Consider the following 108,815-nt stretch of genomic DNA (forward strand, 5'->3'; position numbering starts at 1 on the left):
GGGGGGTGGTGTCGTCGGTGTGGACCAAAACCCCCACACCCCCCCCCCCCCCAACCGCAGGGAGGCTTCGTATCGGGGTGCGGGGGAGGGGCTGGGTGCCTCGAGCGTTGGGTGCACCGGTGCGGTTTGTTGGTGGGTGGGGCTTGCGCCCCAATGTGGCGTTGGGTGCGTGTGACGCACCGAATGCCGCGTTGGGTGCGTGGGATGCACCGAATGCCGCATTGGGGTGCATCGCGGCGGGCGAGCGGGCGAGCGGGTGGGCTGTGAAGGGCTCCTTGAGGGAATCTGATTCCGGGAAGGAGCCCCTCACGGACCGGCGATGGTTGTGAGGGGAACCCTGAGGGACTCTGAGTCCGTGAAGGTGGCCCTCACGGATGTCGGGGGCCGGGAGGGGTCAGTGCTCCAGGGAGACGCGGGCGTTCTCGTTGCCGACGCTGACTACGTCGCCGTCCGCTAGCTGGCGGCCTCGGCGGGTTTCTACCTCGCCGTTCACCGTGACTTCTTCTGCGTCGATCAGGTCTTTCGCGTGCGAGCCGTTGTCCGCGAGGTCGGCCAGTTTCAGGAATTGGCCCAGCCGGATCGGTTCTCCGGTGATCGGGACGTCGCGCGTGCTCATGGGGCGCATCATGTCACGGCATGGTGGTCGCTCGGTTGTAGAGATCGGTGATCTGGTCGTCGAAATAGCTCGAGTACGACACGTCGTCGGTGTACCCGCCTGCTTCGTAGCCGCCGATTACGCCTACTACGGTGCCCGTTTTCGTCTCGGGGGACGGGTCCGCTACCAGTGGGCTGCCGCTGGTGCCGGTTGCGAAGCCGGGGCAGTCGACGCGGACCTGGTGTTCGTCTTGCTGCTGGGTGTGGGTTTCGCAGGTGGCGACCTCGTCGACGCCGTCTGGGTAGCCGGCCACAGTTACTGGGCGTGCGAAGGGGCCGTTCGTGCCTAGTTGGTTGGCACCGGTGACCGCTTCTAGGGGTTCGGGGGAGCCCTCTTGGCGGGCGGTCGCGAAGCCGACATCCAGGTTCGGATCAGACGAATCGATCCATCCTTGCGCGACGAGTTCGCCGCCGACTTGCCAGTATCCATAGGGTGCGACGCCGTCGTGGAAACCGGGGGCGAAGGTGACATTGGCCAGGTAGCCGCCGCCTTCGCCGTCGTGGATGCAGTGTGCGGCGGTGAGCAGTTCGTCCCCGCGCGGGCTGTGCACGACGCTCGCGGTGCAGTAATGCGAGCCGTCGACGAACAACGCGCCGATCGACGCGTGGATCGGCTTCGCCGGGGTCGGCGAGGCGACCGTCGGTTCGTCCGCCGCGCGCTCAGCGCATGCCACGATGGTCCCGCTCGCACTCAATAGTGCGAACAGCCCGATCACCGTGCGCCGCATGCCACCTCCTGTACTGGTCCTCGTCACTAGTATCAGAGAAAGCGGTGAGACCAGGGTGGGGAGACGATGAAGGACTTCTCGAGCAAAGTCGCAGTGATCACCGGAGCGGGCTCGGGCATCGGCCGGGCGCTGGCGCTCGAACTCGCGTTGCACGGCGCCCTTCTCGAACTGTCCGATGTCGACGCCGAGGGTCTTGAGGGCACCGTCCGCGAAGCTCGCGAGCGTGGGGCCGAGGTGCGGGGGCATTCGCTCGATGTCGCCGACCGGGCCGCGGTGCTCGCCCACGCTGAAGACGTCGCGCGGGAGCATGGGCGGGTCAACCTCGTCGTCAACAACGCGGGGGTGGCGCTGGGCGCGACCGTCGAGGACATGACGTTCGAGGATTTCGATTGGCTGCTCGGCGTCAACCTGGGAGGCGTCGTGAACGGGACGAAGGCATTCCTGCCGCACCTCATCGACTCTGGCGACGGCTACGTCGTCAATATCTCTAGCGTGTTCGGATTCGTCGGAGTGCCTACGCAGAGTGCTTACAACGCGGCGAAGTTCGCCGTTCGAGGATTCACCGAGTCGCTGCGCGAAGAAATGCTCGCGGCTCGGCATCCGGTCGGCGTCAGCTGCGTGCACCCGGGCGGGATCAAGACCAACATCGCCCGCAACGCCCGCGGCGGAGGCGGCGGCGACCAAGCCAAGGCGGCGGCCGGATTCGACAAAATCGCCCTTACCACACCGAAGAAAGCGGCCGAGACGATCCTGCGCGGCGTGCGCAGGCGGTCCGCGCGGATCCTCATCGGACCGGACGCGTATGTGATCGACGCCATCCCGCGAGTGCTCGGTTCGGCATACCAGCGTCCGCTCGCGATTTTGGCGCGCCAGGGGCTCAAACGCGTCGAGCGGAACGGATAACGCGTCGCGACTGTCCGCATTCTTGATCACTCGATGGAGTTGCATTTTCGCCGAACCTGGCGAAAATGCCGCAGAATGCTGCCAGTCCACTCGTGTGTCCGCACCCCGGAGGTAGCCCTCGATGCTGCGCCTTGCCGAGCGCCGATTGGCCGCGCCCGCTGACCGCGCCTCCGGGGAACTGGTCGATCGCACCGGAATCATCGCCGCGAGCCTGCCGCGCGGGCCGCGGCTGCTGGAGGAAGCGGCACCGGAGACGAGCTGCGAATCGACCCAGCAGATCCCGGTGATCGCCGGATGCGCGCCCGCCGAGGAACGCCCGCGCGCGGTGGCGTCGCGGCGGCGGGCCCGGGTGTGGGTCGGCGCGGGAGTCGCGGTGGTCCTGGTCGGACTCGGCTGGCTCGCCGGCGGGTTCTTCACCGGCGCGCTTCCCGGTCAGTCCTCGGACGACGCCGTCGTGCAGGCCGAGCAGCGCGTCCCGATCGCGGAGCAGCAGATCCCGGTCCCGCAGACGATCACCCCGCAGGTGACGCAAACCGCGCCGCCGGTCACGGTGTACGTCCCGGTGCCCTCGCACCAAACCCCGGTGCGGCGGCACAACCCGGTCCGCCCGACGACGCCGCGCGAGACGGCGGCTCCGGCGGCCCCGGAGCAGGCCGATCCGCGGGCGGACCTCGAGACGCCCACTCCGAGCAAGACCCCGCCGCGGGTGGGAATCGACCAGTTTCTTGACTGGAAGCCGTGGTTCGACGCGGCGCAGCGGATGTCCGGCGGGCGCTGAGTGGGGCTAGCCGATCCAGCCGTATTCGTGTTCCGGCCGCCCGGTCGCGCCGTAGCGAAGCCGCATTTCCACTGCTCCCGACTCCGCCAGCGCGGTCAGATAGCGCTGCGCCGTGGCGCGGGCCATGCCCAGTTCGCGGGCCACTTCGGCGGCGGACAGCGGCGTCGGCGAACCGCGCAGCCGTTCCGACACCAGGCGCGCCGTCGCGCTTGACTGGCCCTTCGGCGTCGCCGCGCGGTCCTGGTCGTGCAAAGCGCGGAAAGCGCGGTCTACGTCGTCTTGGGACAGCGGACGTTCGGTCGCGACCAGGCTGCGATACCGGGCGTACGAGGTGAGCCGTTCCGACAATTGCCGCGTTGTGAACGGTTTGATCAGGTAGTTCAGCGCGCCCGCGCGGATCGCGGCGGAGATCGACGCGGCGTCGGTGGCGGCGGACAGCACGATGGTGTCCGTCTTCAGGTCGGGCAGGACGGAAAGGCCGGGCTCGTCCGGCAGGTAGACGTCCAGCAGCACCAGGTCAGGGGCCAGTTCCCGGACGCGGGCGCGGGCTTCGGCGGCGGTGTGCGCGACCCCGGCGACGGTGAATCCCGGCACCTCCGACACGAATCCCGCGTGCACGCCGGCAACTCGGAAATCGTCGTCCACGATCAGGGTGCGGATCATGCGTCGGTCTCCTCGGGTCGGTCCAGCAGGCCGGGAAGTTTGGCGACGAACAACGCGCCGGTCGTCGCGCCGCCGGGATCGGCGAGCCACACGTCGCCGTCGCGAGCCCGCGCGGCTTGGCGGGCCAGGGCCAGTCCTAGACCGTGGCCTGGACTGAGCTTTGTGGACACTCCTTCGTCGAAAAGCTTGTCCCTCAAGGTTTCGTCAATTCCAGGTCCGCTGTCTACAACGGACACGTGCAGAGTGGCACCATCGGCGAGCAGGCCGACTTCGACCCACGCTGGGCGTCTCGGGCCCATGCGGGCGGCGTGCAGGGCGTTGTCGACCAGGTTGCCGATGACGGTGCCCGCGGCGATCGGGTCGGTCACCGAGGCGGGGACCCAGGCGTCGTCGGCCAGTCGCAGTTCCATGCCTTTTTCTTGCGCCTGCTCGGTTTTCGCGACCAGCAGGGCTTGCAGATACGGATCGGCGACCCGGTCGTCGAGCGGTTCCGCGCGCGAGGCGGTGGATTCGGTGAGGGTTTGCAGGTATTCCTCGGCTTCGGTGTGATGGCCCAGTTGCAGCAGGCCGGACAGCGTATGCAGGCGGTTCGCGAACTCGTGTCGTTGCGCGCGCAGGCCGTCGGACAGCGAGCGGATGCCGTCGAGTTCGCGGGTGAGAGTGTCGAGGTCGGTGCGGTCGCGGAAGGTCAGCACGGTGCCGAGCGAGCGTTCATCCCGTTGTACGGCGCGGGAATTGATCACCAGGACGCGGTTTCCGGCTACGGCCAGGAGGTTGTCGACCGGGCGTCCTTCCGCGACTGCCTTGTGGACTCGCGGGGACAGGTCGAGGTCTTCCAGCGGCGTGCCGACGGGCAGTGGGGTGTCGAGGAGGCGTTCGGCTTCGTCGTTGCGGACGGTCACCCGGTGTTCCGCGTCGACAGCCAGGACGCCTTCGCCGATGCCGTGCAGGACGGCTTCGTGTTCGTAGAGCAGTTCGGTCAGTTCGTGGGGTTCGAGGCCGTGGGTTACGCGGCGAAGGCGGCGGTTGAGCAGGGCGGACGCGCCCGCGCCGATGAGGAGAGCGCCGCCGCTGAAGACCACCGTCAGGATGAACAGCCGGTTGAAGTCGCCGGTCAGCTCTCCGATGCGGTAGCCGACGCTCACCTCGCCCACGACCCGCGAGCCCTGCTTGATCGGGGTCTTGCTGCGGACGGACGGTCCTAAGGTGCCCGCGTTGAACTCGCTGACCACGTCGTTGCCCGCGATCACCTCCTCCCACGGGGTGCTCACCTGCCTGCCGACCTCGGACAGCGTCGGGTGCGCCAGCCGGATCCCGTGGTCGTCGGTGATGACCACGAACAACAGCGCGTCGTCCGTCTGCGTCTCCGCTTCGACTCGCTGCTGGAGGTCTGAGTTGGGTTTCCGGGAGGCCGCACCAGCGATCACCACCGGCTCGGTGGCGACCGATTTCGCGATCGCCAAGGCCCGCTCGCCGTACTGTTCGGTCAGCGTCGTGCGCAGGAGCCAGCTGATCAGCGCGACGCCGAGGCCCACGACGAGGACCACCACGCCGATCTGCAACAGCAGCACCTGACGGGTGAACCGCATCCGCGGAAAGAGCGCCCACTTCGGCATGCCAGGGAACATACCCCCAGCTCAGCGCTGTGCGCTAAACGAGCAAAACGTGGAGAACGCGCAGAGCGCACGCAGAACGTCGACAAGCTTCTCCACCGCGAAACGCGCTCTTAACCTGCCTCGAGCGAGTCCCCACCGTGACGAAGGAGTCACCTCGATGGCCCCACTCATCGAACTGATCGGCGCCACCAAAAGGTTCCCGAGCGGATCAGGTTCTGTCCACACCGCAGTCCGCGAGCTGACCATGACCGTCGAACCGGGGGAGTTCGTCGCCGTGGTCGGGCCGACCGGATGCGGCAAATCCACCACGTTGTCCCTGGTCTCCGGGTTGCAGCCGCCGTCGGCGGGCCGGGTCGTCGTGCACGGCTCCGACGTGAAGTCCATTCCGGACGGCGTCGGCTACATGTTCCAGACCGACGCGGTGATGCCGTGGCGTTCGGTGCTGGACAACGTCGCTTCCGGGCCGCGCTTCCGCGGCGTGTCCAAAGAGGACGCCCGGAAGAAGGCGGCCGACTGGATCGGTCGCGTTGGCCTGGCCGGGTTCGAGAAGTACTACCCGCACCAGCTTTCCGGTGGGATGCGCAAGCGCGTCGCGTTGGCGCAGACGCTGGTCACCGAGCCCAAAATCCTGCTGATGGACGAGCCGTTCTCCGCGCTCGACGTCCAGACTCGCGCGCTGATGCAGGACGAACTGCTCCGGCTGTGGTCCGGCACCGGCGCCGCGGTGATCTTCGTGACGCACGACCTCGACGAGGCGATCGCGCTGGCGGACAAGGTGGTCGTGCTGACCACGAGCCCGGCGACGGTCAAGGACGTCTTCGAGATCCCGCTGGAGCGTCCGCGCAAGGTGGAAGAACTCCGGCTGACCGAGGAATTCCGCACGATCTACTCCGACATCTGGGAATCGCTGCGCGGCGAGGTCGACAAGGCCCGCCAGAAGGGAGCGACCGGTGTCGCTTGAGACTCAGACCGCGCCGACGCCGGTCTTCGAAACCGAACAAGACATTCTCTCCCGCGCGAAGCGCTCCGCCGGACGGCACAAGCGCAACGTCTGGCTGCTGCGGCTGGCGATTCTCGTTGCCTGGCTTGGCTTGTGGGAAATCGCGGGCCGGTTCTGGATCGACCCGTTCTTCTATTCGATGCCGTCGAAGATCTGGGAGCGGCTCACCGAATGGTTCACCACCGGGACCGACTTCGGGACCATTTGGTACCAGATCCTGGTGACTGTCGAAGAAGCCGTGATCGGGTTTGTGCTCGGTGCGGTCGCCGGCGTGATCTGCGGTGTCATTCTTGGTCGCAGTGCGTATCTCGCCGAGGTGCTGGCTCCGTTTATCAAGGCGGCCAACGCGATGCCGCGTATCGTGCTCGCCGCGTTGTTCGTGATCTGGTTCGGGCTCGGGCTGTCCTCGAAGGTCGCGACGGTGTTCGTGCTCGTGTTCTTCGCGGTGTTCTTCAACGCGTTCACCGGTGCCCGGGAAGTGGATCGCAACCTGATCGACAACGCGCGCATTCTTGGCGCGACGCGGTGGCAGGTGCTGCAGTCGATCGTGCTGCCCAGTGCGACGTCGTGGATTCTTTCGTCGCTGCACGTGGCGTTCGGCTTCGCGTTGATCGGTGCGGTCGTCGGCGAGTACACCGGGGCCAAGGCGGGCATGGGATTCCTGATCGCCAACGCGCAGGGCACGTTCGATACCGCCGGGGTTTACGCCGGGATGCTCGTGATCATGGTCGTCGCGTTGTTCGCGGAATGGCTGATCGGTTCGGCGGAACGCAAGCTGCTGCGCTGGCGTCCGCAGATGTCGGCCGACGACGGACGGCGGGATATCTGACATGCGGCTAAAGAGGACACTCGCGGTCGCGGCGGCCGCGCTGGTGACCGTGGCCGGGGTGAGCGCCTGCCGGGATTCCCGGGAGATCGACCTCGGCAACGGCGGGCGGCCGCACATCAAGATCATGGTCGGCGGACTGTCCAAAGTGATCTATCTCCCGGGGCAGCTCGCGAAGCAGCTGGGCGAGTACCAGAAGCAGGGGCTGGACGTCGAACTGTTCGACCAGCCGTCCGGGGCCAACGCGGAAACCTCGTTGCTGGCCGGCGAGGTGCAGGGCGTCGTCGGGTTCTACGACCACACGATCGACCTGCAGGCCAAGGACCAATGCATCACCAGCGTGGTGCAGTTCGCGAATGTGCCCGGGGAGGCGGAAATGGTCGCGACTCCGAAGGCCGGGCACATCAAGTCGGGTGCGGATTTCCGCGGCAAGAACCTCGGCGTCACGTCGCTGGGCTCGTCGACGGACTTCCTCACCAAGGCGCTCGCGAGCCGCGGCGGGGTCGGCAGCAAGGACTACACGCCGGTGAAGGTCGGGGCCGGGCAGACGTTTATCTCTGCCATGCAACAAGGTTCGATCGACGCGGGCATGACGACCGACCCGACGATCGCGCAGCTGACCAACACCGGGCAGGCCAAGGTGCTCTACGACATGCGCACGCCGGAAGGCACGCGGGCGGCGCTCGGCGGGCTGTACCCGGCGAGTTCGCTGTACATGAGCTGCGAAATCGTGAAGCGCTATCCGGACGTCGTGCAGAAACTCGCCAACGCGTACGTGAATTCGCTGCAGTGGCTTTCCACGCACACCGCGGAGCAGGTGGCCGATCTGATGCCGCCGTCGTTCGCGGGCGGTGACAAGGCGTTGTACGTCAAGTCGCTCAAGGACAGTCTGCCGATGTTCACCAAGGACGGCCGGATGGACCCGTCCGGCGCGCAGAATGTGCTGAAGGTGCTGGGTGCTTCGTCCAGCAATGTGAAGCCCAAAAAGGACAAGATCGATCTGTCCAAGACGTACACCACCCAGTTCGTGGACACCGCGCACGCCCGTACGGCGCGGTAGTCCACTTCGGAAGGAGTCCGTGCCGGCCCGCTGCCTCCCCAGGCGGGCGGGCACGGACTTCCGTGTACACAAAGGAGAATCGGGACATTTGGTGAAGTTTTCCCGAGATGTGAATACCCTTCGAAAGTAGCTACCAACTCGGCCGGGCGAAATTCAACACTGGTACGCGCAGGCACTCCCGTGACCAGATTGGACGCCCATGAGTTCACGATCTTTCCGTCGTCCCCTCGGATTGCTGGCGGTCGGCGCGTTCGCGGCCGCGACCCTCGTCGCCGGCGCGGGAGCCGGGCCCGTCACCTTCGGCCAGCACTTCCACGGGAACCACTACTCCGGCGGAAACTGGGGCGGCTACGTCAGTTTCGGCAGTTTCACCACCGCGACCGCCGGCTGGACCGAACCGTCGGCGACCTGTAAATCCAGCAACGACCTCTTCGCGCCGTGGGTGGGCATCGACGGCGACGGATCGTCCTCTGTGGAGCAAACCGGCGTCGCGACCGATTGTTCCAGCGGCAGCCCGCAATACCAGGCGTGGTACGAAATGTACCCGGCCGCACCGGTGTATTACTCGGCGAGCGAGGCGCCGGTGAAGGCGGGCGACCATCTCACCGCGACGGTCACGCGCAGCAACAACAGCTACAAACTCGACCTGAAGAACGACACTCAGGGCTGGACGAAGACGACCACGCAGTCGCTGAACGCGAAGCACTCGTCGGCCGAGGCGATCATCGAATCGCCGACCGATTCGTACCCCTCGATCAGCGGCGGCGTGAAGTTCGACGGCGTGAAGTTCGACGGCAAGAACCTCGCGGACACCAGCCCGCAGGGCCTCAACGCCGACGACGGCGGCAGCGCGACCTGGACCCCCGGCGCGATCGGCTCGGACGGCCAGAGCTTCTCGATGACCCGGCAGTAAAAGGTCGTGAGGGGAACCCTGAGGGACTCTGAGTCCCTCAGGGTTCCCTTCACGGACGTTCGAAGCAGTAGGCGCGTTCGACTCGCGAAACTTGGACGTCAAAGGAGCGGTACCACTCGGTGCGGCCTTGGTTGCGGGTTTCGGTGTGCTCCAGGTTGGTGCGCCATCCGGTGATGGAGTCCTCGTCCCGCCAGTAGGACACGGTGATGCCGAGCCCGGATTCGTCGCGGACGGAGTTCATGCCGAGATACCCGGGCTGCTTGGCGGCGAGTTCGGCCATGTAGGCGGCGCGCTCGGCGTAGCCGCGGTCGCCGTCGGTGCGCCGGGACGTGAAGATCACCGCGTAGTAAGGCGGTTCGGGAAGCTCCATGGCCGGAGATATACCTGGCGGACGCGGGCGGGGCTAGCGGGTTTCAGCCTTGGAGGCCGTTGACCGCCCAGGCGAACACCATCAGCGCGAGCAGCAGCGAGATCCCGGCCTGGACCATCATTGTCATTTTCGCCCAGATCCGCAGCGGCATGACGTCGGTCGGGCTGAACGCGGTGGCGTTGGTGAACGAGGTGTAGAGGTAGTCCAGGTAGCGCGGTTCCCACTCGGCCTTGGCCATCGACGGGTCGCTCATCTGCGGAAACTGCAGGTCGGGGAAGTCCGATCGGCCCGCCGCGCGCCTGGCCGGGCCGCCGCGGTCGAACTCCCAGTACCAGAGCGAGAAGACGACGATGTTGGTCCAGTAGATGACCACGCCGCTGATCAGCACCTGCACCGCGTGCCCGCGTTGCGCGCCCTGTGCGATTCCGATCACCAACTGCACCGCGGAGGCACCGTTGAGCACGCTGACGACGGCGAGCGAGGTCAGCGCCACCATCCGCTCGACGATGTTGAACTCGGTCAGCCGGCCGGGATTGAGCAGCAGCAGCGCGACGATGAGCACGGCGGTCAGCGAAGGCAGCAGCCACCACGGGTGCAGCACCATCTCGTCGGGCAGGGCGAGCTGCAGCGCGAGCGTCCCGACGACGACGGCCGCCGCCGGCCACCGGGTCTCGCCTTTGGTTGCCCGCCGCCAGGCAGGCACTGATTCGTCAGCCACCTGACCAACGGTAGGGCGCGGGCAGCGGGTTGGCGCGTCGCAGCGATAGACGTGTCGCGGGGCAGTGCGGTCGAAGAGGACGAACCGGCGTCAGGGTGACGGAACGCTTGGCAGCTTCCTCGCGACGTCAGTGCGGCTTCGCGCGCCTAGCTTGCGAAGCACCTTCGCCACGTGCTGTTCCACCGTGCGCGGTGAGAGGAACAGACCGTCGGCGATCTGCCGGTTCGTTCGGCCCTCCGCGAGCATCTCGGCGACTTCGCGCTCTCGCGGCGACAGTTCGCGACCGTAGCCGCGGCGGCCGCGTTGTGACGGTGCCCAGGCACCGTGTTCGCGAAGCACGTGATGGCAGCGGCCAGCGTCGCGCGTGGCACCGAGCTGTACGTACGCAGCTGCGGCCTCGCTGAGCGGGGCTGTCGCACCGTCTTGGCCTGCTTCGAGACGGCAGCGTGCGGCGCGTTCTCGCATGCCTGCCGCGAGGTACGGCATCGGCAGCTCTGCGTACGCGTCGGCGGCGGTGTCGAAGAGTGTCGCGGCCGCTAGGTGCTTCGCGCGCGCGTTGGTCAGGACAGCGCGGCCAGCGTGCAGGGCTGCGGCGGCGAGAGGCGCGTCGCGGTCTTCGATGCCGCGCGCGAACTCTTCGACGAACGCGTCGGCGTCGTGCCAACGGTCTGCGCGTGTGTACGCCTCCGCGGCAGCTGGGACGAGCGACGCTGCCCAGACCCACACGCCTTTGCGACGCGCGGCGTCGACAGCGACATCGGCGGCTTCGCAGGCTGCTGCGACATCGTCGGTCGACAGATGCACGCCGATCAACACCGAAGCCGCGCACAGGACAACGGGGATAGGGCCTTCGCCCGGACGGTGCGCCGAGGCGTCGGCCAAGTGTCTTCGCGCCGCCGCGAACTCGCCGCGCACCGCGGCCAGGCCGCCTAGCACCAGCGACGTCTCCATGACGATCGCGCCCAGCGCCGGATGCCGCGTACGGACGTCTTCGGTCGCCTCAGCGAGGCCGTCCCATGTGCCGCGGAACCAGGCGAGCCGCACTTCGGTGCCTTCGATCAGGCCTTTCGGGTACAGCGCACCAGCTTCAGAAGCCCGGCGCAGACCCTCGGCGACCAGCTTTTCAGTCCGGTCGAGGTGGCCGGACCACGACTGCGCGTCGGCGAGGTTGCACCACAGCCGGGCCAGCTGCACGCGTTCGGCGACGCTCGGCGCGGTGTCCGGCATCGCCTCGAACTCCGCCCACGCCGAACCGTCGCCGATGTGCGAGGCGGTCGCGATCCGGTCTCCGGTGAGCGTCAGCCGAAGCTCGGGATCGGTCAGTCCGGAGTGGACTTCCCGGGCACGGCGCATCCACTGCTCGTGCCACGACAGCGGCGTGAGCCCGTCGAACGGCAGCGCGAGCAGGTTGATCCCGCGCGCGGCGAGCTCCGGCCGGTCCGACAGTTCGGCGACGGCGCGTTCGACCGCCGCGCGACCCTGCTCCAGCCGTCCGGCGACGCGGACCAGCAGCATGCCCAGCGCGAGCCGGATCGTCCCGTGCACGGCCGGCGGGAGCGGCCGGTCTTCGAGCACTTTCTCCAGCGTCAAATGGACATCCGGCCGGAAGACGCGCAGCGCGACGTCGCTGAGCTTCTTCGCCAGCCGGCCGACCGCGTCCTCGTCCGCCTTCGCGACGATCGCCTGCAGCAAGTCGATCGCGCGTGCGGTGTCGCCGTGTGCGATCGCCTCGTCGGCAGCTTCTTCCGCGTACTGTCGCCATTCCTCGACGCATCCGGCGGCGTGGGCGTGCGCGGCGAGCAGCGACAATGGTTGACCTGGCAGGTGCATTGCCTTGGTGTGCAAGAGTTTTCGTTCAAGCGCGCTAAGGCCATCGTACACTGCTTTGCGCGCGAACGGATGCCGGAAGCCGTAGCGATTGTCGTCGACCTCGTCCAGCAAGCCAGACAGCACAACCTCGCCCTCGGCCAACCCCGCCAGCTCGTTCAGCACCGACAGCTGGGCGGGAACATTGAGCACAGCAGCGGCTTTGGCAAGCTGCGCCGAGGCTTCCGGAAGCGCGGACAACTGCCTGGACACCGATTCCTGAAGCGCGGCAGGAACTTCCAGCCGGTCCAATGCCGACTCGGTCAGCTCAGCACCACGCAGTGCGCGGAGAGTTTCGTCGGCGACAAAGGGAATCCCAGCCGTGTACTCATGCAGTTTCGCGGCAAACTCTCCGCTGATCCGAGGCAGGTCCAGAAGGTCGCAGGCCATCGCCGAGACCGCCGCGGCGTCCAACGGCCCGAGCGTGACCTGCGCGCTGTGCACCCCGGGAACGCTGCGGACGCTGGAGTTCCCGGTGCGGCAGGTAGCGACCACCCCAAGATCCGGCGGCCAGTCAACCGCCAGAAACCGCAGCAGGTCACCGGTTCCCGGGTCGGCGCGATGCAGATCGTCGATGAGCAAGACGGTCGGCCCGCAGGCGATCAGCAGCTCCCGGAACGCGCGGAACACGCGATGCCGCCCCGCGCCAGGGTCCGGCAGCGGCTCCGGAGCGGGTGGCAGAACGTCCGCCAGCTCCGGCAGAAGTGGTTGCAGCGCACCGGAAACAGGACTCAGCGGCCCGAGCCGATCCCCGGCGGAGCGCAACGCCTCCAGCACCGGCCCGTACGGAAAAGGCTCGGCCAACTGCGGACACGCGCCGCGCAGCACGCGGACTCGGGAAAACTCCGGCCGCGCGGCGAGTTCGGCGAGCAGCCGGGTTTTGCCCATTCCCGGCGCGCCCTCGACCAGCACCGCGGCGGGCCGATGGCGGAGAACTTCAGCGACGGCGGCGAGTTCGCGGTCGCGTCCGGCGAACGCCGCCGGACGCGGACGCACGGAAACCACTGTCGGAACGGCCGGCCACATCACGACCTCCCCAGTGCGCGTCTTGTCCGTTTCGCCCGGAGCTTAAGCAGTGCGCGGGGCGCGGTAAACCGACTCTCGACGGGTACGCGGGCACGCTGCTCACACGTCTGCCTCCGCACGGTCACCAAATGGCAGAAGAAATCCCGGCGTGCGGTCACAAAGAGTGCGAAACCGCGCGGAGTTGCCCGGTTCAGCGGAACAACCCACGGACGTCCGCCCCGGCGGCCAACGCTCGGTAGTCGCGCAAGTCCCTACTTAAGGATTGCTCCGCTACCTATTCTCGCGGCCACTTATTGCAGTGGATTGGACCACCGCCGCACCCTTCGAGGCCGGGGGGAACCGAACGCGAGGGAGAAGCATGAAAGCCATCAGATTCCTCGGTGCCGCAACCGCTGCCGCGGCGGTGACGGCGATCTTCGCCGGTGTCCCGGCCGCGAGCGCCGCCCCGCTCAACCCCGACATGGTCCCGGCGATGCAGCGCGACCTCGGCCTCACTCACGGCCAGGCACTCGCCCGGCTCGCGAACGAGGAGGCCGCGAACAAGGTCGGCGCGGCACTGGAGAAGGCTCTCGGCGAACGCTTCAGCGGCACGAGCTTCAACGCGGCGACCGGCAAGGCCGTGGTCGCGGTGACCGACGCGGCGCTTGTCGACCAGGTGCGCGCGGCGGGCGCCGAGGCGCAGGTCGTCCGGTTCAGCGCCCGGCAGCTGGACGCGACCGTGCAGAAGCTCAACGCCCAGGAGAAGTCCGCGCCGAAATCGGTCACCGGCTGGGGCATCGACACCGCGAGCAACCGGATCAGCCTGACTGTCCTCAAGGGACAGCGCGGCGCGGCGGAGCAGTTCGTCCGGCAGTCCGGTGTGGACACTGCGGCGGTGAGCGTGACGGAGACCTCGGCGGTGCCCAAGGCGCACTACAACGTGCTCGGCGGCGACGCGTACTACATCGGCAGTTCGTCCCGCTGCTCGGTCGGATTCTCGGTGAACGGCGGCTTCCTGACCGCGGGCCACTGCGCGGCGCTCACCGGCGGCGGCGCGCTGTCCGGTTACAACCGGGTCGCGATGGGCCAGTTCTCCACCTACCGGTTCCCCGGCGCGGACTACGCGGCCGCGCGGGTCAACAGCAACTGGACCCCGGTCGGCCAGATCAACAACGGCACCCGGGTCGCCGGTTCCACCGAGGCCGCGGTCGGCGCTTCGGTGTGCAAATCCGGTTCCACCACCGGCTGGACCTGCGGAACGATCCGCGCCAAGAACCAGACCGTGCGCTACCAGGAAGGCACCGTGACCGGCATGGTGCTCACCAACGCGCGGTCCGACCACGGCGACTCCGGCGGTTCGTTCATCAGCGGAAACCAGGCGCAGGGCATGGTTTCCGGCGGCGACACCGTCAACAGCTACTACTACCCGGTGAACGTCGCGCTGTCCGCGACCGGCACGACACTCGTCCGAGGCTGACATCCGAGAGGGGAGTGCCCGCGCGGGCACTCCCCTCTGTGTCAGGACGCGTCGGCGGTGATCCCGTCGACCCAGGTGCCCGGGTGCGTCGCGCCGTCCTGGCGGGTGATCGCGATGTTCGACGGCCACGCGGCCTTCAGCGCCTTGGTCTGGCCCGGCGGGATCGTGCTGAGGCTCTGCGCGGTCCAGGCCGGAGATTCGGCCGGCGGGTTCGGGTCGGACGGGAGCACGGTGATCTTCGCGGTCGCCGTGCGTCCCGGGGCGAGGATGTTGTGCGCCGGGCCGTTTTCCCGCCGCAGCAGCGAGTCGACCGGTCCGTAGACGGGGTGCTCCGGTCCGTGCAGGTCGACCCCGGGGGTTCCGTGCAGGTCGCAGGCGTGGGACGAGGTGTTCTTGAACGTCAGCGGGAGTTCGAGCTGGCTGCCGGCCGGTTTCGCCGCGCCGAGCGACACGGACAGGTTGTCGGTGGTGCATCGCGGCGTCTGCGCGTCCGGCTTCTTCTCCTTGGCGGTGGTCGCCGGAGCGCTGGATTCCGCGGCGGGAGCGGCGGGCGAGGAAGCCGCCGGCGCGGCGGAATTGGCCGGGGAACCGCAGGCTGCGAGAGCGAAGGCACTCGCGAGGACTGCCGATCCGGCGGCAGCTCGGGTGAGCTTGGTGAGAGACATCCGGGGTTTCTCCTAGGGCGACCACGATGCCCGCGGGCTTCGCGGGCATCCGGTTGATGCCCAAGATCACCAGGACTATGCGCCGGTCTTTCCGGACGCCACTGTGTTCTGGCTTACGGTTCTGGCTTACGGCGGGTCCAAATGCGACAAAGGCGGCTCGAGTGCCTCCAGCGCACTCGAACCGCCCCTGTCCTCATTGCCGCGGGATCGGCAGGTCTTGTGTCACACGTTGCTGATCTCCTCGATCAGCCCGTCGATGTCGAAGTGCTCGCTCTCGGCTCCGAGCGGCACCAGCTCGTAGGACGAGTCCAGGAACGCCTCGAGGTCGGCGCGCTCCAGCTCGAACGACGCGTAGCCGTCCGGCGACTCGATTTCCAGCGTCAGCAAGGCCTCGTCCTCGGACAGGTCCGGCCGGATCCGCACGTCGCCGATCCCGGTCGGCTCGTCCAGCCCGGTCACGAGCAGCTCGCGGGCGAACGTCCACTCGATCCACCGGCCGCGTTCGGTCCGGAACGCCACGGTGACCGCGTAAGGCTCCGACACGTGGAAGGAGAGGCGGGACAGCACCGGCGTAGTGCTCTCGTTCAGCAGTACGAACTGGGTCTGGTGTACGGCGTCGGTGGTGTGCACGGCTGCTCCTGGAGTCCTCCGGTCGTTCGCGCCTCGCGAACTGGTCGGCAGGGAGATGATCGACTCGGGGGCACATGACGTCGTTCCGCCGACGTTCACGCGATCGGTTGCATCAGGACGCGAACACGTAACGCCGGACACAGAACCCTTGCGTTTCCGCGCAGGTCAGGAGAGCGGCAGCGTGAGGCCCACTTTGACCCGGTCCATCGCCACGCTCGTGGTGAAGTGCCGGACGTTGGGGTTGTCGAAGAACGTCCGCCGCGCGAAAGTCTCGAACGCCGCCATGTCCGGGCAGGTGACCACGAGGACGAAATCCGCGGTGCCGGTGACGTAGTAGCACTGCTGCACGCAGTCGTCGGCGAGGACCTGGGCGCGGAAGCCGTCGAGCACCGCCATGCTCTCGCGCTCCATCTCGACCATGACGACGAACGTCATGTCCAGCCCGAGCGCGGCCGGGGACAGCACCGCGATCTCCTTCTCGATCACTCCGGCCTCGCGCAGCCGTTTGATCCGCCGCTGGACGGCCGCGGCGGACAGGCCGACTTTGGACCCGATGACCTCGGCGATCGTGCGGGCGTCGTTCTGCAGGCAGGACAGGATGGCGAGGTCTAGCTGGTCCAGGTCGGGAGTGCGCACACTTCAGGCTAACCGGGCGGACCGACAAAAAGCCTCGGGTTTACCACGCTGCTCAGCGGTCGATCGCAATACCTCCTATTGAGCGAATGTGGAAGAGGTCTCTTAGTGACGTGGAACACAACTGACCGGTCTACCCAGGGGTAGGCCATACAAGGGAGGCAACCGGCGACGTCCGCCAACAAGCCGGTCTGGGAGGTTCCGCCATGAGTGCTGTCCGGTCGCGCCACCGCGCCGCCGTCGTCGCCGGACTCGGCGGCGCGCTGCCCGAGCGCGTGGTGACGAACGACGAGATCGCGGCCCGCCTGGACACCACCGACGAGTGGATCCGCACCCGCACCGGGATCAGAGAGCGCCGCAGGGTCGCCCCCGGCCAGTCCACAGTGGACCTCGCCGAGGAGGCGGGCCGGGCGGCGCTCGGCCCGGACGGGCACGCGGACGCCGTGGTGCTCGCCACCTCGACCGCCGACCAGCTGTGCCCGGCCACCGCGCCGCAGGTCGCGGCCCGGCTCGGCCTCGGCACGGTGCTGGCGTTCGACGTCAACGCGGTGTGCAGCGGTTTCGTCTACGCGCTCGCGACCGCCGCCGGGTTCATCGCGGGCGGGATGGCCGAGCGGGTGCTGGTGATCGGCGCGGACGTCTTCACCTCGCTGGTCGACCCGGACGACCGCACCACGGTGCCGATCTTCGGCGACGGCGGCGGCGCGGTCCTGCTGCGCGCGGGCGACCCGGGCGAACGCGGCGCGCTGGGCCCGTTCGACCTGCACAGCGAGGGCGAGCTGGCCAAGCTGCTGTGGGCCGAAGCGGGCGGTGCGGCGCAGCGCGTGCCGGAGAACCCGAAGGACCGGTTCATGGTCATGCAGGGCACCGCCGTGTTCCGGCAGGCGTGCGCGCGGATGGCGGAATCCTCGCGCGCGGTGCTGGACCAGGCGGGCTGGATGGTCGGCGACGTCGACCGGTTCGTCGGGCACCAGGCGAACATCCGCATCCTGCAGGCGACCGCGAAGCAGCTCGGCATGCCCGCGGACGCGGTGGTGTCGAACATCGACCGCGTCGGCAACACCAGCGCGGCGTCGATCCCGCTGGCGCTCGCGGACGCGGTCGCCGACGGGACGTTGACACCGGGGCACAAGGTGCTGCTGACGGCGTTCGGGGCCGGGCTGACCTGGGGTTCGACGGTGCTGACCTGGCCTGAGCTGCCCTGAGCTACGCGTACTCGGGCAGCGCGATCGCCTCCGAACGCGGCTTCCCGAACCGTCCCGCGGCCTTGCCCAGCCGCCGCGCCAACGGGGTGCTCGCCATCCGCAGCGCGGCGTGGATCGCGGTCCGATGCGCCTGCGCCCGCGGCATCGTCACCTGCGGCGCGCCGGGGAAAAGCCGCTGCGCCTCGGTGACCAAAGGCCGCATCCGGCGTTCGTACTCACCGAACGCGGCGCGCGGGTCTTCGTTCGCCGTGAGTTCTCCGGCCAGGACGTACGCGCCGGTGAGGGCGAGCGTCGTGCCCATGCCGCTGACCGGCGAAGCGCAGTAAGCCGCGTCGCCGAGCAGCACGACCCGGCCCTGGTGCCACGTCGGCAGTTTCGCCTGGCCGACGTCTTCCAGGTACAGCGAGCCGTTGTCCATTTCGGCCAGAATGCGCGGGCCTTCCCAACCGACGTCGGCGTACGTCTTGCGCAGCACAGACACCGTGTCCTCGGGAGTGAGCCGATCCAGACCGCGTACGTCGGACAGGAAGAACAGCCCGGCGCGCATCGTGCCGACGTTGTCCGGACGCAGGAACAACATCCGCCCGCGGCCGCAGAACATCGCGCGCCACCAAGCGTTGTCGGTCGCGATCCGCGGGAGCGCGAGATGCGCGGTGTAGAGCCCGAGTTCGTGCGGACGCACGTCCGGCATCAGCATCGCGCGGGTGCGGGAACGCAGGCCTTCGGCGATGACCACGGCGTCGAAGCGCTGGGTTTCGCCGCTCTGGAAGTCGACGTCCACACCGGCGCCGTCGTCGTGCAGTGCCTGGATCTGGTCGCCGAATCGATACGTCGTCTCGCTGGCTGACTGCTCATACAGCAGTCTCGACAGCTGGCCGCGCAGGATTTCGATCTCCGCGGTCCCGCCTCCGGAATCGCCGTCGCCGGCGCGGAACTCGGCGACGACGCGTCCGTTTTCGTCCACGAACTGCGTGCCGACCTCGCCGGTGTGCGCCGCGCGGACCGCTTCTTCGAGCCCCATCTTGCGCAGCACCTGGCGGCCAACGCCCCGGATGTCGACGTTCTGGCCCTCCTCGCGCAGCTGGTCGAACCGTTCGACGACGGTGACGTCCCAGCCGGACTGGGCGAGCCGGGAAGCGAGCGCGGGGCCGGCGATGCTGGCTCCGGAGATGAGAAGACTGCGACGGGTCATGATTCCCCTCCTTGCCGTTGCTCAAGTACATAGTTAATCTATCTATTAGTTTCTCTACTGACAAGGAGGGTCGCGTGGACGAGAACCAGGCAGCGCTCGAAAACGTGAACGCGACGACCTTCGCGGTGCGCGACGTCATCGAAGCCAGCCGTGACCTGATGGCGCGGATGGCGAAGAGCGTCGGGATGAACGCGAACGACCTCACCGCGATCGCGCTCCTCAACCACTACGGACCGATGGGTCCGGTGGAATTGGGCCGCCGCCTCGGGATCAGCGGCCCCTCGGCGACGACGCTGGTGGACCGGATGGAAGAGGCCGGTTATCTCGCGCGCGTTCGCAGCGACACGGATCGGCGGAGGGTGGCGGTCATGGTCACCGATTCCGCGCGGGAGATCGCGTCGGCGGTGTGGTGGCCGGCGATCGAGAAGCTGGATGCGGTGTCGCGGACGCTCAGCGAGTCGGAAAACGCTGTGGTGCGGGACTTTTTGGCTCGGATTGCCGAGGTGATGAACGAGGGGCGGGAGTACTAAGTCGTCCAGGTCCGGGTCTCGCGGTGGCGGCCGCGCAGGTGGAGTTCGCCGTGCAGCCGCCAGTGTTCCCGTTCGCCGCCGAGCGCGGCCTTCACTGTCGTTTCGCTGGCGAGCACCCGCGACGGCGCGGCTTTCGCGTGTTCGGTGAGCCGCGCGGCTTCGTTCACCGCGTCGCCGATCACGGTGTATTCCAAGCGGCTCGACGCGCCAAGCTGCCCGGCGAACACCTGCCCGGTCGCGACGCCGATGCCCAGGTCAAGCTCGCCTTCCGACACCACCGCGTCGCGGATCGCGCGGGCCGCGGCGAGCGCCATCGTCGGACTGTCGGACAGCCGGGTCGGCGCGCCGAAAACGCACAGCGCGGCGTCGCCCTGGAACTTGTTGACCAGCCCGCCGCGAGCGTCCACTGCGGACACCACGCTCGCGAAAAACCGGTTCAGTTTCTCGACCAATTCCTGCGGCGGGGTGCGCGACGCGAGCGCTGTCGAGTCCACGACGTCGACGAACAGCGCGGTGACCTCGCGGACGTCGCCGGAGAGCGAAGCGCCGTATTCGAGCGCGTGCCGGGCGACGTCGGTGCCGACATGGCGGCCGAAGAGGTCGCGCATCCGGTCCTGTTCGCGCAGGCCGGCGGCGAGGTCGTTGACCGACGTCTGCAGCATCCCGATCTCGCTGGAATCGTCCACGTCGACGTGCACGTCCTTGCGTCCGCGCGCGATTCCGTCGAGCGCGATCCGCAGCCGGTGCAGCGGCGCGGCGACGGCGCGGGACAGGAGCGCGGTGCCGATCGCTCCGGTCGTCAGGCCGGTCACGGAGAGCACGATCAGGCTCGCCGTCGGGTTGCCGTGGCGGCCGAGATCGGGCGGTGTGGTCACCAGCAGCACGCCGATCAGCGGTACGCCGCTGGCCAGCACCCACGTGACGACCAGCCGCGTCAGCACGGTGACCGGCAGCGTCCCGCGCGGCGGCAGGACGTCGAGGGCCATCGTCATCACCGGCCGCGCGACCCATTCCGCGGCCAGGTAGGTGAGCCCGACCGTGGTCAGCCCGCCGAGCCCGATGGTGAGCGCGATGCCCGCCGCGTCGCCGATCGAGCCGAGGACGCCGGCCAGGATGCCGAGCGCGAGCGCGCCGATCAGCCAGAGCGTGCCGCTCACCACGGCCATGTCAAAGGGCAGCCGCAGTGCCCGTTTGGCCTCGTCCGCGGTCGGCGGGCGGCCGATCGTGAACCACACCACGGTGCGGCGTTGCAGGTAGGCGGTCCAGAGCGTGCCGACGATCAGCGCCAGCGCGACCACTCCCGCCGCGGTGACGCCGAGCACCCAGCCGCGGTCGTCGACGTCCTCCGGCAACCCCTGCAGGAGCAGCAGCAACGCGACGACTCCGGCGCCGGCGACACTCGATCCGACGCCGAGCGCGGCGAAGCCCAGACTGGTGCGCAGAACCAGCCGGAACCTCCCTGCGATCATCGTGCGCACCCGCAGATCGTATGGGGTGGCGGGTCCGGGAGCGAAAAAAGCCGTCGCTCTTGCGGTGCGGCGATGGTTAGCGTGGTCGTATGCAACCGCTCGACCCCGCCGAGATCCGCGCCTCGTTCGTCAACTGTTCCCGCGGGGAAGCCAAGTCCGTCACGCTGCCCGCCGACGTCCCGTGGGAGAAGCGAGACTTCCTTGGCTGGCGCGACGTGAAGGCGCCCGGCCGGGCGTACCTCGTCGTGCCGCACGGCGACGAGGTGATCGGCCTGTCGCTGCGCGCCGCGCCGCCGCCGAAATCGCGGCTGCGCAGCAACATGTGCGCGTTCTGCTCCACGACGCATCCGCTCGCCGACATCACGCTGTTCACCGCCCGGCTGGCCGGAAAACCTGGTCGCGACGGCAATACGGTGGGCACGTATTTGTGCTCTGACCTGGCGTGCAGCGCGTATCTCCGCGGCGAACTCCGGCCTGCGGTGCCGCAGCCCAAGGAGACGCTCTCGGAGGAGGAGCGCGTGGAACGGATGAGCGAAAAAGTCGGGCGGTTCGTGGCTCGGGTGCTGGAAACCCGGTAGCCGCTGTGCGGGTGCTGGTGACCGGGATGTCTGGAGTGGGCAAAAGCAGCCTGCTCGCCGAACTTTCCCGGCGCGGGTACCGCACGGTCGACACCGATTACGGCGGCTACACCGGCGAAGACGGGCTCTGGCGCGAAGACCGGATCGCCGCGTTGTTGTCGACGCCGGGGCCGCTGTTCGTGTCCGGCACGGTCTCGAACCAGGTGGGGTTCTATCCGCGGTTCACCGACATCGTGTTGCTGAGCGCGCCGCGCGAGGTGCTGATCGAGCGGCTGACGACGCGAACCGGCAATCCGTACGGGAAACATCCGCACGAACTGGCCGAAACGTTGGGGTATCTGGACGAAGTGGAGCCGTTGCTGCGTTCGTCGGCGACGTTCGAGGTGGTGACCACTGTGCCGGTGGCCGAGGTCGCCGATGCGGTGTTGCGCCAGGTTGGTTAGCGGTTCAGAAATCCCACTCCGCGATCCGCCCCATCTTGCGGATCATCGGGAACAGCGCCGACGCGCGCAACGCCAGGCGGGACGCCGCCGGGATCTTCGCCAGCGCGTCGTCGGTCGCCCAGTCTGTCGCGTCCAAAAAGGACACCAGGCGGAGGCCGTAGCGCTCCAGTTCGTGCGGATCGTCGATGCCCCAATGCAAAGTCGCGCCAGCGCGGCGGACCACCGGGTTGATCGTCTGCGCCTTGATGCCGAGCGAGCTGAAGAAATCGACCACGATCCGGCCGGACGGGAACTTGCCGACGAGCCTGCGGACCAGTTCGGTGCCGGACTCCGCGGTGAGATACATCGTGAGGCCCTCGGCCACGATCAGCGCCTCGCGGTCGCCGGGAACCTGGTCGAGCCAGCCGAAATCAGTGACCGACGAACCGATCATCGTGTACCCCGGCCGCTGCGGGTAAATCCGGCCGCGGACGTCGACGACCTCCGGATAGTCCACGTCGAACCACTCGACCGACGGCGGCGGGTCGAGCCGGTACACACGGGTGTCCATGCCGCAGCCGAGGTGCACGACGACCGCGTCGGGGTGTTCGGCCAGCCATTTGCCCGCCATCTCGTCGATCGCCCGCGCCCGGATCGCGACGGAGACGGCGGCGTTCTCGTTCACGCCCAGCTTGCGGAAGTCGTAGTCGATCTTCTTGACCGCTTCGTCGGCCGCCGTGTCGCCGAGGATCGGGTCCTTTCGGCGAGCGTCGAGCGCACGGGCGTACAGCGTGCCGAGGTTGGTCGCCTTCTCCTCGGTGAAGTGCACTTTCTCCACGTTCGGCCCCCTTGGTGTCACAGTCTTCACAAACTTATGAAGACTGTAGCGCTGATTGCCGGATGCGGCATTGTCCGGAGGTATGGCGAAGCGCTTGCGCACGACGAGAGCGGCTGCTTCGCTGTGCTTCAAGATCCGGAGGGCAACGAGTTCTGCGTGTGCTGAGTTCTGCTGATTCAGGAAGACGCGTAGTCGTGGGCGTAGGTTTTCGCGTCCAGCAAGTGTTTGAGGGTGATCTCGCGCGCCGCCGCGGCGTCCGAACGGCTGATGGCTTCGAGGATCGCGCGGTGTTCGGCCACGGCCTTGCGGATCTGCCCAGGCAGCCGAAGCGCGGCCCGGCGCTCCTCGCCGACCAGGGCGAGTACCGAACGGAGCAGGTCAGCGACGTCGTCACTGCCCGCGTTGCCGGCGATCACCCGGTGGAACTCGGCGTCGGTCGCGATGACGCGCAGCATGTCGCCGTTCGCCGCGGCCTCCTCCATCTCCGCGACGTTGTCCGCGAGCCGCTGCACGACGCGCGGCGTGTGCTGCCGCGCGAGCCGCTCGGCCAGCGTCGGCTCGACAGTCGCGCGCAGGTCGAACAGCTTCTCCACTAGCTGTTCGTGCTCGGAAAACCAGCTGCTCAGCGGGCTTTCCTCGGTGCCTTGCTCGCGGACGTAGGTGCCGGACCCCGCGCGGATCTGGACGTACCCGATCGAATCCAGCACGCGCAACGCCTGCCGCAACGACCCGCGGCTGATGCCGAGTTGCTCGCAGAGCGCGCGTTCCGCGGGCAGGCGCGAGCCCGGCGGAAGCTCGCCCGAATCGATCATCGCGCGCAGATGGTCGACCGTGGCGCTCCAGACCTGGTCGGTTTCGTGTGCCACGCCGCCCATCCTGGCAGGTGGCGACCCGAGCCGCGCGAAATTGTCGGTGGCGGGTGTCACCATCGTTGAGTGGAAGGGGAGGGATCATGACCGCGAAGTTCAAAGACCTGGCACTGGACGCTCTTGATCATCAGGCATTGGCGGACTGGTGGTGTTCGGCGATGGGCTATGTCCGCCGAAGCCCGCCCGGAGAACGCTCGCCGGACTGGCCGGTCGCGATCGTGGACCCGGTCGGCGAGGGGCCGCTGATCTGGCTGAACCCGGTGCCGGAACGCAAGACGGTGAAGAACCGGATGCATCTGGACGTGTGGGGAGATCCGGAGGAGCTGCGGGCGGCCGGGGCCCGGATGGTGGCGCAGCGGGGCGAGGGGCGGGAGTGGCATGTGATGGCGGATCCGGAGGGGAACGAGTTTTGCGTTTTTGAGCGGTGACGGGGTTGATGGGGATGGGTGAGCGGAGTGCGCGGAATGCGCGGAGAGGGGAGGTGAGTGCGGAAGGCGCGGAGTTAGGAGGCAGATGAAGACTGGCGGCGGAAGCTGAGGCGGAGCGCGGGTTGTTTCCTGGGGTCGGCCTGGGCTGGTGGTGACGTGGGCTGGTGGCCGCGTTGGGTTCGGGCCTGTGGTGAGGTCCGCTGTTGCCGGGCGAGGCGCGGGCAAGCGGCGACGTCGGTTGGCGGGCAAGGCGTGGGTTAGCGGCCAGGCCAGGCACGGCCGGTGGCGAGGCGTGCTGGTTGCTGGGCGCAGCGTGAACTTGCGGCGAGGCTTGTTGGCTGGGCGGGCAACGCTCGGGTTGGTGGCCAGGCTGCGCGCGGGCTTGCAGCGGTACGCACGCTGGTTGCCGGGTGAAGCGTGGGCGACCAGCGGCGTGGGTTGGCGACAAAGCAAGGCTCGGGCAGGTGCCCAGGTTGGGCGCGGCCGGTGGTGAAGTGCGCTGGTTGTCGGGGTGAAGCGCAGGCAAGCGGCGACGTCGGCTGGCGGGCAAACAACACGTGCGCCTGCAGCGACCCGGGCTAGCATCCGGGTCCGCATGGCTGGCAGCCAAGCAAGACCCGAGCTGGCGGCCACGCAGGCTGCGCACTCGCAGCCGAGTCGGCGCATGCGGCGATGTCGCCGTGCGCGCGACCCCGCCACGCGACCCCGCCACGCGACCCCGCCACGCGACCCCGCCACGCGACCCCGCCACGCGACCCCGCCACGCGACCCCGCCACGCGAGGGCTCAGCTACCGAGCCCAATCACGCCCTTCGCCCAGCCCGGCGTGCGCCTCCGGAGTGGTGCCTTCGAGTGTCTGACCGGACACATCGCGTCGCAGACCACCGAGGCTGCTGCTTAGGGTCAGCGGGTGATCGCTTTATGACCTGGTGGCATGCCGTCGTCATCTTCATTGCCGGGATGTGGGCCGGGACCATCAACACGGTCGTCGGTTCCGGGACGCTTGTGACGTTCCCGGTGCTTGTCGCGCTCGGGTATCCGCCGGTGACCGCTACGACGTCCAACGCGGTCGGGCTCGCGCCGGGCACGATTAGTGGCGCGTACGGCTATCGGCACGAGCTCGTCGGGTACTGGCCGCAGGTGGTGCGGTTCGCGGTCGCCTCGTTTTTCGGGGCTATCGGCGGCACCATCCTTCTCCTGACGCTGCCCAAGGACGCGTTCGAGAAGATCGTGCCGGTGCTCGTCGGGCTGGCCGTCGTGCTCGTGATCGTTCAGCCGAAGGTCTCGAAGTGGGTGCAGAAGCGCCGCGAGGCCAACGGGCGCGAGCATCACGCGGGGCCGTTGCTGTTCGGGCTGCTCTTCGTCATCGGCATCTACGGCGGCTACTTCACCGCCGCGCAGGGCGTGATGATGATGGCCGTCATGGGCATGCTGCTGTCCGAACCGTTGCAGCGGCTCAATGGCGTCAAGAACGTGCTGTCCGCCGTCGTGAACATCGTCGCGGGCACGATTTACGCGTTCGTCGCGCCGGTGAGCTGGCCGGTGATCGGGCTGCTCGCGCTCGGGTCCACGATCGGCGGGCAGCTCGGGGCCAAGATCGGCCGCAAGCTGCCGCCCACCGTGTTGCGCGGCGTGATCGTCGTGATCGGGCTCGCCGCGGTCGTGCAGCTGATCCTCAAATAGCCTGGAATTCCTTGGCCGCGGCCAGGAACAGGTCGTTCTCCTCCGGCATCCCGATCGTCACCCGCGCGCCCTCGCCGGGGAACGGGCGCACGATCAGCTTCCGGTCCAGCATGTGCTCGGCGAAGGCCGCGGTGGCATCCCCGAGCGGGAACCACACGAAGTTCGCCTGGGTCGGCGGGATCTCGTAACCCATCTCCAGCAACGCGTCCCGCACGCGGGTGCGCTCGGAGATGATTTCCCGGCACCGGGCGAGCAGTTCGTCCTCCGCGTCGAGCGACGCGATCGCGGCCACCTGCGCGATGCTGTTCACCGAGAACGCCACGTACACCTGCTGCAGCGCCTGCGCGATCGGCTCCGGAGCCACCGCGTACCCGACGCGCAGCCCGGCGAGCCCGTACGCCTTCGAGAACGTGCGCAGCACCGCCACATTGCTGTGCGTCCGCGTGAATTCGACGCCGTCCGGCACCTCGGGGTCGGTGACGAATTCCTTGTACGCCTCGTCCAGCACCACGAGCACATGCGGCGGCACCGCTTCGAGGAACCGCTCGATCTCGTCGCGGTGCAGCACCGTGCCGGTCGGGTTGTTGGGGTTGCAGACGAACACGAGCTTGGTGCGGTCGGTGATCCGCGCCAGCATCGCGTCCAGGTCCAGCCCGTGCTCCGGCGTGAGCGGAACCTTCACGCCCGTCGCGAGCGCCACCTGGACCACGATCGGGTAGGCCTCGAACGACCGCCAGCCGAACAGCACCTCGTCGCCGGGACCGCACAGCGCCTGGATCATCTGCTGGCACAGCGAAACCGAACCGCACCCGATCGCGAGCCGTTCGGCCGGAACGTCCAGCCGCCGCGAAAGCCGCTCGCGCAAAGCCTGGGATCCGTTGTCCGGGTACCGGTTCACTCCGGTTACCGCAGCCGTGATCGCCGCCTGGACGCTCGGCAGCGGACCGCCGGGCACCTCATTGCTCGCGAGCTTGACGGCCCCTTCGATCGTCCGGCCAGGGACGTACTTCGGCAACGAATCGAGGTCAGGGCGGGGGGCGAGGGACGGCATCGTCGGAACTCCTCGGTTTTCACGGGACGACGGGGTCACCGTATCTCGCCCCGGCCGATCCGGGAAGGTTCCCAATGTTCACCCAGAGGTGATTGCATGAGGCGATGACGTCGACGACCACCGTGGATCACCAGCGTACCGACGGCAGCACCCTTCGCCTCACCTTCGCCGAACCCGACGGCGCGCTTCGCGGCGGCCTGGTGGTCCTGCACGAGGGCGACGGGGTCACCGACGGCGTCCTGCTGCTGGTCAAAAGCCTTGCCGGCGAAGGCTGGCTCACCGTCACGCCGCACATCGAGTCCGGCGAACAGCTCACTCAGCGCGATCTCCTCGACGCCACCGACCGCACGCTCGAGTGGCTCACCGACCGCGGCGTCGAAGCCGATCTGCGCGGCGTCGTCGGCTTCGACCTCGGCGGCACGGCGGCGCTGGTAGTCGCCTCGCACCGCAAGTTCGGCGCGGCGGTGAGCGTCGGCGGACAGGCGGTGGCAGAACTGCCGAAGCTGCTGGAAATCGCCGGCCGCGTGACCAGCCCGTGGCTCGGCATGTACGGCGACGCCGGCGACGAGGCGGGCGAGGCTCAGGTGGAGCAGCTGCGCGAGGCCGCGGCGTCGGCGAAAGTCGCGACGAACGTCGTGCGCTATCCGGGCGCGAACCACCGCTTCGACGCCGACCCCGGCGCGGCGGAAGAGGCCTGGCAGCGCACCCTCGACTGGTTCGACGCGCACCTCCGCTGATCTCCGGCAGCACCCTTGACGGGTCGCTGCGTGATCGAATAACGTTCCGATCCGGATCGGAATGTTATAGCGAAAGGAACCACCCGTGAAAGCGGTGCTCGTAGAACCCCAGCAGCGGCTCGTCCTCGGCGACGCACCGGACCCGGCTGCCGGGCAGGGACAGGCCGTGGTCGAGGTCGAGGCAGCCGGAGTGGGCTACTTCGACCTCATGAATCTGCGGAACGGCGCCAGTTCGGTGCCCGGCGTCGAGGTCGTCGGCCGGGTAGAGGACAGGCGGAGAGTGCTGGCGCTGATCCTTTCCGGCGGCTACGCCCAGCAGGTCGCGGCCGACGCGGACCAGCTGTACCCCGTGCCGGACACCCTCGATCCAGCCGACGTGGTCGCGCTGGGCGTGAACGCGATGGTCGCGGAAGGCGCGGTGCGTCGGGCCGCGGTGGCTCCCGGCGAGCGAGTGCTGGTCCGCGGCGCGAGCGGTGGGATCGGCGTGCTCGCGACCCAGATCGCCCACGCTCGCGGCGCTGAGGTCACGGCGGTGACTTCTTCGGCGGAGTACGGCGAACGGCTCCGGATCCTCGGCGCGGCGAAGATCGTCGACCGCACCCGGGAGCGACCCGAGGAGACCTACGACGTCATCATCGACACCGCGGCGGGTCCGCAGGTCCGCGAGCACCTGGAACTGTTGCGTCCCAACGGTCGCTATGTCCTTTGTGGAGGCACGGCGGGCGTTCCGGAACCGGAAGCGTTCGAGCCGCTGATGCGCGATTTCCACAAGTCGCCGACGCTGTTCGCGTTCAGTCTCACCTCGGTGTCGCCGGAAGAACGCCGGAAGTCGTGGGACCGCGTCCTCGCCCTCGTTGCCGACGGTCGGCTTTCCGCTGTGCTCGACCGAACGTTCCCGCTCGGCGAGGCCGCCGCTGCCCTCCAGCACGTGGAGCACGGGAAATCGTTCGGTAAGGTCGTGCTGCTCAACGAATAGCGGGAGAATCCATGGCGCGCCAACGGGACGAGCGGATCGACCACGCCGTGCTGGTCGCGGTGTGCGAACTGGTCCGGGAATCCGGCTATTCGGCGCTGACCATGGAGGCCATCGCCCAGCGCGCGGGCACCACCAAACCCGCCATCCGGCGCCGGTGGAAAAGCCAGAAGCACGTGGTGGTCGCGGCGATGGCGGAGGCGCGCACCGGCGTCGCGGAGATCGACACCGGCTGCACCTGCTGCGATCTCGTCGGTCACCTCGACGCCCTCCGGATCGGCCTGGAGGACCCGGTTTTCGGCCGCGTCCTCCCGGCGCTGGCCGTCGACCTGGCGGACGACCCGGAGCTGCGGGAAGACTTCCTGACGTCGTTCTGGGCACCGCGCCGGGAGGCCTGCATAGTGTCCCTGCGCAAGGCACAGGAGCGCGGGGACCTTCGCTCCGGCCAGGACGTCGACCTGCTGCTGGACCTGTTCGCCGCGCCCGTCGTGTTCCGCGCGCTGTTCGGCCACCGGGAATTGACGCGCGAGTTCGTCCTCGACGTCGTCCGCGCGCTGCTGACCGGGGTGGGCGCGGTCGAAAAAGGACTTTGCGAGCATCGCGGGGTTAGCATCGGCGGGTGACCGAGAACGCCGCTGTTCCCGAGGTGCTCTGGCGACCCGACCCCAACCGGGTCGCTGACACGAAGATCGAGGCCTTCCGCCGATGGCTGCGCGAGCAACGCGGCGTCGACCTGGCCGATTACGACGACCTGTGGCACTACTCGGTCGAGCACGGCCCGGAGTTCTGGGCCGCGGTCGCGGAGTTCTTCGGCGTCCGCTGGCACGAGCAGCCGCGGGAAATCCTGTCCGGCGCGATGCCGGACGCGAAATGGTTCGACGGCGGCACGCTCAACTACGCCGAACACTCGCTGCGCCCGGGTACCGGCGGCGCGCCGAAGGCCGACGACGAACTCGCGGTGATTTTCCACCGCGAGGACGGGCTCGCCGAGCAATTCACCTACGGCGACCTCCGCGCACACGTCGCCGCCGCACGGGCCGCGTTGCGTGCTTTCGGCGTCGGCAAAGGAGATCGCGTCGTCGCGCTCGCGCCGAACTGCCCGCAGACGCTCATCGCTTTCCTCGCCACCGCCAGCCTCGGCGCGATCTGGTCGTCGTGTTCCCCGGACTTCGGGATCCGCGCGATCGCCGACCGGTTCACCCAGATCGAGCCGAAGGTGCTCATCGCGGTGAACGGATACGCTTACAACGGCCGGAAATTCGACATCCGTGACACCGTTCAGCAGCTGCGCGAACAGATTCCGTCGCTCGAAGCCACCGTTTTGGTGAAATACCTCGGAGACGGGACGCTCGACGGCGTCATCGACTGGAACGCGATGCTCGCCGAACACGCGGGCGGCGAGCTGGCGTACGAGCCGGTGGAGTTCGCGCATCCGTTGTGGATCCTGTACTCCTCGGGCACGACCGGGCTGCCCAAGGGCATCGTGCAGGGCCACGGCGGCATCGTCGTCGAACACTTCAAAGCGCTCGGCCTGCAAAGCGGGCTCGGGCCGGGGGACCGGTTCTTCTGGTTCACCACCACCGGCTGGATGATGTGGAACTTCGTCGCCTCCGCGCTTCTCGTCGGAGCCACGATCGTGCTGTACGACGGCAGTCCCGGCCATCCGGACCTGAACGCGTTGTGGCATCTGGCCGAACAGCACCGCGTCACTTACTTCGGCACATCCGCGCCGTTCATCCAGAGCTGCCTCAAAGCCGGTCTCGCCCCGGCCGCGCGCTACGACCTGAGCGCGCTGCGCGTAGTCGGCTCGACCGGTTCGCCGTTGTCCTCGGAGGGATTCCGCTGGATCGCCGACGCGATCGGCCGGGACGTGCAGATCTGCTCGGTCTCCGGCGGCACCGACCTGTGCGCGGCGATCGTGGCGGCCGCGCCGGACGTGCCGGTGTGGCTCGGCGAGCTGTCCTGCCGTGCCCTCGGCGTGGCCGCGGCGGCGTTCGACGACGACGGCGAGCCGGTGGTCGAGGAGGTCGGCGAGTTGGTGATCACCGAACCGATGCCGTCGATGCCGGTCTCGTTCTGGAACGACCCGGACGGTTCCCGGCTGCGCGAGGCGTACTTCGAGACTTATCCGGGTATCTGGAGGCATGGCGACTGGGTCAAGATCACCCGCCGCGGTTCGGCGGTGGTCTACGGCCGCAGCGATTCGACGCTCAACCGCGGCGGCGTCCGGATGGGCACCGCCGAGTTCTACCGGGTCGCGGAAGGATTCGCCAAGGTCGCCGACTCGCTGGTCATCGACACGTCGGCGGCGGGCAACGACGACGGGCAACTGCTGTGTTTTGTAGTACTCACCGCGGGCGCCACGCTCGAAGAAGTGGAGCCTGACCTGCGGAAAGAGCTTCGCAACGCACTGTCGCCACGACACGTACCCGATCGGTTCATGGTCGTTTCCGAGATTCCCCGTACGTTGAACGGTAAGAAGTGCGAAGTACCAGTGAAGCGGATCCTCTCCGGAGTCGCGCCGGAGAGGGCGGTGAGCAGGGACGCGCTGGCCAACCCGGCCGCGCTGGCCCCCTTTGTGGAGCTCGCCGCGCACTGAACGCGCCAACGGGGGGAAGCATGGCAGGGCCGTGCGTGTTGCACGCGTGGTGACGGGGACACGCGCGCAGCACACTTGGCAGGCGGCCGGCGTCACGTCGGTCGTCGCGATCACATGGATAACCAGGCTCGCCGGCCTGCTGACGGTCGTGTCCACGGTCGTTCCGGTGGGCCGCGACGTGCGCGGACACGTGGCCAAATGGCTGGAGCTGCCCAGCGAAGCGACTACAGCCGCGGCGGCTGTGGCGCTGGTCACCGGCGTGTTGCTGATCATGCTCGCCGCCGGGCTCCGCCGCCGCAAACGCCGCGCCTGGCAACTGGCGGTCGGCTTCGCGGCGTTGTTGGCGTTGTCACACCTCGGGCTTCGGCATGTGTTCGGCGCCGGCGTGGTGTCCATGGTGCTGCTCGCCGGGCTTCTCGGAACGCGGCGGTACTTCATCGCCCGCCCAGACCCGACCGTCGGCCGCTGGCGCGCTTTGCGAGTGCTGCTGCAGCTGGTGCTGGCCGGTTTCGTGCTCAACTTCGCGCTGCTGTCGGTCGCGCCCGCCCGGATGCTCGACCCGCTGAGCTTCGCCGACCGGCTGTCCCAGTCCGCGCTCGCGCTCACCGGCGTCAGCGGGCCCGCGGTGTTCCACGAGATGTGGTTCGAGGATCTGTCCGCGTCGATCGGGCTGGTCTTCAGCATCACCGGCGTGCTGGTGTCGGCGTACTTCCTGCTGCGCTCGGCCGAACCCGCGCCGGAACTGTCCGACGACGAACTGGCGCGGCTGCACGAACTGCTGAAGCAGCACGGGGAACGGGACTCGCTGGGCTACTTCGCGCTGCGCCGCGACAAGTTCGCGGTCTTCTCCAAGACCGGCAAGGCGGCCGTCACGTTCCGCGTGATCGCCGGGGTCGCGCTGACGTCCGCCGATCCGCTCGGCGACCACGAGGCCTGGCCGGGCGCGATCGAGGAGTACCTGGACATCTGCCAGCGCAACGCCTGGGTGCCCGCCGCGATGGGCGCGTCCGAACTGGGCGCGACGGTGTGGGCCCGGTTTGGCCTGGAGGTACTGGAAATCGGCGACGAGGCCGTCGTCGACACCAAGACGTTCACCCTCGACGGCCGCGTGATGCGCGGCGTGCGGCAGGCGGCGTCGCGGACGAAGCGGGCCGGCTACAAGGTCCTGGTGCGCCGGGCGGAGGACCTGCGCTCCGGCGAGTTGCCCGAGCTGGTGCACCTGGCCGCCACCTGGCGCGGCACCGAGACCGAACGCGGGTTCTCGATGGCGCTGGGCCGCATGGGCGACCACGGTTCGGTGATCGTCACCGCGGAACAGGGCGGCCGGGTCCGAGGCGTGCTGCAGTTCGTGCCGTGGGGCGAGCGGGGACTGTCGCTGGACGTGATGCGCCGGGACCGCACTGTCGACAACGGCGTGAACGAGCTGATGATCTCGGAGCTGCTGCTGTACTCCCGCGAGCACGGCATCGACCAGGTGTCGCTGAACTTCGCCGCCTTCCGCGCCCTGATGGAACAGGGCCAGCGCATCGGCGCGGGCCCGGTCGCGCGGCTCTCGGCGAAGGTCCTGCACTTCTTCTCCCGCTGGATCCAGATCGAGAGCCTCTACCGGTTCAACGCCAAGTTCCAGCCCCGGTGGGTGCCGCGTTACCTGGTGTACCCGGGCGTCGGGTCGCTGCCGCGCGTCGGCATCGCGACCTTCGAGGCCGAGGGGCTCGGCGGCCGTTCGCCCTGGTTACGCAGGGTGCTGCACCGTTGAGGGGGGTGCCTTCCGGAGGTGGTGGAGGGGTGTGTAACCTATCTGAGCAGTGGTCGTTGGGACCCAGGAGGCTTCGCCTAGTCTGGTCTATGGCGCCGCACTGCTAATGCGGTTGGGGGTAACCCCCCCTCCCGGGTTCAAATCCCGGAGCCTCCGCTGGTGCCTGTTTCGGCAGGTGCTAGGTTAACAACTGAACACGCGCCCGTAGCTCAGCTGGATAGAGCATCTGACTACGGATCAGAAGGTCAGGGGTTCGAATCCCTTCGGGCGCACTGTCTGGTCGAGACAGTAAACAACGGTCCGGGAGCTTTTAGCTCCCGGACCGTTGTGCATTTACGCCTTCTTCAGCCGATCCAGCACCGCGCGGGTCTGGGATTGCGCGATCGACGACAGATCGTCCATCTTCAGCGGGGCCTCGCCAGGGGCGCGATGGACGGCGACCTGGATCTCCACCGAGACATTGCTGTCCTGCACCCCGACGATGTAGCTCGCGCCCGGCCCCGGCTCCGTGACAGCGCCCGCGCGCCAGTAGTTGCGGGTGCCGAGCCCGGCGGTGGTGCCGGCGGTCCAGCCCTTCGACGGGCCGGTGTTCCACTTGTCGTAGGCCGGGGGCTCGCCCGCGGACGTGAAATCGACCTGGATTCCGATTCCGGCCTCGTTGGTGGCGACGCCGTCGGTCGCGGAGGTGCTGGTGTAGCGGAGACTGCACGTCAGGCCGCCGCCGTAGCCTCCGCTTGGCTGGTTTTCCCGGTGCGTCGGCGGGATCGGGGTGGAGGACCATTTCTCCAGCGGTTTCGGGTCCAGGAGGTCGCAGGCGTTGGAGATCGCGCTCATCGAGTACTTGCCCGGTGGTGCGACGGCTGACGTCGTGGTGGACGGGGGCGGGGTCACCGGGGCCGGTTCGGCTTTGGAGGGGGAGGAGCCGCTGCTGAGGGTGAGGCCGATCGCGATTCCGACGCCGAGTATCACGACCAGTCCGATCGCACCGGCCACGATCAATCCCGTTTTGGGGCCGGGTTTCGGGGGCTGCGGGTAGCCGTATCCGGGTTGCTGCATGGAAAACCCTAGTTCCCTTTCAGCCCGCTCAACGCCTTGCGGGCCTGTGCTTCGGCGATCGGCTGGACTTCGGTGCGGTGCATCTGGGCGACTTCCCGGCTGCGGCTGAAGTTGAGCCGCACGCGGACCGAGACGTTGGCGTCCACTACACAAAGGACGTAGCGCGTGTTCGCGACCAAGTCGCCGTAGACCTCGGAGTGCCAGAAGCCCTGGCTTCCGATTCCGGTGATCGGGCCGGATGCCTTGCCCTCGCCGGTCTTCGCCGCGTTGCCGCGTTTCCAGTTCTCGTAGTAGGACGGCGCGGTTCCGTTGGTGAAGTTGACGTCGAGGATGACCTCGGCGGTGTCCAGGGAATTGCCGCTGGAGTACCGCATCTGGCAGCTCAGACTGCCTGCGTCGAGCTTGCTCGGGCGAAGTTCCTTGTGCTCGGGCGGGCCCGCCGGAGTGGGCGACCACCTCCGCAGCGGAGCGGGATCGACGAGATCGCAGGCGTTGCCGACGTGGTCCATGGAGTAACCGGGCGCGTCGGCTGGTTCCGGCGGGCGCTCCGAGGGCTGCCCGGCCACGACGCCGACGGCGATCCCGATCCCGAGTACGACCACCAGCGCGACGATCCCGCCGATGATCCAGCCGGTGCGCCGAGGGTTCGCGGGCGGAATTGCGGGGAAGGGATTCGTCGGCGGTTCAACGCGCCCGTTGTCGGTCATCCCCCACAGCCCTCCGCCCGGCGAGCCGGACGCCCCGATCCTGGCTCCGGCCGACTATATCCTTCCGCTCCCGCCGAGGGCGAGACGCTGATCACGCTGGTCCCGGGCCTGATGCAACGATGCTGCGGCGAGCGGGGACATGGGGTTGTGACGACAGTTGCGGAGCAGAGCTGGGGGTGGGGGATGCCGGCCGAGAGACCGGATTCCCCCGGCGGCGACCAGGAGTTGTGGGCACTGGCCGCGGGCGGGGACGTCGCGGCGTTCGGAGAGTTGTTCAACCGGCACGTCGCCGGGGTGTGGAACTACGCCTACCGGCTGACCGGTTCCTGGGCCACCGCCGAGGACCTGGCCTCGCTGACCTTTCTCACCGCGTGGCGACGCGTCGGCGAGGTGACGCTGGTGAACGACAGTGCCCGGCCGTGGCTGTACACCGTGACCGCGAATCTGGCCCGCCGGGAACAGCGTCGCCTCGGCCGGTTCGCGGCTGTGCTGACGCGGCTGCCGCGCAATCCGGTGGTCCGCGACCACGCCGAGGACGTGGCGGGGCAGGTCGACGCGGACCGGCGGTTGAAGGCGGTGCTGGACGCGGTCGCGAAACTGCCGCGGGCGGAACGGCGGGCGGTGGAGCTTTGCCTGCTGGGCGGTTTGTCGAACGGAGAGGCGGCCGCGGTGCTCGGGATCGCCGAACCGAGTGTGCGCGCGCGGATTTCACGGGCGCGAACCCGGCTGCGGGAGCTGCTGAGGGACACCGGCGTACTGGCTGGAGGGGACTTCTGATGGCCGACGATCTCAACCTGCCGCCCGACCGGCCGATGCCTGACCTCCTGAAGGAAGCCATGTGGAACCGGCTCGCTCCGGGACTGCGTGCCCGGCGGCGCCGGAGGCTGGGGCTGCCGCTGGCGGTCGCCTCGGGCGTCGGCGCGCTGGCCTTGGGCGCGACGCTGGTGTTCTCGCCGGTGCACGACGCCAGCACGGACCTTACGCGGGTTCCGGCTGGTGCCAAGCCGGATGCCGGGGATGCGCAACTGTTCAAGGCCTGCCTCGACAGTGCTCCCGATTTCGGGGTCTCGTTGGCTGACCCGGACAGTTTGCGCTTGACGCTCAAGGTCGATCAGGGCGCGGAGCGGAGTTACCTCGTCGGCCGCAACGCCACACTCGCGGCTGTCTGCGTTCTCAGAGATGGCCAGAATGCCGGCCCTTACCGCCCGTACTCCGGCCTGATGGTCACCGACGACAGGGACTGGACACACGGACGGGAGGGCTACGCCTATCTCAGCGCCACTCGTCCGATCTGCGGTTTCACCAGCGCCACCAATGCCTACCGGCCGAGTGTCGTGTTCGGGGTCGCGACCCCCGACGTGGCCAAGGTGGAGATGTACGGGCCGGACGACTCGATGACCCCCGCGGTGTTGAAAGACGGCATTTTCGTCGTGAAATTCGTCGAGGGCGGTTCTCCGCGTGACGATTACAGCCGGAAATTCCGAGTGACCATGCGCGACGGAAGCGTCCACGACTTTCCGGGGAGATAGCACCGGGCTGGCTGTCGCTCGAAGACTGATGCGGGGGGAAACGCAATAATGGCACTGGGTTTGACGACGCCTCAAACAGGGCGGGAACGCCTGTTTCCGGCCCGGAGACGGGTGGATTGGCTGCTGCTCGGAGTGGCGGCCGCGTCAGCATTGTTCTTTCTTTTGGTGCACAGCCATCTCATCGACGACACCTATATCACCTTGAGCTATGCGCGCAATCTCGCGTTCCACGGAAACTGGGGATTGCTGGCCGGCAGCACCTCGAATACGGCGACCTCGCCGTTGAACGTGCTTTCCCTGGCGGCGTTGACGTTCGTGCTGCGGGACGCGGTTCTGGCCGCGGGGGTGTTGTACGTGGCCGGTCAGGTGCTCCTGGTGCAGGCGCTGCGGAGGGTGGGCGCGGTTGCCGGATTGCCTCGCTGGTTCCCGGTTCTCGCGGTCGCCGCGTTGACGGTGAATCCGCTGCTGGTGTCGTCGATCGGCATGGAAGTCGAACTCGGTGCGGCCGGGCTTTGCTGGCTGCTGGTCTTTTCGGTGGAGCGGCGGCCGTTCGCTTTCGGGCTGGTGGCCGGCGCGCTGACCCTGGTCCGGGCCGATCTGGTGCTCTTCGCGGGGGTGATTTTCCTGATCCGGCGGCGGTTCTGGGTCGACGGCCTGCGCGCTGTGCGAGGCGCGGCGCTGGTCGCGGTGCCCTGGTTCGTGTTCAGCTGGGTCGTACTGGGCGCGGCCGTTCCGGACACTCTCGTCATCAAGACCCTGCAGGGCGCGCGACAGGCCTGGGGGAAGTGGGAATTCGGCAACGGCGTCGGACTGTACTGGCAATACCTGCCAGGGCAGACGGTGCTCGCGTTCTTGTGCGTCGGTTTGGCGGCGTTGGCCGGGTTGCGCTGGCTGGTACTGGCGTTGCGCGGCAACGCGGCCAGTCGCGGGCTGCTCCCGTTCGCGGCGCTCGCGGTGGCCGGAGCGGGGCACAGCCTGGCGTACGTTCAGCTGAAAGTGCCGCCGTACCACTGGTATTACGGCCCCGGCATTGTCGCGGCGACGGTGTTCGTCTGTGCGGTCGTGGCCGGTTCCGCCCACCGGATCGAGCGGGTGGCGGGGGTTGCTGTCGTCGTTGCGTTGGTCGGTGCCAGTGTGGTCGGCTATGCCGGGGACGGACTGCCGCGCGACTTCGCCCCGTTCACCTCGAACTACACGACGAGCGCGCAGTACGCCGAGATCGGCCGGGAGGTGGGCAGGCTGGCTGCCGGGAGAACGGTCGCCAGCGCCGACGAGATCGGAGTGCTGGCCTACACCTGCGACTGCGCGATCATCGACGTCTTCTCCGACCGCGGCCGCATGCCCGAGGCGATCGACGAACTGGAGGCACGGGCCGGACGTCTGTCGCGCGGACTGCTGCGGGTGAACTTCGCGTTCTTCGACTACACCGTGCGGCCGCGCAAACTTGACCTCGCGTTGCGGCGGGTTTGGGGGCCGCCGCCGTCGGATTACCTTGCCCACTGGACGATTTCCGCGCCGCTCTACGGGCGTGCTGAGCTGTACCTGGTCAATGCGCAGTAAGCTTTGGCCATGGCTTCCTTGCGTGGCGAACGGCTCGACGGGGCCGCGGTGGAAGCCGCCGCGGTGCGCGGCGAGGTTTTCGACATCGAATGGCCGGAACCGCACCGGAAATGGATCGCGTCGGTCGACGACACTCCGGCAGGCGGGGTTTATTGGCTGGGACACCGGACGGACGCGGGCGACCGGGGAGTGCTCGTCGGGAAGCCGCCGGGCGCTCTCGATGGTCCGCTAGGACAGTTGATGAACATCGTCGAGCCGGCAGGCACGATGCCGGACCGCAGTCGCGTCGGCGCGGCGGTGCGGCAGTACCTCAGCGAGCAAGCCAAGCGGACAGCGGACTGGCCGCGAGTGCGGTGGACTGTGCGGGACACCATTGTTGACGCGGCGGTCCTGCACTTCGCCGGGGCGTGGCTCGCCATGAGCGATCAAGCGCGGATCGTCGCGGTCGGGACCGGGTTTTCCCCAGCAGGGCTGCGGTTCAACGGAATCAGCGGCGAAGAGTACGGAGTGGACTTCGCCAAGCCGCTGACGGTCGAGCAGTTGCATCGGTTGCCGGCCTGGCAGATGCCGCAGCCCGAGACCGCGCACGAGGACCTGCGGAAGTTTCTGGGCTAACGCTCAGCTTCGAGGGCTGAGAACGGCAGCAGAGAGTCCGGCGCTGCTCGGGTTTCCGCTAAACAGGCCAGCCCAGGGGCTCGCGCATTAAGATGCCGAGTCGTGAACGAACCGAGCGCGCCCTTTCGCGAGGCGGAGTACGACCGTCTGCTCAACCGCTTGCGAGAGCGCTTGGCGGAGTTGGTTCAGGATGCGTTGGCCAGAGAGTTCTCGGCGAAACAATTCGCCGAAACCGCCGAGAGCGATCTCGAACGGATCAGCGGCGAAGTCGAACACCGGATGGCCGGGAACGCCGACGAGACGCTAGGGGCGACCAACCCGCGGATCGAAGAGCTGTGGGCAGCAGAGAAAACCCTTGCCGCGCACGATAATCCGGCGAACAGGCCGGTTGGAGCGCGCGCGGCGCACGCGATGTTCGGTCTGGCGTTGTGGTTCGGCATCGGCTACCCCTTGCTCTGGTGGCAGCTCCAGCAGGCTTTCAGCGGTCTGGCGTGGTTCTTCACGGTGGTGGTCTTGCTGGTCGCCGGGCCGGTCGGGGTGTGGGCCGCGGATCGGCTGACCGCGCGAAGCGGGAAGAAGCTCATCGGCCGGGCTGTCGTCAACGCGGAGATCTGGCCGTTCGTGTCGTTCTTCCCGACCGTCTATCTGTTGTTGCTGTGGCGCTTGCTGTCCTCAAGCCGGGAGACGATGGGCGGGTTCTGGTCGGGTGCGCTGTGGATCGCCGCGGGGGTGGTCGCCGTGGGTGCGTTTTTGGTGGCACTCTCGGTGGCGACCGTGGTGCTGGAGACGGAAGAGCCGGGTCAACGGCTGCCGGCGGCAGTGGTCGTTCGCGGACTGATGGCGGTTGTCCTCGCTCTCGCCGCGGCCTACTTCGTGCTTGTGGCAGCGATGGGCTGGCCGCCTTTCGCTAAGTACGTCGTGGCCGACGCGGTCACCTTGCTGGTCATGATCGGCTTCGCACCGTTGACGCTCAGCTCCTGGCTGATCCCGCCGTGGCTGTCTCGTGACGAGAGGCGCAAAAACAGTCCCAGCTGGAAACAGGTGCAGGCGAAGTTGCGGAACGAGGTCACCGTCGCGGAAGAACGCTGGGGAGACGCTGCGCGCACCGAGGTGGAGCAGCGCGTCAAAACGCACCTCACCAACGTCCTCAACCCGGATTTCACCACCGCCCTTCCCGCCTACGACCGGCACGCGCTGGGGCAGATGCGCGCGGGCGATCGGGTCAGGACCTCGGTGGCGGCCGCGGACCGGCTGCGCGAGCTGCTGGCCGGGATCGAAGGCGGCGTGATCGGGATGGCCGGGTCGCGCGGAGCGGGCAAGTCGACGCTCCTCGAGGCTTATCGCGCGGGCAAATTCCTGGAAGGCGGCTATCGGCACATCGCGGTGATGGAGAGCGTGCCGGTCCGGTACGAGGCGCGGGAGTTCATGCTGCACCTGTACAGCCAGACGTGCGCCGAGGTGATCAAGTTCTGCCGGCAGCGCGGACCGGACGAGGACGTCGCGAGCCCTCGTCGCCGGGGGTGGGACCGGCGAAGCTGGCCGGTGCTCGCGGCGGTGCTGGCCTGGCTGCTGGTGGGCGCGGCAGGGACGATCGTCTCAGCGGCGTTCCAGGCTGATCTGCGTGCTCAGCCGACCATCCTGTGGTGGCCGCTGGCCTGCCTGTTCGGCGCGGCCGCCACGCTCAGCCTCGCGGCGAGGAGGCGTCCGGCGGCCCGGTTGCGGGAATCATCGCCGCCGCCGGTCGCGAAGGGAGATCTGGTCGCGCTGCGGAAGCGGGCCGAATGGGCTCGCGACGGGATCAGGTTCCAGCAGAAGCACACCTCGGGCTGGTCGGGCAAGACCGGTGTGCCGATGGCCGAGGCGGGGATTTCCGGGGCACGGGAGGCGACCCGGAATCCGTTGACCTATCCCGAGGTGGTGCACGAGTTCCTGCGGTTCGTCGAGGCGACCATCGAGTGCCTCAGCGCGCTCCCGAAGATCGCGCCCGCGCCGGTGGTGATCATCATCGACGAACTGGACAAGATCGCCGATCCGGACCTGGCCCACGAGTTCATCAACGAGATGAAAGCCTTGACCGCCGTCGACGTGTCCGGGCTGTTGTGCCTGATCTCAGTGTCGGAGGACGCACTGGCCGCGTTCGAGCTCCGCGGCCTGTCGGTCCGCGACGCCTTCGACAGCGCCTTCGACACCATCGTCCGGTTGGAGTACCTCGCCCTCACGGACGCGCGGGAGGTGCTGTCCAGCCGGGTGGTCGGCTTGCCCGATCCGTTCATCAGCCTGTGCCACTGCCTGGCCGGAGGACTTCCCCGCGAACTGATCCGCGTCGCCCGGCGCATGTTCGCCGGCGGCGCCGAACTCGCGGCCATCGCGCGGCGGCTGGTCGCCGAGGACCTGGCCGCCAAACGTTTCGCGCTGCTGACCGTCGTCGGAAAGGCGGAGTACGACGAGGTCCTGGCCAGCGCTCTGGTCCGGCACCTCGACGCGCGGACGGCGGCTGAGCCCGGCGCACTGATCGCCGCGGTCGCTGCGCCGCCGGTCTCGGCGGGACTTGACGTGGCGCCTGCTTTGCTGCGGCTGCAGACCGAAACCCTGGGATACCTGTATTACCTCGGGACGGTGCTCGAGGTTTTCGGCCCGGCCTTCGCGCCCGGCGATCTGGAACGCGGTCGCGTGGCCGGCGACGGGTCATTCGACACGCTGGCCTCGGCGCGGCAGCTCTTCCCGGTCAACGCCCGGCTGGCCTGGCTGACGATCAGCGCGTTCCGGCGGACGTGGGCGCTGCGCGTTGTCGAGCCGCCCAGCGCCTGAACCGGGCCGCGGAATTCCTGGCCGGAGCCGGGACACCTCCCGTTCACCTGCCCTGCTTAAGGTCGGCCGCATGTTGCGGGACGTGCGGGAGTACATCGACCGGCTTGAGATCGACGGGCATTCGGTCGGCGAGGATCACGACGACGATCCCGTGCTGATCGACGCGTTCGGCAAGGCGGTCGACACCTGGCGGGAGAATTATCCGTACGCCGAGCGCATGCCGCGCGAGGAGTACGACGAGACCAAATACCTGCTGCAGGTCGAACTGCTCAAGCTGCAGAACTCGATCAGCGAGACCGGCAGCAGGCACGTCCTTCTCTTCGAGGGACGCGACGCCGCGGGCAAGGGCGGCACTATCAAGCGGTTCATGGAGCACCTCAACCCGCGGCACGCGCGGACGGTCGCGCTCGCCAAGCCCAGTGACCGGGAAGCGCATCAGTGGTATTTCCAGCGCTACGTGCAGCATTTGCCGACCGCGGGCGAGCTGGTGTTGTTCGATCGGTCCTGGTACAACCGGGCCGGGGTCGAGCAGGTGATGGGGTTTTGCTCGCCGGAGCAGTACGAGCAGTTCATGCGTCAGGTGCCGTTGTTCGAGGAAATGCTGGTGGAGAGCGGGATCACGGTCACGAAGTTCTGGTTTTCCGTTACTCAGGCCGAACAGCGCACCCGGTTCATCATCCGGCAGGTCGATCCGGTGCGGCAGTGGAAACTGTCTCCGATGGACCTGCAGTCGCTCGACAAGTGGGACGACTACACCGCGGCCAAGGAGGCGATGTTCCTCCGCACGGACAACGATCTCGCGCCGTGGATCACGATCAAGAGCAACGACAAGAAACGCGCGCGGATCAACGCGATGCGCTATTTCCTGTCCCGGTTCGAGTACGAGGGCAAAGACGAGAACGTGGTCGGGGAACCGGATCCGTTGATCGTGAAGCGCGGGCGGGACGCGGTCGGCGACTGAACCGCGTCAGTCCAGCACGTCCGGTTCCTGGTCGACGATCAGGTCCTCCAGCAAGCGGAAGTTGTTGCGCGCCATGTTCGCGCTGCCGAACTGGCGGGCGGCGAGGCCGGCTTCCTCGGCGGTCATCACGCGAGGCGTACCCGCGGCTTCGGCGAGGAGCTGCATCTGGCAGGCGCGTTCCATCGTGATGAACCACCACGCCGCCTCGGCGACGCTGCGCCCGACGGTCAGCAATCCGTGGTGGCGAAGGATCGCGGCGCGTTTCGACCCCAGCCGGGCGGCGATGCGGACGCCTTCGTCGCGCTCCAGGACCAGGCCTTTGTACTCGTCGAAAAGCACGTGGTTTTCGTAGAAGGCACAGGATTCCTGGACAATCGGGTCCAGCAGGCGGTTCAACGCCGACCAGGCGCGCCCGTGGATCGTGTGCGCGTGCGCGACGGCGACCACGTCCTCGCGGGCCTCGTGGATGGTCGAGTGGATCGCGAACGCGGCCTTGTTCGTGCGCCGCGTTCCTTCGACCACTTTTCCGTTCTCGTCAAGGAGAAGCAGGTCGCTGACCTTGATCCGGGAGAAGTGCACCGCGTACGGGTTGACCCAGAACCGGTTCGGGAACTCGGGATCGCGCGCGGTGAGGTGCCCGGCGATGCCCTCGTCGAACCCATACCGGGCGAACAGGCGGAAGGCGACCGCGAGCTGACGTTTGCGCTGCGCTCGTTCGGCGGCGACGGAATCCAGCTGCTCGGGCAGGGTGTCGAGGTCGAGTTCGGCTACCGGGGCGTCGGTCATCAGCATCTCCCACTGTTGCCTGTCTGGCAAACAGAGTGCCTCTGAGGCACAACGAGTGTCAAGCGATGACGACGAGCACTTCCGCGTCCGGGGCGCCGCGCAGGGTGTGTTCGGTGGTGCCGGGGAACTGGGCGGAGTCACCGGCCGTGAGCAGGTGGGTTTCGCCGGAGAGGGTCAGTTCGAGCTGGCCGCTGACCACGTGCAGCCACTCCTCGCCGCGGTGCTGGGTCGGGCGCGGCGGGACGGATTTGCCGCGCAGCGTAACGAGCGTCGCCTCAACGCCGGACGACGGCGGGGACAGGTGGGTCAAGGACGCGCCGCTGGTGCCGTACGTGATGGCGTCCGCCCGCCGGACGATGGGCGACCGGCGCTCCTCGGAAGCGGCGAGATCGGCGACGCTGACATCCAGCACCCGCGCGAGCACCACGAGCGTGCCGAGGCTGGGCACCCGCTGTCCGCTCTCGACGCGGGACAGGTAGCCAGGGGTGATGTCCGCGGCGGCGGCGACCTTTTCCAGCGTGAGACCGCGTTCCAGGCGAAGCTCACGCAAGCGTCGCGTGATCCGCTGCTCGGCTTCTTCCGCCTCCTGGCTCATCCCCCCACTGTAAGCGGCTCAGCCGGCGAGGAACTCCAGCCGGTTGCCGACCGGGTCGAAGGTGTGGAACCGCCGCCTGCCGGGGATTTCCGCCGGATCGGCCCAGGTCACGGGCCGTCCGGCGGCTTCGATCGCGGCGGAGACGGCGTCCACGTCGACGACGAAAGCCGGATGCGCCTTGAGTGCCGGACGGAAATCCGCCTCGACGCCGACGTGCAGTTCGCCGTCCGGGCCGCCGACGCCGGGAACCCGGAACCAGCAACCGCCGCGGGCGGCCAGCAGCGGCGGCTTCGGCAGTTCCGGCCAGCCGAGCACGCCGGTGTAGAACGCGCGTTCGTCGTCCTCCGCGCCCGCTGGGCAGGCGACCTGCACGTGATGGATCATGCCTCGAAACTACGCCAGCTCAGCGGGTTTGGGTTCCGGGAAAGCGTAGAACCGCACGGCCAGGTCACGCGCTTCCTCCGCCGGGCCGGGTTTGCGGGCGGCGTAGCGGTGCACCAGTTCCAGGTACTCCTTCTGGAACTCCTTCAAGTCCTTGTAGCTCAGGCGCATCCCGGCGCGGCTCCCGGCGGTCCAGTCGTCGAAGGTGTCGCGGTGCTCGACCGCCCAGGCCATCAAGCGCACTTCGTGGTCGTACTTCGCGTCCAGGTAGGCGGCCAGCTTCGGCCGGTCCTCCTCGGGGTAGTCCTCCAGCTTCGCCTCGTTCGTGCTCTGCGGGACAGAGTGCCAGCGACCGTCGCGGGCGCGTCGCGTGTACCCGGCGTGGGTCAGGGTGAGCAGCGCGGCCGGAACGTCGATCGAGGGGAGCTGCGCGCGCAGCTCGGCCGAGGTGGCGGGCATCAGGCGGAGCAACCGCTGGTAGTTCGGGTTCGTGCGCACGGTGATGTCGTGCATGGTCAGGGCTCGCGGCCGTGCGTTGCCGGCGAGCAGAGCGCGCGCACGCAGCATCAGGAACACCGCGATCGGCACTTCGGCGAGCAGCGCGGTGCCGAGGCTGGCCCACTGGTCGGAGCCGCCCCAGTCGAGGACGACGTCGAACCAGGCGTCGCAGCACAGCAGCGCGGCCGTCGCGGCCAGCATCGGCACCGCGGCGCGGCTGCGGCGCATCCCGAGCAGCACGGACGCGGCGAAACACAGCAGCAGGACGATGTCGAAGCCGACCCAGGCGACCCGCCACTGGCTCGTGTCGAAGTGCTCGGGCAGGGTCAGTCCGAGGTAGACGGTCCACGGCACCAGGAACACCGCGATACCGGCGAGGATGGCGAGAAGCACGCGTCTGAACACTCGATCGACGCTAGCCGCGCCGATGCCGGGGAACATCCGGGAAGATCCCGGAGATCGACCCCGAGAAACCTGTGTCTACTGTGGACGGTCGGCGGCGAGCGCCTGCCAGTGGTCGGCTTCGGCGGTCGCGCCCCGGGCGCGCAACATCCGGGTCAGGCTCAGCATTCCCTGCACGTCGCCGGTCTCCGCGGCGACCCGGAAGCAGCGTTCGGCCTGTGCCAGGTCGCTGCGGGATTCGGCGAGATGTCCCAGGTTGGTGAGCGCGGGGATGCTGCCGTGCTCGGCGGCCTTGCGGTACCAGGCCGCGGCCTCGCCGTCGTCGCGGCGGTTGCGGGCGAGGACGCCGAGGTTGGTCATCGCCGCCGCGTCGCCGGCCTCGGCGGCTTCGAGGTACCAGTTCTCCGCCTCTTCGAGGTCGCCCCGGCGATGCAGCAGCAACCCCAGCCGCACCTTCGCCTCGACGTGGCCGCCCTTCGCCCCGCGACGGAACCACCGCTCGGCGTCGCCTTCCCGGTTGGCCCGTTCCGCTTCCCGGCCCAGCAGGCAGGTCGCGGAGAGTTCGCCCGCGTCCGCCGCGGCCCGCCACCAGTGCGCCATCTCGTCGGGCGCGCCGAGTTCTCGCAGGACCAAACCGAGGTCCAGCATCGCCGTCGAGTCGCCGTCTTCCGCGGCGCTGCGGCACCAGCCCTCGGCGTCGGAGTACCGGCCGTCTTCGACGAGCAGGTGGCCGAGCAGCCCGGCCGCTTCCGTCGCGCCGGCTTGGAACGCGGCGGCATACCAGTGCTCGGCGTCGTTGAGGTGGCCCTGGTTTTCGCAGGTCCGCGCGTATCCGAGCATCCCGTGCGGCTCACCGGCCTGCGCGGCTTCGTGGTACCAGCGGGCGGCTTCGTCCTCGGCGCCGCGTTCGGCCAGCAGGTGGGCCAGCGCGGTCATCGCGATCCGGTCACCGCCCGAGGCGGCCCGGCGATACCACTCCTCGGCCTCCGCCGAATCGCCGCGTTCGCGCAGGTCAGCGGCGACGCGCGTCATCGCGACGACGTTGCCGCCCTCCGCCGCCTTCCGGCGCAGGTAGTCGTCGACGCGTGTGTTCCACTTCCGCAGCCGCCCGGGCATCTCGGACCCGCTCCTTTCCGGCCCCCTGTCACTACAGTCGTTTCGCCCGTCGCGGACGTGACACCTTCGGGAGCGTTATCCACCCCCGCTGATCTGGGCTTTTTCGTTGGCGGCCCACAACTGGTCCGACGTGGTCCTTGCCACGCCTCGGACGCTGCCGAGAGTGTCTGCGCGATTACCGGCCCGGCGACAGGCATACTCCGGCTCCCCGAACTCCCCGCCCGAGAGGATCCCGCGCACCATGGCCCGGCCGTTCCCCACCAAGCGCACCGTGCTGCTCGCGGTCGTGCTGCTCATCGCTGTCGTCGGGTTTTGGTACGGCCAGCGCGAAGTCGGCGACACCAAGTCCGAGGCCGCACCGGCGTCGGCGGCGGACGCGACGAAGCAGCTGTCCGAACTGAAAATCGGCGCCCGCGGGAACATGACCGGCTATTCGCGGGACAAGTTCAAGCACTGGGACAGCCAGGGCGACAGCTGCGACACCCGCGAGGTCGTCCTCAAGCGCGCGGGCAAGGACGTCAAGGCGGGCAGCGACTGCAAGCCGACGGCGGGCACCTGGGTCAGCGTGTACGACGGCCAGACCTGGACCAAGGCGACTCAGCTCGACATCGACCACATGGTCCCGCTCGGCCAGGCCTGGGTGAGCGGCGCGCGCGACTGGACGCAGGAGAAGCGCGAGCAGTTCGCGAACGACCTCACGCGGCCGCAGCTGTTCGCCGTGACCGCGAGCGTGAACCGGCAGAAGAGCGACAAGGCTCCGGACGAGTGGAAGCCGCCGCTGGTGTCGTTCTGGTGCACGTACGCGACCGACTGGGTCACCGTGAAGCACTTCTACGGGCTGACGATCACGGACATGGAGAAGAACGCGCTGCAGGACATGCTGAAGCGCTGCCCAGCGTGACAAGCTGGGCGGCATGGCGACTTTCGCACTGATCCACGGGGGCGGCGGCAGCGGCTGGGACTGGCACCTGGTCGCCGCGCGGCTGAAGGCGTCCGGGCACGAAGTCGTGGCCCCGGACCTGCCGATCGAGAACCCGCAGGCCACGTTCGCTGACTTCACCGACACCGTCGTCTCGGCGATCGGCGAGGCGCGGGACGTCGTCGTGGTCGGTCATTCCTACGGCGGATTCACCGCGCCGCTGGTGGCGGAACGGGTCGGCGCGCGGCTTCTCGTGTTCGTCGCCGGGATGGTGCCCGCGCCGGGCGAGGCTCCCGGGGAGTGGTGGGGCAACGTCGGTTTCGAGTCGGCCGAGGGGCTGAGCGTCACCGAGCAGTTCATGGCGGACCTCCCGGCCGACCTGGCGGAGGAGAACGAGCGGCGCGGCCGGGATCAGAACAGCGCCGAGTACAGCGCGGCGTGGCCGGGCGAGCGGTTGCCGGACGTGCCAACGAAAGTCCTGCTCTTCCACGACGATCGGTTCTTCTCCGCCGACCTGCTGCGCCGGGTCGCGCGCGAGCGGCTGGGGATCGACGCGGACGAGATGGCCGGTTCGCATCTCGCGCTGCTGAGCCGTCCGGACGAACTGGCTGACCGCCTAATGGCCTATTACGCGACAGTGGCTGGCTAACCAGGCGTTGTCCCAGTTGCGACATGTCACAACCGCGACACCGAGAGGTAGTGACGTGAACCCCGGCTCGCCCCGAATCTTGTGCGATGACGTGGAGATCACGAGCCATCACTCTCGGCTGCACGGGCGCACTGGTCGCGACACTCGGCCAGGCAGTGCCCGCGGCGGCCGAGCCCGCGAGCGGTTCACCGGCATCCGGTCCCGGTGAGCGGCACACGGTCACCTTGCTCACCGGTGACGTCGTGCAAGTCGAAAGCGTCCAAGGCGGACGGCAGATCGCGACAGTCCGGCCGGGCAAGGGGCGGGAGAACATCCGCTTCACGCAGTCCGAAGTGGACGGAAAGCTGCAGGTCATCCCGGGCGACGCGGTGTCGCTCGTGGCGGACCGGCGGCTCGACAAAGGCCTGTTCAACGTCACCGACCTGATCGCGCAGGGCTACGCCGACGAGTCGAGCCCGACGGTGCCGATGATCGCGCACTACGCCAAGGGCGTCTCGATCGCTTCCGTGCCGGCGTTCGCCGCCACCGCGCAGGGCGCCGAACTGCCCAGCGTGAACGGCCGCGCGCTGCGGGAAGACAAGAAGCGCGCCGGCGAGTTCTGGCAGTCCTTCACCGGACCGCGCGCGGCTTCCGGTGCGGTGGAACGGATTACGCTGGACCGCAAGGTGCACGCGTCGCTCGACCGCAGTGTCCCGCAGATCGGGGCGCCGGAGGCGTGGGCGGCCGGATTCGACGGCTCCGGCGTCGCGGTGGCCGTGCTCGACACCGGCTACGACCCCAACCACCCGGACCTCGCGGGCAAGGTCGCGAAGTCGGAGAACTTCTCGACCAGCCCGGACGTCATCGACCGGTTCGGCCACGGCACGCACGTCGCGGCGACCATCGCGGGCAGCGGCGCGGCCGCGGGCGGCACGCGCAAGGGTGCGGCTCCGGGTGCGAAGCTGTACGTCGGCAAGGTGCTCGGCGACGACGGGACGGCCTCGTCTTCCGAAGTCCTGCAAGGGATGGAGTGGGCCGCGAACTCCGGCGCCAAGGTGATCAACATGAGCCTCGGCGGCGGCGCGACCGACGGCACGGACGACCTCAGCGTCGGCCTCAACGAACTCACCGCCCGCACCGGCGCGCTGTTCGTGGTCGCCGCGGGCAACGACGGCCAGAACGGCGCGTCGACCATCGGCACGCCAGGCACCGCAGATTCCGCACTGACCGTCGGCGCGGTGGACCGTAAGGACGAGTTGGCTCCGTTCTCCAGCATGGGCCCGCGTCAGGGCGACCAGGCCGTGAAGCCGGACATCACCGCGCCTGGCGTGGGGATTGTCGCGGCGCGTGCGGCTGGTACCTCGCTCGGTGAAGTGGTGGATCAGTACTACACTGCGGCGTCTGGTACTTCGATGGCGACGCCGCATGTCGCTGGTGCGGCGGCGATTCTGGCGCAGCGGTATCCACAGTGGACCGCGCAGCAGCTCAAGGATGGTTTGGCCAGTACGTCGAAACCGTCTGCGGAGCTTAATGCTTTCCAGCAGGGTGGCGGCCGGGTGGACGTCGCGGCTGCGGCGGTGCATCCCGGAGTTTTCGCCACTGGCACGTTGAACCTCGGCCCGGTCACCAACGACAGCGGCCCGGTGCGCAAGGAAATCACTTACACCAACACGACTTCCGCGCCGGTCACCATCACCCCGAAGCTTGACCTGCGCCGCGGTGACGGTGCCACGCCGGGCGACGCGGTGAAGCTCGAAAAGTCCACTGTGGAGGTTCCGGCCAACGGGACCGCGACGGTCGCGATCACCGTCGACTCGGCCGCGCTGGTGCCGGGCAACTACACCGGCAGCGTTCTCGTCGGCGCGGTGCACACGACGGTCGGCCTGGTGAAGGAACCGCCGAAGCACAAGGTGACCGTCACCGGCATCGGCCGCGACGGCAAGGCGTACCCGATGGATCTCCAGATCTTCGGCGACGACATGCGGTACGACATCGTGCGGGACGTCGTCAGCGACCATCCGTTCGTCACCGAACTCCCCGAGGGCACCTACTACGCCCGCGCGATGTTCCACACCGGACGGGCTCCGGACGAGGAACTCGCGATCGTGCTCAAGCCCGAGTTCTCCCTGACCGGGGACCTGAACCTGGTGATGGACGCGCGGAGCGCGGTGCCGGTGGAGATCAAGACGCCGCGGCCGTCGACGCTGGAAAACATCATCAGCAGTTACGCGCACCGCGAATTCGGTTCGCGCAAGATCTCGAACTACGTCATGGAATTCCCCGGAGTCCGGCACATCTACGTGACGCCGACGGAGAAGGTGAAGAACGGGACGTTCGAGTTCGGCACCCGGTGGCAGCTCACCGCGCCGATGCTGACCGCGACCACGTTGCCGTGGCTGGGAATCAAGACTGAACTGTTCTACTACGCGTCGTCGCCGGCGATTTCCGGGTTCAAGTGGCTCGGCGTCGTTCCGGTCGATGCCGATAAGCCGGAGCAATACGCGAAGGCACGCGGGAAAATCGCGTTGGTGACCCCGGCCAAGGACGGCACCAACCCGGATACCGCGGCAAAGCAGGCCGCAGCCGCGGGCGCCGCGATGGTGATGGTCGTCAGCCTTCCCGACGAGCACACGTATGGGCATTGGCAGCCGCGCGGCAATCGCCTGCCGATTCCCGCCGTGCTGATCACGAACGAACAGGGCATGAAGCTGGCCGACCATGCCAAATACGGTTTCACCAGCCTGTTCCTGCAGGGAACGCCGGTGAGCCCGTACCTGTACGACATCATGCAGGTGACGCACGACCAGATTCCGCAGAAGATCGTCTACCAGGTCAGCGAACGCAACAGCGCAACGGTCACCGCGAATTACCACGCCACCGGCAAGGACGAGTGGCTTTCCGAACAGCGATTCGGTTGGCGTCCTTGGGAAAAGACCGCGATCAACCAGTATCAGCGGTACGCGCACACCGGAACGGCTCGCGAGGAGATCGTTTCGACCGACGAGACGGTCTGGCAGCACCGCGTGAACAACAAGCTCAGCTGGGACACTTTCCAGCCGCTCGCGGTCGGCATGCTCGAACAGCCGCACACGTTCAGCCCCGGGCAGCGGGCGACGGAAAACTGGTACGCGCCAGTGGTCCGTCCGGCGATCCCGCGCGGTGCTGGACTGGAAACCTCGCGTACCGGCGACACTTTCGCCTTCCGCATCCCGGAGTTCGCTGACCCGGAAACCTCGCACTACGCGTTTTCCGAATCGGGACTCGGCGAGGAGCCGGACCAGGTGAGCGCGAAGCTTTACCAGGACGGAAATCTCGTCAAGGAAGGCCCGGCGGCGTGGGGCAAGTTCCCCGCCTCGGCGGACCCGGCGAAGTACCGGCTCGACCTGTCGCTGACCAAGTCCACTCCGGACTGGGTGTACGGCACGCACACCGAAACGTCGTGGACCTTCGGGTCGAAGCGGCCCGCCGAAGGCAAAACGGACCTGCTTCCGTTGCTGCAGGTGGATTACGGCGTGCAGACCGATCTGACGCAGAAGGCGCGCGCCGGGCGTTCACTGCCGGTCGAGTTCACCGTCCGCAACCAGGACGGCATGGCAGCGCCCAAGAATCCGCGGCTGACCGTCGAAGTGTCCTATGACGACGGTCGCACATGGACGAATGTCAAGCGGGTGGACGGCATCGGCGACGGCCGCTTCCGCGCCGTGGTCGACCATCCGCGGCTGGACCGGACCAACGGCTTCGTCTCCCTGCGCGTGCACGGGTCCGACGCCGACGGGAACGCGGTGCAGCAGACAGTGATCCGGGCCTACGGGCTCTCCTGAGAAAGAGGCAGCCGGATAACCCCTCGCGGTTATCCGGCTGCCGCAGGCTCGTCGAGCCAGCCCTGCCTGCTGACCTCCCACGCCAGCTGCATCCGGGTCTGCACGTTCATCCGGGACATCAGGTCGTGGATCCGGCGCTGCACGGTCCGCTGGCTCACCGCGAGCCGCGTGGCGATCGCCTTGTCGGTGACCCCCGCGACCAGCAGCGACAACAGATGCAGCTCGTCCCGATCCGGGCCAGAGCCGCCGGGCGTCCGTTCCGCGTCTTGCGGAGTCCCGTCCGCGCGCAGCGGCCACGCGCGTTCCCAATAGCTCTCGAACAACGCGATCAGCGCGGCCAGCAAACTGCTGTCGCGGATCAGCGCGGCGGTCGGTTCGCCGGAGCCGTCGAGGTTCTGCACCAGTGGGCACAACGCGATGGTGCCGTCGGCGATCGCCAGCCGCACCGGCACCACGGTCGACGACCGCGCCTCCTCGCCGTGCCGGATCCCATGCGCGACGTTCTCGATCATGCCGGGCTCTTCCAGCATCGCCCGCTCGTACACGACCCGGTACCGCACGCCGCGGGCGAGCGCGTCGTACTCGTCGGCGTTCTCGCCGGACGCCATCGCGATGTGCCCGGCCCGGCAGAACCACAGCAGTTCGTGCCGGGCGCCGACCTGGATGTTCGTCAGCTGCTGCCGGATCGCCGCGCTGCCGGTGATCACCTCGACCAGCTGCGTCGCGTCCCGCCGCCGCGCGCCGCCGCGGTACTCCTCGGCCATCCGGCTCACCGCGGTGCGCGCCCACTCCAGCGATTCCTGCCCGCGCATCAGCAACGGCCCGAACGCGACGTCCGGCGGCGACGGCGCGTACTTCGGCTCGTCGCCGGCGACCAGGCTGACCAGTCCCTTGGCGTGCAGCGAACGCAGGATCGCCGACACCTGCGCCGGGCTGAGCCCGAGCTGCTCGGCCACCTGACGCGGTCCGGCGTCGAACATCCCGACGAGGAGCCGGTAGACCCGCTCCTCGTCCCCAGTCACCCCGATTGCGTCCAGCATCCGGCGAGCGTAAGGCACCGGCAACGGGAGCGAACGAGACAAAACCGGACAGCGCCGCCCCGGGACCCGTCCCGGCGGAGCGGACTACAACCGGGTCGGCAACTCCCGATCAGGAGGCTCGACGATGACCGACGATCCCCGCCCCGCGCCGTCCCGCGGCCCGGCTCACCAGCCATTCCCCGGCGAACCGCGCCTGGCCCTCGCCCGGCGTCCGGCGCTGTGGATCGGGCTCGCGAGCGCGGCGGCCTTCATCGCCGGGATCGTGTTCTTCCTGCTGCCGGTGACTGCCCTTTATTACCTCGACGGCAACGGAAACCCCACCGACGTCCAGACGATCTACGGAACGCGAAGCGACCAGATGCTGGGACTGCCCGCGAATATGTTCGGCCAGGGCGATCCGCCGGCCGACACCACGAGCGTCCGGATCGGCTGCGGCACGGCGCTCAGCGCGCCGGAAGGCTGGCTGATCGCCGAGGCGCACGGCGAGGACGGCTGCGCGGTGGCCGAACGGCCGCGGATGATCGCGGGCTGGCTCGGGGTCGGGCTGGGAGCGCTCGGCGCGGCCGGGCTCGTGGCGGGCGGGCGTCGTCAGCCGAGGCCGAACGCCGCCCAGACGCACTTGCCGCCCTCGGCCGGGTCGTAGCCCCAGCGCCGCGACAGCGCGCGCACCAGCATCAGCCCCCGGCTGCGCGCCGCGGACGGGGCGACCGGTTCTTTCAGCTGCGGAATGGAGGCAGAGGTGTCGAAGACCCGAACCATCAGCTCGCCGTGCTCGAGTCGGAGCTCCAGCCGGTCCGGCCGGTCGCCGTGCTCGAAGGCGTTGGTGACGAGTTCGGAGGTCGCCAGCAGCACGTCGTCGCGCACCTGGGCGGGAACGTCGAGCTGGGCGAGCGCGGCGCGGACCTGGGCTCGCGCGATGGCGGGCGCGGTGACGTCGTCCGGGAGCTCCAGGCGCACGGTGGCGGCGGCCGCCCCGGTGCTCCTGGTTGGCATCCTCGACGTCGTCATGGCTTCCGCACCTCCCGACCGCTGTGCTCGCATGTGGTGTTTACCCAACTCGGCCGAAGGCGAATCAGGTGCCCTCGGTGATGTCAGTCTCGGCCAGTCCGGTACGGAGCTTTTTCAGCGTCGCGGCGAGCAATCGGGACACCTGCATCTGGGAAACCCCGACGCGGCGCGCGATGTCCGACTGGCTCATCCCGGACCCGAAGCGCAACGCCACGATCTTGCGTTCGCGCTCGGGAAGACTGTCCAGCATCGGCCGCAGCGCCTCGCGCAGTTCGGCCTGGCCGAGGTTCGCGTCCGGCGCGCCGAAGCGCGTGTGCGCGGAGTTCTCCAGCAGGTTGTCCAGCGAGGCCCCGTACCGGCCCTGCCCGGCCCGCAGGCCCTCGTAGACGTCCTCGATCGGCACGCCGAGATGACGCGCGATCTCACTGGGCTTCGGCGCGCGCGACAGCCGCACGGTCAGCTCCTCGCGCGCGGCCGAGATCGTCGCGTTGAGTTCCTTGAGCCGTCTCGGCACCCGGACCGACCAGCTGTTGTCGCGGAAGTGGTGGCGCAGTTCGCCGGAGATCGTCGGCACGGCGAAGGCCAGGAAGTCGGTGCCCTGCGCGGGGTCGTAGCGGTCGACGGCGTGGATGAGGCCGACGGTCGCGATCTGCACGAGGTCGTCCATCGCCTCGTCGCGGTTGCGGAACTTCCGGGCGAGGTTGCGCGCCAGTTCGAGATGCTCGCGCACCAGCCGGTCCCGGATCTCCTCGCGGCGCGGGGAACGGTCGGGCAGTTCGGTCAGCTCGTGGAACAGGCCTGCCACGTCGGTGGGCTTGTCGCCGCCGGCGGGGTTCGTCACGAGCTGGCCGCCTCACTCTCCCGGACCAGTTGCACCCGGGAGAGGTACCGGCCGTTGGCCGGGGTCACGGTGCGCCGCGCCGACGTCGCGAGCGCGGTCAGCAGCTGCCAGGACAGACCCGTCTCGTCGCCGTGGTCGGCGCGGTCGGAGACCACCGACACAGTGACCTCGATCCGGCCCTCCAGCCAGGAGAACACGCAGGTCAGCTTGCCGTCGGCGGCCGAGGGCAGCAGCATCGAACAGGCCTCGTCCACGGCCATCCGCAGGTCCTCGACCGCGTCCAGGTCGAAGTCCTGCCGCATGGCGATGTCGGCCACGATGGTGCGCAGAGTGGGCACCACGTGCGGGATAGCCGCCGTCCGCACCTCGATGAGCTGTGCGTCCTCGCGCTCGAGCGGGGCGTTCTCCTCCACGTGCTGTCCTCTCTCCGGCGTGCCACGCCAGTCTTTCGTGCCCGATCTGCCACATGCCCGGGGGGTGAGCAAACCAAACCCGGGTTTGACCGCCGCGACCGGCGGGCATGTAGCCGTCGAGTGCATCCCGGGAAAGGTGGGGACGACATGGCTGACGTGAGCCGACTGCCCAACGTGGTGGCCGAGGAGTGGGAGTGGCAGCTTCAAGGCTCGTGCCGAGGCGCGGACAGCAGCCTGTTCTTCCATACCGACAATGAGCGCGGCTCCGCGCGCGAGCGCCGCGAGTCCCGCGCGAAGGCGATCTGCCACACCTGCCCGGTGCTGGCGCAGTGCCGCAAGCACGCGATGACGGTCGAAGAGCCGTACGGAATCTGGGGCGGGCTCGGCGAGATCGAGCGCCGCGAGCTGTTCATGCGCGAACGGCGAGCGAAGCGCAAGACGGTGTCCGCCTGACCTGTCCCGCCCACGACCCGCGCGCCCACCTGCGGTGCGCGGGCTCCTGTGCGTCCGCCGGGCGCCCGCGCGCCAAGGTGTAGCCATGTGCCGACGCGGCGGCGGTCACCCACTGGGTTAGGGTTGAGTCTCCAGATGCTTGGGACCGTGACACGGTTGCCGCTTGAGTACTACAGGCGCGTACCGGCGCAGGAGCAGCGCCTGACGAGGAGAAACTGCATGCCCGCAGCCGACCAGAACGCCACTCCGCCCGGATTCGGCATCACGCTGGACACCGCGGCCGCCGAGCCGAGGGTGGTGGTCACGGGTGAGCTCGATCTGCTCACCAGCCCGCAGCTGCAGGAAGCTCTTGCCGGATTGATCGCGGACAAGAATTCCCGCCGCGTGGTGGCCGACCTCACCGGGGTGACCTTCTTCGACTCTTCGGCGCTGAACGTCGTCCTGCACGCCCAGCGGCAGGCCGGGGAACAGAACGTCGAACTCGAGGTCGTGCCGAGCCCGGCGGTCAGCCGGGTGATCGAGCTCACCGGCGTGGCCGAACACCTGAGCGTGTCGGAGGAACCTCCGGCCTGATCTCCCGATACGGTCGCGCCGGTTTAGTAAGTGGTCCGCGACCTGGGGGATAACCATCATGATGGGGCGCACGCACGCCCTGACCGGCTGGTGCGCGGGCCTCGCCCTCGCGCCCGCGGTCGGCGTCGGCTCAGTGCACCAGGCGGTGGTCTTCGCGGCCACCACGGCCGGGTTCGCGCTGCTGCCGGACCTTGACCATCCCAGCGCCAGCGCGACCCGCCTGTTCGGCTGGCTGACCGGCGCGCTGTCCTGGCTGCTGCGCCGGGTGTCCGCAGCGGTATACGCCCTGACGAAGGGCCCGCGCGACGAAAAGGTGACCGGCACGCACCGGCACCTCTCGCACACCCTGCTGTTCGCCGTCGCCCTCGGCGCGGCCACCTCCGCCGGCTGTTCCGCCGGCGGAGCTTGGGCCGTGCTGGGCGTGTTGTTATTCGGACTCCTGCTCGCCGTCGCCGCACTGGGCGACTGGCTGCTGCTGCCCTACGGCGGCGCGGTGGCCTGGTGGTACTTCACCGCGCCCGATGACCGAGTGGCCCAGCTGGCGGACATCTCAGGCTGGCTGGGGGTGGCCGTCGCGGCCGGCTGTTTCGTGCATTGCCTCGGCGATTCGCTGACCGAGTCGGGATGCCCGTTCCTGTTCCCGCTGCCGATCGCGGGGGAGACCTGGTACGAACTCCGCCCGCCGAAGCCGCTCCGGCTGCACACCGGGAAGAAGGTGGAGACGCGGCTGGTGTTCCCGGTGTTCGCGCTGGTGGGGGTGCTGCTGGTGCCGGGGGTGTGGGATTGGACGGTGGGGGTGGTGGAGCATGTGTTCACTCCTGGGGCTTCCCAGACCGCGACTCAGTAGTGCCTAGGCCAGTGCGTGAGTCCGAATAGCGAGCTGACGCAGACCGGGCAGCGATGCCTGCCGAGGATGCTGCACCAGGTCGCCCACCAGATGGCGAACGGTCGCGCGGGTGCGGACTTCGCCGGGTGCGGTCCGTTCGGCGGCCAGCAGAGTCCGGTACGCGCGGTCGGGCTTGTTCCATTGCGCGAAACACAGGGCGACGTCGACGAGGAACCGGGCACGCCGTTCGGTATCGGGGAACTGGCCGAGCTGCGCGGCGCGAGCGTGATCCAGGGCGGAACCGGCGTTGCCCAGTACGTACTCGGCGGAGACCCGGTGGCTGACCACATTGGCGGCCAGCGCTTGCCGGGCTGAGTTGTCGGTGAGCCTGGTCGCGGTCGCACTGGCCTCGTTCAGGAGATCGCTGGCGCGGTCGTGGTCGCTGGCCCGGGCGGCGGCGTAGCCCGCCGAGCACATCAGCACCCCGTACAAGGCCAGATGCCTCGGTTCGGGGCTCTTCCCGCGGAGGTCCAGCTGATCGGCGGCGGTCAGGGTGAGTTCCCGGGCCCGGCCGTAGTCGCCCGCCCGCCGGCATGCTGAACCGAGCAGCCGCTGCGCTTCGGCCAAGGCCAACGGGTCGTTCGCATCAGCAGCGGCGCGAATGGCCCGGTCGGCGGAGATCCACTCCAGCCCGCTTGCTTCCAGCTTGACCAACGCGCGGGTGGCGAGGTTGTACGACTGCGTCACGATGCCTGCCGAGGCCGGCGCAGCGCTTTGTCCGTGCGTCGCTTCGGCGGTGGTGATCAATTCGGGCAGCCGCGCGGCCAGTTCCAGGTAGCGACAGGCGCGAAAGTCAGCCTGCGCGCTCGTCAACACGGCTTGAAGCGTGGCGACCGGGACTGGTTCGGCCGCTGTGGAGGTGCCGAGGAGAACTCCTTGAAGGCGACGGGTCAGGAACGCGGCCGGGTCGACTTCCATCCCGTCAGCAGCCGAAGCGCGCGGTGCGCTGAACGCGGTACCGGCAATGCCGCCGCTCGCAGCGAGCAGGAATGCGCGTCGTCGCACCGGATCATCCCTTTCCTGACTCAGGTCGTGACTCACCCTAGGAGCGGATCCGGTTCTCGCACGGGAGGCAGGCCGTTCGGCAGACCCGCTCGCAAGGCCGAACGCTTCAGCGGGCAGACCGAGGACTGTCGCGAAGCGGCGCAGCACAGCAAGGTCGCGTAGCCCGCGCCTCCCGTTCTCGAATCGAGAAATCGTCGAAGCCGAACACCCGAAGCGGTCACCGAGCTCGCACTGGGACCAGCCGAGTTCTTCGCGGGCACGGCGCAGCACCGCGGGGTGGTCGCCGCAACGAGCGGCGTCCCACAGCGCAGATGACCACCAGTCCGGCACAACCCTTCCCCTGGCCTTCGCGGGCGTGCATTCAATGCACCAACAGTAGTCGATCCGCTACCGAGACAACCTGATTTGCGTGATTGGCACACCCGGTGCGGACCTGGCACGAAGGGATTCTCGCCTGGTCAGGGCCTTTCTACTGTCGATCAGGTCCGGTCCAGGGAAGAAGGAGCCAAGAGCCGATGTCCATCACGAGCGATATCGCCGAGCCCGATCCAGCCGCTAATCCGTTGGCGTCGGCGGCTTTGCGCTACTTGATCCACCAGCCCGTTTTCGCTGACCAGACTGGCCCGGCTGGCACTCGGCCGTTCGGGCTGGCCCGCGCGATTCCGGTCGACGCTCCGGCGCGGAGGGAGTTCCGCTATTGCCCCGAAAAGCAGGTCGCCGTCGACGGACAGGACCGTCCGCTGGTCGAGACGTTGGGGAAAGACTGGAAGACCAAGTCCTCCACAGACGGTGATGAAGGCCCGGAGGAGAACTGGGGCTGGGAAGAATCATGAGCCTCGCGCCAGAAACGGTGGCGATCTTCGCCCAGGAGGCCGACGCTCCGGTCGATGCCGTCGTACGGGAGCTTGGCAGGCGCGGAGTGGACGTGTTCCGTGCGGACACGGCCTGGTTTCCCCAGCGTCTGTCGTTGGACGCCCGCATCGGGCGCGACGGGCGCTGGCGCGGAGCGTTGTGCACCGAACATCGAACCGTCGAGTTGGAGGCCATCGGCGCGATTTGGTACCGCGACCCCGCGGCTTTCGATTTCCCTGCCACGCTGACTGAAGTCGAGCGCGCTTATGCCCATCGCGAGGCGCGGCTCGGCCTCGGCGGCGTGCTCGCGGCGCTGCCGGTGCTCTGGGTCAATCATCCCAACCGTGCGGCGGACGCGATGTTCAAACCGCTCCAGCTGGCCACCGCCGCGGCTTGCGGACTGAAGGTTCAGCCGACCCAAGTCACCAACTCCCCGGCCGCCGCGGCTCAGTTCGCTCGCGAACACGGCGTCGCCGACACGATTTGCAAATCGCTTGGACCGAATACGATCACGGAGGGGGGCCAGCTCAAGATCGCTTACACCCGCCGGCTCACCGCCGGTGACCTCGAAGAACTGAGCGGTGTCGCCTCCACCGCCACCCAGTTGCAACGCTGGGTGAACAAAACGCACGAAGCGAGGGTGGTCGTGATCGGCGAGCGGATGTTCACCATCGCCATCTCCGCGGATTCGCCTGCGGCGCGGGTGGACTGGCGAGCTGATTTCGCCGCTCTGCGCTATCGGCTGACCGACACGCCGCCTGAGGTCGAAAAGGGGCTGCGCCGCTACCTGGCTGCTCTCGGCTTGGCCTACACCGCAGTGGATTTCGCGATCGACGAGAACGGGTTCTGGTTTCTCGAAAGCAATTCGTCAGGTCAGTACGGCTGGCTGGAAGCGCAGACCGGAGCCCCGATCACCGCCGCGCTGGCCGACCTGCTCACGCCTCGCTCGCCGGGGCGTTCGTGATGACCGACGACAGCGCCGTCGAGGTCGAATGGGGCACGCATGCCGCCCGGCTCGCCGACGAATTGCTCGCTGCGGGCAAACTGACCGATCCGCGGCTGGCCGAGGCGATCCGCGCGACGCCGCGGCACGTGTTCGTCCCCGCTTTTCACCGGCAGGCAGCTGACGGCAGCTGGACCGAGCACGCCGGCGACCTCGCCGCGGTCTATGCCAATACCCCGCTGATCACCGCGCTCACCGAGAAGCCCACGGGCGGCAGGTCAGTGCTGTCGTCTTCGACCCAGCCGGGGCTGATGACCCGGATGATCGAAGCCTTGTGCCTTGCCAGCGGGGCGCGGGTGCTGGAGATCGGCACTGGTACGGGGTACAACGCCGCTCTGCTGGCGCATCAGCTTGGCGATGACAACGTGTTCTCGGTCGATGTCGAACCCCGCCTTGTCGCGCTGGCCCGTCAGCGGCTTGCCGAACTCGGCCGCCACCCGACCCTGGTCGCCGGCGACGGATCGGCTGGCCTGCCGGAGCACGGGCCGTTCGACGCGATCATCGCCACCTGCGCCGTCCCGGCGATTCCGCGGGCCTGGGTCGACCAAGTTCGTCCCGGCGGAGTGATCCTGGCCGACCTCAAGCCTGCGCCAGGAGCCGGCAGTCTTGTCCGCCTCGTCCGGTGGGGCGACCGAGCCGAGGGGCGCTTCGCCCCGACCTACGCCGCGTTCATGGACCTGCGGCACGCTCCGGCCGCGCACCCTGTCGGCTTCCGGGTCGAGCGAAACCACGCGCGGGCCGAACACCGGGCAACCGAACTGGATCCGAATACCCCGTGGACCTCACTGCTGGTCTGGTTTCTCGCATCTTTCGATCTCGGACCGGAGATCTCCTACGGCTACACCCTTACCGGAGACGAAGCCCCGCCCGCTGCTTCCTGGCTGGCTACTCCGGACGGTTCCTGGGCCGAGGTCGCCTTCGCCGTCGAGCATGGCCTGCACCCGGTCGCCGAAGGCGGGCCCCGGCGTCTCTGGAGTCTTGTCGAGAACGCTCACCGTGTTTGGACTGACCTCGGTCGTCCCGGTTGGGGTCGCTTCGGGCTTACCGTCACGTCCGAGGCGCAGGTCGTCTGGTTTGACCAGCCCGACAGCGACCACGCTTGGGAGCTTGCCGTTCGTTGACGCGGACTCACGACTCCGATGCGATAGCCCTCCGGTACCGCTCCCCAAGAACCCCCAACGCTTCAACGAGTTCGGGCGGCTCAGTCACCGTGAAATCGACGCCGAGCGAACCCAAATGAACAGCAAGAGTCTCCACGCTGTCCGCCCCCGTATCCAGCACACACCGGTTGTCATCAACCGGCGTAACAGCGCCGATGGCGGGATTGATCCGCTCCGCAAGCCGCTCCGCGGGCACCTCCACCAAGACCCGCGCCCGGTAGCGCCACGAGGCTGACGACGCGCCCCGGCGGACCCGGTCGACGGCCTCCTCCGGAAGCGGGCGGGGAACGAACCGAGGGCCGCCCGGGGTGCGCGGGCTGATTCGGTCCACCCGGAAGGTCCGCCAGTCGGCCCGCTCGATGTCGAACGCGACGAGGTACCACCGCCGTCCCCAGTTGACCAGCTGGTACGGCTCCACGTCTCGCCTGCTCTCGGCGCCGTCGTGGCCGAGGTAGCCGAACCGCACGCGTTCGTGGTCGCGGCAGGCAGCGGTGAGGGTGCTGAGAACGTCCGCGTCCACCCGGGGGCCGAGGTCGTCCCTGGGCACCGCGACGGCGTAGCGCTGGATGGCTTCGACCCGCCGCCGGAGCCGCGCGGGCAGGACTTTCTCCAGCTTGGCCAGCGCGCGCAGTGAAGTCTCCTCGACTCCGGTGATCGTGCCTCCGGCGGCAGTGCGCAGCCCGATCGCCACCGCGACCGCCTCCTCGTCGTCGAGCAGCAGCGGCGGCAGCGCGGCCCCGGCGCCGAGCCGGTAGCCGCCGACCGCGCCGCGGCTGCCGTGCACCGGATAGCCGAGGGTGCGCAGGCGTTCCACGCCGTTGCGGATGGTGCGGGCGCTCACCGACAGCCGTTCGGCCAGTTCGGCTCCGGTCCACTCGCGGGGCGTCTGGAGCAGCGAGAGCAAGCGCAGCAGCCGCGCCGAGGTTTCCAGCATTTTTTCAGTATCCCGCGCGAATAGGAACGTAGTTTGCCTAATCCGCTCCTACGGTCGAGAACAAGTCAGGAAACGAACCGCACGGAGGAACGACGCATGTATCTCGTCATCGGAGCCACGGCCCACTTCGGACGTCAGGCAGTGGAAGAGCTGGTCGCCGCGGGTGCCCCGGTGCGGGCGCTGACCCGTGCGCCGGAGCGGGCGGGGCTCCCGGACGGCGTCGACGTCGTCCGCGGAGATCTGACCAAGCCCGAGACGCTGCCGCCGGCGCTGGCCGGTGTCGAGGCCGCTCTCTTGGTGCTCCAGTACGGGATGGACGTCGCTCCGCTGCTCGCGGCCGCGGTCCAGGCCGGGGTGCGGCGGCTGGTGCTGCTGTCCTCGGGAGCGGTCGTTCCCGGTGCCGAGCAACAGCCCGACGTGATCGCCCAGTACCACCGCGACGTGGAGCGGGCCGTCGAGGAGACCGGCATCGAGTGGACGTTCTTGCGGTTGCTGTTCCCCGCCATCAACTCGCTGACCTTCGCGATGCAGCTCCAGGGCGGCGACGTCATCCGTGCGCCGTATGCGGAAGCGGCGTTCAGCGCTGTGCACGAGCGAGACGTCGCGGAGGTCGCCGCGCGGATCCTGACCGGCGGCGGGCACGCGGGGCAGGCCTACGACTTGACCGGCCCGGAGTCGCTGACTCAGAGGGACCAGGTCCGGGTTCTCGGCGAGACATTGGGCCGCCCGCTCGCGATCGAAGACCTCGACCCGGAACCCGTCCGCGAACAGATGAGCCAGTTCATGGACCCCGAATTCCTGGCGGCCCTGTTCGACCTCATGGCACAGACGGTCGGCAAACCCGCGCCGGTCAACGACCTCGTCGAGCAGATCACCGGGCACCCGGCCCGCAGCTATGCCCAGTGGACCGCGGATCACCGAGCCGACTTCAGCAGCTGATCGAAAGGACCGCACTGTGACACTCGGGCGACGAGCTTTAGGACGAGCCCTGCTGGCCCGCCAGTGGCTGCTGGAACGAGCCGACGCGACCGTCGAGGAGTCGGTCGCGCGGCTGGTCGGCCTGCAAGCGCAGGCACCGTATGCGCCTTACTTCGGGCTCTGGAGCCGGGTTCGGGAGTTCGGCACTGCCGACCTGGCGGACGCGCTGACCGAACGCCGCCTGGTGCGGGTCGCCCTGATGCGCAGCACCGTGCACCTGGTCACCGTGGCGGACTACCGCGCCTTGCGTCCGTGGTCGCAAGATGCGCTCGACCGCGAACTCGACACCGCGTTCAAGGCGCCGCTGGCCGGTCTGGACCGCGCGGCCGTGGCGGAGTCGGGCCGGGCGCTGCTTCGCGCCCGGCCTCTTACCCCCAAGGAACTCCGGGCGGCGCTGCACGAGCAGTGGCCCGACCGCGACCCCCACGCGCTCGCCACCGTCGTGCGCAACCGAGTGCCGCTGGTGCAGGTGCCGCCGCGGGCGGTCTGGGGCGTCGGCGGCACGACTCGGTACGCGGCGGCGGCCGACTGGACCGGAACCGAACCGGCCTCCGCCGCGGACGCCGAGCAGATCGTGCTGCGCTACCTCGCCGCCTTCGGCCCGGCCTCGGCCGCCGACGTACAGGCCTGGGCCGGCCGGACCCGGCTGCGTCCGGTCCTGGAAGGCCTGCGGCCGAGGCTGGCGGTTTTCCGGGACGAAGGCGGGGCAGAACTGTTCGATCTGCCGGACGCGCCCCGTCCCGCCGCCGAGACTCACGCACCGGCCCGCTTCCTGCCCGAGTACGACAACCTGCTGGCCTCGCACGCCGACCGCACCCGGGTGATCTCCGTCGAAGACCGCAAACGCGTCATGACCGGCAACGGGATGCGCCCCACTTTCCTGGTCGACGGTCAGGTCGCCGGCACCTGGAAGCTCCGGCAGGACAAGACGTCGGCGACGCTGGAGATCGAGCCGTTCCGGAAGCTGACCGCCGCCGAACGCACGGAGATCGAGGCTGAAGGTGCATTACTGCTGGAGTTCGCGGCTCCAGGCGCGGACCACGACCTCCGCGGGACTACTCCTCGAACCTAGGCGCGCCCGAGTAGTCCCGGGAGTGCACGATCCGCCCGTCGCGCACCGTCAGCACCATCGCGTACGTCGACACGTACGGCTTGCCCTCGAACTCCCCGTGCAGGTCGTACTCCGCCACCAGCACCTCCGGGTCGCCGGTCTCGTGCACGACCACCCGGTCCGACTTGGTGATCCGCCGCCGCTGTCCTGCCTCGTGAAAGCGTTTGCGCAACTCCTCGCGGTCGCGCGTCACCTTCGGCACGCCCGCCGGCGCGAACGGGATTTCGATCACGACGTCCTCGGAGTACAGGTCGGCGAGGTCGTCCCAGCGGTTGTCGACGGCCGCGTCGAGGAAGCGTTGGAAGACCTCCTTCGTCCCGTGCAACGTGGTTGCCGCGCCGTTGTTCGGGTAGTCGCGGTACCGGGTGATCTCGCCGTCCCGCACGGTCAGCAGTCCGGCCGACGACGGGATCCGATAGCTGTGGCCGGTGTGCGGATTGCGGCCCTCGGCGACGAGTTCGACGGCGAACCCGTCCGCGGTTTCGGTAGTGGTGACCTCGACTTTCTCCAGGCCGATCCGGGCCGCGACGGCGCTGCCCGCGCCGAGCGTGGCCAGCACGGCGTCGCGGCCGGCCGAGCGGTGGCCGGTGAACGGGATTTCGTAGACGGCGTCCTCGGCGAGGACGTCAGCGAACGGCGCGGCGTCGAAGGCGCTCAGCGCGTTCGCGACGATCTCGGCCACTTCGGACACGGTGCGGGGCATCAGAAACCTCATTCGGGAAGACAGGGGGATAATCGGAACGGGGCACCCGCTTACGAAGATACGGAGTTCAAACTCCGGTTGTCAACGACGGCCTGGAGATCTGGGACACGGTCAGAAGCGGCGGCGATCGTTCCGGGGAAGAATCGGACGACCGCACCACTTTGAGAGCAGAGGAGATGGCCGGTGGAGAAGCCTGCGCTCCGCGCGGACGCGCGGAGGAACCGCGCCCGCGTGCTGGCTGCCGCCGAAGCGGCCTTCGCCGTCGACGGGCTCTCGGTGCCGCTCGACGACATCGCGCGGCTCGCGGGTGTCGGCGCGGGCACCGTCTATCGGCACTTTCCCAGCAAGGAAGCGCTGTTCCAGGCGGTCGTGGTGGAGCGGCTGGAGCAGTACGGCGTCGAGGCGCAGGAGTTGATCGACTCCGACGCGCCGGGCGAAGCGTTCTACGACTACTTCACGCGCGTCATCGAGCAGGCGTCGCGTAACCGCGCAATCTGCGAAGCGCTCGGTGAGACAAGCGGTTCCGCGTACAAGGCTGAAGCAGCGGAGCGGTTTCGCGTGAACCTCACCGCGCTGCTGGAACGCGCGCAGGCCGTAGGCGCTGTACGCGCCGACATCGACGGTGAAGACCTGCGCGCGCTCATCGTCGGCGCGCTCGCGGTGGAGCGGTTTACGCCGGACAGCCGGCATCTCGTGCGCGTACTGCTCGACGGTCTGCGCAAGGTCTAGTCGCGACGGCCGACGCGTAAGTGGATGCGTTCGCCGGATTTGCTGAAGAGGCTGAGGATTTCGACGTCGCCCTTGCCGGCGGCGCCGAACCAGTGCGGGATGTGACAGTCGAACTCGGCTGCTTCGCCGTGCCCCATGATGAAGTCGTGGTCGCTCAGGCGTACGCGTAGGCGTCCGCGAAGCACGTAGAGCCACTCGTGCCCGTCGTGGCTGCGCGGCTGAGGCTCTTCGTCGCGCGCCGGGATGATCTGTTTGTAGGCACGGAGTTCTCCCTGATGCCGGGACAGCGGGATCAGCACTCGCCCGTCCCGCTTGGCGGCCTGCTGAGGCACGCGCGGGTCGACGATCCGGGGCGCGGCGACGATCTCGTCGAACGGGATGCCCAGCGCCGCGGTGATCGGCAACAGCAGTTCGAGGCTCGGCTTGCGCTGCCCGGATTCCAGCCGGGACAGCGTGCTGGTCGAGATGCCGGTGGACCGCGACAGTTCGGCGAGGCTGACGCCCCGATCGTCCCGGGCGCGCCGCAGCCGGGGCGCGATCTGTTCGAGCACGGCGTCGACGGCGGGGTGGTCGTTCATGCGGCGCAGTCAACCAATGCGTCCCGGAAACGGCAACGTTTCTTGCCGCTTCCGGTCGAGCCTTCCGAAGCTGGACGCAGAGGTGCTCCCAGATCACGGAGGTTCAACCGTTCATGACCAGCGAGACTGTCGAAAAGCCGCGGAACTCCGCGCGACTGCCCGTCGGCGTGTACCTGCTCGCTTTCAGCCTGTTCGCGATGGGCAGCGCGGAGTTTCTTCTGGCGGGCGTACTGCCCGCAGTGGCCGACGATCTCCAGGTTTCGCTGTCCTCAGCAGGGTTTCTCATCACCGCGTTCGCGCTCGGTGTCGTCCTCGGCGGCCCGCCGTTCGCCGTGCTCAGCTTGCGCTGGCCCCGGCGCACCGCGCTGCTGCTCACGCAAGGAGTGTTCGCGGTCAGTGTCGTCGCTGGACTGCTGGGCGACTACCAGGTCTTGCTGGTGAGCAGGGTGGTCTCGGGCGTCGCCTACGCCGTTTCTTCGCCGTCGCTTCGGTGACCGCGATCGGCCTGGTCACCCCGGACCGCAACGCCCGCGCCTCTGGGGTCGTGGTCAGCGGCTTGAGCGTGGCGATGATCGCTGGCGGACCAGCGGGCACCTTGCTCAGCCACTTCACTCAATGGCGCGGCGGATTCTGGGCCGTGGTCGCATTGACGCTCGCCGGAATCGTCGCCTGCTCGCTCGGCATCCCCGCGGTGAACCGGCCGGCGGCGCGACCAAGCGTGGCGCGAGAGCTGGCTACGCTTCGCAAACCGCGGCTCTGGGGCATTTTCGGGATCACGATCCTGACCACCGCGGCGTACATGATCACCTTCAACTACCTCTCGGCCATGCTCGCCGAGATCACCGGCGTCCCCACGGTCTGGATTCCCGCGATCCTCGCGCTCTTCGGAGTCGGAGCTTTCGTCGGTCTGTCCATCGGCGGACGAATCTCAGACCATCGACCGCACGCCGCGCTGCTGAGCGGAGCCGTCGCGATCGCGGTCCTCTCGATCGTCCTGGTCTTCGCGATCCACCGCTCGTGGGCCGTGATTCCCACAGTGTTCCTGCTCGGGATCGCCGCTTTCGTGGTGAACCCCGCGATCTACGGCCGGGTCTTCGCCATCGCGGCCGACGCCCCCATGCTCGCCGGGGCAACCACGGTGTCGGCCTTTCAACTGGGAATCAGCGCGACGCCCGTCTTGGCGGCAGCCGTGCTCACTCAAGCCCTCACGTGGGTCAGCCTCATCGGAGCCGTTCTCGCCGCGCTTGCCGTCCCGCTCATTCTTCTCGACCGCGCACGCAGCTAGTCCGGTAAGTCGCGCATCTTGCGAAGCGGCGAAGCGATCAGAATTGCCGACGCCGCAAGGATTCCGATGCCGGACACGTACAGCGTGACGCGGGTTGTCGTGAGTTCGGCGATGAAGCCGCCGAGCAGGCTGCCGAGCGGGGCGACGCCGAAAATGACCGTCTGCGACACCGACGAGACGCGGCCGAGCAGCTCGTGCGGGGTGATCGCCTGCCGGAAGCTCGTCTCGAACACGCCGAGCACGATGATGCCGAAGCTCGACGCGATCCCGCCGGCGATGTACCACGCGACACCCCACCCCGGCGTCGCGAAAGCGTTGGGCAGGAACGAAACGCTGTACACGGCACCGCCGATGTACAGCGCCCTCGCCGCACCGAAGCGGGTGCCGAGACGTTGGGCGACCAGGCTGGCCAGCAGTGCTCCGGTCAGCGAGACGGTGCTGACCAGTCCGATCATGAATGGTTCGAGGTGCAGGTCGCGGACCGAGAACACTACCGAGACCGCCATGAACATCGACTGGAACAGGCTCGAAACGGCGCTGTGGATGGTGATCGCGCGCAGGATCGGATTGTGCAACACCGTCCGCAAGCCTTCGCCGATTTCCCGGCGCAGGTTCCGCTCAGCGGGCTCGGGCCGCACATCAGGCGTGCGAATGCGGCGCAGCCACGCCGCGGACCACAGGTAGGTCAACGCGTCGAGCGCCATCGCGCCCGCGCCCCCGACGAACTGCACGATCATCCCGCCGAGGCCGGGCCCGGCGATCGCGGCGACGGACAGGTTCGTCTGCAGCCGGGCGTTCGCGTCCGGCAGTTCGCCGCGCTCGACGAGGTTCGGCAGGTAGGTCTGATGCGCGACGTTGAAGAAGACGGTGAACACGCCGGCCAGCAGCACGACGACGTACAGCTGGCCCAGCGTCAGCGACCCGAACAGCGCGGCGACCGGAACCGAGCCGATGAGCACCGCGCGCCCGAGGTCGGCGGTGATCAGCACCGGCCGGTTGCGCATCCGGTCGCACCACGCGCCCACCTGCAGCCCGAGCACCAGGTACGGAAGCGTGCTCAGCGTCCGCAGCAGCGAAACCTCGGCCACTGACGCGGCGAGCGTCGTGGTGGCCAGCAGCGGGATGACTAGGAAGTCGATGCGGTTGCCGACCTGGCTGAGGCCGTCGGCGAGCCAGAGCCGCCGGAAGTCCGGCGAGCGAAGAATCCCCCTCATAGGGTTAGTGTTATATAAGTTGAGTCGGTATATATCAAGTTACACAGTGCGTAACGACGCCTATGATCAACGCGACGAAACCCTCGTAGCCGAGTGACCGTGCGGCGAGGAGGTGCCGGATGTCGGACACCGCTCCCACCTGGGGTTATGTCGTCGTGACCGGCCTCGCCGGGCTCGCTGGCGGCCTGCTCGTCGCCGCGCTGCTGGTCGCCGGTCGCACTCCGCGTCCGGCCGGAGAGTCGTCGCCGCCCACCCCGCCGCCCGTACAGCAGGTGACGGTCACGGTGACCGGCCTCCCTCTGCCGCCGGTCACCGTGACCCATCGCCCGCCCGCGCCCCCGGCTCCGGCGCCGCGCACGACCACGGCCACCGTGTCGGTCACCCCGACGCCGTCCAGCCCGTCGGCACCCCCGCCGACCACGCTGGCCCCGACCACCGGGTTCTTCCGCGACGAACGCTGAACTCAGCCGACGTCGCGCCGCCGCCAGCCGGCCAGGCCCGCCGCCAGCACGACCGCCGAGACCGCCAGCAGCACCACGAGCGGCAGCGCGGTGAACACCTCGCCGGGCACCTTCGGCGGATGCTGGAACGGCGAGACGTCCAGCAGCACCTGCGGCGCGTTGACGACCGGCCCGAACATGCTGATCAGCAGCGCCAGCGCCGCCACGCCCCAGGCGGCGGTCGCCAGCTTCGGCAGCAGCCCGAAGATCAGCGCGGCCACCGCGACGATCACCCACGCCGCGGGCACCTGCACCGCGACGGCCGCGACCATGTTCCCGACCGAACCCCCGACATCACCGCTGCGCAGCCCGTTCGACAGCCCGAGCAGCACGCCCCCGACAAGCACCAGCAACGCGCTGCCGAGGAACGCGAACACGAGGTGGCTCGCGGCCCAGCGCAGCCGTCCGACCCGCGTGGCCAGCAGCGGTTCGAGCCGGATCGCGGTTTCTTCGGTGCGCATCCGCAGCGTCGCCTGCACGCCGTACAGCGAGGCGAGCATCGCGAACAGGCTCACCATCGTCGCGAGGAAGGCGTCGACCAGTCCGTGCGATCCGCCGAGCCGTTCGAAGATCTGCCTGCTCTGCTCGGTGCCGCCGACCAGGCCGGAAATGCCCTGCGCGATCGTCCCGAACAGCGCGCCGCCGACCGCGAGCCCGACCAGCCAGCCGAGCAACGGACCCCGCTGCAGCCGCCAGGCCAGCGAGAACGGCGACCGCAGCGACGGCGCGGCTTCGCTGGGTCCGAGCCGCGGCGGAAGCAGGCCGACGCCGACGTCGCGGCGCGGCAGCAGCACGTAGGCCACGACGAACAGCACGAGCGTGGTCGCGACGGGCAAAATCAGTACCCACCACCGTTCTTCGGCGAACGGTCGGATCTGCTGCGCCCAGCCGAGCGGCGAAATCCACGACAGCCAATGCGCGTCGGTGGTCGAATCTCCCGCGCCACGCAACAGAAACGCGACGCCGAGCACCGCGGTGCCGATGCCGTTGGCAGTGCGCGAGTATTCGCCGAGCTGTACGGCCACCGCGGCGACGCCGGTGAAGACCAGGCCGGCGAGCGCAGTGCTCGCGCCGAGCGCGACGGAACCCGCCACGGGGACCTTCGACGCCAGCGTGATCGCTTGCAGCGCACCGATCAGCACGCTCGCCCCGCCGGTCACTGCGAGCGCTGCGGTGAGCGGCGCGTATCGACCGACCACAGTGGACGCAAGCAGTTCGGCGCGGCCGGTGTCCTCCTCCGCGCGGGTGTGCCGGGTGAGGGTGAAGATCGCCATCAGGCCGGTCAGCAGCGCCAGGAACCCGCCCATCCGCCAGGCGATGAACCCGCCTGCCGTGTCGAGGTTGAACGCCGGGCCGTAGAGCAGCGCGAACGACGGGTTCGCGGCGGCCGACGCGACGAGCCCGGCCCGGCTCGCGGCGGTCGGATAGAACTGGTCGTAGCTGCTGATCGTGGCCACCGGGATGAGGCTGAGCAGGACGATCCAGATCGGCAGGATGATCCGGTCGCGGCGCAGGGCCAGCCGGATCAGCGGCCCGGTGCCGTTGAGCGTGCCGGTCATTTCCCTGCCTCGAGTTCGTCCGCGTAGTGGCGCAGGAAGAGTTCCTCGAGCGTCGGCGGCCTGCTTTCCAGGCTGCGCACGCCGATCTGGGTCATCTGTCGCAGCGCGTCCTCGAGCGAGCGGGTTTCCACGTCGAAGCGGACGCGGTTGCCCTCGACCTTGAGGTCGTGCACATCGGAGAGCTTGGCCAGGCCGTTGGGCGGTCCGCACAGCTCCGCGGAGATCGAGGTGCGGGTGAGGTGGCGCAGTTCGGCGAGCGTGCCGGACTCGACCGTGCGGCCGTTGCGGATGATGCTTACCTTGTCGCACAAGGCTTCCACCTCGGCGAGGATGTGGCTGGACAGCAGCACAGTGCGGCCCTGCGCGCGCTCCTCCTGGATGACTTCCTGGAAGGTGGCCTCCATCAACGGGTCGAGGCCCGAGGTCGGCTCGTCGAGCAGCAGAAGGTCCACAGTGGACGCGAGCGCGGCGACGATGGCGACCTTCTGCCGGTTGCCCTTCGAGTACGTGCGGCCCTTCTTGCGCGGGTCGAGGTCGAAGCGCTCGACGAGTTCCTCGCGGCGCTTCTGGTCGAGGCCGCCGCGCAGCCTGCCGAGAAGGTCGATGACCTCGCCGCCGGACAGGTTGGGCCAGAGGTTGACGTCGCCGGGCACGTACGCGAGCCGGTGGTGCAGGCTCGCGGCGTCGCGCCACGGGTCGCCGCCGAGCAGTCGGACCTCGCCGGCGTCGGCGCGAAGCAGTCCGAGCAGCACCCGGATCGTGGTGGACTTCCCGGCGCCGTTCGGACCGAGGAATCCGTGCACTTCCCCAGCGGGAACCTGAAGATCAAGGCCGTCGAGGGCCTTCACCCGGCCGAATGCTTTGTGCAAGCCGGAGATCGCAATGGCGTTTCCCATGGTTCGGAAGCTACACTCTTTTCACGAAGTTGTGAAGTTAAGAAAACGTCTGGACCGAGTGATCTTCCGGGGAGGCGTGGGAGAGGATGGACGGATGACGACGCCTGAGACAGAACGTGACGAGGACGCCGTCCGCCGCTACGTCGAGAGCCTGGGGCTGGTGATGTCTCAGATCGGCATGCAGCGCATGTCGGCGCGAGTGTTCGCGGCGTTGATGACGACCGACTCGGGGCAGCTGACGGCCGCTGAGCTCGCGGAGCAGCTGTCGGTGAGCCCGGCCGCGATCTCCGGCGCGGTGCGGTATCTGGACCAGATCGGTCTCGTGACGAAGGTCCGCGAACCCGGCGAGCGCCGCGACCACTACCGGCTCTACGACGACCTCTGGTACGCGACCTTCCTCAAGCGCGACCGCTTCCTGATCATGTGGCGCGACGCGGCCACCGAGGGCATCGGCGCCCTCGGCGAGGACACCCCCGCCGGGAAACGGCTGGCCGAGATGCGGGACTTCCTGGCGTTCATGCTGGTCGAGGTCAACAACCTGTACGACCGCTGGCACGAGCTGCGGAAAAACCGCGACTAGCCGAGCTTGCCCAGCGTCGCGGCGAGCCGGTGTGCGAGGTCCGGGCGCGGCTCTCGTTCCTCGAAGGACGCCAGGAACGCTTCCTGGAAACACGCGCCGAGCAGGAGCCGGGCGGCCGCTTCGGGGTCGAGATCGCGGCACAGCCTGCCTAGCTTGACCTCGGCGGCGAAGTAGCCGGCGACGTGCTGGATCGGCAGGTCGGGGCCGTTTTCGAGACTGTCCCGGTGGGTGCGGAGCAGATCGCGCGAGGAGAAGATCGAGACGGAGATCGGAAAGCTCGCGCAGTAGAAGGCCAGCGCCGTGGTGGTGAGCTCGGCGAGATTGTCGGCGAGATCGGCCTTCCCGGGGTTTTCGGCGAGCCTTGCCGTTGTGGCGACGAGGTCGGGCAGCTCCTCCTTCAGCACTGCCAGGAAGAGCGCGGTTTTGTCGCGGAAATGCTTGTACAGCAAGGCTTCCGAGTAGCCCGCGGCCTGCGCGATCGCCTTCGTCGTGGCATGTGCGTACCCGCGCTCCCGCATGACTGTCGCTGCTGCGGCGACGAGGTCCTCGCGGCTTCCCATGCTTGCTCCCTGAGGGTCTTCTCAGCGTGGTGAGTGTTCACTCACCCTAGCTGGTAAGTGTTTGCTCACCCCTGTTGGAGGCCTCTCATGAAGATCACCGTCCTAGGCGCGAGCGGCCGGATCGGCGGCCTGGCGGTGCGGGAAGCGCTGGCGCGCGGATGGCACGTAACCGCCGTAGTCCGTGACCCCGCGCGGTTGACCGTGCCCGCGCATCCCCGATTGGACGTCGCGGTTCACTCCCTGACCGACCCTCGCCTGGCCGACGCCGTGACCGGTCGTGACGCTGTCGTTCTGGCCCTTGGCCCCACGGATCTCAAGCCGACGACGGTCAACTCCGACGGCACCCGCTCCGTGGTTACCGCTCTGCGCGGGTCTCGGACGCGGTTCGTGGTGGTGAGCGCGTCCGGTCTGCCCGCGGAGGGCGACAGCCTGTTCTCGCGGTTGTTGCTGAAACCGTTGCTGGGAGCGGTGCTGCGCAACGGATATGCCGACCTGCGGCGGATGGAGGCGATTCTGCGCGAGGCCCCGGAGGTGCGGTGGACGATCGTGCGTCCGACGAGGCTGACGGACAAACCGGCGCGGGCGCGGGTCCGCAGCGAGGTGGGGCGGGACGTGCGGGGGAGCTACCAGGTTTCGCGGGCGAACGTGGCCCGGTACTTGCTGGACGCGGCCGAAGACGACGCTTTGGCGGGGAAGACAGTGTCGATCGCTCAGTAACGAGGCTGTCTGCTGCTGCTGACACCTGCGGCTGGAGCGTCCGAGGTTGCAGCCGCCTGTGGCTGGTGGTGCTGTCGGCAGTTGCAGACATGCTGCTCCCGGCGGCTTTCCCCAAGCTATCCCCAGGGTTGTCCACAACTCACCTCTCCTGTGGACAACTCCCTCCGCGGGCCCGGATTTGTCGTAGGCCCTCGTTACTGTCGGAGGCATGGCAGTTCTACGGCTGTTTCTCCTCTTCCTGATGGCACCCGTGCTGGTCGCACAGGCTGTGCGGGTGCGTCGGGAGACTCCGCGGCTCCCCGGAGCCGACGGGCCGATCGAAGGCGCTCTCGGTTCCGGGCGACCGCTGCGGCTCACCGTCATCGGCGAATCGACGGTGGACGGCGTCGGTGCGCTCACCCACGCCGAGGCGCTCACCGGGCAGCTCGCGGCGGGGCTGGCTCGCGCGTACCCAGACCGCGAGGTGCGGTGGCACGCGCTGGGCATCACCGGCGCGTCGGCGCGGGTCGTGCTCGACGAGCTGGTTCCGCGCGTCCGGGCGGCGGACGTGGTGGTGGTCGTCCTCGGCGTGAACGACACCCTGGAACTGCACTCGGCTGCCCGATACCGGCGGGATCTGCTGTCGATCGTCGTCGAGGTGCGGCGGAGGGCCGGCGACGTCCCGGTCGTCCTCGCGGGTGTGCCGCCGCTCGCGAGTTTCCCGTCGCTGCCCCGGCCGCTGCGGGACGTGCTGGGCGCGCGATCCGTCGCACTCGACCGGGCGGCGCGCGAGCTGACGCGGCTTCCCGGGGTCACGCACATCCCATTGGTTCCGGGACTGCTCCGTCCGGGAATGTTCGCCGCTGACCGTTTCCACCCCGGCCCGGACGGTTACCGCGCTTGGGCCGCCGCGCTCTCGGAGGGATTACCGATCGTCACTGACGGTTGGCATCCGGGGGAGGTGACACGGCCGTCCTGACCGGCAGGCTCACAAAATCCTCAAAAACTTTGGCGCTCCGTGTATCTAGGCGCACTCTGGATGCGTCCTATGGGGCGAACCAAGGAAAGGGAGGGCCACATGCCTGCGGATCAGAAGGACGAGCGGCAGCCGGGAACCACCGTTCCGCCCGTCAAGACGAGCCCCGCGCCTGGGGCGAACCGGGGAGTGCAGCCGGACGGCAACCACGAGCCGCTCGACGACACCGGCACTGCCAAATAGCGAGACGGGCGGCGCCCGGGAGCCGAGGGGGTTGCCGGACGTCGTCAGCCGGAGGGAGTTCGGGGAGGAATTCCCTTCCGGCGGGGCCCGACAGGGGAGCGGGCCCTCATGGGGGCGGGGAGTACCGGTCGGCGCGCGCGAGCAGCCCGCGCTGGCCGGTGCGCACCCGCACGACCGCACGCTCCGCGTGCACCAGCGCTGAACCGGCGACCTGATCGGCACAAGGGGGCGATCAGGCCGGCGGCCGGCGCGAAGCGAGATGGACGTGACGCAAGGACTGGCCACCCGCCGGTCCGGTCTCCGCTCGGCCCGGGTCTGGGGGACCCGGCCCGGCCGGACGGGTTTCGGAGGGGACCCGGCCGGCTGCTGAGCGGGCTGGAGCGGCGGGAACGGCCAGGCCTCACGGACTGGCCCGCGGGCTGGCGTGGTTGGGCGGATCCGGGGAGGGATCGGTTCGGCTGGCGGGTTTCGCGGGTTGGTTGGAGTGGGTTGGCTTGCGGGTTGGTGTGGTTGGGCAGGTCCGGGGAGGGATCTGCCCAGCTGGCGGGCCTTGGGGCTAACTCGGCAGGACTGGCTTGCGAGCTGGCGCGGTTGGACGGGTTCTGGGAGGGGCCTGTTCGGCTGGCGGGCTTTGCGGGCTAATTCGGCAGGGCTGGCTCGCGGGCTGGCGCGGTTGGACGGGTTCTGGGAGGGGCCTGTTCGGCTGGCGGGTTTCGCGGGTTGGTTGGAGTGGGTTGGCTCGCGGGGTTGGCGTGGTTGGACAGGTCCGGGGAGGGATCTGCCCAACTGGCGGGCCTTGCGGCTAATTCGGCAGGACTGGCGGGCCGGCTTGCGGCCTGTCCGGCTGAGCGGACCTCGGGGAGGGGTTCGCGGGGTCGGCGGGTTTGGCGGGCCGGTCCGGCTGGCAGGTCGGCTTGCGGTCCGGTTGTGGTCAGGCGGGTTCGGGGAGGAATCCGCCCAGCCAGAACCGGGCCGCAAGGCGACCTGAACTGTGTCGGCCGGGTGGATCCGGGGGAGGGATCGACCGGTCGACGGACGGGGCTGGTGAATCGGCTTCCGGTCCGGTGCGGAAGGGCGGATTCAGGGGAGGAATTCGTTCGGCCGAACCGGGCCGGCGGGGCGCGATGGGTCGTTGGGGGACCCATCGGGTCCGACGGAGCTGTCGGGACACGACCGTGCTGGAGGGGGAGCCCGGCCGGTCGTGTCCCGGCACCCCGCCGGTCCCGGCGGAAGCCAACCGGGCTGCCAAGTCCGGGAGAACCCGCCGGACCTGCGCGAACATCGCCATCCGCCGGGTGAACGGCAACGAAAACCGCAGCAAAGCAGCACCGGAACCGAAGCAAGATCAAGCAGCAAGCACCAAAAGCCGCCCCAAACCGGCTCCGAGAAAAACCCACCTGAAAAAAAGTCAGAGATTGATGTATCCCAGAGCCAGTTGTTCGCTCCTCAACCAAGAGCCCACCCACGGGGCACACACCGTGCCCCTGTGCACCATCCGCATCACCGAACCCACTGAAAGAGCGCGCACAATTCACGATCGATCCGGTACCCGACCGGAGAGGCGACCCGCGACTGGCCCGGCCGTGCCGACACGACCGGTGGCTTGCTCGCCCAGGTCGGCCCACCTCCGGAGTGAGGCAGCTACGGTGACCGACGTGCACACCACCGAGGTAGACCCGCCCTGGGAAGGCCTGACCGGCGCCGACCTGCACGCCGCTTGCATGGAAGCGGCGCGGGGCGGCGATCGGCGCGCCATGGCGAAACTCGTCGACGAGCTGACGCCGCTCGTCTGGCACGTCGCGCGCGCCAACGGGCTCGACCGGCAGCTGGCCGAGGACGTGGTCCAGACCGTGTGGCTCGCTCTGTTCAGCCAGCTCGCGAAGCTGCGCGACCCCCGCGCGCTCGCCGCCTGGCTGATCACCACGACTCGCCGCGAGGCGACCCGTCCCTACGGCAGGCGCACCCAGCCCGTGCCGCTGTCCGACGAGGTCGCCGCGACGCTCGAAAGCGATCATCCCGCGCCTGAGGAGGAAGCCGTCCGCGCCGACCGGGATCGCCGGGTCTGGCGCGCCTTCCTCCGCCTGCCCGCACGCTGCCAGGAGCTGCTGCGGCTGACCGTCCTCGCCGGCCGCGCCGAATACCGCGCGGTCGCCGAGGCTATGCAGATGCCGCGCGGCAGCGTGGGGCCCACCAGGGGCCGCTGCCTCGACTCGATGCGCGATCTGCTCGCAGGAGAAGGGGGTGCCCGGTGAGCGACAACATCGGCAGGCCGGGACACGGCCAAGCGATTCCGGACGACGAGGCCATTCTGGCGGACATCGGCCGGTTTCTCGACGAGCTGGACCCGCCGCCGGACGATCTGGTGCAGCGGGTCCAGTTCGCGCTCGAGCTCGAGAACCTCGACGTCGAGGTCGCGCGCTGGGAGCGGCTCGACGAACTGGCTGGCGTGCGCAGCACGGCGACCGGCACGATCACCTTCACCGTCAGCGACCTGACGGTGATGATCAACCTGACCAAAATCGGGAAGGTGCACCGGATCGACGGCTGGCTCGCGCCCGCGGGCGAGTACGACGTGGAGGTGCGGGTCGCCGATCACGGCACGTTCGCGACGGCCACCGACGAGGGCGGCCGCTTCGTGCTCGAACGCGTCCCCTGCGGAACCACGCAGATCCTCGTGCACCTCGGCGCCGGCGCGCACCGCCGCACCGTCGTCACGCCGACCGTCGTGCTCTGAGAAACCCGGACGGGCGTTATGGAGAGTGGCGGAGGTGTGCTCCCATAGAGTCCGTGTCCGCGCCCGTCCATGATCGAACGATCGCGGCGGCGTCCGATCTGTACGCGCGCGGCCGGGCCGCCGCGTCCGACCAGCGGCCCGGCATCGCGGTGCGGTTGTTCCGCAGCGCGCTCACGCGGCTGGCGCGCGTCGCCGAACCGCTGCCTGAACACCGGGAACTGCAGGTGCGGGTGCTGGTGAGCCTTGGCGCGGCCGAGGCCGAGGTCGCCTCCACCGACGCCGGTCTCGCGCACCTGGAGACCGCGCGGCAGCTTCGCGACCAGCTTCCGGAGAACCAGGCCGTCCGCGAACTGGGGTTATTGGTCACCGGCCAACGCGCGGTGGTGCTGATGCGCGGCGGCCGGTTCAGCGAATCGCTTGCGGTGTACGACGCCGTCATGCCCGGGATCGAGGCGGAGTTCGACGACTCCCGCCGGACGCTGGTGATCATGCTCCTGAACCGGGCCCTCGTGCACATGGCGCTGAACCAGCCGAACGCCGCGCAAGCCGACCTCGAGCGCGCGCTCGGTTTCGCCCGCGAGAACGGGCACACCCGGCTCGAAGGCAAGATCCGGCAGAACCTCGGCGACCACGCGCAGCTGATCGGCGACGTTCCGCAGGCGCTGTCCAGCTACGAACAAGCCGCGCGGATCCTCGTCACCGAATCGCCCGGTTCGATCCCGCTGATCCGGCTCGACCAGGCCCGCGCGCTGCTCACCGCGGGCCTCGCCGATGAGGCGGGCAAGCACCTCGACGAGGCGCTTCCGGAGTTGCGCGCCAACGGATCCGGCCAGCACATCGCGGAAGCCGAGGTCGCGCGGGCCGCGGCCGCGTTGCTGGAGGGCGATTTCGCGTTGGCGCGAAAGTCCGCGTCGGACGCGCGCCGCCGATTTCTCCGCCGCGGCAACCGGACGTGGGCCGAGATCGCCGGTCTGGCACGGTTTCGGGCCGAAGCCCAGCAGGTGCTGTCGGATCGGCAAGGCCGGTCCACCTCGCGGTTGCCCGCCGAACTTGTCTCGATCGCGGAACGGCTGGCCGCGCTCGGGCTGCGTGACGAGGCGGCGGTCGCGCGGCTCTTCGCGGTGCGATTGCTGATCCGCCGCAAGGAAATCGCCGAAGCCTCGCTCGTGCTCACCCACGTGCCCGCCCCGCGCGCGACGTCGCCGATCGACCACCGGATGCTGTTTCGGCTGTGCCGGGCGGAATTGGCTGTCGCCGAGGACCGGCCGCGCGCCGCGCTCGCGCAGGCCCGCGCCGGACTGCGCGAACTCGGCACGATCCGCGACCGGATGGGCGGGCTCGATCTGTTGTGCGGCACGGCCGTGCACGGCGAGGAACTCGGCAGGCTGGCGATGCGGCTCGTGCTGCGGCGCGCGCGGCGGAACGCGGCCGGCGCGCGGCGGATGTTCGCGTGGCTCGAACGCACCCGGGCGCAGGTTTACCGGTACGAACCGCTGCCGGTGATCGAGGATCCGGTGCTGGCCAAGCACATCAACGAGATGCGGCACGTCCAGCGCACCATCCAGCGCGCCCGGCTGGAGGGCGAGCCGGTGAAGGCGCTCGAGCAGCGCTACACCCAGCTGCAGCGCGAGGCGAGCAGGCTCGGCTGGTACACGAGCCAGTGGGGCCGCCCGCGTCCGGTCGCGACGCCGGACGAGGTCGTCGCCGCGCTCGGCGATCGCGTGCTGGTGAGTTTGGTGCCGTACAACAATCAGCTGTACTCGCTGGTCGTCGACCGCGGGACGTTCCGGCTGCTCAAACTGGGGCCGCTGGACGACATCGTCGAGACCGCGACCCAGCTGCACGCCGACCTCGACGCGCTCGCGCCGGACCATCTGTCGCCGATCATGGCGGAGACGGTGTCCGCGTCCGCGCGCCGCCGGGCGGAGAAGCTCGACGCGCTGATTTCCGCGTCGCTGGTCAAAACCCTCGACGATCGCGAGCTGGTGATCGTCCCGATCGGGCAGCTCTATGCGATGCCGTGGGGCGCGTTGCCGTCGCTGCGCGGGCATCCGGTGTCGATCGCGCCGTCGGCGACCGCGTGGATCACCGCGAAACGCCCCGCCGAGGACGGCCCAGTGCTGCTCGCGGGCGGCCCCGGGGTGCCGGGCGCGGTCGGCGAGGTGAGCAAGCTGCGCTCGGTTTACCCGGACGCGCAGCTGGTCGAGGGCGATGAGGCGACGAGCGCCACGGTCCTGACTGCGCTGGACGGAACCCGCTTGGCACACCTGGTCGCGCACGGCGCGCACGAGCCGGCGAACGCGCTGTTCTCCCGCGTGGAGCTGGTCGACGGCCCGCTGTTCGCGCACGAGACGACCCGGCTCGCGAACCCGCCGGAGCGGGTGGTGCTGGCCGCGTGCGAGCTGGCGATGAGCCACATCCGGCCGGGCGAGGAAGCGCTGGGCTTCGCCGGAACGCTGCTGGCGAGCGGTTCGCGGACGGTCATCGGCGCGGTGGCCCGAGTCGGCGACCGCGCGGCGGCCGACACGATGGCGGACCTGCACCGGCGGCTGGCGGAGGGGACGTCACCCGCGCTGGCCCTGGCGGAAGCGGTGGCGGTGGACCCGATGCGACGGCCGTTCGTGTGCCTCGGGGCTGGCTGAGCTCTCGGAGGCGACGTGCTGCGCGGCGCGTGGATGGCGGGCTCGCGTGCACTGCGAGCGAGGGACTACCGCAGCGCCTTTGCGTGGGCGGCGGGGGCTCGTGAGTGTTGGCGCCGGTTAGAACCGGCATAGCCACTCACGAGCTAGCGCGGCGTGGCGGTGCTCAGCCCAGGAAGTCGGCCAGCGGGACCGGGGTCAGGCCGTCCTTCTTGGCCTGGGCGATGAACGCTTCGTAGTCTTCCTTGAACGTCTTGCGGAAGTGCATCAGCACGATGTCGCCCGGACGGAGCTTGTCGCCGGATTGGAACTGGACGACGCCGTCGTTGACCGAGGCGGTCCACAGCACCGACGCGCGCATCCCGCACTCCGCGGCGGCCTTCAGCGTGTTCTGGTCGTAGTTGCCGAACGGCGGGCGGAAGAGGCTCGGGCGCACGCCGAGAGACTTCTGGAAGTCGTCCGCGTCGTCGCAGATTTCCTTCTTCTGGAAGTCCAGCGGTTTGCCCTTGAGGTTCGGGTGGTTGACCGTGTGGTCGCCGAGCACCGCGCCGGTCGAGTCCAGGATCGCCTTGAAGTACGCCTCGTGGCCCTTCACGTACCGGTTGTTCAGGAACAGCACCGGATGCCCGCCGGACTGCTGGATCAGGCCCTGCGCGGACGGGTCCTTCACCGCGCCGTCGTCCATGGTGATGAAGACGTACGGCTTGTCGGTCTGGATGCGGCGGACCACGCCGACCTTGCCGTCCTGGATCGCCGGGGCCTTCTGCTGCACGGTGCCGAACGGGTACGGCCCGGGCGGCGGACCCGGCTTCGCCGCCCCCGGGGCGGGGTTCGCCTGTTCCGGGGCTTGACTCGAATCGGGGCTGGAGCACGCCGACAATGCGAGCAAACCGGCCAATGCCGCCGCCAGCCATCGCTTCGCCATGCTGCTTCCTTTCCCTCGGGGTCACCCGAGGGGATGACGTCTGTACTCCAGTCTGAGTTGATCGTTGTGGTGCAACGCACCCCCGTCAGACAGCACGATTGCCCGCTTTGGCCAACTGCGTGGCCAAAAATCCGATCACTCCGCGCAACGTTGCGAGGGCGACGGGCCCCGTTCCGGGGATCCGTTCGGCGAACGACCCCGACCACCTGAGGTCCGTGCCGCCGTCGGCGTTCGGCGTGAACATCACTTCCGCACGATAGTCGTGGACCGGGCTGGAACCGTCGATTGTGTAGACGTGCCGTCGATCCGGTACGTATTCGAGAGTCCGCTCGCGCAGCAGAACCGGCCACAATCCGACTTCCCGGACGGCGTCGACCTTGCCGTCGTCGCCGAGCGCCGACCACCGGGACTGCAGGACGAGCGGCCGCGCCCACGTCGACCACAGCGTCCCGTCGCTTTCCAGCCGGAACAGCACTGGTGGCGGCGCGCTGCTCACCTTGTTCACCTCGAACGAATACCTGCGACCCGCCATGAGAGCTCCTCGAACACGTTGTTGGCCGAGCGACAAATCAATCCCGGACAGCCCCGGTAGGTCAAGATGGTGCGGTGAGCCGCCCCGACTTCGCCGCGCCGCACTGGCTGACGCAGCTTCTGCGTTCCAAACCTGTTCCCATTCCGTGGAACATGGTCGCTCGCGCGGTGGTCGCGCTGGCTACTCCGCTGGCGGTCGCGTACGCGGCGGGCGACATCGCGGTGGGCGCGCTGATCTCCACCGGAGCGCTGCCGACGGTGCTGTCCGAGGCGGCCGGGGCCTACCGCTACCGCGCGCGCCGGCTCGGCGGGGCGACGTTCGCCGCAGCGATCGGATACCTCCTTGGGCTGCTCACCGGCGGCATGCCCGCCTGGTCGATCCCGGCGATCGTGGTGGTGGCGGCGGTTTCCGCGCTGATCAGCGCGGCGGGCAGCAACGCGTCGGTGGCTGGGCTGCAGATGTTCGTCTTCTGCGTGCTCGGCACCGCGCAGCACTCGACCGGCGTACGCACCGAAGTGCTCTTCGGTCTCTTCTGCGCGGGCGCGGGCTGGGGCCTGCTGGTCGCGCTCGGCACCTGGACGCTTCGCGCGACGAGCCCCGAACGCACGGCTGTCGCGCAGGTCTACATCGAACTCGCGGCGATGTTGTCGGCTGAAGACGAACCGACTTCGCGGGTCGCGCGCCATCAGCTGACCACCGCGATGAGCACGGCGTACGACCGGTTGCTGGTCGCGCGTTCCTGGCTGTCCGGCCGAGACGCTGCGTATCGCCGGCTGTTGAACCGGCTGTCCGCGACGACGCCCGCGGTCGAGGCATCGGTCGCGATGGTCAACGCCGGACAGCGCGCGCCGGACGAGGTCATCGACTACCTGACGCGCGTCGCCGCGTCCGTGCTGGCGAGCCAGCCGCTGCCGCCCGCGCCTGAACTGGCGGACGAGAACGCCGACGCGGTGGTCAGTGCGCTGTACGCCGGGCTGGCGCGGATCGGAAAGCTCGACGACCGCAAACGCCGTAAGAAGGTTTCGCTGCTGCGTCGCGTGCGCGAGTGGGCGAGCGGGCTTTCCGGGCCGCTGACCTGGTTGGCGACACTTCGGCTCACGGTGTGTGTCGCGGTGGCCGAAGTGGTGGCGCTGATGGTGCCGTTCGAGCGGTCTTACTGGATCACGCTCACCGTCGGCGTGGTGCTGAAACCGGACTTCGGCTCGGTGTTCGGCCGTGCGGTGCTGCGCGGGATGGGCACGGTCGCGGGCGTCGGAATCGGCGCGGTGGTGCTCGCCTTCGGCGCGCGCGGCTGGGTGTTGGTGGCGCTGATCGCGGTGTTCGCCGGCGGGGCCGCGGTCGGGAAGGTGCGCAATTACGGGATGCTCGGCACCTTCGTGACGCCGCTGATCATCCTGCAGATGGACCTCGCCAACACCGGCAGCTGGACCGTCGTGCTGGCGCGGCTGGTCGACACCGTGATCGGCTGTGTGATCGTGCTCGTCGTCGGCTATCTGCTGTGGCCGGGTTCGCGGCGGCCGACCGTCGGCGGGCGGCTGGCGGACAGTTTCGACACGGTCGCCAAATACGTCCGCACCGCGATGGTGCTGAACTCGACCAGCGAATCGCGGCTCGCCCGTTCGCGGGCCCGGCGCGGGGCGTACCGCGCGCTCGCGGACCTGCGGACGGCGTTTCAGCAGGTGATCGTGGAGCCGTCGCCGGCGGGACGGCAGGCGGTGGCGTGGTGGCCGGTGATCGCTGGCCTGGAGCGCGTGACCGACGCGGTGACCGAGGTCGGCGTGACGATCGGGGAGGGCGCGCCCGCTCCGTCGCCCGCGGACATCGAGCTGCTCACGGACGCGCTGGCGGAGCTGGCGTCCGCGGTCCGGGAGCAGCGGGACCCGGATTCGGTGCCGATGCCGGACAACCCGCGGCTCGCCGGGGTGGTGGACCAGCTCGGCTCGACCTTCGACGCGGTGCGCGGGCCGGACCTCGTGGAACGGTCGCCGCTGCGGCTGGTGCGCCGGTTCCTGCCGTACCACCGGCGCACCTGAGCCTGGCCGCAGCCGGGCCCAACCCGGAGGCGGAGGGTTACTGCTGTCCGCCGGGCTGGCCGCCCTCGGCCTGGCCGCCTTCGGGCTTCGGGCCGTCTTCGGGCTTCTCGCCGCCCTCTTCGTGCTTGCCGGTGACCTTGCCGAGCAGGTCCTTGGCCTTGTCCACGCCGCCGTCGATCTGCGAATCGTGGCCGCTGACCTTGGACTTCGCGAATTCTGCCGCCTTCTCGAGACCCTGCTCGAGCTTGCCGCTGTTCTCGCGAAGCGCCTCGGTCGCCTTGTTCTTGAGCTCGTCGAAGTTGATGCCCATCGAATGCCTCCCCGGGGTTGGGATTGAGAGGCTTCAATCGTTACACAACAGGCGTTCCAGGCAAGTCAAGAGACTTCGCCGAGTGCGACGGCTCCGTCCAGTCCGGTGATGCGGCCGCCGCGTTCGCCGAGTGCCACGAGTCCTTCGCGGGCGTCGGCGGCGGTGAGGTCGATGCGGACGCCGGACAGTGCCGCGTCGCGGGCCGCTTCCAACGCCAGAGCGCCCTCGTGACCTGCGTTGATGGTCGCGGCGAGGCCGCCGGTGGACGCGAGCGAACCGCGGGCGGCTCCCAATCGGCCGAGTGCGTCGTCGACGATCGGGAGCAGGGCGTCGCGGTTGCCTTCGGTCATGGCGCGCACCAGGTCCGGCGACGAGCCGGCCACGCGGGTGCCGTCGCGGAACGAGCCGGCGGCCAGCGTCATCGCGAGCGGGCCGCCCTGTGCGCCGACCGAGGCGAGGATCGCGGCGAACAGGTGCGGCAGGTGCGAGATCCGGGCGACAGTCTCGTCGTGCGAATCGGCGGGCAGCGGAATGGCGTGCGCGCCGACGTCCAGCACGAGCCGGGTGACCTCGGACCAGGCCGTGAGGTCTGTTTCCTCCTCGACGCCGACGACCCAGGCCGCGTCGCGGAAGAGCATCGTGTTGCCGGCCAGCCAGCCGGAGTGCGACGTGCCCGCCATCGGGTGTCCACCGACGTAGCGCGTGTACGGCGCGCGGCGGCGGACTGCGTCGAGCATCGGGCCCTTCACGCTGACCACGTCGGTGAGGATGCAGTGCGACGCGTGTTGCGCGACCTGCCGCAGCAGGTTCTCCACCGCGGGCAGCGGCACCGCGATGACCACGATCGCGTCCGCGGCCGCGGCTCGCTGCAAGGCGGCTTCGGCGTCGGTGGTGACGTCGTAGCCGCCGCGGCTCGCCGCGTCAGCGTCCACTTCGGACACTGTGGTTCCCCAGACGGTCCTGCCGCTCGCCGCGGCGGCTCGCAGCAGGGAACCGCCGATGAGCCCGAGCCCGATTACGCATACGTCTCGCACGGGGCCATCCTGCCAGTGCGCGCAAGCGGCTACAGGACGGCGGCCAGCCGGGTGCCCTGGTCGATGGCCCGTTTGGCGTCGAGTTCCCGTGCTTCGTCCGCCCCGCCGACGAGATGCACCGGCACCTCGCCGAGCGCGCCCGCGAGCTCCCGCACGGATTCCTGGCCTGCGCAGACCACCACGGTGTCGACTTCCAGCAGCCGCGGTTTCCCGTCGACGGTGACGTGCAGACCGGCGTCGTCGATCCGGTCGTAGGAAACGCCGCTGATCTTTTCCACCCCCTTGGCGCGCAACGCCGCGCGGTGCACCCAGCCGGACGTCTTGCCGAGCCCGGCCCCGATCGGCGACTTCTTGCGCTGCAGCAGGTAGACCTGCCGCGGCGACGGTTCCGGCTTCGGCTTCGCGAGTCCGCCGGGCGCGAGCGCGGGGTCGGTGACGCCCCATTCGGCCATCCAGGCGTCGCGATCCAACGCGGGCGACGAGCTGTGCGTGAGGAATTCGCTGACGTCCACGCCGATGCCGCCCGCGCCGATCACCGCGACCCGCTCGCCGACCGGTTTGCCGTGCCGCACGACGTCCACGTACGACAGCACCTTCGGATGGTCGATCCCGGGCAGCGAAGGGACCCGCGGCGTGACGCCGGTGGCCAGCACGACCTCGTCGAAGCCGGTCAGCTCCGCGGCGGTCACCCGGGTGCCGAGGTGCACCTTCACTCCGGTGACCTCCAGCCGGCGCGTGTAGTACCGGATGGTCTCGGCGAATTCCTCCTTGCCCGGAATCCGCCGCGCGATCCCGAACTGGCCGCCGATTTCGTCGTCGGCCTCGAACAGCTCGACGTCGTGGCCGCGTTCGCCGAGCGCGGTCGCGGTGGCGAGCCCGGCCGGTCCGGCCCCGACGACGGCGACGCGTTTGACCTTCCGGGTCGGCAGCAGGTTCAGGGTCGTTTCGTGCCCGGCTCGCGGATTCACCATGCAGGACACCGGTTTCCGGCTGAACGCGTGGTCGAGGCAGGCCTGGTTGCAGGCGATGCAGGTGTTGATCTCGTCCGCGCGGCCGGTTTCGGCCTTGCGGATCCAGTCCGGGTCGGCGAGCAGCGGCCGAGCCATCGAGACCAGGTCCGCGTCGCCGTCGGCGAGCGCCTGTTCCGCGACGTGCGGCAGGTTGATCCGGTTGGAGGTCACCACCGGCACCGAGACGTGCGGCTTCAGCTTGCCGGTGACCCAGGTGAACGCGCCGCGCGGCACCGACGTGACGATCGTCGGCACGCGGGCTTCGTGCCAGCCGATGCCGGTGTTGATGATCGTGGCCCCGGCCGCCTCGACGTCGCGGGCGAGCGCGACGACGTCGTCCCAGCTCTGCCCGCCTTCGACGAGGTCGAGCATGGACAGCCGGTAGATGATGATGAAGTCCGGCCCCACTTTTTCCCTGGTGCGGCGGACGATCTCGACCGCGAACCGGCGACGCTTCTCCGCGGTGCCGCCCCACGCGTCGGTGCGCCGGTTGGTGCGTTCGGCGAGGAACTGGTTGATCAGATAGCCCTCGGAACCCATGATCTCGACGCCGTCGTATCCGGCGTCGCGGGCCAGCGCGGCGCAATCGGCGAACGCGCGGATGGTGCGATGCACGCCGTACGCCGTGAGCGCGCGCGGGCGGAATGGGTTGATCGGCGCTTTGCGGCTCGACGCGGAAACGCTCAGCGGGTGATAGGCGTAGCGGCCGGCGTGCAGGATCTGCAGGGCGATCTTGCCGCCCTCGGCGTGCACCGCGCCGGTGAGCAGCTGGTGATTCTTCGCCTCGGCGGGCGTGGACAGCTTCGAGGCCAACGGCAACAGCCAGCCGGTGCGGTTCGGCGCGAACCCGCCGGTGACGATCAGGCCGACGCCGCCGCGCGCGCGTTCGGCGTAGTACTCGGCGAGCTGCGGAAAGCGTGACGCGCGGTCTTCCAGACCGGTGTGCATCGACCCCATCAGGACGCGGTTGCGCAGCGTCGTGAAGCCGAGATCGAGCGGGGACAGCAGGTTCGGGTACTCGGTCATCAGTGAGATTCCTTTTCGTCGGCCTGCAACGCGGTCAGGATTTCTTCCAGCCACTCGACCTGGCCTTCTTCGACGCGGATTCCGCCGCGCAGCACGAGGTATTGGTGCAGCGGACGGCCGCGGAGCCGGTCGGGGGCGGGAAAGTCGCGCTTCTCGATCTGCCGGTACAGCTCGAGCCGCTCGGCGTGCGCGTCGCGGTGCCGGGTGATCTCGGCGGCGACCGCTTCGGCGTCGCCGAACGACGCCCCGCGCAGCTTCACCGCCAGCTCCTGAGGCCCGGCTGACGGCGCCGGTTCGGCGAGCCAGCGGCGCAGTTCGACGCGGCCCGGCTCGCTGACGGTGTAGACCTTCTTGTCCGGCCGACCGTCTTGCGCCACCACGTCGACCGCGACCTGGCCGGCCTCCTCCATCCGCTTCAGCACGCGGTAGATCTGCTGGTGGGAGGCGCTCCAGAACAGCCCGATGGACTTCTCGAACCGGCGCGCCAGCTCGTAGCCCGAGCCGGAGCGCTCCGACAGCGAGACGAGGATCGCGTGCTCCAGTGCCATGCCGGACAGTGTCATATGCAACTAGGTGCAGTGCAACTGAGTGCAAGCCAGGTCACCATTGCAGCTGGAACTTCACCGTGGCGCCGAGGAAGCGGGCGAAGGTCAGGAGATTGCACAGGGCCGCGTCGATTTCGCGCGGGTTGTGTTCGAGTTGCCAGACCGAAAACACTGTGGTGCCAAGCAAATCGGCGAGATGCTGGCGAGAGTGCCCGGCGTGCTCCCGCAAGCGACCCAGATCGTGTTGGAGCCGGAGGGGTTCGATCAGCGCGAGAGTGTCGGCCGGGTCGTACTGGTGTGGCATCCGTTCGCGCCAGCCGGGCCGTTTGCCGCGCGGCGGTTTGAGGACCACGGTGACGCAGCAGCCGAGGTGTCCGGCATAGGCGTTGGCGTTGTGCAGGAAGTAGCTTCGCTGCGCTCGGCCGAGCCAGTTGTGCGCGGTGCCTCGTTCCGCGCCGAACAGCATGGTCGAGACGTTGTTCCAACTCCATCCGTAGCCTCGGCGTATCTCTTCGAGGCTCTCGCAGATCGCGGCGAGTGTCGGGTTCGACGGCGGTTCGATCGCTGGTCGCCGCTGTGGGCGCAGATAGTGCGACATCAGCGCTTCTTCCGGTGTCGTCCCGCCACGCCGCAACCGGGGCAGCCGCGGAGCCGGGCGCGTTCGGTGGGCAGTGGCTCGGACAGCTCTGCGCGGAAGGCTGCCCGGAACAGCGGATAGCCGCTCGCGCACCGGGGGATGAACTGGTCCCGGCTCGGGTCGGCCAGATCTGCTGCCCGGTATTGGTGGACGCGACTGTCGCCGGACCAGAACCGGTACTCGAATTCGGCAGGAACGCTCCGATCGATCTCGTTCGGGGGAATAGCCCTCGGAACCTGCGCTTCCATGGTGTGCCTTTCGCTGTGCTCCGTTGCGACGTGCACTACCGTGGTGCATCACGTCACATAAGTGCAAGACTTGCATACTTGCAAGGTTGATAGATCGCTCGAAAGGGGTACCGGATGACCGCGCAGCCATCTCTTCGGCGTCGGCGACTGGTGGGCGCGCTGAAGCGGCTCAGGGAACAAGCCGGGCTGACTCTCGCCGAGGCGGGCAAGGCGGCGGGCTTTTCCGAGGCGAAGGTCTCGCGGATCGAAACGTTCGCGGTCCAGCTGTCGGGCGACGACGCCTATGCACTGGCGATCGCCCTTGGCGCGGACGAGGACACGGCGAACTCGCTGGTCATCTTGGCGCGGAGTGCAAAGAAACGAGACTGGTGGCATGACGCCTATCAGGACAAGGGGATCGGGCGGTTCACCGACTTCCTTGAACTGGAGGACGATGCGCGCCACCTGTTCGGTTTCCAGCAGACGTTGATCCCCGGTCGGTTGCAGACCCGGGCCTACGCGGAAGCGGTGATCCGAACCGGGCTTCCCGATGCGGAGGACGAGGAGATCGAACGCCGGGTTCAGCTCAGGATGGACCGGCAGAAGCGCAACTCGGTGCCGTTCTGGACGGTGATCGACGAGTCGGTGCTGTGGCGGCCGATGGGCGATCGGGCAGTGATGGCCGAACAACTGGACCATTTGGCCGCTGCGGCAGGGAAGCCTGGCACTACGGTGCAGATCATTCCGCAAAGCGCGACCGGGTATCCACCGATCAGCACGTCGTTCATGGTGCTCGTGCTGAATGACGGCGCGGTGTTCGCCTACCTGGACACTCTCACCGGCGGGCTGTTCGTGGAGGCTCCCGAAGAAGTCGAAGCTTATGAAGCCGCACGGTCGCGGCTGCAAGCTGTCGCCCTTGATTTCGATGCCAGCGCTAAGCTTGTCAGGCAGGCGCGGGACGAGCATCGGAGGACTTGATGGCGGATGAGTTCGCCGGTCTGTGGCGGAAGGCTTCCTACTCAGACGCCAAGGGCGAATGCGTCGAGGTGGCCATCACTCCGGAGGTCGTGGCGGTTCGCGACTCCAAGGACCCGGGCGGCGGCCGCTTCACTTTGCCGCCGGACGCGTGGCGCGGCCTGCTCACAGTGCTGAAGCGCGACTGACCTTCCTGCCTGTGAATCCGGTTCTGGAACTGCTCGCCGAGCGCATCGCCGAGGGCAGCGTGCCGGGGCGGCGGACGGACGGCCGCAGGCTCGCGCTCGCTGTGGAGGGCGGCAGCAGCCGCGGCACGTATTCGAGCGGAATGGTGCTCGCGCTCGACGAACTCGGGGCCACGCTGGCCTTCGACGACGTCTACGGCGCCTCCGCCGGTGCGCTCAACGCGGCGTGGCTGGTGTGCGGACGCTCGCGGACCGGCGTGCGGACCTGGTGGAACCCGGCGGTCATGCGGCGGATCATCAACCCGCTGCACACCCTGCGCGGCCGTTCGGTGATCGATCTCGACTATCTCGTGCACCAGGTGTACTCGGTGCTCGAACCGATGGATTTCCCGGCGATTCTGGCGAGCCCGGTCGGCTTCCACCCGCTCGCCACCGACGCCGACACCGGCGAGTCGACCGATCTGCGTCCGTTCATCGAGGATGTCGACGGGATTAAAACGGCGCTCGCGGCGTCGTCGTGCATGCCGGTGCTGGCCGGGCCGCCGATCGCGATGGGCGGGCGTCGGTTCGTGGACGCGGGGATCGCCGAACCGCTGCCGTTTCGCACCGCGTTGGCGCAGGGCGCGACAGACGTGCTGGTGCTGCGGACTCGGCGCGAGGATGAACCTCCGATGCGGCCGCCGCGCGTGCAAGACGTGGTCGTGCCGAGGTTTCTCCGCCGCCACGCACCAGGCACCATCGACGCTTGGCGCACGCAGTACCACCGGGATCTGGAAGACGAACGCCAGCTGCGGGAAGATCCGCGGCTGGCGAGCGTCCGGCCGCCGGCCGGGGCGCCGGATGTCGCTGTGCTGGAACGGGATCCGGCGGTGCTGCGACTTGCGGTGGAGCTGGGTCGGCACGCGGTTTACGAGGCGTTGGAAGTCCTGCGCAGGGCTTCGTGAGCGCGGCTGCGGACCGTGAGCCGTTGAGTGACCAGGGAAATCGCGAGATAGCCCAGGATGGACGCGCCGCCGAGTCCTTTCGCTTCATTGGCCGCGTCGATGGCGAAGTCAAGTCCTAAGTGGACTCCGAAGGAGACGAGCCACAGCGCGGCGGTGCGCCAATTCCCTTGCCGCCACAGGGTTCCGTCGGCTCGCCAGATCCGCATGGTGTATCCGCGGGCAATGCCGAAGCCGCCCGCGACCACGAAACTGCCGATGAGCACAAGGATCGCTGAGGTGGTCGGCGTGGTCTTGGCGATCGCGACGCCGAGCGAGGCTGCTCCGAGCGCGCTGATGACGAGCAGCACCACCGGCGGGCGGTCGGCGCGGCGGACTTGAAGTTGTCGCCACATCAGCCAGGTCAGGACGACCAGGCCGATCAGGATGTTGTCGAAAGTGTTCGGCACAGCGTCGACTGTGCCCGGGCCGGGCCGTCCCGCGCCTCCACCCGGGGGTGGAGGCCGGGTGGGAAACCCCGGTCAGGCCTGCGGTTTGCGGGCCACGCCGCCGATCACGCGCGACTCCGACGGCGCCTTCGCGAACACCGTGTCGCCGTCCGGATGCCACGCCGGCGCGTACACCAGGCCCGGTTCGAGCAGCGGCCAGCCGCCGAAGAACCGTTCGAACTCCGCCTTCGTGCGCAGGATGCCCGGGTTGGTGGTCGACTCGTAGTACTTGATGATGTCGACGAGCGCCTGGCGTTCGTTGTCGTCCACCGGGTTTTCGTTGGTCATCTGGGAAAGGATGAGCAACGAGCCCGGCGCGAGCTGCTTGCGGTAGAACTCGAGGATGCCGTCCGGGTCCTGGTCGTCCTTGATGAAGTGCAGCACCGCGTTGACGATCAGCGCCACCGGCTTCCGGACGTCGATCACGTGCGAATCGGCGACCCGGTCCCACAATTCGGCGGGCTGCAGGAGGTCGGCGGCCATCGCCTGGTGCCGGTCCTCGTCCGCGGTGTCGGCGAGCAGCACCTGCGAATGCGCGAGCGCCACCGGCTCGTTGTCCAGGTACAGCACGGAAGTGTCGTGGTCCGGGCGTTCGTCGTCGGCCACCTCGTGCACGTTGCCCGCGGTGGGAAGGCCGGAGCCGATGTCGACGAACTGCCGGATGCCCTCGCGCACGCTCTGGCGCACCGCGCGGCCGAGGAACTGCCTGCTGGTGCGGCAATACTCGCCCATCAGCGGCAGCCGTTCGCGCACCTTCTCGGCGAAGATCCGGTCGATCGCGTAGTTGGTGGTGCCGCCGATGAAGTAGTCGTAGACGCGGGCCGCCGACGGCCGGTCCAGACTGGCTTCCACCGCGCGCAGTGCTTCGTCCTGTGTGCTCATCGCCGTCCTCACGCTCGCCCTGGCGCTCATGCTAACCATGGCGCCGGGGTCAGCTCGGCCGGTAGGACTCCCGGTAGGCGTTGACCGAAGCCGTCAGCTCGTCCATCACGGCGCGCATCCGGCCGAGTTCGGCTTTGTCCAGGTTCATCGCCGCGCCGACGTGCGGCGGGATCCGTTCCGCCTTGGTGCGCAACGCGGTTCCCTCTTCGGTCAGCCGGATGCGGACCGAGCGCTCGTCGTCGGATTGGCGTTCGCGCTTGATGAGCCCGGCCTTCTCCAGCCGCTTCAGCAGCGGCGACAGGGTGCCGGAGTCGAGGCTCAGTGCGGCGCCGAGTTCCTTGACCTGCTGCTCGTCCTGCTGCCAGAGCGCGAGCATCACCAGGTACTGCGGGTAGGTCAGGTCGAGCGGTTCGAGCAGCGCGCGGTAGAGCGCGGTGACTGCCCGGGAAGCCGAGTACAGGCCGAAGCACAGCTGGTCGTCAAGCAGCAGCGAACCGGTTTCTCCGGTGTCTGGGCTGGTCATCGGTGGCCTCCCTCGGGTTTCTTCTTCCCCAGCTCTCCATCCTCTCTCGGCTGATCGGGAAGGGCAACTCAAGTGCTCTAGATCTCATTGTGTGTCATCTAGTTGTGCACAACTAAGTTGTGGAGTTATGTTCTGTGCGGTCCGCACGACGCAGCTATCGGAGGAAGTCATGACCGCGAACCCGCAGAACCTCGCCCTCGAGCCGGCCGCCCTGGCGTTCGCCGAGGCCACCGACCAGCCGCCGTACCTCTTCCAGCTCCCGCCCGCCGAAGGCCGCAAGGCTGTTGACGGCGTGCAGGACGGCGACGTCGAACTCGCGCCCGCCGACATCGAGACGCTGACCGTCCCAGGTGGACCGAACGGTGACGTCGAGGTCCGGATCGTGAAGCCGCAGGGCGTCACCGGACCGCTGCCGGTGCTGGTCTACATCCACGGCGCCGGCTGGGTCTTCGGCGATTTCCACACCCACGAGCGGCTGGTCCGCGAACTCGCCGCCGGAACCGGCGCGGCCGTTGTTTTCCCGGAATACAGCCGTTCGCCGGAGGTTCGTTACCCCGTCGCGATCGAAGAGAACTACGCCGCCGTGAAGTGGGTTGTCCAGAACGGCGCGGAGAAGGGGCTCGACACCACGCGAATCGCGATCGCGGGCGACTCGGTCGGCGGAAACATGACCGCCGCGCTGACGCTCATGGCGAAGGAGCGCGGGGACGTGAAGTTCCTTCAGCAGGTGCTGTTCTACCCGGTCACCGACGCTTCCTTCGACACCGAGTCGTACACCAAGTTCGCTGAGGGCTACTTCCTCAGCCGCGAAGGCATGAAGTGGTTCTGGGACCAGTACACGACCGATGAAGCGCAGCGCGCCGAGATCACCGCTTCGCCGCTTCGCGCCACTGTGGAGCAGCTCGCCGGATTGCCGCCGGCGCTCGTGATCACCGGCGAGGCCGACGTTCTTCGCGACGAAGGCGAGGCGTACGCCGCGAAGCTGCGTACGGCGGGCGTGCCGGTGACGGCGGTGCGGTACCAGGGCGTGATCCACGACTTCGTGATGGTGAACGCGCTTCGTGAAACGCACGCGGCGGAAGCGGCGATCACACAGGCGATCACCGTGTTGCGTGGCGCATTCGGCAACTAATCAGGGACTAACGGGCAATCCTGAGGTTCCGCTGAGTTTGCCGGGGCCATTCTAGGCGTGATCGACGTCACGTGATCACAACGAGAATGGCCCCTCAAACGTATCTAAAGCAGCGGGTCCCGCCTTCCGGGCGCGCGATCGGTCCTGGAGGTACCCGTGCACCTGAGCGCAATCAGGTTGGATTCGCCCGTCATGCTCGCGGTGATCGGCGTGCTCGCGCTCCTCGCGGTCATCTCGGTCCCGTGGTTTTGGGACAAATGGCGCAAGCGCAAGCAAATCGGCCGCAGTGCCACGGTTCTTGTCGCGCTGTGTCTCGTAATCGTCACGCTTGGCTTGACCGGCAATATGATCGGCGGATTCTTCCCGACGCTCGGCTCGCTGCTAGGAACCGGCGCGTTCGCGGCCGAGGGCATCGACGTCGAGGGCGGCGACAACGGCGTCGATCTCGGCCGCGCGCGGGACCTCGGGGTGGCGCACGCGCGGGTCGGCAAGGGGACCATCGCGCACGTGACGGTGACCGGACGGCGCACCGGCCTCACCCGCGACGTGACGGTTTACCTTCCGCCGCAATACTTCCAGCATCCGTACAAGTCGATGCGGTTCCCGGCGATCACCTGGATCCCGAACTACCCGTCCGGCCCGGAGGTCACCACCGCCCCGATCGGGTACCACTTGCCCGAGCAGCTTGACGCGGCGATCGCGAAGCATCTGCTGCCGCCGGTGATCGTGCTGATCCCGGACCCGACCGGAACGCCGAAGATCGGCCACGACACCGAATGCGTCGACGAGGTCAACGGAAGTCCCAATGACACTTACCTGTCCGCGGACGTCCGGGAATGGGCGATCCAGCGCCTCGGCGTCAACCCGGACCGGCGGGCGTGGACGATCGCGGGCTGGTCGTCCGGCGGCTATTGCGCGCTGAACCTCGTGACGCGGCATCCGCAGTGGTACGCGCAGGCGGCGAGCGTGAGCGGGTACGAAAAGGCCCAAGTGGACGGTGAGACCGAGAATCTTTTCCGCGGCCGCAAGGACATCGAGGACGCGAACAACGTCAAGATCAACGTCCGGCTGCACCCGGCCCCGCTGGAACTCCTCGCGATCTCCGGGGAGAAGGAACAGAACGAAAGCCGCGCGGTCGACCAGATGCGCGCGGCCGCGCAGGCGCCGGTGCAGTTCACGTCGTGGCGGATTCCGGACGCGGGGCACAACATGAACACGTTCAAGGCGCAGCTGCCGGACGTGCTGACGTGGATCGGGCAGCGGATCCCGGGACCGTCGGCGCCGGGGCCGCGGGCCGACGTGACCGGCGGCGTGAAGCCGTGGCCGCTGCCGAGCACGGGCGCGCGGGGCGGGCTGACCGCGGTGGAGCAGTGACGCTCAGCGGATCCCGGGAAGGTGCTTGACCACCTCGGTGACCTGAGCTTCCGCGGTGTCGTAGCCGACCGAGCGGGGATTCTCGGTGAGGACCGTGACGAGGTACCGGTTGCCCTTGACGAGGCCCGAGGTGTGCAGGATGCGCCCGGGATTGCAGCAGGACCAGCCTTGTTTGACGGCCCAGTGAGCGTCGCCGAGCGCGTCCGGGATGCCGAAGTACTGCCGGAATCCGTCGGTGCCGTTCTCGGTCGCGTTGCGCAGCGCCCGCAGAATCGTCTCGCGCTGCTGGGCCGGCGCGCGGTCCATCAGGTAGCGGTAGACGCGCGTGAGGTCGGCGGCGGTGATTTCCGTGTCGCCCCAGCGTCCGGGGTTTTCCGGCGGCTTGGTTTCGGCCAGGCCCATCTCGCTCACCGCTTCCCGGACGATGCTCGTCGCGCCGCCCGCGACCCACAGCCGGTTGGCGGTGTCGTCGTCGCTGCGGGACAGCATTTCCTGCACGGTGCCCGGATTGGTGCCGCGATCGAGCGCGTCGAAGGCGATCATGAGCTTCACGAGGGACGCGGAGGTGTAGTGCCGATGCGCGTCGAGGGAAACCGGGGTCGTGCCGCTGGCGCGGTCGTAGACGACCACGCTGACGTGCCCTTGGGGGACGAGCGCGGTGAGTTCGGTCTTGAGGTCGGGGCCCTGCTGCGGCGCGGCGCTGCCGGTGCTCGCTTTCGGGCCGGGGCTGGGTGTGCTGGATTCGGTTGTCGCGGAGATGACGCCGGACCCATCCGCCGGCCCGGCAGCGGTGACCACCTGCCGGTACGATCCGGCCTCGGTGACCAGAAACGCGATGACCGCACCGAGAAACAAGCCGGCCAAAAGGAACGAGTTCGCCCTGCGCATGCCCCGACTTCCCCGATCGCTTGATCAGGGTTCGCCGAATGGGCCGGGTTTGTGGGATGGGTCTCGGTACCGGCCAGTACGCGTGACGCTCGGGTGGGCTGCGGGCAAGCAGGGATGGTTCAGACCACGGCGAGCCGTTCCACGAGCAGGTCGACCCGCTGCCTGGCGAACTCCCTCGGCAACCGTCCCGCGCGGGTCAGGGTCGCGATTCCGTGCAGGGACGCCCAGAACAATTCGGTGAACAGACCCGGTTCGACGCCTTCGCCGGCGACCTCGCCGAGAGTTTCGAGCAGCGCGGCGAACGCGTCCTTCAGCGGTTCCGGAGTGTCTTCCTGCGCGAACGCGAGGCCGCCGTCGAGCTGGAAGATGGCATCGTAGACCGCCGGGTGCTGCTCGGCGAAGTCGAGGTACGCGCGGGAGAGGGCGGTGACCCGGGCGCGCGGGTCGCTTTCGGCGCTGGCAGCGGCCCGCGCCGCCGCGGCCAGTTCGGCGGCCCCGTCGAGCGCGACCGCGCCGATGATCTCGCGCTTGCCGCGGAAGTGGCTGTAGAGGACGGGCTGGCTGTACTCGATGCGCTCGGCGAGCCTGCGGGTGGTGACGGCGTCCCAGCCCTGCTGCTCGGCGAGCTCCCGGGCCGTCGCCACGATGAGGCGCTCGCGTTCCGCTTGTTCGCGCTGCTTGCGTTCGTGTACTGACATGGTCGAAGTCTAGCACTGCTAGACAACCGAGCGGCAGTAGTACTAGCATCGCCTCATCGGCTAGCACTGCTAGATCTTAGGAAGGTCATCATGCTCAGCGCACTCGAGGTCTGCACCGTCGTGATCGTCGGCGTGATGGTGGGGGTGGAGTTCTCCGTCGCCTTCGTCATCAACCCGATCTTCAACGCGCTCCCCGACGACAGCAATCAACTAGGCCGCGCCCACGGCGGCCGGATGCTCGGCGCGATCATGCCGTTCTGGTACATCGGGTCGCTTGTCCTGAGCGCGATCTGGGCGATCGTGGCGTGGGATCGCCCTGGCACCGGGCTGGTCGTGATCGGGGCCGGGCTGCTGATCGTGAGTGTCGTGATGTCGATTCTGCTGCTGGTCCCGATCAACAACCAGGGCAAGACGTGGACTCCGGAGAACCGGCCCGCGGACTGGAAAGAGCAGATGAACCGCTGGGACCGCTACCACTACGTGCGGGTCGCGGTGATCATCGGTGCTTTCGCGTTGCTGGTCGCCGCGCTTGTCTGAGGGCGGCGGTGGTGGTGATGGCGGGGCTGATTTGAGGGCGGCGGCTGTTCCGGTCTGGGCGCGGCGGGGGTGCTGGCGGCTGGGCTGGTGTGAATGCGCCGGGGTGTCGGTGGCTGGGCTGGTGTGAATGCGCCGGGGTGTCGGTGGCTGGGCTGGTGTGAGTGTGGTGCTGGCGGCTGACCGCGTGTGGGTGCGGCGGTGGTGTCGGTCGCTGGATTGGTCTGGGTGCGGTGGGAGCGCTGGCGGCTTGGTTGGTCTGAGGGCGGTGTGGCTCCTGTCGGTCGCCGCACTGCGGTGAGTACGGCGGCGGTGCGGTGCGGGGCTGGTTTGAGGCGGCGGTGGTGTTGGTGGCTGTCTGGTCTGGGTGCGGCGGGGTTGTGCTGGGGGCTGGTTCTGAGCGCCGTGCGAATCCTGCCGATCGCCCCGCACGTCGGAATACCGCGCGGTTCTGCCGGACGCGCCGGTTTCCGCGGTTGGAGGAACCGCCGCGCCAATTCTTCAGCTCCTTCTCTCCTGCTTCTTCGCCGCCGAGGCCGTGAGCCGGTCCGGCTGGTACCTCACTCGGGTCTCCGATCGGCTCAGCAGTCCCATCAGTCCCGGCAACCCACCCGGTGTCGCCGATTTTGCCCAGTGGGCGGGTTGGGGCGGCCGAATTCGGGTTTCGGGCCGGTTGGGGCGGGGGATCCCTTCAGGGTTGGCCCACCGTCACCTTCGGTACGGAAGGACTGGAGTCATGGTTCGTGCGCATCGAGCCCGCGTCCGGGTGGAAGGGGTGCAGCCCGCTCAGGTGCTGGCCATTCTGCTCGGGGTCCTGTTTCTCGCCTACGGCATCATCGGGCTCGTGAAGTCCGGGTTCGGCGATTTCACTGGACACGGTGTCACTTTGTGGCGGTTTTCCGCCAATCCGCTGAACAACGTCGTCCACGTGGTGACCGGCGTGATCGGCCTGCTGCTGGCCTTGGGCTCCGGCCGCGCCCGGACGTTCGGCTGGCTGCTCTTCATCGGCTACGGCGCGCTGTTCGTCTGGGGCCTGATGCTCGCCGGGACGATCACCGTCAACCCGGTGTCCGGCCTCGGCAACCCGCTCAACCTCGCCGACGCGGACAACTGGCTGCACCTCGGCATCGCGGTTCTCGGTCTGCTGACCGCGGTTCTCCCGGCACGCCACGGGGTGCTGCTTCCCGAGGACGAGGAACCCGCCGAGGTCGACACGGCCGCCCAGCCGCGCCGTCCCGAACCGGGCGGGCATGGCTTGGCCCACTAGTCCACAATGGAATAACCGCGCAGCGGGATCGCTTGCCGGGGCGGAATTTCCTCCGGTGGTGATCCCGTTCGTGCTTATTCCGCGGGGTTTTCCAGTGCCCGGTCTACCATTCGCCCCGCTGCGCCGACGTACTGCGCCGGGTCCAGGAGGCCAGTCAACGTTTCGGTGTCGACGACAGCCGTAATCTCAGGTGTGTCAGCCAGGATCTCTGACAGTGGACGGTTTTCCTCGATCGCGCGTCGGGAAGCCGTGCCCAGCAAGTCTTTCGCGCGCGCTTTGCCCATGAGTGGGGCCAGCGCTGCCGACAGTCGTTCCGAGACGATCAATCCGTTGGTGAGCGCGAGATTATCCAGCATACGGTTTGCGTGAATGTCCAATCCCCGCACCAAATCCACGGCGGTGTGAGAGGCGCCGCCGGTGAGGCGCAGGCATTCGCGCAGCAACTGCCACTCGGCCTGCCAGACGCCAGCCGAGCGTTCGTCTTCGGCCAACCCGGACTGCGTGACTCCCGCCGCCAGCACCGGAACCTGCAGCGCCGCCGACCGGATCAACGCCGACTGCACCGGGTTTTGCTTGTGCGGCATCGCCGACGACCCGCCGCCGGTCGCCTCGGTCACCTCGCCGATCTCGGTGCGGGCCAGGACCTGAACGTCGACAGCGATCTTGCCCAACGCCGTCGTCACGCCAGCCAACGCGGAAGCCAGCTCGGCCACCGGCGTGCGATCCGCGTGCCACGGCAGAATCGGTGCGGTCAAACCGGTTTCCTCGGCGAAGGCGGCGACGAGCCGTTCCGCGTAGTCGTCGGTGCCGTCGCCGTACTGGACGTACGCCGCCAACGTTCCCGCTGCGCCACCGAGCGACACCGGCAGCCGCAACTCAGCGATCCGGCGGGCGGCCTCCTGGACGCCTTGGCGCCAGATCGCCGCTTTAAGCCCGAAAGTCGTCGGGACAGCGTGCGCGGTGAGGGTTCGCCCGGGCATGACCGTGTCGCGATGGGCGCGCGCCAACGCGGCGAGGGCGTCCGCGATCGCCGTCAGGTCCGCGCTGATCAGCCGGAGGGCGTTGCGCGCGACGAGCATCATCGCCGTGTCGACGATGTCCTGGCTGGTGGAACCGCGATGCACGTAGTCGGCGACGTCCGGCACCTTGGCGGACAGCGTGCGCACCAGGCTGACCACCGGGTTTCCGGTCGCACGCGCGTCGCGCGCCAGCTGGACGACGTCGAGCTCGCCCTCGCCCAACAGCCGTGCGGCAGCACTGATCCGCTCGGCCGCCTCGGACGGCACCGTGCCAAGCCGCGCCTGCGCCCGCGCGAGGGCGGCCTCCGCTTCCAGCAGGGCGTCCGCGAACGCCCGGTCACCAGTCACCGCTTCGGCCGGGGTTCCGGCGCGCACCGGTGAGAGCAGGCCGGAGTCAGGATCGGCGATCATGCCGCCCAGCATCGCACGCCGGCCGGCTTGAGGCGGAGCGTCACCGGCGGCACGAGTGGCGTCGACCTCATCGGGCACGAGCTTGGCTGACCAGCTGCGGAGACGCTCCCGTTGGCTGCTGCGCGGCAAGGTGTCGACAGGGCGTCAGGAGACGCTGCCGTTCGCTGCTGCGCGGCGAAGTATCGGCAGGGCGTCAGGAGACGCTGCCGTTCGCTGCTGCGCGGCGAAGTATCGGCAGAGCGTCAGGAGACGCTGCCGTCGGCTGCTGCGCGGCAACGCGTGGGCAGGCCGTTCACGACACGCTGCCGTTCGCTGCCGCCCGGCAACCTGTCAGCACGCGTTCAAGAGAACCCGTCGTCGCGAGCGCGGCGGCGGACGGCTGCCGATCGCCAGAGAGCACCCCGTGGCCTCGCTGCATCACCTCCTAACAGGACTCGAGCGCCACTCACCTCACCGCCCCGTCGCCCCGTCCGTCACCTCCCTCAGCAGGTCCGCGTGTCCGTTGTGGCGCGCGTACTCCGTGATCATCGACAGCAGCATCCACCGCAGCGAGAACGGCTCTCCGGTGGTCTTCCCGACGCCCTGCGCGTCCAAAGAAGACGCCGCCGCCACGATCTCCCGGCTCCGGTCGCACTCCGCGTGCCACAACGCCAGTGCCTCGCCGAAATCGCCGTCCAGGCGGTCGAAGTCCTGGTCTGGGTCGTCGTCCGAGTAGTGCAGCAGCGGGACGTCCTCGCTGGCGAACTGGATGCGGAACCACCATCGTTCGACGCCGGCCAGGTGCCGGACCAGGCCGTGCAGCGACATTGTGGACGGTGGCACCGCGCGCGCCGACGCGGCTTCCTGGCTTAGCCCGGCGCACTTCAGCGCGAGGGTTTCGCGGTGCCACTCCAGGTAAGCGAGCAGGGTCTCGCGTTCGTCGGCGACGCGGGGGATCGGCGGCCGGTCGCTCTCGGCCACTTTGGCCAGATGCTTCGGGATCTGTGTCATGAGACGAGCGTCTCATCCACCACCGACAATTTTCGGCGCCGAGCCGCCGCATCGGGTGCACGGGAAACCGGCCGCGTATCGCAGTGGGCTAGGCCACATGGCGGGCCCGGGTAGCTTGCGGATCCGGTCTTGTCGATGCGGAATTCAGGTGAATTCCGGTGTTGATCAGCACACTCAGGCACGGTTTCCGTACGGTGTTGTCGCTCCGTCAGAGGTATCGTGAGCGGCATTCCGGGGATTAATCTTCTCGGCGGTCCGTGAACGCCCGCTCCGCCGAACAGCGGATGCTTCGCGGGGCCGAACGCACGAATGAAACGGTGAATACAGCGCCATGGTCGGAGCGAGTGTGCCGATGGTCGAGTTGTCGATGTACACCCACGCCGGCGGTCAACTCGACCGGTTGTGCCAGGCAGTGGGATTCGATCCCGAAGAACGCCGTCACCTGGATCTTCTCCGGTTGTTGCTCGGCGAGTCCGGTGAATTGACCGTAGACGCTCCGGCGCAGTTCCCATGCAATGTGGCGGACGACACCACGCCCGTTGAATTCTCGGTCGCATTCGACGCCAATGGCGAATGTGTGGTAAGGGTTCTCGGCGAGAGCGTCGGGGCTCCGGACCCGCGCGCGTTCCTCGCTCAGGTGGCCGGCGAGTACGGCCTGGTCACCGACCGGCTCGACGCGGTGGCGGACCTCTTCCTCCCGCACGACGAGCGCCGCGGGCCGTTCACGCTGTGGTACTCGCTGATCTTCCGCAACGGCTCCGCGCCGAAAATCAAGGTGTACCTGAACCCGCAGATCAGCGGCCCGACCATGGCGGATTCCCTGGTCAGCGAGGGATTCCGGCGGCTGAACCTCGGCGAGGGGTTCGACCCGGTCGTCGAGCACGCGCTGCGCCGCGGCGAGAGCGACAACTTCACCTTCTTCGCGCTCGACCTCGACGACGACCCGCTCTCGCGGGTCAAGGTGTACGTCTCGCACGACGCCGCCGAGGCCGAGGACGCGGTGCGCGCGGCGGAGCTGGTGCCCGGTGCGGACCCGATGCTGATCCGGGAATTCCTCGCCGTGCTCGGCGGCGGAAAAGGCCCCTTCGAAGGCCGTCCGCTGGTTTCCAGCTATTCCTTTGTCGAGGGTATGGGAGGCACTCCGGGAAACTACAGTCTTTACCTGCCTATTCGCAGCTACGTACCGGACGACGAGATCGCTCGCGCCCGGGTTCACGCCATTCTCGCGCAGTACGACTTCGATCCGACACAACTGGACAAAGCGCTGGCAGCGGTTTCGGAACGGCCACTGCGCGACGGCGTCGGACTGATCGCGCACGTGTCGTTGCGAATGGGCGAGTTCGGTTCCGGAATCACGGTCTACCTGTCCTCCGAAGCCTATGCGGTAGCGCCGCCGAGAAAGCGCCCGGTGCTCGGCCGGATTACCTGACGCGGCAGTTTTCGGCTGTCACCCACAACTGGAGGAAATACTCTGATGCGGACCTTCCCGCCGTACCGCGCCCAAGTCGTCGCCGAAATCCCGGTCACCACGCGTGCCGAACGGGAGCAGGCGCTCGCCGCGGCGGGCTACAACGCCTTCAACCTGCCCGCGAACAAGGTCAGCATCGACCTGCTCACCGACTCCGGCACCGGCGCGGTCTCGACCGCGCAGGAGGCCGCCGCGGCTGCCGCGGACCGCTCGTACGCCGGGTCGGATTCGTTCTACCGCTTCCGCGACGCGCTGAGCGACCTCACCGGATACCCGCACCTCCTGCCGGTGCACCAGGGCCGTGCGGCCGAGCGCGTGCTGTTCTCCAGCGTCCTGGAGAGCGGCCGGATCTCGGTCAGCAACACGCACTTCGACACCACCCGCGCGAACGTCGAGCTGCTCGGCGCCGAGGCGATCGACTTGCCCTGCGCGGAGTTCGGCGATCTCGACAGCCTCGAACCGTTCAAGGGCAACATCGACCTCGACGCCCTGGAACGCCTGCTCAGCGGCCCGGACGGCGCCCGCGTCGGCCAGGTGCTGCTCACCATCACCAACAACGGCGGCGGCGGACAGCCGGTCTCGATGGCCAACCTGGCCGCGGCGGCGAAGCTCGCGCGGGCGCACGGCGTGCCGGTTTTCCTTGACGCCGCGCGGTTCGCGGAGAACGCGTGGCTGGTCATCCAGCGCGAGGCGGGCTACGCGGACAAGACGCCGCGCGAGGTCGCGCGCGAGGCGTTCAGCCTGGTCGACGGCTGTGTCGCGAGCCTGAAGAAGGACGGCATCTCGCCGATGGGCGCGTTCATCGGCCTGACCGACCCGGAGCTGGCGCAGCGCTGCGAAACCAACCTCATCGCCACCGAAGGCTTCCGCACCTACGGCGGCCTCGCGGCGCATGACCTCGACCGCGTCGCCAAAGGCCTCCAGGAAGTCGTCGACCCGCACTACCTCGCCGCGCGCGCGGGCGAAGCGGCCCGGCTCGCGAGGCAGGCCAACGAGGCCGGTGTGGACATCGTGCAGCCGCCGGGCATCCACGCGCTTTACCTCAACGCCGGCCGCCTGCTGCCGCATCTGTCCGCGTCCCGGTTCCCGGGGCACTCGCTGGCCTGCGAGCTGTACCTGGCCGGCGGAATCCGTTGCGTGGAGCTGGGTTCGCTCTACCTCGGCACGCTCGACGAGCAGAACGAGCTGATCACTCCGGCCCCGTTCGAGCTCGTCCGGATGGCGCTGCCGCGGCGGGTGTACACCCAGGGCCACTACGACTACGTGGCCGAGATCCTCGGCGACATCGCGAAAAACCCGGATCAGGTGCCGGGCTACCGGATCGTCGAAGCGCCGAAGATCCTGCGGCACTTCAATCTCCGGATGGCCCCGGTCCACTGAAAGTCCACTGAGGACAGCGGAAAGCGAACGAGGGGGCTCCCCGCGCCGGGAACCCCCTCGCTGGTCTGGAAACCCGGCTCAGGCGGGCTGCGGAACCACCGTCATCGCGTGCTTCACCAGCCGGATCAGCGCGATCTTGCTCGAATCCCGCTGCCGCGCGTCGCACATCACGATCGGCACGCCGTCGGGCACCACGAGCGCCTCGCGGATCTCGTCGGGGGTGTAGCGCGGCGCGTTGTCGAAGCAGTTCACCGCCACGACGAACGGGATCTTCCGCCGCTCGAAGAAATCGACCGCCGCGAAGCTGGTCTCGAGCCGGCGCGTGTCGACCAGCACGACGGTGCCGATCGCGCCGCGCGCCAGGTCGTCCCACATGAACCAGAACCGTTCCTGGCCCGGGGTGCCGAACAGGTAGAGCACGTGCCGCGGCGAGATGGTGATCCGGCCGAAGTCGAGCGCGACCGTGGTGGTCTTCTTCTGCTCCACCCCGGACAGGTCGTCGACCCCGGTGCTCGCCTCGGTCAGCACCTCCTCGGTGGACAGCGGCGGGATTTCGCTGACCGAGGCGACCATGGTGGTCTTCCCGGCGCCGAAGCCGCCCGCGACGATGATCTTGACCGGGGTCGGCACCGACGCCGCGGCGTCTTCAGAGCTTGATGAGGCCATCGAGAACCGCCTGGAGAGTTTCGTGGTCCGGCGCCTGGGCCGGCTGACGGGACGGGGCGCGGGTGATGACGAGGCCGCGGTCGATCAGGTCCCCGCACAGCACGCGCACGACGCCGAGCGGCAGCTTCACGTACACCGCGATCTCGGCCACCGACAAGGGTCTGCGGCACAGCTGCGTGATCGCCAGGTGCTCCGGGCCGAGCCCGACCGGGTCCGATCCCTGCTGCAGGGTCATCACCTGGGTGGAGAGGTCGAGCTGATGTTCGGACGGGGTCCGTCCGCTGGTGATCGTGTACGGCCGGACCAGCGGTCCGGCGGCCTCGTCGTACCAGCCGTCCTCGGTCACGTTGCCTCCCGCAGCAGGTTCGCGGCCTCGCGCGGCGCCGAGGCCAGGTAGTCGCCGACACGCTTGACGAGCCGGTTCATCTCGTAGGCGATCATTTCGACGTCGATGTCCGCGCCGGCGAGCACGGCGAGGCACGCGCCCTGCCCGGCGGCCGAGACGAAGAGGTACCCGCGCTCCATCTCGATCATGTTCTGCAGCACCGGACCGCGGTGGAACTGCCTGCTCACCCCTTTGGCGAGGCTCTGCAGGCTCGACGCGATGGCCGAGAGCTGGTCCGAGTCGTCCTTGCTCATCCCGGACGACTTGCCGAGCAGCAGGCCGTCGGCGGACAGCACGATGGCGTTCTGCGCGCCGACGACGCGGTTGACGACGTCGTCGAGCAGCCAATTGAGATCAGGGGTGGAGTTCCCGTACTCGTTCATGCGGACAGACCCTGACTTTCGGTGTCGTGAGGTGTTCGGTCGTTATGAGTCATTTTGCCCGCCTCGCGCCCGGCGGGTGCCCTTGTGGAACGCCATGAGCGTCCGCGCGGTGGTCTCGCCCGCGTTGGTGACGTCCGCTTCGGCGGCGGCGTCCGGGTCGTCGTGCAGCTGGGCGACGAGGTTCTGCTGCGGCTGCCGGCGCGGGAGCCGGGGCCGGTCGTCGCCCTGCAGCCCGCTGAGGTCCGGTTCGGCGGACGCGCGCGGCGCGGCCGGGACGTCCGGGATCTGGCCCGCGGACGGGGGATACGGCTCCGGAGTGCGCGGGGCCGGCGTGGGCAGCGGTCGGGCCGGGTACGGACGCGGGGCCGGTGTCGGCTGAGGCGTCTCCGGGGCCGGCCGGTGAGCGCTTTCCTGCGCGGGCGCGCCGACCTGAGCGAGCGCCGGGGCCTCGTCGGCGGGTTCGGGCGCGTTCGCGTCGGCCAGGTGGTTCGACGGGATCAGCACGGTCGCCCGGGTGCCGCCGTAGCGCGACGGGTCGAAGGTGACCGTGATGCCGAGCCGGGAAGCCAGCCGCGCGACCACGAACAGGCCGAGGCTGGAGTCCGCGCGCAGGGCCATCGCGTCGAATTCGGGCGCGTCAGCCATCATCGCGTTCGCCCACTCGCGCACGCCTTCCTTCATGCCCAGCCCCTGGTCGGACACGTCGACGACGACGCCGCGCGCGACCATCCGGCTGGTCACCTCGACCTGCGAACCGGGCGGGGAGAACGACGTCGCGTTGTCGACCAGCTCGGCCACGAGGTGAATGGTGTCCGCGACCGCGGTGCCGACGATGGCGACGTCCGGCACCTGCTCGACCTGCACCCGGGAGTACTGCTCGGTTTCCGAGACGGCCGCGCGCAGCACCTCCATCAGCGAAACCGGTTTGCGCCAGCGCCGTCCGGGCTGCTTGCCGCCGAGGATGATCAGGTTCTCCGTGGTCCGCCGGGCGCGGGCGGCGAGGTGGTCGAGCTGGAACAGCGACGCCAGCTGAGTCGAGTTCTCTTCGCGGCTTTCCATTTCGTCCAGGATCTGCAGCTGCCGGTGCACCAGGACCTGGTTGCGGTGCGCGATGCCGAGGAACACGTTGTGCACACCGCTTCGCGCCTTCGCCTCGCTCGCCGCCGCGTTGACCGCGGTGAGCTGCGCGGTGTTGAACGCTTCGGCCACCTGGCCGATCTCGTCGCGACCGTGGTCCAGCTTCGGCAGCTCCGCCTCGATGTCCACCGGGTCGCCGCTCTTGAGCCTGCCGACGATGTTCGGCAGCCGGTTGCGCGCCAGGTCGAGCGAGTCGTTGCGCAGTCGTTCGAGGCGCGTCATCAGGGTCCGGTCGACGAGCGAACGCGACACCCGCACCGCGACGATGATCGCGGCCAGCGAAGCGAGCAGAGCCACGATGCTGCCGATGATGGCGTTGCGCAGCTGCGCGTTTCCGGAGTCGATCGCGGCGGCGGAAACCTGGTCCGCCTGTTCGATGGTGAGCTGGTTCAGACCTTGCGCGACCTGCGCGGTCAGCGCGTGCCAATCGCCCGCCGACACCGGAACGGTGCTCTGGTCGCTGCTGGTCCACGGGCCGTGCTTGATCAGCGAGTCCTCAGCCGCGTTGAGCCGTTTCCACGCGTCGCTCGCCGAAAGCTGCTGGTAATGCTGGCGTACCGCCGGTTCGAGGAACGGCGAGATCTGCGCCAGCTGGGTGCGGTAGTAGCCGACCAGCTGGGAGAACTGGACGAAGTCGTCCGGTGCGAAGTTGCTGCCGGAGAACGCCGCCGAAACCAGCGACGTCTCGCGCGACATCAGGTCGCCCGCCCGGAAGAGCGAGGTCGCCGAGATCGCGCCCTGCACCGCGGTCGCGTCGGGGACGATGCGCGCCTGCGTGTCGAACAGCGTCGCCGCGGAGTCGAGGACGCCGTTGTAGTAGGCGTTGACCTGTGCGCGGTTGATGCTGCGGAAGTTGACCTGCGAGCGCAGCACCGGCAGCTGGTCGAGCTGCGCCTTCAGCGCGGTGACCTTGCTGGCGATCTCGTCGGGCGCGCTGGAAATGGTGGCGGCGAAGGCTTCCTGCAGGCCCTTCAGCTTGCCGTCGCTGTCCTGCTCCTGTTGCTGCAGCTGCTGCGGACCGGAACTGGGGCTGTCGAGGTATTGCAGGGCGAGCTGACGTTCTTGCTGCAGCGACGACAGCGCGGTGAGCGCGGGGATCGAAACGTCACGCACCGAGCCCGCGACGAGCCGCACGTACAAGCCGTTGATGAAGAAGGCCGTCGCCAGCACCGCCCACAGCACGAGCAGGGTGATGCTCGGGATCAGGACCGTCCGGGTCAGCCTCTTCCGGATCGACTTGTCGTACGCCTTGCCGGGATCGTCCTTGGTCTCCACGATGATTCACGAACTCCTGGGTCACCCTCGGCGAGAGTGCGGACACGGCCGGGGAAGCGGACACGCCAGTGGGTGCGAGTGGTCCTCGTCACGGAAATCTCGGATACACCCTTCGTAGGCCCACCGAACGGAACAGCCCCGGTTTCTATCACGAACGGGGGCCCCGTGGTTCCGCTGAACGAGCAGCCGAACGCCGTCTTGACAGCGGTTACCGACGGTAGTGCCGAGTTCCCCCGGCGTTTTCCGAGGCCCTGGCCCCGGCTGCGGATATCGGACCAACGGGCTGGGCTGAATGAGTGATTCAAAAAGTGTCCGGACACTCAGTCAGGGTTCCGCGTGGTGGAACTGCCGACTAAGTGACTTGTCGACAACCACGGTCCACTGTGGACTAATGCGGGATTCGCGGAGTCGGCCCGAGGAACGGGAGCAGTTCGGTGCCGTCCTGAAGCGCGGAGAGGGTGCGCAGGACTCCGGCGCCGCCGGTGGCGACGTCGGCGGACAGTCGTAGCAGGTGAGTGCCGGGGAAGGCAAGGCCGCCGCGGAACGGGACCGCGTACCACGAAAGCCGCGTCAGGTGGCGGTCGATCGCGTCCTGGGTGCGCCGGTCCGGGGTGCTGCTGAACGCCAGCCCGGCGGCGAGGCCGCAGCGGCCGTTCAGGAGGCCGGGATGCAGCGCGAATTCCCCGCGGCACGCGACGCGCAGCGCGGGCAGGCTGCGCGCGGCCTTCGCGTCGAGGCGGTACCGCGCCAGCTGCTCGGTGACGATCAGGATGCCTGCGCTGCCGATTCCCGCTCCGCGTCGTGAGCCCCGGTTGCCGTCGCGGACCGGCAGCGAGCCGTCGAGCGCGGGGACGCATTCCTCCAGATCGCGTTCGAGCGCCTGATCGGCGAACGAGAGCCAAGCGGGTTCGCCAGTGCGCTCGTAGAGCCGGAGGAACAGCAGCGCCGGGCCGGACCAGCCGTACAGCAACCCGGCCTGTGCTGTCGCGCCCGGCGGTTCCGCGGTGTCCAGCGCTTCGGCGAGCCGGATGCCGATGTTCAACGCCTGCCTGCCGAATTCGTTGTCCCCGCGGGTCGCGGCGAAGTGCAGCCGGGTCAGGCCGATGCCGGCCAGCCCGCTCGCCAGGTCGTGGCCGACGGTCTGGTCCACCAGCGCGCGCGAGGCGGCGAGCAGAGTGCCCGCGGCCTTCCGGTAGCCGAATTCCTCCAGCACGTAAGCGATTCCGTGGCTGCCGTCGTAGAAACCCGCGCGGCTGGGCTGTTCTCCTTCGACCGCGTCGAGGACCCACTGCTCGTGTTCGGGGAAGCGGCCGACGCCCGCGACGTGCAGCGAGTGCAGGACGCCCGCCGCGCCGGTGCCGAAGGTGGCGCCGCCGACGCGGAACTGCTCGATGTCGCCGGGGAACAGGCGATCCAGGCGGTTCGGGGTCGCGCACGCGAGCAGGGCTTCGGAGATCTGCTTGCGCACCAAGGTCCAATCCGGACGCGGTTCGTCGAGTTCGGTGTGCGCGGGCTCGGTGTGCGGCGCGATGCTGTCGGCGTATCCGGCGGGCAGCGAGAATCGGCGCTCGGTGAGCTCGGCTGCCCAGCGGAGGCGTTCCGGCACCAGGTGATAGAGCGGGGCCAGCGGCAGGAACAGGCGCAGCCGCAGAGGCGTTTCGTCGCGGTCGAAGCCGGTCAGCGACACCGTGCCGGTGCTGTCGACCAGGATGTTGTGCGGGTTTTCGAGGACGACGCCGCGTTCGCCGGCTTCGGCGACGATGCGGTCCACTTGCGCCAGCACGGCCAGCGCCTGTTTGCGGTAGGCGGCCAGGTCGCTTTCCGGGCAGTCGCGGCGGGTGAGCGGGTAGTGCCGGGTGAGCCAGGCGTCGAGCGAAACGCCGGGCCGGTACTCCCGCACCAGGTAGTGGCGCTGTCCGGTGAGGTACGCGTGGGCCTTCGGGATGCCGGGGATTCCGGCGAGCCGCTGGAAGAGGTCGTACTTGCGCTCCAGCCGGGCGACCGCGTCGACGCCGTTGCCGTCCAGCCCGGTGTAGGGCCAGGCCTCCTCGACGAGCACCTGCTCGCCGCCGCGTTCGGCCAGGTAGACGGCGGTTCCGTGGGCTTGGCGGAGTACTTCGACGACGGGGTGCGGCGGCTCCGGCGCGTCGGTGTACTCCGCGACGCAGTC

At 68.8% G+C, this 108,815-nt stretch carries 110 protein-coding genes, 2 tRNA genes and 1 pseudogene (1 of these 113 running past the window's edge); 59 read left to right on the forward strand and 54 right to left on the reverse strand.

The genetic code is table 11. The features are described 5' to 3' along the window. Window positions 1-394: 394 nt before the first annotated feature. Both ACFXI3_RS06805 and ACFXI3_RS06810 read right to left on the reverse strand, forming a co-directional pair. The gene (locus tag ACFXI3_RS06805) at window positions 395-616 is read right to left on the reverse strand and encodes an RNA-binding S4 domain-containing protein (protein WP_344287651.1); all 222 of its coding nucleotides are present in this window, start codon (window positions 614-616) and stop codon (window positions 395-397) included. Window positions 617-629: 13 nt separating this feature from the next. After that, window positions 630-1,382: a trypsin-like peptidase domain-containing protein gene (locus ACFXI3_RS06810; RefSeq protein ID WP_344287653.1), complete on the reverse strand. Its 753-nt coding sequence runs from the start codon at window positions 1,380-1,382 to the stop codon at window positions 630-632. A 66-nt stretch (window positions 1,383-1,448) separates the two neighbouring features. Here ACFXI3_RS06810 and ACFXI3_RS06815 point away from each other — a divergent pair, with 66 nt between their 5' ends. After that, window positions 1,449-2,285, forward strand: a complete 837-nt coding sequence (locus ACFXI3_RS06815) for an SDR family NAD(P)-dependent oxidoreductase (RefSeq protein ID WP_378398522.1) — start codon at window positions 1,449-1,451, stop codon at window positions 2,283-2,285. Between the two features lie 121 nt (window positions 2,286-2,406). Next, a complete protein-coding gene (locus ACFXI3_RS06820; protein WP_378398524.1) occupies window positions 2,407-3,063 on the forward strand; it encodes a hypothetical protein in 657 nt (218 codons plus the stop codon). Window positions 3,064-3,069: 6 nt separating this feature from the next. Here ACFXI3_RS06820 and ACFXI3_RS06825 read toward each other — a convergent pair whose 3' ends face one another. Together ACFXI3_RS06825 and ACFXI3_RS06830 are read right to left on the reverse strand one after the other, a co-directional pair. Then, on the reverse strand, window positions 3,070-3,726 hold the full coding sequence (locus tag ACFXI3_RS06825) for a response regulator (RefSeq protein WP_378398525.1): 657 nt from the start codon (window positions 3,724-3,726) through the stop codon (window positions 3,070-3,072). Further along, on the reverse strand, window positions 3,723-5,315 hold the full coding sequence (locus ACFXI3_RS06830) for an ATP-binding protein (RefSeq protein ID WP_378398711.1): 1,593 nt from the start codon (window positions 5,313-5,315) through the stop codon (window positions 3,723-3,725). The genes ACFXI3_RS06825 and ACFXI3_RS06830 overlap by 4 nt, the downstream gene beginning before the upstream one ends. Window positions 5,316-5,499: 184 nt before the next feature. On the opposite strand from ACFXI3_RS06830, the gene ACFXI3_RS06835 reads away from it, so the two are divergent. The 4 genes from ACFXI3_RS06835 (at window position 5,500) to ACFXI3_RS06850 (ending at window position 9,141) form a co-directional block, all read left to right on the forward strand. Then, complete coding sequence (locus tag ACFXI3_RS06835) at window positions 5,500-6,303, forward strand: ABC transporter ATP-binding protein (RefSeq protein ID WP_344287661.1); 804 nt, start codon at window positions 5,500-5,502, stop codon at window positions 6,301-6,303. Continuing rightward, entirely contained in the window at window positions 6,293-7,171 is an 879-nt protein-coding gene (locus ACFXI3_RS06840) for an ABC transporter permease (RefSeq protein WP_182893716.1), read from the forward strand. Before ACFXI3_RS06835 ends, ACFXI3_RS06840 begins: the two co-directional genes overlap by 11 nt. A 1-nt stretch (window position 7,172) precedes the next feature. Next, window positions 7,173-8,228, forward strand: a complete 1,056-nt coding sequence (locus ACFXI3_RS06845) for an ABC transporter substrate-binding protein (protein WP_378398527.1) — start codon at window positions 7,173-7,175, stop codon at window positions 8,226-8,228. A 199-nt stretch (window positions 8,229-8,427) separates the two neighbouring features. Then, a complete protein-coding gene (locus ACFXI3_RS06850) occupies window positions 8,428-9,141 on the forward strand; it encodes a G1 family glutamic endopeptidase (RefSeq protein ID WP_344287666.1) in 714 nt (237 codons plus the stop codon). 49 nt (window positions 9,142-9,190) lie between these two features. Here the strand turns inward: ACFXI3_RS06850 and ACFXI3_RS06855 are convergent, their stop codons facing one another. The 3 genes from ACFXI3_RS06855 to ACFXI3_RS06865 all read right to left on the reverse strand — a co-directional run bounded on the left by ACFXI3_RS06855 (window position 9,191) and on the right by ACFXI3_RS06865 (window position 13,091). Then, a complete protein-coding gene (locus ACFXI3_RS06855; RefSeq protein ID WP_378398529.1) occupies window positions 9,191-9,511 on the reverse strand; it encodes an antibiotic biosynthesis monooxygenase family protein in 321 nt (106 codons plus the stop codon). 43 nt (window positions 9,512-9,554) lie between these two features. Further along, entirely contained in the window at window positions 9,555-10,229 is a 675-nt protein-coding gene (locus ACFXI3_RS06860) for a hypothetical protein (RefSeq protein ID WP_378398531.1), read from the reverse strand. Between the two features lie 90 nt (window positions 10,230-10,319). Further along, window positions 10,320-13,091, reverse strand: a complete 2,772-nt coding sequence (locus ACFXI3_RS06865; protein ID WP_378398533.1) for an ATP-binding protein — start codon at window positions 13,089-13,091, stop codon at window positions 10,320-10,322. Between the two features lie 388 nt (window positions 13,092-13,479). Between ACFXI3_RS06865 and ACFXI3_RS06870 the strand changes: the two genes are divergently transcribed. After that, window positions 13,480-14,577, forward strand: a complete 1,098-nt coding sequence (locus ACFXI3_RS06870; RefSeq protein WP_378398535.1) for a S1 family peptidase — start codon at window positions 13,480-13,482, stop codon at window positions 14,575-14,577. 41 nt (window positions 14,578-14,618) lie between these two features. On the opposite strand, the gene ACFXI3_RS06875 is transcribed toward ACFXI3_RS06870, so the two are convergent. The 3 genes from ACFXI3_RS06875 to ACFXI3_RS06885 all read right to left on the reverse strand — a co-directional run bounded on the left by ACFXI3_RS06875 (window position 14,619) and on the right by ACFXI3_RS06885 (window position 16,508). After that, on the reverse strand, window positions 14,619-15,242 hold the full coding sequence (locus ACFXI3_RS06875; RefSeq protein ID WP_344287674.1) for a DUF4232 domain-containing protein: 624 nt from the start codon (window positions 15,240-15,242) through the stop codon (window positions 14,619-14,621). Window positions 15,243-15,464: 222 nt separating this feature from the next. Beyond that, window positions 15,465-15,872, reverse strand: a complete 408-nt coding sequence (locus ACFXI3_RS06880) for an SsgA family sporulation/cell division regulator (RefSeq protein WP_344287676.1) — start codon at window positions 15,870-15,872, stop codon at window positions 15,465-15,467. A gap of 165 nt (window positions 15,873-16,037) precedes the next feature. Further along, entirely contained in the window at window positions 16,038-16,508 is a 471-nt protein-coding gene (locus ACFXI3_RS06885; RefSeq protein WP_344287678.1) for an Lrp/AsnC family transcriptional regulator, read from the reverse strand. Window positions 16,509-16,711: 203 nt separating this feature from the next. Here ACFXI3_RS06885 and ACFXI3_RS06890 point away from each other — a divergent pair, with 203 nt between their 5' ends. Then, on the forward strand, window positions 16,712-17,710 hold the full coding sequence (locus tag ACFXI3_RS06890) for a beta-ketoacyl-ACP synthase III (protein ID WP_378398538.1): 999 nt from the start codon (window positions 16,712-16,714) through the stop codon (window positions 17,708-17,710). Window position 17,711: 1 nt separating this feature from the next. Here the strand turns inward: ACFXI3_RS06890 and ACFXI3_RS06895 are convergent, their stop codons facing one another. Next, window positions 17,712-18,902 (reverse strand): FAD-dependent monooxygenase, encoded by a 1,191-nt coding sequence (locus tag ACFXI3_RS06895; RefSeq protein WP_378398540.1) that lies wholly within the window; start codon window positions 18,900-18,902, stop codon window positions 17,712-17,714. A 74-nt stretch (window positions 18,903-18,976) separates the two neighbouring features. Between ACFXI3_RS06895 and ACFXI3_RS06900 the strand changes: the two genes are divergently transcribed. Then, complete coding sequence (locus tag ACFXI3_RS06900) at window positions 18,977-19,432, forward strand: MarR family winged helix-turn-helix transcriptional regulator (RefSeq protein ID WP_378398542.1); 456 nt, start codon at window positions 18,977-18,979, stop codon at window positions 19,430-19,432. Here the strand turns inward: ACFXI3_RS06900 and ACFXI3_RS06905 are convergent. Beyond that, the gene (locus tag ACFXI3_RS06905) at window positions 19,429-20,901 is read right to left on the reverse strand and encodes an adenylate/guanylate cyclase domain-containing protein (protein ID WP_378398713.1); all 1,473 of its coding nucleotides are present in this window, start codon (window positions 20,899-20,901) and stop codon (window positions 19,429-19,431) included. The genes ACFXI3_RS06900 and ACFXI3_RS06905 overlap by 4 nt on opposite strands. Window positions 20,902-20,990: 89 nt before the next feature. Between ACFXI3_RS06905 and ACFXI3_RS06910 the strand changes: the two genes are divergently transcribed. Continuing rightward, on the forward strand, window positions 20,991-21,479 hold the full coding sequence (locus tag ACFXI3_RS06910) for an FBP domain-containing protein (protein WP_344287686.1): 489 nt from the start codon (window positions 20,991-20,993) through the stop codon (window positions 21,477-21,479). 17 nt (window positions 21,480-21,496) lie between these two features. Then, window positions 21,497-21,922, forward strand: coding sequence for an AAA family ATPase (locus ACFXI3_RS06915; protein WP_378398715.1), 426 nt, complete (start codon window positions 21,497-21,499; stop codon window positions 21,920-21,922). A 4-nt stretch (window positions 21,923-21,926) separates the two neighbouring features. On the opposite strand, the gene ACFXI3_RS06920 is transcribed toward ACFXI3_RS06915, so the two are convergent. Both ACFXI3_RS06920 and ACFXI3_RS06925 read right to left on the reverse strand, forming a co-directional pair. After that, entirely contained in the window at window positions 21,927-22,739 is an 813-nt protein-coding gene (locus tag ACFXI3_RS06920) for a class I SAM-dependent methyltransferase (RefSeq protein WP_378398544.1), read from the reverse strand. Between the two features lie 176 nt (window positions 22,740-22,915). Beyond that, the gene (locus ACFXI3_RS06925; RefSeq protein ID WP_344287693.1) at window positions 22,916-23,614 is read right to left on the reverse strand and encodes an FCD domain-containing protein; all 699 of its coding nucleotides are present in this window, start codon (window positions 23,612-23,614) and stop codon (window positions 22,916-22,918) included. Between the two features lie 77 nt (window positions 23,615-23,691). On the opposite strand from ACFXI3_RS06925, the gene ACFXI3_RS06930 reads away from it, so the two are divergent. Further along, a complete protein-coding gene (locus ACFXI3_RS06930; protein ID WP_378398546.1) occupies window positions 23,692-24,036 on the forward strand; it encodes a VOC family protein in 345 nt (114 codons plus the stop codon). A 920-nt stretch (window positions 24,037-24,956) separates the two neighbouring features. Then, entirely contained in the window at window positions 24,957-25,718 is a 762-nt protein-coding gene (locus ACFXI3_RS06935; RefSeq protein WP_344287697.1) for a sulfite exporter TauE/SafE family protein, read from the forward strand. Here ACFXI3_RS06935 and hisC read toward each other — a convergent pair. Next, complete coding sequence (hisC, locus tag ACFXI3_RS06940; protein WP_378398548.1) at window positions 25,711-26,769, reverse strand: histidinol-phosphate transaminase; 1,059 nt, start codon at window positions 26,767-26,769, stop codon at window positions 25,711-25,713. The genes ACFXI3_RS06935 and hisC overlap by 8 nt on opposite strands. 104 nt (window positions 26,770-26,873) lie before the next feature. On the opposite strand from hisC, the gene ACFXI3_RS06945 reads away from it, so the two are divergent. From ACFXI3_RS06945 to ACFXI3_RS06975, 7 genes are all read left to right on the forward strand, one after another. Continuing rightward, on the forward strand, window positions 26,874-27,506 hold the full coding sequence (locus ACFXI3_RS06945) for a dienelactone hydrolase family protein (RefSeq protein WP_344287701.1): 633 nt from the start codon (window positions 26,874-26,876) through the stop codon (window positions 27,504-27,506). Between the two features lie 85 nt (window positions 27,507-27,591). Further along, a complete protein-coding gene (locus ACFXI3_RS06950; RefSeq protein ID WP_378398550.1) occupies window positions 27,592-28,482 on the forward strand; it encodes a zinc-binding alcohol dehydrogenase family protein in 891 nt (296 codons plus the stop codon). Window positions 28,483-28,493: 11 nt separating this feature from the next. After that, window positions 28,494-29,102: a TetR/AcrR family transcriptional regulator gene (locus tag ACFXI3_RS06955; RefSeq protein WP_378398551.1), complete on the forward strand. Its 609-nt coding sequence runs from the start codon at window positions 28,494-28,496 to the stop codon at window positions 29,100-29,102. After that, the gene (locus ACFXI3_RS06960) at window positions 29,099-31,078 is read left to right on the forward strand and encodes an acetoacetate--CoA ligase (RefSeq protein ID WP_378398553.1); all 1,980 of its coding nucleotides are present in this window, start codon (window positions 29,099-29,101) and stop codon (window positions 31,076-31,078) included. Before ACFXI3_RS06955 ends, ACFXI3_RS06960 begins: the two co-directional genes overlap by 4 nt. Before the next feature lie 46 nt (window positions 31,079-31,124). Continuing rightward, window positions 31,125-32,834 carry a phosphatidylglycerol lysyltransferase domain-containing protein gene (locus tag ACFXI3_RS06965; protein WP_344288293.1) on the forward strand — a complete coding sequence of 570 codons (1,710 nt, stop codon included), beginning with the start codon at window positions 31,125-31,127 and terminating at the stop codon, window positions 32,832-32,834. A gap of 66 nt (window positions 32,835-32,900) precedes the next feature. Then, window positions 32,901-32,990: transfer RNA gene (locus ACFXI3_RS06970), tRNA-Ser, on the forward strand. Between the two features lie 42 nt (window positions 32,991-33,032). Further along, window positions 33,033-33,106, forward strand: a tRNA-Arg gene (locus ACFXI3_RS06975). Window positions 33,107-33,167: 61 nt separating this feature from the next. Here ACFXI3_RS06975 and ACFXI3_RS06980 read toward each other — a convergent pair. Beyond that, window positions 33,168-33,890 (reverse strand): hypothetical protein, encoded by a 723-nt coding sequence (locus tag ACFXI3_RS06980; RefSeq protein ID WP_378398554.1) that lies wholly within the window; start codon window positions 33,888-33,890, stop codon window positions 33,168-33,170. 8 nt (window positions 33,891-33,898) lie between these two features. Further along, window positions 33,899-34,597 (reverse strand): hypothetical protein, encoded by a 699-nt coding sequence (locus ACFXI3_RS06985; protein ID WP_378398555.1) that lies wholly within the window; start codon window positions 34,595-34,597, stop codon window positions 33,899-33,901. A gap of 183 nt (window positions 34,598-34,780) precedes the next feature. Between ACFXI3_RS06985 and ACFXI3_RS06990 the strand changes: the two genes are divergently transcribed. From ACFXI3_RS06990 to ppk2, 6 genes are all read left to right on the forward strand, one after another. Then, window positions 34,781-35,374: an RNA polymerase sigma factor gene (locus ACFXI3_RS06990; protein ID WP_344287713.1), complete on the forward strand. Its 594-nt coding sequence runs from the start codon at window positions 34,781-34,783 to the stop codon at window positions 35,372-35,374. Then, window positions 35,374-36,126, forward strand: coding sequence for a hypothetical protein (locus ACFXI3_RS06995; RefSeq protein WP_378398557.1), 753 nt, complete (start codon window positions 35,374-35,376; stop codon window positions 36,124-36,126). Before ACFXI3_RS06990 ends, ACFXI3_RS06995 begins: the two co-directional genes overlap by 1 nt. Before the next feature lie 111 nt (window positions 36,127-36,237). Further along, entirely contained in the window at window positions 36,238-37,686 is a 1,449-nt protein-coding gene (locus ACFXI3_RS07000) for a hypothetical protein (protein WP_378398558.1), read from the forward strand. 9 nt (window positions 37,687-37,695) lie between these two features. Beyond that, a complete protein-coding gene (locus tag ACFXI3_RS07005) occupies window positions 37,696-38,301 on the forward strand; it encodes a hypothetical protein (protein WP_378398559.1) in 606 nt (201 codons plus the stop codon). A gap of 102 nt (window positions 38,302-38,403) precedes the next feature. Beyond that, complete coding sequence (locus tag ACFXI3_RS07010) at window positions 38,404-41,109, forward strand: transcriptional regulator (protein WP_378398560.1); 2,706 nt, start codon at window positions 38,404-38,406, stop codon at window positions 41,107-41,109. A 70-nt stretch (window positions 41,110-41,179) separates the two neighbouring features. Then, a complete protein-coding gene (gene ppk2 / locus ACFXI3_RS07015) occupies window positions 41,180-42,070 on the forward strand; it encodes a polyphosphate kinase 2 (protein ID WP_344287723.1) in 891 nt (296 codons plus the stop codon). Between the two features lie 6 nt (window positions 42,071-42,076). Here ppk2 and ACFXI3_RS07020 read toward each other — a convergent pair whose 3' ends face one another. The 5 genes from ACFXI3_RS07020 to ACFXI3_RS07040 form a co-directional block, all read right to left on the reverse strand. Next, window positions 42,077-42,856: a class II aldolase/adducin family protein gene (locus ACFXI3_RS07020; RefSeq protein ID WP_378398561.1), complete on the reverse strand. Its 780-nt coding sequence runs from the start codon at window positions 42,854-42,856 to the stop codon at window positions 42,077-42,079. Window positions 42,857-42,914: 58 nt separating this feature from the next. Further along, the gene (locus tag ACFXI3_RS07025; protein WP_378398562.1) at window positions 42,915-43,451 is read right to left on the reverse strand and encodes a helix-turn-helix domain-containing protein; all 537 of its coding nucleotides are present in this window, start codon (window positions 43,449-43,451) and stop codon (window positions 42,915-42,917) included. 18 nt (window positions 43,452-43,469) lie between these two features. Beyond that, the gene (locus tag ACFXI3_RS07030; RefSeq protein WP_378398563.1) at window positions 43,470-43,835 is read right to left on the reverse strand and encodes a glyoxalase; all 366 of its coding nucleotides are present in this window, start codon (window positions 43,833-43,835) and stop codon (window positions 43,470-43,472) included. Window positions 43,836-43,844: 9 nt separating this feature from the next. Then, window positions 43,845-44,735 (reverse strand): hypothetical protein, encoded by an 891-nt coding sequence (locus ACFXI3_RS07035; protein WP_378398564.1) that lies wholly within the window; start codon window positions 44,733-44,735, stop codon window positions 43,845-43,847. A gap of 75 nt (window positions 44,736-44,810) precedes the next feature. Further along, window positions 44,811-45,848 (reverse strand): tetratricopeptide repeat protein, encoded by a 1,038-nt coding sequence (locus ACFXI3_RS07040; protein WP_378398565.1) that lies wholly within the window; start codon window positions 45,846-45,848, stop codon window positions 44,811-44,813. A 241-nt stretch (window positions 45,849-46,089) separates the two neighbouring features. On the opposite strand from ACFXI3_RS07040, the gene ACFXI3_RS07045 reads away from it, so the two are divergent. The 3 genes from ACFXI3_RS07045 (at window position 46,090) to ACFXI3_RS07055 (ending at window position 51,216) form a co-directional block, all read left to right on the forward strand. Then, window positions 46,090-46,749: an HNH endonuclease family protein gene (locus ACFXI3_RS07045; RefSeq protein WP_344287735.1), complete on the forward strand. Its 660-nt coding sequence runs from the start codon at window positions 46,090-46,092 to the stop codon at window positions 46,747-46,749. 13 nt (window positions 46,750-46,762) lie between these two features. Continuing rightward, window positions 46,763-47,416 carry an alpha/beta fold hydrolase gene (locus tag ACFXI3_RS07050; RefSeq protein WP_378398567.1) on the forward strand — a complete coding sequence of 218 codons (654 nt, stop codon included), beginning with the start codon at window positions 46,763-46,765 and terminating at the stop codon, window positions 47,414-47,416. A gap of 86 nt (window positions 47,417-47,502) precedes the next feature. Next, window positions 47,503-51,216, forward strand: coding sequence for a S8 family serine peptidase (locus ACFXI3_RS07055; protein WP_378398568.1), 3,714 nt, complete (start codon window positions 47,503-47,505; stop codon window positions 51,214-51,216). A 29-nt stretch (window positions 51,217-51,245) separates the two neighbouring features. Here the strand turns inward: ACFXI3_RS07055 and ACFXI3_RS07060 are convergent, their stop codons facing one another. Further along, window positions 51,246-52,256, reverse strand: a complete 1,011-nt coding sequence (locus ACFXI3_RS07060) for a helix-turn-helix domain-containing protein (RefSeq protein WP_344287741.1) — start codon at window positions 52,254-52,256, stop codon at window positions 51,246-51,248. Window positions 52,257-52,380: 124 nt separating this feature from the next. Between ACFXI3_RS07060 and ACFXI3_RS07065 the strand changes: the two genes are divergently transcribed. Continuing rightward, window positions 52,381-52,899 (forward strand): hypothetical protein, encoded by a 519-nt coding sequence (locus ACFXI3_RS07065; RefSeq protein ID WP_378398570.1) that lies wholly within the window; start codon window positions 52,381-52,383, stop codon window positions 52,897-52,899. On the opposite strand, the gene ACFXI3_RS07070 is transcribed toward ACFXI3_RS07065, so the two are convergent. From ACFXI3_RS07070 to ACFXI3_RS07080, 3 genes are all read right to left on the reverse strand, one after another. Continuing rightward, entirely contained in the window at window positions 52,845-53,264 is a 420-nt protein-coding gene (locus ACFXI3_RS07070) for an ATP-binding protein (protein ID WP_344287745.1), read from the reverse strand. The two genes, ACFXI3_RS07065 and ACFXI3_RS07070, sit on opposite strands and share 55 nt — an antisense overlap. A gap of 64 nt (window positions 53,265-53,328) precedes the next feature. Beyond that, window positions 53,329-54,105: a SigB/SigF/SigG family RNA polymerase sigma factor gene (locus tag ACFXI3_RS07075; protein ID WP_344287747.1), complete on the reverse strand. Its 777-nt coding sequence runs from the start codon at window positions 54,103-54,105 to the stop codon at window positions 53,329-53,331. Continuing rightward, a complete protein-coding gene (locus ACFXI3_RS07080; RefSeq protein WP_182893754.1) occupies window positions 54,102-54,518 on the reverse strand; it encodes an anti-sigma factor in 417 nt (138 codons plus the stop codon). Before ACFXI3_RS07080 ends, ACFXI3_RS07075 begins: the two co-directional genes overlap by 4 nt. A 147-nt stretch (window positions 54,519-54,665) precedes the next feature. On the opposite strand from ACFXI3_RS07080, the gene ACFXI3_RS07085 reads away from it, so the two are divergent. The 3 genes from ACFXI3_RS07085 to ACFXI3_RS07095 all read left to right on the forward strand — a co-directional run bounded on the left by ACFXI3_RS07085 (window position 54,666) and on the right by ACFXI3_RS07095 (window position 56,391). Next, the gene (locus tag ACFXI3_RS07085) at window positions 54,666-54,971 is read left to right on the forward strand and encodes a WhiB family transcriptional regulator (protein ID WP_009086013.1); all 306 of its coding nucleotides are present in this window, start codon (window positions 54,666-54,668) and stop codon (window positions 54,969-54,971) included. A gap of 219 nt (window positions 54,972-55,190) precedes the next feature. Then, window positions 55,191-55,544, forward strand: coding sequence for an STAS domain-containing protein (locus ACFXI3_RS07090; protein ID WP_344287754.1), 354 nt, complete (start codon window positions 55,191-55,193; stop codon window positions 55,542-55,544). A gap of 61 nt (window positions 55,545-55,605) precedes the next feature. After that, window positions 55,606-56,391, forward strand: a complete 786-nt coding sequence (locus tag ACFXI3_RS07095) for a metal-dependent hydrolase (RefSeq protein WP_344288295.1) — start codon at window positions 55,606-55,608, stop codon at window positions 56,389-56,391. A 3-nt stretch (window positions 56,392-56,394) separates the two neighbouring features. Here the strand turns inward: ACFXI3_RS07095 and ACFXI3_RS07100 are convergent, their stop codons facing one another. Both ACFXI3_RS07100 and ACFXI3_RS07105 read right to left on the reverse strand, forming a co-directional pair. Next, window positions 56,395-57,435 (reverse strand): XRE family transcriptional regulator, encoded by a 1,041-nt coding sequence (locus tag ACFXI3_RS07100; RefSeq protein ID WP_378398726.1) that lies wholly within the window; start codon window positions 57,433-57,435, stop codon window positions 56,395-56,397. A 117-nt stretch (window positions 57,436-57,552) separates the two neighbouring features. Further along, a pseudogene (locus ACFXI3_RS07105) lies at window positions 57,553-57,765 on the reverse strand (helix-turn-helix domain-containing protein); the annotation flags it as partial. 185 nt (window positions 57,766-57,950) lie between these two features. On the opposite strand from ACFXI3_RS07105, the gene tgmA reads away from it, so the two are divergent. Genes tgmA through ACFXI3_RS07120 form a run of 3 tightly spaced genes read left to right on the forward strand, consistent with a single transcriptional unit; the run spans window position 57,951 to window position 60,411 of the window. Continuing rightward, on the forward strand, window positions 57,951-58,268 hold the full coding sequence (gene tgmA / locus ACFXI3_RS07110) for a putative ATP-grasp-modified RiPP (protein ID WP_378398571.1): 318 nt from the start codon (window positions 57,951-57,953) through the stop codon (window positions 58,266-58,268). A 17-nt stretch (window positions 58,269-58,285) separates the two neighbouring features. Then, complete coding sequence (gene tgmB, locus ACFXI3_RS07115; protein WP_378398572.1) at window positions 58,286-59,251, forward strand: ATP-grasp ribosomal peptide maturase; 966 nt, start codon at window positions 58,286-58,288, stop codon at window positions 59,249-59,251. Further along, window positions 59,251-60,411, forward strand: coding sequence for a methyltransferase domain-containing protein (locus ACFXI3_RS07120; RefSeq protein ID WP_378398573.1), 1,161 nt, complete (start codon window positions 59,251-59,253; stop codon window positions 60,409-60,411). The genes tgmB and ACFXI3_RS07120 overlap by 1 nt, the downstream gene beginning before the upstream one ends. A gap of 7 nt (window positions 60,412-60,418) precedes the next feature. Here the strand turns inward: ACFXI3_RS07120 and ACFXI3_RS07125 are convergent, their stop codons facing one another. Beyond that, window positions 60,419-61,384, reverse strand: coding sequence for a helix-turn-helix transcriptional regulator (locus tag ACFXI3_RS07125; protein ID WP_378398575.1), 966 nt, complete (start codon window positions 61,382-61,384; stop codon window positions 60,419-60,421). A gap of 96 nt (window positions 61,385-61,480) precedes the next feature. Between ACFXI3_RS07125 and ACFXI3_RS07130 the strand changes: the two genes are divergently transcribed. Further along, window positions 61,481-62,323 (forward strand): NAD(P)H-binding protein, encoded by an 843-nt coding sequence (locus ACFXI3_RS07130; protein ID WP_378398576.1) that lies wholly within the window; start codon window positions 61,481-61,483, stop codon window positions 62,321-62,323. A 16-nt stretch (window positions 62,324-62,339) separates the two neighbouring features. After that, window positions 62,340-63,434 carry a winged helix DNA-binding domain-containing protein gene (locus tag ACFXI3_RS07135; RefSeq protein ID WP_378398578.1) on the forward strand — a complete coding sequence of 365 codons (1,095 nt, stop codon included), beginning with the start codon at window positions 62,340-62,342 and terminating at the stop codon, window positions 63,432-63,434. On the opposite strand, the gene ACFXI3_RS07140 is transcribed toward ACFXI3_RS07135, so the two are convergent. Next, window positions 63,418-64,176 carry a nuclear transport factor 2 family protein gene (locus ACFXI3_RS07140; RefSeq protein WP_378398579.1) on the reverse strand — a complete coding sequence of 253 codons (759 nt, stop codon included), beginning with the start codon at window positions 64,174-64,176 and terminating at the stop codon, window positions 63,418-63,420. The genes ACFXI3_RS07135 and ACFXI3_RS07140 overlap by 17 nt on opposite strands. 183 nt (window positions 64,177-64,359) lie before the next feature. Here ACFXI3_RS07140 and ACFXI3_RS07145 point away from each other — a divergent pair, with 183 nt between their 5' ends. Continuing rightward, on the forward strand, window positions 64,360-64,905 hold the full coding sequence (locus tag ACFXI3_RS07145) for a TetR/AcrR family transcriptional regulator (protein WP_370932490.1): 546 nt from the start codon (window positions 64,360-64,362) through the stop codon (window positions 64,903-64,905). Here ACFXI3_RS07145 and ACFXI3_RS07150 read toward each other — a convergent pair. Continuing rightward, window positions 64,902-65,483, reverse strand: a complete 582-nt coding sequence (locus ACFXI3_RS07150) for an XRE family transcriptional regulator (RefSeq protein WP_344287764.1) — start codon at window positions 65,481-65,483, stop codon at window positions 64,902-64,904. The genes ACFXI3_RS07145 and ACFXI3_RS07150 overlap by 4 nt on opposite strands. A gap of 113 nt (window positions 65,484-65,596) precedes the next feature. On the opposite strand from ACFXI3_RS07150, the gene ACFXI3_RS07155 reads away from it, so the two are divergent. Next, window positions 65,597-65,977: an MFS transporter gene (locus tag ACFXI3_RS07155; protein WP_378398580.1), complete on the forward strand. Its 381-nt coding sequence runs from the start codon at window positions 65,597-65,599 to the stop codon at window positions 65,975-65,977. Further along, window positions 65,974-66,768, forward strand: coding sequence for an MFS transporter (locus tag ACFXI3_RS07160; RefSeq protein WP_378398581.1), 795 nt, complete (start codon window positions 65,974-65,976; stop codon window positions 66,766-66,768). The genes ACFXI3_RS07155 and ACFXI3_RS07160 overlap by 4 nt, the downstream gene beginning before the upstream one ends. Here ACFXI3_RS07160 and ACFXI3_RS07165 read toward each other — a convergent pair. Continuing rightward, window positions 66,765-67,982 (reverse strand): MFS transporter, encoded by a 1,218-nt coding sequence (locus tag ACFXI3_RS07165; RefSeq protein WP_378398582.1) that lies wholly within the window; start codon window positions 67,980-67,982, stop codon window positions 66,765-66,767. The genes ACFXI3_RS07160 and ACFXI3_RS07165 overlap by 4 nt on opposite strands. 119 nt (window positions 67,983-68,101) lie before the next feature. On the opposite strand from ACFXI3_RS07165, the gene ACFXI3_RS07170 reads away from it, so the two are divergent. Continuing rightward, window positions 68,102-68,443 carry a hypothetical protein gene (locus tag ACFXI3_RS07170; RefSeq protein WP_378398583.1) on the forward strand — a complete coding sequence of 114 codons (342 nt, stop codon included), beginning with the start codon at window positions 68,102-68,104 and terminating at the stop codon, window positions 68,441-68,443. A gap of 2 nt (window positions 68,444-68,445) precedes the next feature. Here the strand turns inward: ACFXI3_RS07170 and ACFXI3_RS07175 are convergent, their stop codons facing one another. Both ACFXI3_RS07175 and ACFXI3_RS07180 read right to left on the reverse strand, forming a co-directional pair. Next, window positions 68,446-70,041: an ABC transporter permease gene (locus ACFXI3_RS07175; RefSeq protein ID WP_378398585.1), complete on the reverse strand. Its 1,596-nt coding sequence runs from the start codon at window positions 70,039-70,041 to the stop codon at window positions 68,446-68,448. After that, window positions 70,038-70,937 carry an ATP-binding cassette domain-containing protein gene (locus tag ACFXI3_RS07180; protein ID WP_370932484.1) on the reverse strand — a complete coding sequence of 300 codons (900 nt, stop codon included), beginning with the start codon at window positions 70,935-70,937 and terminating at the stop codon, window positions 70,038-70,040. Before ACFXI3_RS07180 ends, ACFXI3_RS07175 begins: the two co-directional genes overlap by 4 nt. Window positions 70,938-71,031: 94 nt before the next feature. Between ACFXI3_RS07180 and ACFXI3_RS07185 the strand changes: the two genes are divergently transcribed. Next, a complete protein-coding gene (locus ACFXI3_RS07185; RefSeq protein ID WP_344287776.1) occupies window positions 71,032-71,517 on the forward strand; it encodes a MarR family transcriptional regulator in 486 nt (161 codons plus the stop codon). On the opposite strand, the gene ACFXI3_RS07190 is transcribed toward ACFXI3_RS07185, so the two are convergent. Further along, a complete protein-coding gene (locus tag ACFXI3_RS07190) occupies window positions 71,514-72,077 on the reverse strand; it encodes a TetR/AcrR family transcriptional regulator (protein WP_378398588.1) in 564 nt (187 codons plus the stop codon). The genes ACFXI3_RS07185 and ACFXI3_RS07190 overlap by 4 nt on opposite strands. Before the next feature lie 87 nt (window positions 72,078-72,164). Between ACFXI3_RS07190 and ACFXI3_RS07195 the strand changes: the two genes are divergently transcribed. The 6 genes from ACFXI3_RS07195 to ACFXI3_RS07220 all read left to right on the forward strand — a co-directional run bounded on the left by ACFXI3_RS07195 (window position 72,165) and on the right by ACFXI3_RS07220 (window position 79,368). Next, window positions 72,165-72,794, forward strand: coding sequence for an NAD(P)-dependent oxidoreductase (locus ACFXI3_RS07195; protein WP_378398589.1), 630 nt, complete (start codon window positions 72,165-72,167; stop codon window positions 72,792-72,794). A gap of 208 nt (window positions 72,795-73,002) precedes the next feature. Then, entirely contained in the window at window positions 73,003-73,752 is a 750-nt protein-coding gene (locus ACFXI3_RS07200) for an SGNH/GDSL hydrolase family protein (protein WP_378398591.1), read from the forward strand. A 99-nt stretch (window positions 73,753-73,851) separates the two neighbouring features. After that, window positions 73,852-73,992 carry a hypothetical protein gene (locus ACFXI3_RS07205; RefSeq protein WP_158242475.1) on the forward strand — a complete coding sequence of 47 codons (141 nt, stop codon included), beginning with the start codon at window positions 73,852-73,854 and terminating at the stop codon, window positions 73,990-73,992. A 1,646-nt stretch (window positions 73,993-75,638) separates the two neighbouring features. Beyond that, entirely contained in the window at window positions 75,639-76,244 is a 606-nt protein-coding gene (locus ACFXI3_RS07210; RefSeq protein WP_344287784.1) for a sigma-70 family RNA polymerase sigma factor, read from the forward strand. Continuing rightward, window positions 76,241-76,726, forward strand: a complete 486-nt coding sequence (locus ACFXI3_RS07215) for a carboxypeptidase regulatory-like domain-containing protein (RefSeq protein ID WP_344287786.1) — start codon at window positions 76,241-76,243, stop codon at window positions 76,724-76,726. The genes ACFXI3_RS07210 and ACFXI3_RS07215 overlap by 4 nt, the downstream gene beginning before the upstream one ends. A 53-nt stretch (window positions 76,727-76,779) precedes the next feature. Then, window positions 76,780-79,368: a CHAT domain-containing protein gene (locus tag ACFXI3_RS07220; RefSeq protein WP_378398594.1), complete on the forward strand. Its 2,589-nt coding sequence runs from the start codon at window positions 76,780-76,782 to the stop codon at window positions 79,366-79,368. 163 nt (window positions 79,369-79,531) lie between these two features. On the opposite strand, the gene ACFXI3_RS07225 is transcribed toward ACFXI3_RS07220, so the two are convergent. Together ACFXI3_RS07225 and ACFXI3_RS07230 are read right to left on the reverse strand one after the other, a co-directional pair. Beyond that, window positions 79,532-80,290, reverse strand: a complete 759-nt coding sequence (locus tag ACFXI3_RS07225) for a polysaccharide deacetylase family protein (RefSeq protein ID WP_344287790.1) — start codon at window positions 80,288-80,290, stop codon at window positions 79,532-79,534. Between the two features lie 85 nt (window positions 80,291-80,375). After that, on the reverse strand, window positions 80,376-80,822 hold the full coding sequence (locus tag ACFXI3_RS07230; RefSeq protein WP_378398596.1) for an SRPBCC family protein: 447 nt from the start codon (window positions 80,820-80,822) through the stop codon (window positions 80,376-80,378). Window positions 80,823-80,896: 74 nt separating this feature from the next. Here ACFXI3_RS07230 and ACFXI3_RS07235 point away from each other — a divergent pair, with 74 nt between their 5' ends. Beyond that, window positions 80,897-82,855 (forward strand): FUSC family protein, encoded by a 1,959-nt coding sequence (locus ACFXI3_RS07235; RefSeq protein ID WP_378398598.1) that lies wholly within the window; start codon window positions 80,897-80,899, stop codon window positions 82,853-82,855. A gap of 37 nt (window positions 82,856-82,892) precedes the next feature. On the opposite strand, the gene ACFXI3_RS07240 is transcribed toward ACFXI3_RS07235, so the two are convergent. From ACFXI3_RS07240 to ACFXI3_RS07260, 5 genes are all read right to left on the reverse strand, one after another. Beyond that, on the reverse strand, window positions 82,893-83,165 hold the full coding sequence (locus ACFXI3_RS07240; protein ID WP_378398600.1) for an antitoxin: 273 nt from the start codon (window positions 83,163-83,165) through the stop codon (window positions 82,893-82,895). A 65-nt stretch (window positions 83,166-83,230) separates the two neighbouring features. Beyond that, the gene (locus ACFXI3_RS07245; protein ID WP_344287797.1) at window positions 83,231-84,199 is read right to left on the reverse strand and encodes a prephenate dehydrogenase; all 969 of its coding nucleotides are present in this window, start codon (window positions 84,197-84,199) and stop codon (window positions 83,231-83,233) included. A 29-nt stretch (window positions 84,200-84,228) separates the two neighbouring features. Next, window positions 84,229-86,235, reverse strand: a complete 2,007-nt coding sequence (locus ACFXI3_RS07250; protein WP_378398602.1) for an FAD-dependent oxidoreductase — start codon at window positions 86,233-86,235, stop codon at window positions 84,229-84,231. After that, the gene (locus ACFXI3_RS07255) at window positions 86,235-86,783 is read right to left on the reverse strand and encodes a PadR family transcriptional regulator (RefSeq protein ID WP_378398603.1); all 549 of its coding nucleotides are present in this window, start codon (window positions 86,781-86,783) and stop codon (window positions 86,235-86,237) included. The genes ACFXI3_RS07250 and ACFXI3_RS07255 overlap by 1 nt, the downstream gene beginning before the upstream one ends. 52 nt (window positions 86,784-86,835) lie before the next feature. Next, complete coding sequence (locus tag ACFXI3_RS07260; protein WP_378398605.1) at window positions 86,836-87,378, reverse strand: hypothetical protein; 543 nt, start codon at window positions 87,376-87,378, stop codon at window positions 86,836-86,838. A gap of 401 nt (window positions 87,379-87,779) precedes the next feature. Here ACFXI3_RS07260 and ACFXI3_RS07265 point away from each other — a divergent pair, with 401 nt between their 5' ends. The 3 genes from ACFXI3_RS07265 to ACFXI3_RS07275 are packed head-to-tail and all read left to right on the forward strand — an operon-like array spanning window position 87,780 to window position 89,748. Then, on the forward strand, window positions 87,780-88,622 hold the full coding sequence (locus ACFXI3_RS07265; protein WP_378398607.1) for a helix-turn-helix domain-containing protein: 843 nt from the start codon (window positions 87,780-87,782) through the stop codon (window positions 88,620-88,622). Next, window positions 88,622-88,807, forward strand: coding sequence for a DUF397 domain-containing protein (locus tag ACFXI3_RS07270; protein WP_378398609.1), 186 nt, complete (start codon window positions 88,622-88,624; stop codon window positions 88,805-88,807). Before ACFXI3_RS07265 ends, ACFXI3_RS07270 begins: the two co-directional genes overlap by 1 nt. 11 nt (window positions 88,808-88,818) lie before the next feature. Further along, a complete protein-coding gene (locus tag ACFXI3_RS07275; RefSeq protein WP_378398611.1) occupies window positions 88,819-89,748 on the forward strand; it encodes a patatin family protein in 930 nt (309 codons plus the stop codon). Here the strand turns inward: ACFXI3_RS07275 and ACFXI3_RS07280 are convergent. From ACFXI3_RS07280 to ACFXI3_RS07290, 3 genes are all read right to left on the reverse strand, one after another. After that, window positions 89,712-90,194, reverse strand: coding sequence for a hypothetical protein (locus tag ACFXI3_RS07280; protein WP_378398613.1), 483 nt, complete (start codon window positions 90,192-90,194; stop codon window positions 89,712-89,714). The genes ACFXI3_RS07275 and ACFXI3_RS07280 overlap by 37 nt on opposite strands. 72 nt (window positions 90,195-90,266) lie before the next feature. Beyond that, window positions 90,267-91,115 (reverse strand): SAM-dependent methyltransferase, encoded by an 849-nt coding sequence (locus ACFXI3_RS07285; RefSeq protein WP_344287807.1) that lies wholly within the window; start codon window positions 91,113-91,115, stop codon window positions 90,267-90,269. 49 nt (window positions 91,116-91,164) lie between these two features. Beyond that, complete coding sequence (locus ACFXI3_RS07290; protein WP_344287809.1) at window positions 91,165-91,638, reverse strand: MarR family transcriptional regulator; 474 nt, start codon at window positions 91,636-91,638, stop codon at window positions 91,165-91,167. Between the two features lie 169 nt (window positions 91,639-91,807). Between ACFXI3_RS07290 and ACFXI3_RS07295 the strand changes: the two genes are divergently transcribed. Beyond that, window positions 91,808-92,770, forward strand: a complete 963-nt coding sequence (locus ACFXI3_RS07295; RefSeq protein ID WP_378398615.1) for an alpha/beta hydrolase — start codon at window positions 91,808-91,810, stop codon at window positions 92,768-92,770. 156 nt (window positions 92,771-92,926) lie between these two features. Further along, window positions 92,927-94,144, forward strand: coding sequence for an alpha/beta hydrolase-fold protein (locus ACFXI3_RS07300; RefSeq protein WP_344287814.1), 1,218 nt, complete (start codon window positions 92,927-92,929; stop codon window positions 94,142-94,144). A 3-nt stretch (window positions 94,145-94,147) separates the two neighbouring features. Here ACFXI3_RS07300 and ACFXI3_RS07305 read toward each other — a convergent pair whose 3' ends face one another. Both ACFXI3_RS07305 and ACFXI3_RS07310 read right to left on the reverse strand, forming a co-directional pair. Then, entirely contained in the window at window positions 94,148-95,032 is an 885-nt protein-coding gene (locus ACFXI3_RS07305) for a hypothetical protein (RefSeq protein WP_378398617.1), read from the reverse strand. A gap of 119 nt (window positions 95,033-95,151) precedes the next feature. Beyond that, window positions 95,152-95,730 carry a TetR/AcrR family transcriptional regulator gene (locus ACFXI3_RS07310; RefSeq protein WP_378398619.1) on the reverse strand — a complete coding sequence of 193 codons (579 nt, stop codon included), beginning with the start codon at window positions 95,728-95,730 and terminating at the stop codon, window positions 95,152-95,154. 90 nt (window positions 95,731-95,820) lie between these two features. Here ACFXI3_RS07310 and ACFXI3_RS07315 point away from each other — a divergent pair, with 90 nt between their 5' ends. Next, a complete protein-coding gene (locus ACFXI3_RS07315; protein ID WP_344287820.1) occupies window positions 95,821-96,267 on the forward strand; it encodes a DUF1772 domain-containing protein in 447 nt (148 codons plus the stop codon). Between the two features lie 733 nt (window positions 96,268-97,000). Then, window positions 97,001-97,531 (forward strand): DUF4383 domain-containing protein, encoded by a 531-nt coding sequence (locus ACFXI3_RS07320; RefSeq protein WP_344287822.1) that lies wholly within the window; start codon window positions 97,001-97,003, stop codon window positions 97,529-97,531. A 74-nt stretch (window positions 97,532-97,605) separates the two neighbouring features. On the opposite strand, the gene pcaB is transcribed toward ACFXI3_RS07320, so the two are convergent. Together pcaB and ACFXI3_RS07330 are read right to left on the reverse strand one after the other, a co-directional pair. Then, window positions 97,606-98,961 carry a 3-carboxy-cis,cis-muconate cycloisomerase gene (gene pcaB / locus ACFXI3_RS07325; RefSeq protein ID WP_378398621.1) on the reverse strand — a complete coding sequence of 452 codons (1,356 nt, stop codon included), beginning with the start codon at window positions 98,959-98,961 and terminating at the stop codon, window positions 97,606-97,608. A 450-nt stretch (window positions 98,962-99,411) separates the two neighbouring features. Continuing rightward, the gene (locus tag ACFXI3_RS07330) at window positions 99,412-99,951 is read right to left on the reverse strand and encodes a DinB family protein (RefSeq protein WP_378398623.1); all 540 of its coding nucleotides are present in this window, start codon (window positions 99,949-99,951) and stop codon (window positions 99,412-99,414) included. Window positions 99,952-100,282: 331 nt separating this feature from the next. On the opposite strand from ACFXI3_RS07330, the gene ACFXI3_RS07335 reads away from it, so the two are divergent. Both ACFXI3_RS07335 and ACFXI3_RS07340 read left to right on the forward strand, forming a co-directional pair. Then, window positions 100,283-101,380, forward strand: coding sequence for a tryptophan dimethylallyltransferase (locus ACFXI3_RS07335; RefSeq protein WP_378398625.1), 1,098 nt, complete (start codon window positions 100,283-100,285; stop codon window positions 101,378-101,380). Between the two features lie 45 nt (window positions 101,381-101,425). Beyond that, a complete protein-coding gene (locus ACFXI3_RS07340) occupies window positions 101,426-102,799 on the forward strand; it encodes a tryptophanase (protein ID WP_344287828.1) in 1,374 nt (457 codons plus the stop codon). A 78-nt stretch (window positions 102,800-102,877) separates the two neighbouring features. On the opposite strand, the gene ACFXI3_RS07345 is transcribed toward ACFXI3_RS07340, so the two are convergent. The 5 genes from ACFXI3_RS07345 to ACFXI3_RS07365 form a co-directional block, all read right to left on the reverse strand. Next, entirely contained in the window at window positions 102,878-103,465 is a 588-nt protein-coding gene (locus ACFXI3_RS07345) for an ATP/GTP-binding protein (RefSeq protein ID WP_067583957.1), read from the reverse strand. Then, on the reverse strand, window positions 103,446-103,811 hold the full coding sequence (locus ACFXI3_RS07350) for a DUF742 domain-containing protein (RefSeq protein ID WP_344287831.1): 366 nt from the start codon (window positions 103,809-103,811) through the stop codon (window positions 103,446-103,448). Before ACFXI3_RS07350 ends, ACFXI3_RS07345 begins: the two co-directional genes overlap by 20 nt. Beyond that, window positions 103,808-104,233, reverse strand: coding sequence for a roadblock/LC7 domain-containing protein (locus tag ACFXI3_RS07355; protein ID WP_116199532.1), 426 nt, complete (start codon window positions 104,231-104,233; stop codon window positions 103,808-103,810). The genes ACFXI3_RS07350 and ACFXI3_RS07355 overlap by 4 nt, the downstream gene beginning before the upstream one ends. Before the next feature lie 42 nt (window positions 104,234-104,275). After that, window positions 104,276-106,645, reverse strand: coding sequence for a nitrate- and nitrite sensing domain-containing protein (locus tag ACFXI3_RS07360; RefSeq protein ID WP_378398628.1), 2,370 nt, complete (start codon window positions 106,643-106,645; stop codon window positions 104,276-104,278). A 388-nt stretch (window positions 106,646-107,033) separates the two neighbouring features. Further along, window positions 107,034-108,815 carry the 3' portion of a serine/threonine protein kinase gene (locus ACFXI3_RS07365; RefSeq protein WP_344287837.1) on the reverse strand. Its footprint extends 603 nt past the window's final position, so the window shows 1,782 of its 2,385 coding nt (coding positions 604-2,385); the start codon falls outside the window, past its right edge — the gene reads right to left on this strand; its stop codon occupies window positions 107,034-107,036.

The sequence above is a fragment of the Amycolatopsis sp. NPDC059235 genome (genome assembly GCF_042754125.1).
Taxonomy (GTDB): Bacteria; Actinomycetota; Actinomycetes; order Mycobacteriales; family Pseudonocardiaceae; genus Amycolatopsis; species Amycolatopsis albidoflava.

What these genes read in the sequence shown, in the direction of transcription:
- ACFXI3_RS07005 (WP_378398559.1), top strand. Translation starts at nt 37,696, where the DNA reads ATGGCTTCCTTGCGTGGCGAACGGCTCGACGGGGCCGCGGTGGAAGCC.
- ACFXI3_RS06805 (WP_344287651.1), bottom strand. Translation starts at nt 616, where the DNA reads ATGAGCACGCGCGACGTCCCGATCACCGGAGAACCGATCCGGCTGGGC.
- ACFXI3_RS07320 (WP_344287822.1), top strand. Translation starts at nt 97,001, where the DNA reads ATGGTTCGTGCGCATCGAGCCCGCGTCCGGGTGGAAGGGGTGCAGCCC.
- ACFXI3_RS07255 (WP_378398603.1), bottom strand. Translation starts at nt 86,783, where the DNA reads ATGGCACTGGAGCACGCGATCCTCGTCTCGCTGTCGGAGCGCTCCGGC.
- ACFXI3_RS06980 (WP_378398554.1), bottom strand. Translation starts at nt 33,890, where the DNA reads ATGCAGCAACCCGGATACGGCTACCCGCAGCCCCCGAAACCCGGCCCC.
- ACFXI3_RS07230 (WP_378398596.1), bottom strand. Translation starts at nt 80,822, where the DNA reads ATGGCGGGTCGCAGGTATTCGTTCGAGGTGAACAAGGTGAGCAGCGCG.
- ACFXI3_RS07270 (WP_378398609.1), top strand. Translation starts at nt 88,622, where the DNA reads ATGGCGGATGAGTTCGCCGGTCTGTGGCGGAAGGCTTCCTACTCAGAC.
- ACFXI3_RS06875 (WP_344287674.1), bottom strand. Translation starts at nt 15,242, where the DNA reads ATGTCTCTCACCAAGCTCACCCGAGCTGCCGCCGGATCGGCAGTCCTC.
- ACFXI3_RS07165 (WP_378398582.1), bottom strand. Translation starts at nt 67,982, where the DNA reads ATGAGGGGGATTCTTCGCTCGCCGGACTTCCGGCGGCTCTGGCTCGCC.
- ACFXI3_RS06945 (WP_344287701.1), top strand. Translation starts at nt 26,874, where the DNA reads ATGACGTCGACGACCACCGTGGATCACCAGCGTACCGACGGCAGCACC.
- ACFXI3_RS06990 (WP_344287713.1), top strand. Translation starts at nt 34,781, where the DNA reads ATGCCGGCCGAGAGACCGGATTCCCCCGGCGGCGACCAGGAGTTGTGG.
- ACFXI3_RS07055 (WP_378398568.1), top strand. Translation starts at nt 47,503, where the DNA reads ATGACGTGGAGATCACGAGCCATCACTCTCGGCTGCACGGGCGCACTG.
- ACFXI3_RS06910 (WP_344287686.1), top strand. Translation starts at nt 20,991, where the DNA reads ATGCAACCGCTCGACCCCGCCGAGATCCGCGCCTCGTTCGTCAACTGT.
- ACFXI3_RS06825 (WP_378398525.1), bottom strand. Translation starts at nt 3,726, where the DNA reads ATGATCCGCACCCTGATCGTGGACGACGATTTCCGAGTTGCCGGCGTG.
- ACFXI3_RS07050 (WP_378398567.1), top strand. Translation starts at nt 46,763, where the DNA reads ATGGCGACTTTCGCACTGATCCACGGGGGCGGCGGCAGCGGCTGGGAC.
- ACFXI3_RS07070 (WP_344287745.1), bottom strand. Translation starts at nt 53,264, where the DNA reads ATGACGACGTCGAGGATGCCAACCAGGAGCACCGGGGCGGCCGCCGCC.
- ACFXI3_RS07025 (WP_378398562.1), bottom strand. Translation starts at nt 43,451, where the DNA reads ATGAGCCAGGAGGCGGAAGAAGCCGAGCAGCGGATCACGCGACGCTTG.
- ACFXI3_RS07335 (WP_378398625.1), top strand. Translation starts at nt 100,283, where the DNA reads ATGGTCGGAGCGAGTGTGCCGATGGTCGAGTTGTCGATGTACACCCAC.
- ACFXI3_RS07195 (WP_378398589.1), top strand. Translation starts at nt 72,165, where the DNA reads ATGAAGATCACCGTCCTAGGCGCGAGCGGCCGGATCGGCGGCCTGGCG.
- ACFXI3_RS07090 (WP_344287754.1), top strand. Translation starts at nt 55,191, where the DNA reads ATGCCCGCAGCCGACCAGAACGCCACTCCGCCCGGATTCGGCATCACG.
- ACFXI3_RS07305 (WP_378398617.1), bottom strand. Translation starts at nt 95,032, where the DNA reads ATGCGCAGGGCGAACTCGTTCCTTTTGGCCGGCTTGTTTCTCGGTGCG.
- ACFXI3_RS06995 (WP_378398557.1), top strand. Translation starts at nt 35,374, where the DNA reads ATGGCCGACGATCTCAACCTGCCGCCCGACCGGCCGATGCCTGACCTC.
- ACFXI3_RS07155 (WP_378398580.1), top strand. Translation starts at nt 65,597, where the DNA reads ATGACCAGCGAGACTGTCGAAAAGCCGCGGAACTCCGCGCGACTGCCC.
- ACFXI3_RS07095 (WP_344288295.1), top strand. Translation starts at nt 55,606, where the DNA reads ATGGGGCGCACGCACGCCCTGACCGGCTGGTGCGCGGGCCTCGCCCTC.
- ACFXI3_RS07260 (WP_378398605.1), bottom strand. Translation starts at nt 87,378, where the DNA reads ATGTCGCACTATCTGCGCCCACAGCGGCGACCAGCGATCGAACCGCCG.
- ACFXI3_RS07290 (WP_344287809.1), bottom strand. Translation starts at nt 91,638, where the DNA reads ATGACCAGCCCAGACACCGGAGAAACCGGTTCGCTGCTGCTTGACGAC.
- ACFXI3_RS06845 (WP_378398527.1), top strand. Translation starts at nt 7,173, where the DNA reads ATGCGGCTAAAGAGGACACTCGCGGTCGCGGCGGCCGCGCTGGTGACC.
- ACFXI3_RS06955 (WP_378398551.1), top strand. Translation starts at nt 28,494, where the DNA reads ATGGCGCGCCAACGGGACGAGCGGATCGACCACGCCGTGCTGGTCGCG.
- ACFXI3_RS07240 (WP_378398600.1), bottom strand. Translation starts at nt 83,165, where the DNA reads ATGGGCATCAACTTCGACGAGCTCAAGAACAAGGCGACCGAGGCGCTT.
- ACFXI3_RS07205 (WP_158242475.1), top strand. Translation starts at nt 73,852, where the DNA reads ATGCCTGCGGATCAGAAGGACGAGCGGCAGCCGGGAACCACCGTTCCG.
- ACFXI3_RS07285 (WP_344287807.1), bottom strand. Translation starts at nt 91,115, where the DNA reads ATGAGCACACAGGACGAAGCACTGCGCGCGGTGGAAGCCAGTCTGGAC.
- ACFXI3_RS07065 (WP_378398570.1), top strand. Translation starts at nt 52,381, where the DNA reads ATGACCGACGATCCCCGCCCCGCGCCGTCCCGCGGCCCGGCTCACCAG.
- ACFXI3_RS07060 (WP_344287741.1), bottom strand. Translation starts at nt 52,256, where the DNA reads ATGCTGGACGCAATCGGGGTGACTGGGGACGAGGAGCGGGTCTACCGG.
- ACFXI3_RS06870 (WP_378398535.1), top strand. Translation starts at nt 13,480, where the DNA reads ATGAAAGCCATCAGATTCCTCGGTGCCGCAACCGCTGCCGCGGCGGTG.
- pcaB (WP_378398621.1), bottom strand. Translation starts at nt 98,961, where the DNA reads ATGATCGCCGATCCTGACTCCGGCCTGCTCTCACCGGTGCGCGCCGGA.
- ACFXI3_RS06895 (WP_378398540.1), bottom strand. Translation starts at nt 18,902, where the DNA reads ATGACCCGTCGCAGTCTTCTCATCTCCGGAGCCAGCATCGCCGGCCCC.
- ACFXI3_RS07310 (WP_378398619.1), bottom strand. Translation starts at nt 95,730, where the DNA reads ATGTCAGTACACGAACGCAAGCAGCGCGAACAAGCGGAACGCGAGCGC.
- ACFXI3_RS06810 (WP_344287653.1), bottom strand. Translation starts at nt 1,382, where the DNA reads ATGCGGCGCACGGTGATCGGGCTGTTCGCACTATTGAGTGCGAGCGGG.
- ACFXI3_RS07225 (WP_344287790.1), bottom strand. Translation starts at nt 80,290, where the DNA reads ATGGCGAAGCGATGGCTGGCGGCGGCATTGGCCGGTTTGCTCGCATTG.
- ACFXI3_RS07340 (WP_344287828.1), top strand. Translation starts at nt 101,426, where the DNA reads ATGCGGACCTTCCCGCCGTACCGCGCCCAAGTCGTCGCCGAAATCCCG.
- ACFXI3_RS06890 (WP_378398538.1), top strand. Translation starts at nt 16,712, where the DNA reads ATGAGTGCTGTCCGGTCGCGCCACCGCGCCGCCGTCGTCGCCGGACTC.
- ACFXI3_RS07315 (WP_344287820.1), top strand. Translation starts at nt 95,821, where the DNA reads ATGCTCAGCGCACTCGAGGTCTGCACCGTCGTGATCGTCGGCGTGATG.
- ACFXI3_RS07130 (WP_378398576.1), top strand. Translation starts at nt 61,481, where the DNA reads ATGTATCTCGTCATCGGAGCCACGGCCCACTTCGGACGTCAGGCAGTG.
- ACFXI3_RS06835 (WP_344287661.1), top strand. Translation starts at nt 5,500, where the DNA reads ATGGCCCCACTCATCGAACTGATCGGCGCCACCAAAAGGTTCCCGAGC.
- ACFXI3_RS06855 (WP_378398529.1), bottom strand. Translation starts at nt 9,511, where the DNA reads ATGGAGCTTCCCGAACCGCCTTACTACGCGGTGATCTTCACGTCCCGG.
- ppk2 (WP_344287723.1), top strand. Translation starts at nt 41,180, where the DNA reads ATGTTGCGGGACGTGCGGGAGTACATCGACCGGCTTGAGATCGACGGG.
- ACFXI3_RS07150 (WP_344287764.1), bottom strand. Translation starts at nt 65,483, where the DNA reads ATGAACGACCACCCCGCCGTCGACGCCGTGCTCGAACAGATCGCGCCC.
- tgmA (WP_378398571.1), top strand. Translation starts at nt 57,951, where the DNA reads ATGTCCATCACGAGCGATATCGCCGAGCCCGATCCAGCCGCTAATCCG.
- ACFXI3_RS07020 (WP_378398561.1), bottom strand. Translation starts at nt 42,856, where the DNA reads ATGACCGACGCCCCGGTAGCCGAACTCGACCTCGACACCCTGCCCGAG.
- ACFXI3_RS07180 (WP_370932484.1), bottom strand. Translation starts at nt 70,937, where the DNA reads ATGGGAAACGCCATTGCGATCTCCGGCTTGCACAAAGCATTCGGCCGG.
- ACFXI3_RS07170 (WP_378398583.1), top strand. Translation starts at nt 68,102, where the DNA reads ATGTCGGACACCGCTCCCACCTGGGGTTATGTCGTCGTGACCGGCCTC.
- ACFXI3_RS06820 (WP_378398524.1), top strand. Translation starts at nt 2,407, where the DNA reads ATGCTGCGCCTTGCCGAGCGCCGATTGGCCGCGCCCGCTGACCGCGCC.
- ACFXI3_RS07330 (WP_378398623.1), bottom strand. Translation starts at nt 99,951, where the DNA reads ATGACACAGATCCCGAAGCATCTGGCCAAAGTGGCCGAGAGCGACCGG.
- ACFXI3_RS07085 (WP_009086013.1), top strand. Translation starts at nt 54,666, where the DNA reads ATGGCTGACGTGAGCCGACTGCCCAACGTGGTGGCCGAGGAGTGGGAG.
- ACFXI3_RS07045 (WP_344287735.1), top strand. Translation starts at nt 46,090, where the DNA reads ATGGCCCGGCCGTTCCCCACCAAGCGCACCGTGCTGCTCGCGGTCGTG.
- ACFXI3_RS06935 (WP_344287697.1), top strand. Translation starts at nt 24,957, where the DNA reads ATGACCTGGTGGCATGCCGTCGTCATCTTCATTGCCGGGATGTGGGCC.
- ACFXI3_RS07355 (WP_116199532.1), bottom strand. Translation starts at nt 104,233, where the DNA reads ATGAACGAGTACGGGAACTCCACCCCTGATCTCAATTGGCTGCTCGAC.
- hisC (WP_378398548.1), bottom strand. Translation starts at nt 26,769, where the DNA reads ATGCCGTCCCTCGCCCCCCGCCCTGACCTCGATTCGTTGCCGAAGTAC.
- ACFXI3_RS07345 (WP_067583957.1), bottom strand. Translation starts at nt 103,465, where the DNA reads ATGGCCTCATCAAGCTCTGAAGACGCCGCGGCGTCGGTGCCGACCCCG.
- ACFXI3_RS07030 (WP_378398563.1), bottom strand. Translation starts at nt 43,835, where the DNA reads ATGATCCATCACGTGCAGGTCGCCTGCCCAGCGGGCGCGGAGGACGAC.
- ACFXI3_RS06925 (WP_344287693.1), bottom strand. Translation starts at nt 23,614, where the DNA reads ATGGGCGGCGTGGCACACGAAACCGACCAGGTCTGGAGCGCCACGGTC.
- ACFXI3_RS07250 (WP_378398602.1), bottom strand. Translation starts at nt 86,235, where the DNA reads ATGACCGAGTACCCGAACCTGCTGTCCCCGCTCGATCTCGGCTTCACG.
- ACFXI3_RS06985 (WP_378398555.1), bottom strand. Translation starts at nt 34,597, where the DNA reads ATGACCGACAACGGGCGCGTTGAACCGCCGACGAATCCCTTCCCCGCA.
- ACFXI3_RS07295 (WP_378398615.1), top strand. Translation starts at nt 91,808, where the DNA reads ATGACCGCGAACCCGCAGAACCTCGCCCTCGAGCCGGCCGCCCTGGCG.
- ACFXI3_RS07200 (WP_378398591.1), top strand. Translation starts at nt 73,003, where the DNA reads ATGGCAGTTCTACGGCTGTTTCTCCTCTTCCTGATGGCACCCGTGCTG.
- ACFXI3_RS06815 (WP_378398522.1), top strand. Translation starts at nt 1,449, where the DNA reads ATGAAGGACTTCTCGAGCAAAGTCGCAGTGATCACCGGAGCGGGCTCG.
- ACFXI3_RS06905 (WP_378398713.1), bottom strand. Translation starts at nt 20,901, where the DNA reads ATGATCGCAGGGAGGTTCCGGCTGGTTCTGCGCACCAGTCTGGGCTTC.
- ACFXI3_RS07140 (WP_378398579.1), bottom strand. Translation starts at nt 64,176, where the DNA reads ATGCCCCGCACCGTGTCCGAAGTGGCCGAGATCGTCGCGAACGCGCTG.
- ACFXI3_RS06930 (WP_378398546.1), top strand. Translation starts at nt 23,692, where the DNA reads ATGACCGCGAAGTTCAAAGACCTGGCACTGGACGCTCTTGATCATCAG.
- ACFXI3_RS07040 (WP_378398565.1), bottom strand. Translation starts at nt 45,848, where the DNA reads ATGCCCGGGCGGCTGCGGAAGTGGAACACACGCGTCGACGACTACCTG.
- ACFXI3_RS07190 (WP_378398588.1), bottom strand. Translation starts at nt 72,077, where the DNA reads ATGGGAAGCCGCGAGGACCTCGTCGCCGCAGCAGCGACAGTCATGCGG.
- ACFXI3_RS06850 (WP_344287666.1), top strand. Translation starts at nt 8,428, where the DNA reads ATGAGTTCACGATCTTTCCGTCGTCCCCTCGGATTGCTGGCGGTCGGC.
- ACFXI3_RS07120 (WP_378398573.1), top strand. Translation starts at nt 59,251, where the DNA reads ATGACCGACGACAGCGCCGTCGAGGTCGAATGGGGCACGCATGCCGCC.
- ACFXI3_RS07185 (WP_344287776.1), top strand. Translation starts at nt 71,032, where the DNA reads ATGACGACGCCTGAGACAGAACGTGACGAGGACGCCGTCCGCCGCTAC.
- ACFXI3_RS07265 (WP_378398607.1), top strand. Translation starts at nt 87,780, where the DNA reads ATGACCGCGCAGCCATCTCTTCGGCGTCGGCGACTGGTGGGCGCGCTG.
- ACFXI3_RS07175 (WP_378398585.1), bottom strand. Translation starts at nt 70,041, where the DNA reads ATGACCGGCACGCTCAACGGCACCGGGCCGCTGATCCGGCTGGCCCTG.
- ACFXI3_RS06830 (WP_378398711.1), bottom strand. Translation starts at nt 5,315, where the DNA reads ATGCGGTTCACCCGTCAGGTGCTGCTGTTGCAGATCGGCGTGGTGGTC.
- ACFXI3_RS07125 (WP_378398575.1), bottom strand. Translation starts at nt 61,384, where the DNA reads ATGCTGGAAACCTCGGCGCGGCTGCTGCGCTTGCTCTCGCTGCTCCAG.